Raw genomic sequence first — 115,343 nt, 5'->3', positions numbered from 1 at the left:
GTATAGTAGAAAGCTGATATTCACGCTCTTTACCCGCTTTCACCTTTGCTGAGAGAAAGTCACGTTCATCCAAAATATTGAAATCAGCACCATGCCGAGTAGCAACCATAATTAGATAGCTAGATATATTGGTAACTGAATCGGCTTTGCGGCTGCCAGCGTAACGAGCCAGCGCGACTCGAAAATAACGATGAACTTCTTCTGGTAATACCGCTAGTGCACCATTAAGCAAAACCTGTTTGTCATTAATGGGGTCTAGGCTCCATCGCTCATCAGCAGGGACAAATATCTGACCCGCCTCACTTCTATAATTACTGCTTAAAAGTGTATCCAGCTCACTATCCTTAAGCTTCTTCGCCAGCATCATCTTTTCTCTTATTCATATTGTTCGAACGCTTAACAAGCATTTTCCCAGCCTGCTCTTGGTTGTAGCGTTTGTTGTAGATTTCTTGCATATGACTAGTGGGTAACCAGCCCATGAGATAGGGCCGAATATCTTGATCAGCAGCTGCTTTTTCAGATGGGGTAGCATCTTTGTACACCTCATCTATCATATTGGAAATACGATAATTCATATGATGTCGTAGCTTGTGTGGAGTAACACCTTTAAGCTCTGGAAACGCAGATCTAGCCGCCTTAAAAACCTCAGTGATCGCGTTAAGTGTCATGGGTTTCCCCATATTCTTCCTATGACTGACGAATAAATATGGGTGTTTCTTTGCTGTCTTGATCGAACCACGATGATCCATTACATAGACATCCAAAAGTCGCGCCAGAGATTCGGATATGGGAATTGTGCGCTCGCCTGTTTTGACATTCGGAGCCTGCTTTCTGGTCTCAAGTGGGTTGTTATGACGGCGATATATGGATATTTCAGAGTTTTGAATATCGTTCACGTAAAGGCCAGCTAGTTCGCCACGTCTCATCCCCGTTTCATACAGAATTGAGAAAATCAACAAATTGCGGAGCTGAATGGACTTATCCTTCCAAGGGTTCTCAGGATGACCTGGAAGCAACTTCTGAGTGATCACATCAATCTGTTCATCTGATAGCGCAATGACCGTATTCTTGGTGTGCTTCTTGATTTTAGGCTTGTAGGATGTGATTGTTTTAGAAACGGCCTTAGCTATATCTTCTTTGTCCTTGCGTTGAGCCAAGCGAAGGTACAAGAACTTTAGATACTCCCGAATTGCATGGATGCGCTGAGAGGCCATATCTCTCGATACTTGTTGGTAGGCATTTGGTAGCAGTTTCACGCCACTCATTAGACGTTTCTGGGTGTCTACAGTCCACGCACAGAAATCCAAAAGCTGAAGCACTTCCTCCTGACTCAAATGCTCATCACGTTTGAATCGCGCCTCAAGGTCGAGACTCTCGTACTGACACCAGTTAAACAACACCTCAATGCTATACAAGATGTTTCGCTGTCGAGAGGCTGATATGTGCCGCAGTTCCATAGACACATAAAGCGTGGGATAGTACATCGGAATTCCATCTTCCAACAGAAGCACGCTCCGCACACCATTTTCCTGCTTTAGTTCTTCAATCCTACGATTCATAAGACACCCAAATACGATACATTTTACATATTACCATAACCATAACTGAAAGCCAGCCCTGAAACGTTACACCATTGCAAGGACACAAAAACAAAAAAAACCCCGCTATTGCGAGGCATTAAGATCATTAATTTATGTAAAACGTTACATCTTACATATATAGTTCGCTAAAACGGGATATCGTCGTCAAAATCATCCAACCCTGGTGCTGGCTGAGGAGCTTGAGGGGCCGCTTGTGGGGCTGGCTTTTGATAATTTTGTTGCGGCTGTTGTGGCTGCGGCGGTTTCTGATAATTCTGTTGTGGAGCCTGTTGTGGCTGATAATTCTGCTGTGGCGCCTGCTGTTGCGGTTGCTGATAGCCACCCTGAGGCTGCTGATAACCACCATTATTACCGCCATCGCCACGGCTATCGAGCATTTGCATTTCGCTCGCCACAATCTCAGTTGTATAACGGTCTTGGCCCTGCTGATCTTGCCATTTACGGGTCCGTAGCGAACCTTCAAGATAGACCTTAGAACCTTTGTGCAGGTATTCACCGGCAATCTCTGCCAGACGGTTGAAAAACACCACCCGATGCCATTCGGTGCGTTCCTGTTGCTGGCCTGTTTGCTTATCCTTCCAAGATTCAGAAGTCGCCACCGTGATGTTGGTCACCGCATTGCCGCTGGGTAAATATTTAGTTTCAGGCTCGTTGCCCAGGTTACCAATCAAGATGACTTTGTTAACACCACGTGCCATTGATCTCTCCAATATTCTTTAACTGTTTGCTCACGCTTACTGCACAAATTTCGCAGCCACTGCATTGAGTGAAGCATAGCATAATTATTACTGCCCGCAGCGATAAAAAGTGGTCAGATCAGGTGTCGGCGCAGGCATAACTCTTTATACTTGAGCTTTTGCATTGGACACGGAAACAACGATGGACAAGATAGTGGTTCGCGGCGCCAGAACACACAACCTGAAAAATATCGATTTGGATATCCCACGGGATAAACTTGTTGTTATCACCGGTTTATCCGGGTCAGGAAAATCCTCGCTGGCATTCGATACGCTCTACGCTGAAGGTCAGCGTCGTTACGTTGAATCCCTGTCTACTTATGCGCGGCAATTTTTATCGATGATGGAAAAGCCCGATGTCGATCATATCGAGGGGCTCTCGCCTGCTATTTCGATTGAGCAGAAATCTACCTCCCATAACCCCCGTTCGACAGTCGGCACCATCACCGAGATCTACGACTATCTACGCTTGTTGTTTGCCCGTGCCGGTGAACCTCGCTGTCCCGATCATAACCTGCCGTTAGCCGCCCAAACCGTCAGCCAGATGGTTGATCAGGTGCTGGAGCTACCCGAAGGCACCAAGTTGATGTTGTTGGCGCCGGTCGTTCAAGGACGCAAAGGTGAGCACTTACATACTATCAGTGAGCTGCGAGCACAGGGTTTTGTCCGTGTACGCGTCAATGGCATTGTGTGCGATATTGACAGTATTCCTGAGCTGGATAAGAACAAAAAGCACAATATCGAAGCGGTGGTTGACCGTTTTAAGGTGCGCGATGACCTACAGGTACGCTTAGCGGAATCATTTGAAACCGCATTGGCGATGACCGATGGGATTGCCACCATCAGTTATATGGATGGCGATGGCGAAGAACTGGTGTTCTCAGCCCGCTTTGCCTGCCCTAAGTGTGGCCACAGTATTCAAGAACTCGAACCGCGCATGTTTTCCTTTAACAACCCCCATGGCGCCTGCCCTGCTTGTGATGGTTTGGGCGTTAAGCAGTTCTTTGATCCGAAAAAAGTGGTCGGTGATGACACTCTAACCCTCTCCGAAGGGGCGATTCGAGGCTGGGATCGTCGCGCGCTCTACTATTTTCAACAACTGAAAGCCGTTGCCGATCATTACGGTTTTAACATGGACACGCCCTTTAAGGACCTGACCGCCAAACAGCAGCAGATGATTCTTGAAGGTAGCGGCAAAGAGGATATCGCTTTCCGTTATCTTAATGACCGTGGCGATATCATTAGCAAATCGCACCCTTTTGAAGGGGTACTAAACAACCTTTCTCGTCGTTATCGGGAAACCGAATCCGACATGGTGCGTGACGATCTTGCCAAGTATATCAATATGCAAGAGTGTCCTGTCTGTGACGGTAGTCGACTGCGTCGCGATGCGCGCCATGTATATATCGATGAAACAACCCTGCCCGAACTGGTACGCCTATCCATTGGCGATAGCTGTGACTATTTCGACAGCCTTAAATTAAGCGGCAAGCAGGGCGAAATCGCCGATAAGATTCTGAAAGAGATTCGCCTACGCCTGCAGTTCTTGGTCAACGTGGGCCTCGATTATCTATCCCTTGAGCGTAGTGCCGAAACCCTCTCCGGCGGTGAAGCACAACGTATCCGTCTGGCCAGCCAGATCGGTGCCGGTCTGGTCGGGGTGATGTACATTCTCGATGAGCCGTCCATCGGACTGCATCAGCGGGATAACGACCGTCTATTGAAAACCCTGATCCACCTCCGCGATCTAGGCAATACAGTGATTGTGGTTGAGCATGACGAAGATGCCATTCGCCTAGCGGATTATGTGATCGATGTAGGTCCCGGTGCTGGCGTTCACGGTGGCGAAATCATTGCACAAGGTACTCCGGCAGAGTTGATGGCCTGCAAAGAATCAATGACCGCCGATTATCTCTCCGGTCGTCGTCGGATCGAGACACCGACTGAGCGGCACAAATCCGATGGCCGCTGGTTGCAACTGCACGGCGCTACCGGCAACAACCTCAACAGCGTTAATCTGGATATACCACTGGGGCTATTAACTTGCGTGACCGGTGTTTCAGGTTCGGGTAAATCCACGCTGATTAACGGCACCCTCTATCCTATTGCTGCCACCGAGCTGAATGGCGCCACGACACTGGATGCGGCCCCTTATAAAGAACTTAAAGGGATGGATATGCTCGATAAGGTGATCGATATCGATCAAAGCCCTATCGGCCGGACGCCACGTTCAAACCCAGCAACCTATACCGGTATTTTCACACCGATCCGCGAACTGTTTGCCGGTACACAGGAAGCCCGTTCACGGGGTTATAAACCCGGACGATTCAGCTTTAACGTAAAAGGTGGCCGCTGTGAAGCCTGCCAGGGCGATGGCGTGATCAAGGTCGAGATGCACTTCTTGCCGGATATCTACGTGCCCTGTGATGTCTGTAAAGGTAAACGCTATAACCGAGAAACCTTAGAAGTTAAATATAAGGGTAAGAGTATCCATGAAGTATTGGATATGACGGTGGAAGATGGTCGCGAATTCTTTGATGCTATCCCTGCTCTTTCCCGCCGGCTACAAACTCTGATCGATGTGGGCCTTTCCTATATTCGCCTCGGGCAAGCAGCCACCACACTCTCTGGCGGTGAAGCACAGCGGGTCAAACTGGCGAAAGAGCTGAGTAAGCGGGATACCGGTAAAACCCTCTATATTCTTGATGAGCCAACCACTGGACTGCACTTCTATGATATTCAGCAACTGCTGAACGTGCTCTATCGACTGCGCGACCATGGCAACACCATTGTGGTGATCGAGCATAACTTAGATGTGATTAAAACCGCCGACTGGATCATCGACCTTGGCCCTGAAGGCGGCACCCGTGGTGGTTTAATCATCGCCACGGGAACACCAGAAGAAGTCGCCGAGGTGAAAGGCTCCTACACCGGAGAGTTCCTCAAACCGATGCTGGACAAAAACCATAAAGCCCAAAGCTAATCAAATAGCCTGATCTAAACGCAAAAAAGGCTGATGCAAACACATCAGCCTTTTTTATAACGTATTTACTTAGCTCAACTGAGAGGCGCCATTTCATTGAGGATAAAACTCTCTACAGCCCCTTCAACTGCCGCGGAATAACGTTTTAGATTAACGTTATCCATATGCGCCAGCCAAAGATCTCGGGATTCCCAGCGCTCATAGAAAAGAAACACAGCTGGGTTGTTATTATCCTGATGCAGATCGTACTGCAAGCAACCGTTCTCTTCACGAGTAGGTTCAATTAAACGGATTAATTCAGTTTTTACTAAATCAATGTGATCCGGTTTCGCCTCAATTCGGGCAACAATTATCAGTTCAGTGGTCATCGTTAATCCTTAGCTTCAGTAATATGATTAAGCGTATTGAGGCCGATATCGCCCCCAATGAGTTTAAAAACCTTCGAGTACAACCTTACCGATGGTGCTACCACTTTCAACGGCGGCGTGTGCCCGCTTTAAATTAGCTGCATTGATAACGCCAAAATGAGTTCCTTGGGTAGTTTTGATCTCACCCGCATCTATCAACTCAGCCACCGCATTCAGCAGATCACCCTGCTTCGCCATATCATCGGTGTTAAACATTGAACGGGTATACATAAACTCCCAGTGCAGTGACACCGACTTCATCTTCAGCTTCATAATGTCCAGCGGTGTTTCTGGATCATCAATCAGCGCCAGCTTACCTTGAGGAGCGATGCTCTCAACGATGGCATCGAAGTGCTGGTCCGTAGCATTCAGGCTGACCACATGGGATACCGAATCAAGACCGATACGCTTAAGCTCTTCATTCAAAGGCTTGCGGTGATCAATCACAAAATCAGCGCCACGCTCTTTAACCCACTGCTGGCTCTCTGGGCGAGAGGCGGTGCCGATCACGACGGCATCGGTTAATTTAGCAGCCAACTGCACAATAATCGAACCCACACCGCCAGCCGCGCCAATAATCATGACCTGCTCTGGTTTTGAGACTGCGCCATCCGCGGTTTTCTGCTGTAGCCCAAGGCGATCAAACAGTAACTCCCACGCAGTGATGGTCGTCAAAGGCATCGCCGCCGCTTCGGCATCAGATAACGACTTAGGTGCATGACCCACTATACGCTCATCGACCAAGTGGAATTCAGCATTCGTTCCTTGGCGAGTCAGATCTCCTGCATACCAGACACGATCTCCAGGTTGGAAGGATTGAACCCGCTCACCCACCGCCACAACTTCACCCACCGCATCCCAGCCAAGCACTTTGTATTCACCGTTCTCAGGCTGCGCCCGCTGGCGAACTTTAGTATCCACAGGGTTAACAGAGATCGCGTTAACCTTAATTAGCAGATCCTGCCCCGCCGCAACGGGCGTCGGCAACTCGATATCAACCAGTGAATCTTGTTCAGTAATTGTTTGTGACTTTAAATAACCTATCGCTTTCATTTTCGACCTCCGTAAATTGATGGAGACATTGTGAACCGATATGCCTAAACTAAAAACATGATAATCACTCAATCAGTTTCAAATTATTTTTGACAATGAATACAGCCGACTTAGAACTATTCGCCCGCATTGCTGACTGCAACAGTATTACCGCCTCTGCCGAGCAACTGGGATTAACCCCAGCCACCGCCAGTGCCGCACTGAAACGATTGGAGAAACAGCTCGATACCCAGCTATTTATTCGATCGACCCGACAATTACGGCTGACACCCGAGGGCGAACATTTTTTGATGTTTTGTCGCCAGGCATTAGCCGCTCTTGAGGAAGGTAAAGCCTCTTTGCATGCCATTAAAGGCAAAATATCAGGTGAATTGCGGTTATCGATGCCATCGGATTTAGGCCGCAACTTAGTGGTACCTTGGATCGATAAAGTGATGCTTAAACATCCCGAGTTATCAATCAAACTTAATATCGGTGACAGCCTATCGGATTTCTATCTGGACCGCGTGGATGTGGCACTACGCTATGGCGAGCCGGAAGACTCCTCCATGATCGCCTTTCAGATAGCGACCATCAACAGAGTTATCATCGCCTCCTCTGAATACATCGCCAAGGAGGGTAAGCCAGAGCAACCTGAAGACCTGAAACAACACAACTGTTTGATATTCCGTCTCGGCAATCGGGCATTCAATACTTGGGATCTGTACCGAGATGGTGAACACCACCGAATTCCGGTCACCGGTGATCGTAAATGTGATGATGCAGAGATCGTTCGTCGCTGGGCATGCGCCGGCAGGGGCATCGCCTTCAAGTCAGAGCTGGATGTGAAACGTGAATTAAAAAGCGGCAAGTTAATTAGGTTACTGCCTGGATATCAATCCAAACCGGTCGGCCTTTGGCTCGTTTGCCCCAATCGAAAACAGGTAACACCAGCGGTGCTACTATTACGCGACTTCTTAAGAGAGAAAGTTAGCGAAGAACTAACACTGAATTAGCCCTAAAAGCTTATCAAGCGCCTCAAGAAAAAACGCTTATATCAAAATATTAAACACTTACCGACTCACCTTCAGGAAATAAAGCCTTTCAAGCGACGACAGTGCGTTGTGATAATTTTTAGACAAAAAAAACCCGGCATAAGCCGGGTTTTATTAAGAGTCGAAGGGATTAATCTTCAGAATCTTCTACCGCTACAGCATCAGCTGGACGGTCAACTAGTTCAACGTAAGCCATCGGCGCGTTGTCACCCGTACGGAAGCCACATTTCAAAATACGAATGTAACCACCTGGACGACCTTCGTAGCGAGGGCCAAGTTCGTTAAACAGTTTACCAACAGCTTCTTTACTGCGGGTACGAGCAAAGGCTAGACGACGGTTAGCAACCGAGTCTACTTTTGCCAGTGTGATCAGTGGCTCAGCAACACGACGCAGCTCTTTAGCTTTAGGCAGCGTGGTCTTGATGAGCTCATGTTCAAACAGGCTCACAGCCATGTTTTTGAACATTGCTTTACGGTGCGCACTTGTACGATTAAAGTGACGACCTGATTTACGATGACGCATCTTTTTATCCTTGCCAAACTGTTAGGTTTAAAACCGCAGATCAGGAAGCGACTTTATCGTCGTTTCTGATGCTCGCAGGTGGCCAATTTTCAAGGCGCATACCCAGCGACAGACCTTTAGACGCCAAAACGTCCTTGATCTCGGTCAGCGATTTCTTACCCAAGTTCGGAGTCTTAAGCAGTTCTACTTCGGTACGCTGAATCAGATCACCGATATAGTAGATCTGCTCTGCCTTCAGACAGTTGGCGGAACGTACAGTCAGCTCCAGATCATCAACCGGACGAAGCAGAATCGGATCGATTTCTGGTTCTTCCGGTTCATCGTTAACCTGATCCTTACCACCTTCCAGATCTACAAATACAGCCAATTGCTGCTGCAGAATAGTTGCAGCACGACGGATGCACTCTTCTGGATCGATAGTACCATTGGATTCAATGTCAATGACCAACTTATCTAAGTCAGTACGCTGTTCAACCCGCGCACTTTCCACTACATACGACACCAGACGAACCGGGCTGTAGGTAGCATCAAGAAGCAGGCGGCCGATGGTCCGAGACTCGTCTTCATCCGATACGCGCAGGTCAGCTGGCACATAGCCACGACCACGAACGATCTTCAGTTGCATGTTAAGGCTTGCACCTTCGCTCAAATGAGCGATGACATGCTCTGGATTGGCGATTTCGACATCCTGATTCAACTGAATATCAGCTGCTGTAACAGGACCCGCTTCGCTCTTAGACAGAGTCAGGGTTGCTTCGTCACCATTGTGCAGCGCGACTGCAACACCTTTAAGGTTGAGCAGGATTTCAATTACGTCCTCCTGCACACCCTCGATGGTGCTGTACTCATGCAGCACACCCTCGATCTCAGCTTCAGTGATGGCACAGCCAGGCATTGAAGAGAGAAGGATACGGCGTAGCGCATTACCCAGCGTATGGCCAAAACCGCGCTCCAGTGGTTCCAAAGTAACTTTTGCACGAGTCGCACTAATTTCCTGAACGTCAATGTGACGGGGACTTAGAAACTCGTTTACTGAACGCTGCATAGTTCCACCAATTAAGAAGTCAATATTTACTTAGAGTACAGTTCGACAATCAGCTGCTCATTGATGTCAGCAGACAGTTCAGTACGTTCTGGCAGGGACTTGAAAGTACCTTCCATTTTCGCAGCATCAACATCTACCCACTCAACAGCAGTACGCTGAGAAGCCAGTTCAAGTGCGTGTTTAATACGCAGTTGAGTCTTAGACTTTTCACGAACGGCAACCACATCACCAGCTTGTACCTGGAAAGATGGAACGTTCACTGATTGTCCATTCACTGTAATCTGACGATGAGAAACTACTTGACGTGCTTCAGCACGAGTAGATCCAAATCCCATACGATAGACGACATTGTCTAGACGCCCTTCCAGCAACTGAAGAAGGTTAGTACCAGTCGCACCTGTGCGACGGGCAGCTTCCTTGTAGTAGCTGCGGAATTGCTTTTCAAGAACGCCGTATGTACGACGAACTTTCTGTTTTTCACGAAGCTGTAAACCGTAATCTGATAAACGACCACGACGAGCGCCATGTACACCTGGAACATTTTCAGCTTTACACTTACTGTCCAGAGCACGAACACCGCTCTTCAGGAAAAGGTCGGTACCTTCACGGCGAGACAGCTTGCATGTTGGTCCTAAATAACGAGCCATATTATTACTGTCTCCGGATTAAACGCGACGTTTCTTCGGTGGACGACAACCGTTGTGAGGAATCGGTGTCACGTCCGTGATGTTATTAACCTTGTATCCACATGCGTTCAATGCGCGCACTGCAGATTCACGGCCTGGGCCTGGGCCCTTAACAAAAACGTCTAAATTCTTTAGACCATACTCTTGAGCAGCTACACCTGCACGTTCCGCAGCAACCTGTGCCGCGAAGGGTGTACTCTTACGAGAACCACGGAAGCCGGAGCCGCCTGCGGTTGCCCAACTCAGGGTATTGCCCTGACGATCAGTAATAGTAATGATCGTGTTGTTAAATGAAGCGTGGATGTGAGCGAATCCGTCAACAACCTGCTTTTTAACCTTTTTACGTGTGCGATTACCTGGCTTAGCCATACTGGAAATTCCTATCGCTTACCATTACTTACGGATTGGTTTACGTGGCCCTTTACGGGTACGCGCGTTTGTCTTAGTGCGCTGACCACGAAGAGGCAAACTACGGCGATGCCGCAAACCACGGTAACAACCAAGATCCATCAAGCGTTTGATGTTCATGGATACTTCACGGCGAAGATCACCTTCAACTGTCAACTTGGCGACTGCGTCACGTACGGTATTCAGTTGTTCTTCTGACAAATCTGCAATCTTTGTGGTTTCTTGAATTCCACAATTAACGCAGAGGTCCTTCGCTGTCGTGCGGCCAATTCCGAAGATGTAAGTCAATGAAATTACCGCATGCTTATTGTCAGGAATATTGACGCCAGCTATACGGGCCATTCAATTTACTCCAACTTATTAGCATGCACCTGTGCTTTTCACAGGTACTGCAAATTCTTCTATTAATGGAAGGCGCGAGATTCTACACGCTGATCAAAAATAAATCAACCCTTCGCGCCTACCACTCCCAGACCAGGCGTTAATTAACCCTGGCGCTGCTTGTGTCGTGGTTCAACTTTGCAGATAACCCGCAGAGTACCGTTACGACGTACGATCTTGCAGTTACGGCAGATCTTCTTAACTGATGCACGTACTTTCATGATCAACTCCAAATAGCAGGGATACTAGCGCAGCAGGCCAGCACCGCCTCCTTTAAGATTCGACTTTTTCATCAGGGATTCATACTGATGGGACATCAGGTGGGACTGTACTTGTGCCATGAAATCCATCACAACAACAACCACAATCAGCAGTGACGTTCCACCGAAGTAGAAAGGTACATTCCAGGCTACCACCAGGAACTGAGGCATCAAAGATACCGCAGTGATGTACAGAGCGCCAAACAGTGTCAGACGGCCCAGTACGTTATCGATGTACTTAGCAGATTGCTCCCCTGGGCGAATACCCGGGATGAATGCACCAGACTTCTTCAAGTTATCAGCTACATCTTTTGGATTGAAAACAATCGCAGTGTAGAAGTAACAGAAGAATATGATACATACCGAAAACAGCAGGATATACAGCGGCTGACCCGGGCCCAGCGCAAGTGCGATATCCTGTAGCAGCTCCATGCCTTCAGTTTGACCAAACCATTGGCCAAGTGACGCAGGGAACAGCAGAATGCTTGAAGCGAAGATCGGCGGAATAACACCAGCCATATTCACTTTTAACGGCAAATGGCTGGACTGCGCAGCATACATGCGACGACCCTGTTGACGTTTCGCATAGTTAATGGTGATACGGCGTTGACCGCGCTCCATAAATACTACGAATCCAACAGTGGCAACCGCCAGCACAGCAATGGCCAGCAACGCCAGGATATTAAGATCCCCCTGACGCGCTGATTCAAAGGACTGACCGACAGCACCTGGCAGGCCGGCCACAATACCAGAGAAGATCAGAATCGAAATACCGTTACCGATACCCCGTTCAGTCACCTGCTCACCCAGCCACATCAGGAAGACTGCACCTGCAACCAGTGTAACAACTGCTACAAAGTAGAAGTTGAAATCGGTTGCGAAGGCTACGCCCTGATTCGCCAGACCGACCGCCATACCGAACGACTGTACAGTCGCAAGAATAACGGTACCGTAACGTGTGTACTGATTGATCTTCCGACGACCAGCTTCACCCTCTTTCTTGAGTTGCGCTAGTGATGGGCTAACAACCGTCATCAACTGCATAATAATAGATGCAGAGATGTACGGCATGATGCCCAACGCAAGAATACTCATTCGCTCCAACGCACCACCAGAGAACATGTTAAACATGCTCAAAATAGTGCCCTGATTCTGATCAAAAAGTGCAGCTAGGCGATCGGGATTGATACCAGGTACCGGAATATGTGCACCGATACGGTATACAACGATCGCAATCAAAACGAACAACAAGCGAGACTTAAGCTCGCCTAAGCCGTTCTGTACGCCTGCTGGTACTGGTCCTTTCTTAGCCATTTATTCCTCGACTTTTCCGCCTGCAGCTTCAATTGCAGCTAGAGCGCCTTTGGTCACTTTAAGACCTTTAACGGTAACTGCTTTGTTGATCTCACCAGAAAGAATCACGCGCGCACGCTTGATGCTGTCTTTGATGATATCCGCTTTTTTCAGTGCATCCAGATCGATAACGTCAGCATCGATTTTAGCCAGCTCAGTCAGGCGAATTTCTGCAACGAATGCAGCCTGACGAGAGGTAAAGCCGAACTTAGGCAGACGACGCTGCAACGGCATTTGGCCGCCTTCGAAACCTGGTTTCACTGAACCGCCGGAGCGGGATTTCTGACCCTTATGGCCACGACCGCCGGTTTTACCCAGGCCGGAACCAATACCGCGGCCTACACGCTTAGGAGCATGTTTAGAACCTTCGGCAGGACTCAGTGTATTAAGACGCATAATGAGCTCCTTATTCGCCTTCTACACGAACCATGTAGTTAACTTTGTTGATCATACCGCGTACGGAAGGAGTGTCTTCCACTACAACGGTGTGACCGATACGGCGCAGACCCAGACCCTGGACGCACAATTTGTGCTTAGGCAGGATACCGATGGTGCTGCGTACAAGTGTTACCTTGAGAGTAGATGCCATCGTTGATTACCCCAGGATGTCTTCTACGGACTTACCACGCTTAGCGGCAACATCTTCAGGAGATGTCATGCTAGCAAGACCGTTGATAGTTGCGCGAACAACGTTGACTGGGTTTGTAGAGCCGTAGCACTTAGCCAGTACGTTGTGAACACCTGCAATTTCCAGTACAGCACGCATCGCGCCACCGGCGATTACACCAGTACCATCAGATGCAGGCTGCATGTATACCTTAGAAGCACCGTGACGGGCTTTAATAGGGTACTGCAAAGTCGTGCCGTTCAGATCAACTGTGATCATGTTACGACGCGCTTGTTCCATTGCTTTTTGAATCGCCGCAGGCACTTCACGTGCCTTACCGCGACCGAAGCCTACGCGGCCATTACCGTCACCAACAACAGTCAAAGCGGTGAAACCGAAGATACGACCACCCTTAACTACTTTGGCAACACGGTTAACCTGAACAAGTTTCTCTTGCAGGTCACCGTCTTTCTGTTCGTGATTTGCCATTGTCAAACCCCTTAGAATTCCAGGCCGCCTTCACGGGCTGCATCTGCCAACGCTTTAACTCGTCCGTGGTATTTAAACCCAGAACGGTCGAAAGCAACCTTAGTCACGCCAGCGTCTTTTGCGCGCTGAGCGATCAGTGTGCCTACTTTAGTAGCGGCATCAGTGTTACCAGTAGTATCACTACGCAGATCTTTTTCTACAGTTGAAGCTGCAGCCAAAACCTGACCACCATCTGCAGAGATAACCTGTGCATAGATGTGACGTGGTGTACGGGTTACACACAGTCGTACTGCGCCCAGTTCACGCATTTTATAACGGGCACGGCGGGCACGGCGAATACGAGATGTTTTCTTTTCGTTCATGACCCTACCTTACTTCTTCTTAGCTTCTTTACGGCGAACGAATTCGTCAGCGTAACGTACACCCTTACCTTTGTAAGGCTCTGGTGGACGGAAAGCACGAATTTCAGCTGCAGCCTGGCCCAGCGCCTGCTTATCGGCTGCTGTCAGCACGATAGTAGTCTGGCCTTCCATTGCAGCGACAACGCCTTCAGGTAGCTTGTAATCGATTGGGTGAGAGAAACCCAGAGTCAGGCTCAACGTTTTGCCATTAACGGCAGCACGATAACCAACACCCTGAAGTAGCAGTTTCTTACTGAAACCAGTACTTACACCAACAACCATGTTATTGACCAAAGAACGAGCAGTACCAGCCAGCGCGTTAGCAGTTTTGCTGCCATTGCGTGCGGCAAACTTCAGCACGTTTTCTTCTGAGGTCACTTCTACAGACGGGTGAACAGTCAGACCTAGGGCACCGTTACCGCCCTTTACATTGATCTGCTGACCATCAACCTTAGCTTCTACACCTGCCGGTAGGACAACGGGACTTTTAGCAACTCGAGACATATTTCCAGCTCCTAGAATACCGTACAGATGACTTCGCCGCCGATACCGGCAGCACGAGCAGCACGATCAGTCATCACACCACGCGAAGTGGAAACGATAGCTACGCCCAGACCGCCGGATACTTTAGGCAGCTCATTAGCGCCTCGGTATACACGCAGACTTGGACGGCTAACTCGCTGGATAGACTCTATAACCGGCTTGCCTTCAAAGTATTTCAGTTCAACAGTCATCACTGGCTTACCTTCGCCTTCAACGGCGAAGTCAGCAATGTAACCTTCCTCTTTCAAAACTGCAGCAACAGAGGCTTTCAGTTTAGAAGCAGGCATAGTTACAGCTGATTTCTCAGCCATATGACCATTACGAATACGGGTTAGCATATCCGCAAGAGTGTCTTGCATACTCATGGTTTATTTTCCTTTGTGCAGCGCAATGCGGTAGCAGGATGGGGATCATCCTGCCCAGACCATTGTGCTTACCAACTAGCTTTTTTCAGGCCCGGAACGTCACCACGCATAGCTGCTTCACGCAGTTTGATCCGACTTAGACCAAATTTACGGTAAACAGCGTGTGGACGACCAGTAACCTGACAACGACGCACCTGGCGAACCGGGTTAGCGTCACGCGGTAGCTTTTGCAAAGCTACCTGGGCATCCCAAACTTCATCTTCAGAAGAAGCTGGGTTTTTAACGATTGCTTTAAGAGCGGCACGCTTTTCAGCATACTTAGCAACCATTTTTGCGCGTTTTGACTCGCGCGCTTTCATACATACCTTAGCCATTTCTCTACCCTTACTTTTTGAATGGGAAGTTGAGGGCTGCCAGCAGGGCACGACCTTCGTCGTTAGTGCGAGCAGTGGTGGTGATGGTAATATCCATACCACGCAGCTTATCTACCTTATCGTATTCGATTTCAGGGAAGATGATCTGCTCTTTCACGCCCATGCTGTAGTTACCACGACCATCAAAAGATTTCGGGTTCAGGCCACGGAAGTCACGAATACGTGGGATCGAGATATCAACCAGACGGTCAAGGAATTCCCACATACGCTCACCGCGCAGGGTTACCTTGCAACCAATTGGCCAACCTTCACGAACCTTGAAGCCTGCAATAGATTTGCGGGCCAGGGTTACAACAGGTTTTTGACCTGCAATTGCCTGCATTTCTGCAACGGCATTATCCAGCTGCTTTTTATCACCAAGCGCTTCACCAACACCCATGTTCAGGGTAATTTTGGTCAGGCGTGGTACAGCCATCACGTTAGGACAGCTTAAATCGTCTTTCAACTGCTGCTTAACGGACTCGTTATAGAGTGCTTTTAATCTAGACATGGCATCAACTCCTATTACTTAGCGATAACTTCGCCGTTGGATTTGAAGATCCGGACTTTGTTGCCATCTTCCAGAACTTTGAAACCAACACGGTCACCTTTACCGGTAGCAGAGTTGAAGATAGCGATGTTAGATACTGCAATCGCTGCTTCTTTTTCTATGATACCGCCAGCTTTACCCGCCATCGGGTTAGGCTTGGTGTGTTTCTTAACCATGTTGATGCCAGACACGATCAGACGATCATCAGCAAGAATACGCAATACTTTGCCGCGCTTGCCTTTGTCTCTGCCTGCAATAACGATTACTTCGTCGTTACGAATGATTTTACGCATTAATTATCCATCCTTTCCTACTACCCTCTCATGCTTAAAAACGCCAAGCCCTTTCGAGCTTAGCGTTTTTGCATAAATCCTGACTGATTAGAGTCGGGATTCTTTATAGCACTTCAGGCGCCAGGGAAATGATTTTCATAAACTTCTCTGAGCGAAGTTCACGAGTTACTGGGCCAAAGATACGAGTACCGATAGGCGCGGAGTTGGCGTTCAATAGAACCGCTGAGTTTGTATCAAAGCGGATAATTGAACCGTCCGGACGCCGAACACCTTTACGGGTACGTACCACAACAGCATTAAGGACCTGACCTTTTTTCACCTTACCGCGAGGAATTGCTTCCTTAACAGTAACTTTGATGATGTCACCTACACCGGCATAACGACGGTGTGAGCCACCCAGGACCTTGATACACTGTACTCGCTTGGCGCCGCTGTTATCAGCAACATCAAGCATCGATTCTGTTTGAATCATGGGTCTATACTCCAAAATTCAGACTGTTTTCTTTGCCCTTTAGGGCCCAAAAAACAGCCTGCCAGAAGCAAAGGTGCGTTATATTACACCTTTACTGCCTGATCTTCAATCTTAACTAGCGTCCAAGACTTACTTTTTGAAAGCGGACGGGATTCAGCAACAGTCACTGTATCTCCCATCTGACATTCATTCTGTTCGTCATGCGCATGCAACTTAGTTGAGCGAGTTACGAATTTCCCATAAATCGGGTGCTTCTCTTTACGCTCAACTAGAACGGTAATAGTTTTGTCAGCTTTATTGCTGATAACTTTACCGGTCACAGTACGTGTACGTTTTTCTGCGGCCATTATTAGTTACCTGCTTTCTGATTCAGTACGGTCTTAACGCGCGCGATATCGCGACGCACTTGACCCAGCATATGATTCTGAGTCAGCTGACCAGTTGCTTTCTGCATACGCAGATTGAACTGATCCTTCAGAAGACCCAGCAAAGTTTGCTGGAGCTCTTCAGCGGATTGTTCGCGCAGTTCAGTTGCATTCATCACATCACCGTCCGTTTAACAATAGTGGTTGCCAGCGGCAGTTTCGCCGCAGCCAGGTTGAATGCTTCAGTCGCCAACTCATCAGGCACACCGCTCATTTCGAACAGTACTTTACCTGGTTTGATCTGGCATACCCAGTATTCAACACTACCCTTACCTTTACCCATCCGTACTTCAAGCGGCTTACCTGTGATTGGCTTGTCCGGGAACACGCGAATCCAGATTTTACCGCCACGTTTTACGTGACGAGTCATAGTACGACGAGCAGCTTCGATCTGACGAGCAGTAATACGGCCACGTTCTGTCGCTTTCAGTGCAATTTCACCGAAGCTAACAGTACCACCGCGCTCGGCCAGACCGCGGTTGCGGCCTTTCATAACCTTGCGGAATTTAAGTCTCTTAGGTTGCAGCATTGATAATTACCCCTACTTTGAACCTTTCTTCTTAGGTTGAGCATTTCTCTGAGCGCGTACTTCTTCAATACCACCCAGAATCTCACCTTTAAAGATCCAGACTTTAATGCCAAGCACACCGTATGTAGTGTGCGCCTCGTAAGTACCGTAATCGATGTCAGCACGCAGGGTGTGCAATGGCACACGACCTTCGCGGTACCATTCAGACCGTGCAATCTCTGCACCACCCAGACGGCCACCAACCTGAATCTTGATACCTTCAGCACCCTGACGCATAGCATTCTGTACAGAACGCTTCATGGCACGGCGGAACATAACACGACGTTCCAACTGGCTTGCGACACTTTGTGCAACTAGTTTGGCATCTAGATCTGGTTTACGGATCTCTTCGATGTTGATGTGAACCGGAACGCCCATCATTTTAGAACAAGCGTTACGCAGTTTTTCTACATCTTCACCTTTCTTACCAATAACAATGCCTGGACGGGCAGTGAAAATGGTAATTTTTGCATTCTGTGCAGGCCGCTCAATTTCGATGCGGCTAACAGATGCTGCTTTTAACTCGCCTTCCAGATACTCACGTACCTTAAGGTCGTTCAACAGCTTATTAGCGTATTCGTTCTTGTCTGCATACCACACCGAAGTGTGATCTTTTACAATTCCAAGTCGAATACCTGTTGGATGTACCTTCTGACCCATAGTGGTATCTCCTAGCAGTCAGCTACCTTAACGGTGATGTGGGAGGTGCGCTTCAAAATACGGTCAGCGCGACCTTTCGCACGCGGTCTTATGCGCTTCATGGTCATACCTTCATCAACGAAGATTTGTGAAACGCGTAGCTCGTCAATATCAGCACCTTCGTTATGCTCTGCGTTAGCAATAGCAGACTCAAGTACCTTCTTAACTAGCACCGCACCTTTTTGAGGGCTGAAAGCCAAAATATTCAGGGCTTCACCCACCGCCTTTCCGCGGATTTGATCGGCAACCAAACGCGCTTTCTGAGCGGAGATATGGGCGCCTTTGTGCTTAGCGGCTACTTCCATTTTCTTAACTCCCGATTAGCGTTTAGCTTTCTTATCTGCTGCATGACCCTTATACGTACGGGTAGCGGCAAATTCGCCTAATTTATGACCAACCATATCCTCGGTGACAAACACCGGTACGTGCTGACGGCCATTATGAACTGCAATCGTCAGTCCTACGAAGTTTGGAAAAACTGTAGAACGGCGAGACCAAGTTTTGATCGGACGACGATCATTGGCCTCAACTGCAGCTTCTACCTTTTTCAACAGGTGAAGGTCGATAAAAGGACCTTTCTTCAGTGAACGTGGCACAGCTGTATCCTCTGATTATTTCGCTTGACGACGGCGTACGATCATCTTATCGGTACGCTTATTCGAACGAGTTTTCTTACCTTTAGTCGGTACGCCCCATGGTGTCACAGGATGACGACCACCAGATGTACGACCTTCACCACCACCATGTGGGTGATCGACTGGGTTCATCGCCACACCACGAACGGTAGGACGAACACCACGCCAGCGCGTAGCACCAGCTTTACCTAGACGACGCAGAGAGTGCTCGGAATTACCGACCTCACCCAGTGTCGCGCAGCAGTCAACCAACACTTTACGCATTTCGCCTGAACGCAGACGCAAAGTTGCATGAGCACCTTCACGAGCAATCAACTGCGCGGAAGTACCAGCAGAACGTGCAATTTGAGCACCTTTACCTGGTTTCATCTCGATACAGTGAATGACACTACCGACAGGGATGTTGCGCAGTGGCAAACAGTTACCTGGTTTAATATCAGCATTCTGACCAGATATCAGAGAATCACCAGCTTTAACACCTTTAGGGGCGATAATGTAGCGACGCTCACCGTCAGCGTACATCAGCAAAGCGATGTGCGCGGAGCGGTTTGGATCATATTCCAGACGCTCAACGGTAGCAGGGATATCCAGCTTGTTGCGACGGAAATCAATAACACGGTAATGCTGCTTATGACCGCCACCAATGTGACGAGTCGTAATGCGACCATAGGTGTTACGACCACCGGTTTTGCTTTTCTTTTCGACCAGAGCAGCGTGTGGCTTACCCTTGTGCAGATCAGGTGTTGTCACCGTAACTACATGACGGCGCCCAGCGGAGGTCGGTTTAGATTTAACAATAGCCATAATTCAAACCCCTCTTATTCGCCATCGATAAAGTCGATGTCGTGGCCGTCTGCAAGACATACATATGCCTTACGAACGTCAGAGCGCTTACCCATACCGCGCTGAGTGCGCTTGGTTTTGCCCTTAACGTTAACAACGTTCACGCCAGTTACTTTTACGTCGAACAACTGCTCAACAGCCTTCTTAATTTCAGGCTTAGTTGCATCAGCTGAGACGCGGAATACAACCTGCTGAGAACCTTCAGCAACAATCGTCGCTTTCTCAGAGATATGTGGGCCTAGCAGTACTTGATAGATGCGTCCTTCGTTCATGCTAACGCCTCCTCAACTTTCTTGAGAGCAGCAACAGTCACAACAACCTTCTCAAAACCTACCAGGCTGACAGGATCGATGCCAGCTGCATCGCGAACGTCAACGTGCGGTACGTTGCGTGCGGCTAGATACAGATTCTGCTCTACGTCTTCTGTGATCACTAGCGCGTTCGTCAACTCAAGCTCAGCGAGCTTAGCAACAAACTGCTTAGTCTTAGGCGCGTCTACTTGGAAGTCTTCAACAACAACCAAACGCTCCTGACGAACCAGCTCAGACAAGATGCAACGCATCGCAGCGCGATACATTTTCTTGTTAACTTTTTGAGCATGGTCGCGCGGCTGAGCAGCGAATGTTACGCCACCAGTACGCCACAAAGGACTACGAATAGTACCGGCACGTGCACGGCCAGTACCTTTTTGACGCCATGGCTTAGCACCACCACCGCTTACAGCGGCGCGGTTTTTCTGAGCCTTGGTGCCTTGACGACCACCGGCCAGGTATGCCGTAACAACCTGATGAACCAGTGATTCATTGAATTCTTTACCAAATGCTAGATCGGAAACTTCTACGCTTCCTCCAGCTCCTGCAAGATTCAGATTCATTTCAAACCCCCTCAGGCACCAGCTTTAACAGCTGATTTAACGATTACGTCGCCGCCAGTAGCACCAGGTACAGCACCTTTCACTAACAGCAGATTGCGCTCGGCATCGATGCGAACAACTTCTAGGGATTGAACGGTTACACGTTCAGCACCCATGTGCCCTGCCATCTTCTTACCTTTCCACACGCGACCAGGAGTTTGACACTGACCAATAGAACCAGGAGCACGATGAGAAAGAGAGTTACCGTGCGTCGCATCCTGCATGGAGAAGTTCCAGCGCTTAATTCCGCCCTGAAAACCTTTACCTTTGGATTGACCGGTTACATCAATTTTCTGACCCGCTTCAAAGCGTTCAACAGTCAGTTGATCACCAACATTTACTTCTTCGTCACCTGACAGACGGAACTCCCACAAACCACGACCTGCTTCAGTCTCTGCTTTCGCAAAGTGACCTGCAGCGGCCTTAGTAACGCGGTTAGCACGACGAGAACCTACAGTTACCTGCACAGCAGAATAACCATCAGTTTCTTCGGTCTTAACCTGTGTTACGCGGTTCGGTTCCACCTCGATGACAGTGACTGGCACAGACACGCCGTCTTCAGTGAAGACACGAGTCATACCTGCTTTACGTCCGATTAAAGATACAGACATTTTATAAACCTCACATTGCCAGTTGTGTACGGGGCTAAAACCCGCTATGGCTGCCTAAAAGGCATTCCACACGTAGATGTACTCATCTACGCAATCGTCTAATTAGCCTAAGCTAATTTGCACTTCAACACCCGCAGCAAGATCTAGTTTCATCAGAGCATCAACAGTTTTTTCTGTTGGTTCAACGATGTCTAGTACGCGTTTGTGAGTACGGATCTCATATTGGTCACGTGCATCTTTGTTCACGTGAGGAGAGATCAGAACGGTAAAACGCTCTTTGCGAGTAGGAAGCGGGATCGGACCATGCACCTGAGCACCTGTCCGCTTAGCAGTCTCAACGATCTCCTGAGCGGAAGAGTCAATCAGGCGATGATCAAAAGCCTTCAGACGGATTCTGATTTTCTGGTTTTGCATTTGACCACAATTCCTAGAATTAAAAAAAGGCTTTCGCCACCTAACCCCATTTAACGGGGTAGCGCATTCTACTTACCCTATACCCCCAAGTCAAGCCTGTATTGTTTAGAAATTAAACAGCCCCGCTTTGAAGCCTGAGCGTGCGCAGAGTTTGATAAATGAAAAACCTACGAGGGAGGGAGCGCTTAAGCAAAGCAATGGCACAAAATACCACTGACTGATTCATTTGCGGACGCCAATGAGAACAAACTAGTCCAAGCAAAGCTTCTTTGCCCAGGATTGACGATGTGATTTTTGATATGGCCGCACAGAAGCTTTGAATACACCAAAATCAGCCATATCAAAAGGCACAAAAAAAGGCCCCCGAAGGAGCCTTTTTTAAATCAGCGAAAATTAATCGATGATTTTAGCTACAACGCCAGCACCAACAGTACGGCCGCCTTCACGGATCGCGAAGCGCAGACCTTCTTCCATTGCGATTGGGTTGATCAGGGTAACATCCATTTTGATGTTATCGCCTGGCATTACCATTTCAACGCCTTCTGGAAGTTCTACAGAACCTGTGATGTCACAAGTACGGAAGAAGAACTGTGGACGGTAACCTTTGAAGAATGGTGTGTGACGACCGCCTTCATCTTTAGACAGTACGTACACTTCACCTTCGAAATGAGTGTGAGGAGTGATAGTACCTGGCTTAGCCAGTACTTGACCACGCTCTACGTCGTCACGCTTAGTACCACGCAGCAGTGCACCGATGTTCTCACCTGCACGACCTTCGTCAAGCAGCTTACGGAACATTTCAACACCAGTACAGGTAGTTGTTTGAGTATCACGGATACCGACGATTTGAATCTCTTCACCCGTCTTAACAATACCACGCTCTACACGACCGGTTACTACAGTACCACGACCAGAGATAGAGAATACGTCCTCGATAGGCATCAGGAATGGCTGATCGATAGCACGTTCTGGTTCTGGAATATAAGTATCCAGCGCTTCAACTAGCTTACGTACAGCAGTTGTTCCCAGCTCGTTCTCATCTTCGCCGTTCAGTGCCATCAATGCAGAACCTGCAATGATTGGAGTGTCATCACCTGGGAAGTCGTAAGTATCAAGCAGCTCGCGCAGCTCCATCTCAACCAATTCCAGCATCTCAGCGTATTCTTCAGAATCAACGCCGCCGCAATCTTCAGCCAGCAGGTCTGCTTTGTTCAGGAATACAATGATGTAAGGTACACCAACCTGACGAGACAGCAGGATGTGTTCACGAGTCTGAGGCATAGGGCCATCAGTCGCGCCACAAACCAAGATAGCACCATCCATCTGAGCAGCACCGGTGATCATGTTTTTCACATAATCCGCGTGTCCTGGGCAGTCAACGTGCGCATAGTGACGAATTGGAGAATCATACTCAACGTGAGAAGTCGCGATAGTGATACCACGCTCACGCTCTTCCGGAGCATTATCGATACCGGCGAATGAGATAGCTTTACCACCGAAAACTTCTGCGCATACACGGGTCAGTGCTGCTGTCAGAGTAGTTTTACCGTGGTCAACGTGGCCGATTGTACCAACGTTAACGTGCGGTTTATTACGTTCAAATTGTTCTTTAGCCACGATTAATTCCTCATTAATATATTGGGCAAATTATCTTGCATTGATTACTGCTTGGGCGACATTGTCTGACGCTTCGGCATAATCAAGAAATTCCATTGAGTAGGTTGCACGACCCTGAGTAGCCGAACGCAGGTCGGTAGCATAACCAAACATCTCGCCCAGTGGAACCTGAGCATTGATTATCTTACCTGAACTACAATCGTCCATACCCTGAACCAGACCACGTCGACGGTTCAGGTCACCCATCACGTCACCCATGTAATCTTCGGGCGTTACCACTTCCACCTTCATAACAGGCTCAAGCAGACAGGGACTTGCTTCCTGCGCATACTTTTTAAGCGCCTGTGAGGCGGCAATTTTAAACGCCATCTCATTAGAGTCAACTTCATGGTAAGACCCATCATGTAGACGAGCCTTCAGGCCGATGAGCGGATAACCGGCAATGACGCCGTTTTTCATCTGCTCTTCGATACCTTTTTCAATCGCTGGGATATATTCCTTAGGAATAGAACCACCAACAATTTCATTGATAAACTCCAGCCCTTCATTTTCAGACGGACTAAACTCAATGACAACATGACCATACTGGCCACGACCACCAGACTGACGAATAAACTTATGGTTTGCATCGACAGACTGACGGATTTTCTCGCGATAGGCTACCTGCGGTTTACCAATGTTCGCTTCAACGCTAAATTCACGTTTCATGCGATCCACTAGAATATCTAGGTGCAATTCGCCCATACCAGAGATAATTGTCTGACCGGTTTCAGGATCAGTTGCCACCCGAAAAGAGGGATCTTCTTGAGCAAGCTTGCCCAGCGCGATACCCATTTTTTCCTGGTCTGCCTGAGATCTAGGCTCAACAGCCACCGAGATTACCGGTTCAGGAAACTCCATACGCTCTAACGTGATCTTATGATCAGGAGAGCACAGAGTATCTCCGGTCGTAACATCTTTCATACCGATCAGAGCAGCGATATCGCCTGCGCGAACCTCTTTAATCTCTTCACGGTTGTTAGCGTGCATCTGCACCATCCGCCCGACGCGCTCTTTCTTACCTTTAACCGTGTTAATAACACTGTCGCCAGAAGCCAGCACACCCGAATACACACGCACGAATGTCAGTGTACCCACGAATGGATCAGTCGCTATCTTAAATGCCAACGCTGCAAAAGGCGCCGCATCATCCGCTTCGCGAGTTTCAAGCGTCTCGTCGTCATCAAGCATACCCTCGATCGCCTTAACTTCGACCGGCGATGGCATATACTCAATCACGGCATCTAGCATCGCTTGCACACCCTTATTCTTAAAGGCAGAACCTGCCTGCATAAGAACAAGTTCATTGGCAAGCGTGCGTCGACGTAAGCCCGCTTTTATCTCTTCATTGGACAATTCACCTCCTTCGAGGTATTTGTCCATCAGCTCATCGGATGCTTCAGCAGCGGCTTCAATCATCTGCTCACGCAGCTCTTCAGCCTGCTCTTGCAACTCAGCGGGGATGTCGTAAAGCTCGTAAGTCATCCCCTGATCCGCTTCATTCCACATAATGGCTTTCATGCGAATCAGATCGACTACACCTTTAAACTCTTCTTCTGCACCAATCGGAAAATTGATTGGCACAGCGCTTGCCCCCAGGCGCTCCTTCAACTGGTCTTTGACCATGAAGAAGTCGGCACCGGCACGGTCCATCTTATTGACGAAAACCATCCGCGGTACTTCATATTTATCCGCCTGACGCCAAACGGTCTCGGTCTGAGGCTGAACACCCGAAGACGCACACAACACCACTACAGCACCATCAAGCACCCGCAGAGAACGCTCAACTTCAATGGTGAAGTCAACGTGCCCCGGCGTATCAATAATATTGATACGGTGCTGATCAAACTGTTTACTCATGCCACTCCAGAAACAGGTTGTCGCAGCGGAGGTGATAGTGATACCACGCTCCTGTTCCTGCTCCATCCAGTCCATGGTCGCCGCACCGTCGTGTACTTCACCGATTTTATGAGACATACCGGTATAGAACAAAACACGCTCAGTGGTCGTCGTTTTACCAGCATCAACATGGGCGCAGATACCGATATTTCGATATCTGTTAATAGGCGTTTTACGAGCCAAAACTCAATCCTCAGACCTTACATCAAAAGCTTAGAAGCGATAGTGAGCGAATGCTTTGTTCGCTTCAGCCATGCGATGAACGTCTTCACGTTTCTTCACAGCTGCGCCACGGCCTTCTACTGCATCGCCGATTTCACCAGCTAGACGCAGAGCCATGGATTTTTCACCACGCTTACGGGAAGCATCAACCAACCAACGCATAGCTAGAGCCATACGACGAGAAGGACGTACTTCTACAGGCACCTGATAGGTAGCACCACCCACACGGCGAGATTTAACCTCAACCATTGGCTGGATAGCCTCAAGTGCTTTGTTGAATGATTCGATTGGATCTTCACCCGTGCGCTCACTGATTTTATCCAGCGCACCGTAAACGATCTTCTCAGCAACAGATTTCTTACCACTGATCATCAGGTGGTTAGTAAATTTTGCCAGTGTAATGTTACCGAATTTAGGATCCGGCAGGATTTCACGTTTTGCCGCAACTCTTCTTCTTGGCATGATAAGCCCCTTTATCTACAGGTCTTCAGGTTATTTCAGGAATTGATACCTGACCTTACTCTTATTGCTTGCGGTCTAGCTCTAGTTGTATAGCGGGCTGCTTGCACAGCCAGTGCCGGACTTCTGTCGCCGTCCCGGAAACAATTAAGACTTAGGACGCTTGGTACCGTACTTAGAACGACCTTGTTTACGGTCATTTACGCCACTGGTATCCAGTGCGCCACGTACTGTGTGGTAACGAACACCCGGTAAGTCTTTTACACGACCGCCACGAATCAGAACCACGGAGTGTTCTTGCAGGTTATGACCTTCACCACCGATGTAGGAAGTAACCTCAAATCCGTTAGTCAAACGAACACGACATACTTTACGCAATGCTGAGTTCGGTTTCTTAGGGGTTGTTGTATAGACGCGGGTACAAACGCCGCGGCGTTGAGGACAAGCCTGCAATGCAGGTACATCGCTCTTTACCACTTTACGCTTGCGCGGCTGTCGCACCAGCTGGTTAATAGTTGCCATTAAGCAAACTCCACGCTTTATTTAAGCACCAAAAAAACAGGATTTTTTTCACTCCTGTCACGAAAGGGCCGAGATTGTACTCAATCTCGGCCCACTAGGTCAATATTCGACCAAGTATTAGATAACTCTTTTTAGATCTTTCTTAGCCTCTAGACCAAAGTTATCTACATATAAGCTCTAATGACGGGTCTGAAAACTAATTCAAACCCGCCTACAGCTCATTATTCTGAATCAGGCATCGCTGCTTGGTTCAACGCTTCAGTCAGTGCCAATTGAACATCTTCTGCACTGACAGTGACGTTATCATCGACTTTCTGAGCTTTACGCTTACGCGCTTTGTGATAAGCCAAACCGGTACCGGCTGGAATCAATCGTCCAACAACAACGTTTTCTTTCAGGCCGCGCAGGTAATCTTTCTTACCACACACCGCACCTTCAGTTAGAACGCGGGTTGTTTCTTGGAACGATGCAGCAGAGATAAACGACTCTGTTGCCAGCGATGCTTTAGTAATACCCAGCAGTACACGATCATACTTAGCTGGAATTTTACCTTCAGCCACCAATTTCTTATTCTCAGCGACAACCTTGTGGTATTCAGCCTGCTCACCGTTGATGAACGAGCTATCACCACTGGCGGTAATATCAGCTTTACGCAGCATCTGACGCACAATCACTTCGATGTGCTTATCGTTGATGCCAACACCCTGCAGACGGTAAACGTCTTGAATCTCAGAGGTGATATATTTCGCCAGTTCCTCAACACCCTTGATACGTAAAATATCATGGGAGTTAGACGGTCCATCAGAGATAACCTCACCCTTCTGTACGACTTCACCTTCAAATACGTTCAGGTTACGCCACTTAGGAATCATCAGCTCGACAGGATCAGCATCAGGAGGACTGATAACTAGACGCTTCTTACCTTTGGTTTCTTTACCGAAGGTGATCGTACCGGACACTTCAGCCAGGATAGAAGACTCTTTAGGCTTACGCGCTTCGAACAAGTCAGCAACCCGTGGCAGACCACCGGTGATATCCTTGTTCACAGAACCTTCCTGCGGAATACGTGCCAGTACATCACCGATACCCACTTCTGCACCATTGCTCAGGTTCAGAATCGCCTTAGCAGGCAGTAGGTACTGTGCAGCAGAGTCCGTACCTGGGTGGAACAAGTCATCACCGGTAGTGGCATCAACCAAACGGATCATCGGACGGATATCTTTACCCGCCGCTGGACGTACTGCTGGGTCCAGAATCTCGATAGTCGACAAGCCGGTCAGTTCATCCGTTTGTTGCTTAACGGTAATACCGTCATCGATACCAACAAACTCAAGCTTACCCGCCACCTCGGAGATGATTGGGTGGGTATGCGGATCCCAGTTAGCCACAATAGCGCCAGCTTCAACACGATCGCCATCTTTAACTTTAATCACAGCACCGTAAGGCAGCTTATAACGCTCACGCTCACGGCCATGCTCATCGGTTACACCCAACTCGCCGGAACGAGAAGTTGCTACCAGTGAACCATCTGCTTTTTCTACAGACTTAAGGTTATGCATCCGGATCTCACCGGAGTGTTTAATCTGAACGCTATCAACAGCCGCTGCCCGTGATGCCGCACCACCGATGTGGAAGGTACGCATGGTCAGCTGTGTACCCGGCTCACCGATAGACTGAGCAGCGATAACACCCACTGCTTCACCTGGGTTAACCTTATGACCACGACCCAGATCACGACCATAACACTTAGCACACAGACCGAAGGCTGTTTCACAGGTAATTGCACTGCGTACAACAGCTTTATCGATAGAGGAGAAACGCTGCTCATTATCAAGACGCTTAACCCAAGCCTCATCAATCAACGTACCCGCTTCGATCAGTACTTCTTTGCCGCTTGGATCCATCACATCTTTAGCGATAGTACGACCCAAGATACGGTGACCCAAACCAACCACAACATCACCGCCTTCAATCAGCGGCTGCATGACTAGCCCTTCTTCAGTACCACAATCATCTTCAGTGATAACCAGATCCTGAGAAACATCAACCAAACGACGTGTCAGATAACCAGAGTTCGCTGTTTTCAATGCGGTATCAGCAAGACCTTTACGCGCACCGTGAGTAGAGATGAAGTACTGAAGTACGTTCAAACCTTCACGGAAGTTAGCGGTAATTGGTGTCTCGATGATAGAACCATCCGGTTTCGCCATCAGACCACGCATACCCGCCAACTGACGAATCTGTGCCGCACTACCCCGGGCACCGGAGTCGGCCATCATATACACTGAGTTGAAGGAGTCTTGAATAACCAGCTCACCAGCACGGTTAAGCACTTCTTCCTTCTTCAGGTTATCCATCATCTTCTTAGCCAGCACTTCGTTTGCACGGGACCAGATATCGATAACCTTGTTGTATTTCTCGCCTTGGGTAACCAGACCGTCAGCGTACTGCATTTCGATCTCTTTCACTTCGGTATCAGCAGAAGTGATGATATCGACCTTCTCATCTGGGATAACGAAATCGTTAACACCGATAGAAGAACCAGAAACCGTCGCTTGACGGAAGCCCATGTACATCACTTGGTCAGCGAAGATAACGGTATCTTTCAAACCAACGATACGATAAGCGGTGTTAATCAGACGCGAAATAGCTTTCTTCGTCATCGCCTGGTTAACCAGATCAAATGGCAGACCGGTTGGCACGATATCAAACAGCATGGCACGACCAACGGTCGTTTCTTTAATGCTAGTGATATGCTCTTCGTTACCTTCGATATCACGAATCGTTTCATGGATACGCACTTTCACGCACGCTTGCAGATCTACCTGCTTGGCGCCGTAAGCCCGCTGAACCTCTTTAATATCAGCAAACACCATGCCTTCACCCTGAGCGTTAATACGCGCACGGGTCATCCAGTACAGCCCCAAGACCACGTCTTGAGAAGGTACGATGATAGGCTCACCGTTGGCAGGCGACAGTACGTTGTTAGTCGACATCATCAGGGCGCGAGCTTCTAGCTGCGCTTCGATAGTCAACGGTACGTGCACCGCCATCTGGTCACCGTCAAAGTCGGCGTTGTAAGCAGCACAGACCAATGGGTGCAGCTGAATCGCTTTACCTTCGATCAATACTGGTTCAAATGCCTGGATACCCAAACGGTGAAGTGTTGGTGCCCGGTTAAGCATGATCGGATGTTCGCGGATAACCTCATCGAGAATATCCCAAACCAACGATTCTTCACGCTCAACCATCTTCTTAGCGGCTTTAATAGTGGTCGCATAACCACGCAGTTCCAGCTTAGAGAAGATAAACGGTTTGAACAGTTCCAGCGCCATTTTCTTAGGCAAACCACACTGATGCAAACGCAGGTATGGACCTACCACGATAACCGAACGACCGGAGTAATCGACTCGTTTACCCAACAGGTTCTGACGGAAACGACCCTGCTTACCCTTGATCATATCAGCCAAGGATTTCAGAGGACGCTTGTTAGAGCCTGTAATCGCACGACCACGACGGCCGTTATCTAACAGCGCATCAACAGATTCTTGCAGCATACGTTTTTCGTTACGTACGATGATATCCGGTGCACTCAGATCAAGCAGGCGCTTCAAACGGTTGTTACGGTTGATCACTCGACGGTACAGATCGTTAAGATCGGATGTCGCAAAACGACCACCATCCAGCGGCACCAATGGGCGCAGATCCGGTGGCAGAACCGGTAGAACTTGGAAAATCATCCATTCAGGCTTGTTGCCTGATTGGTGGAAACCTTCCAGCAATTTAAGACGCTTAGACAGCTTCTTAATTTTAGTTTCTGAATTGGTTGCCGGCAGCTCTTCACGCATTACTTCGATCTCTTCAACAAGATCGATAGACTTCAGCAACTCTTGGATCGCTTCAGCACCCATACGGGCATCAAAGTCATCGCCAAATTCTTCTAGCGCTTCAAAGTACTGCTCGTCATTCATCAGCTGACCACGCTCAAGCGTAGTCATACCTGGATCAATAACGACAAATGATTCGAAGTACAGGACCCGCTCAATATCACGCAGAGTCATATCCAGCATCAAACCGATACGGGATGGTAGAGACTTCAAGAACCAGATGTGTGCAACAGGCGATGCCAGCTCAATGTGACCCATACGTTCACGACGAACTTTAGCCAGTGCAACTTCAACGCCACACTTCTCACAGATTACACCGCGATGCTTCAGACGCTTGTACTTGCCACATAGACATTCATAGTCTTTTACTGGACCAAAGATCTTGGCACAGAACAGACCATCACGCTCAGGCTTAAACGTACGGTAGTTAATGGTTTCTGGCTTTTTAACTTCACCAAAAGACCAAGAACGAATCATCTCAGGTGATGCCAGACCGATACGGATCGAGTCAAACTCGTCGTTCTGTCCCTGGGATTTCAACAGATTTAGTAAATCTTTCATTTCTTTCAGCTCCTCGGGGGAGTTGACCACGCAGCGGTTAATCAGCTGCGTAGTAAACTATCTGTTAAAGGGTTACTCGGATTCCAGCTCGATGTCGATACCCAGCGAGCGGATCTCTTTCACCAGCACGTTGAACGACTCTGGCATGCCCGGTTCCATACGATGATCACCATCGACGATGTTTTTATACATCTTCGTACGGCCATTCACGTCATCGGATTTAACCGTCAACATTTCCTGCAAGGTGTAAGCCGCACCGTATGCTTCCAGTGCCCACACTTCCATCTCACCGAATCGCTGACCACCGAACTGCGCCTTACCACCCAGCGGCTGCTGAGTAACCAGACTGTAAGAGCCGGTAGAACGTGCGTGCATCTTGTCATCAACCAAGTGGTTAAGTTTCAGCATGTACATGTAACCAACGGTTACCGGACGGCTGAACTGATCACCGGAACGACCATCAAACAGGGTGAACTGACCGGTGTCGCTCAGATCTGCCATACGCAGCAGCTCTTTAACTTCCGCTTCTTTAGCACCGTCAAATACTGCGGTTGCCAGCGGTACACCACCTTTCAGGTTCTTCGCCAGCTCCATCACTTCGTCATCGCTCAGAGAGTCGATATCTTCATGACGGCCTGACTTATAGCCACCCAATTCGCTGTTGTAGATACGATCCAGGAATTCACGCAGTTCTTTAACGGTTTCTAGACGATCACGCTCGGCTTGCAGCATCGCATTGATCTTAACGCCCAAACCTTTGGCCGCCATACCCATATGGGTCTCAAGAACCTGACCTACGTTCATCCGCGACGGTACACCCAGAGGGTTCAAGACGATATCAACTGTCTCGCCGTTCTCATCATACGGCATATCTTCAACCGGCATGATAACGGAGATAACACCCTTGTTACCGTGACGTCCTGCCATCTTGTCACCTGGCTGTACGCGGCGCTTAGTTGCCACATAAACCTTAACAATCTTCAGTACGCCAGGTGCGAGGTCATCACCGGTTTGTAGCTTGTTCTTCTTGTCTTCGAACTTAGCATCCAACTCAACGCGGCTTTCTTCCAGCTGCTCTTGAGCTTTTTCAAGCATTTCCTGTGCTGATTCATCAGCAACACGAATCTTGAACCAGTCAGATTTCTTCAGTTCAGCCAACGCAGCAGAGGTAATCTCTTCGCCTTTCTGGAAGTTTGCACCACCTTCAGCTTTAAGACCACACAATGCCCGCCCAAGACGTTCAAAGGTTGCTTGCTCAACAATGCGGAACTCTTCGTTCAAATCCTTACGGATTCGGTTCAGTTCAGATTGCTCAATGGAGAGAGCACGCTCGTCTTTAGGCACACCGTCACGGGTGAACACCTGTACATCGATAACTTTACCGATGGTACCTGTCTTAACACGTAGCGAAGTATCTTTAACGTCGGACGCTTTCTCACCAAAGATAGCTCGTAGCAGCTTCTCTTCAGGTGTCAGCTGAGTTTCACCCTTAGGTGTCACCTTACCAACCAGAATATCGCCAGGGCCAACTTCAGCACCGATATGTACGATACCGGCTTCATCCAGCTTCGCCAGTGCAGACTCGCCTACGTTTGGAATATCTGAAGTAATCTCTTCAGAGCCCAACTTGGTATCACGGGCCACACAGGTCAGTTCCTGAATGTGGATAGTTGTGAAGCGGTCTTCCTGTACAACACGCTCGGAGATCAAAATCGAGTCTTCGAAGTTGTAACCATTCCAAGGCATGAATGCGATACGCATATTCTGCCCCAGCGCCAGCTCACCCAAGTCAACGGACGGACCGTCAGCCATGATATCGCCACGCTGAACTGTTTCACCCTGACTCACAATCGAGCGCTGGTTAATACAGGTGTTCTGGTTAGAACGGGTGTATTTAGTCAGGTTGTAGATATCCACACCCGCCTCACCCGCTGCTGTTTCTTCATCGCTCACACGTACAACGATACGGGCCGCATCAACGGCTTCAATCACACCACCGCGCTTAGCTGTGACACAAACACCGGAGTCACGAGCAACATAGCGCTCCATGCCGGTACCAACCAGCGGCTTGTCAGCACGCAATGTTGGTACAGCCTGACGCTGCATGTTTGATCCCATCAATGCGCGGTTCGCGTCATCGTGTTCAAGGAACGGAATCAGCGCTGCAGCAACCGAAACTACCTGACGTGGAGATACATCCATGTAGGTAACTTTTTCCGGCGGCATAACCGTAAATTCATTTTCATGACGTACCGCAACCAACTCATCGGTTAGCTTATGGTTGTCATCCATACCAGCAGAAGCCTGAGCGATAACATGACGCCCCTCTTCGATTGCCGATAAGTATTCAATCTCATCAGTTACCTGACCATCAACCACTTTACGGTATGGGCTCTCAAGGAAACCATAATCGTTAGTGCGGGCATAAGTTGCCAGCGAGTTGATCAGACCGATGTTTGGTCCTTCAGGTGTCTCGATTGGACATACACGACCGTAGTGGGTCGGATGTACGTCACGTACTTCAAAACCAGCACGCTCACGAGTCAGACCGCCAGGCCCTAACGCTGATACACGACGTTTGTGGGTGACTTCTGACAGCGGGTTGTTCTGGTCCATAAACTGAGACAGCTGAGATGAACCGAAGAACTCTTTAACCGCAGCAGCGACTGGCTTAGCGTTAATCAGATCCTGAGGCATCAGGTTATCGGATTCAGCCATGCTCAAACGTTCACGTACCGCACGCTCAACACGCACAAGACCAACACGGAACTGGTTTTCAGCCATTTCACCAACAGAACGAATACGTCGGTTACCCAGGTGATCGATATCATCGACAACACCCTTACCGTTACGAATATCGATCAACGTCTTCATCACGGCGAGGATATCGTCTTTATCCAGCACGCCAGAACCGACTTCATCATCACGACCGAGACGACGGTTAAACTTCATTCGGCCAACGGCAGAAAGGTCGTAACGTTCTTCAGCAAAGAACAAGTTTTCGAACAGGTTCTCAGCAGACTCTTTGGTTGGTGGTTCGCCAGGACGCATCATGCGGTAGATTTCTACCAGCGCTTCCAACTGATTGCGGGTCGTATCGATACGCAGGGTATCAGAGATAAATGAACCACAATCCAGCTCGTTGGTGTACAGCGTTTCAAATGCAGTCACATTACGGCTGCGCATCAACTCGAGCACTTCTTCAGTGATCTCACTGTTGCCTTCGCACAGCAACTCACCGGTAGTCGGATCGATAATATCTTTTGCTAATACTTTACCTAGCAGGTACTCAACCGGTACTTCTAGTTTAGTAATATTATCTTTCTCTAACTGACGGATATGACGCGGAGTCACACGACGGCCGGATTCAACCAGCACATTGCCGCTACCATCTTTAATATCAAAAGTAGCCGTTTCACCACGTAGGCGAGTAGGTACCAGCGTCATCAGAATTTCATCTGCGCTCAGTACCCATTCCGTATTATCAAAGAAGGTTTCGAGGATCTCTTCAGTGGTATAACCCAGTGCACGCAACAGAATAGTGGCCGGCAATTTACGACGACGGTCAATACGTACAAACAGGCTATCTTTAGGATCAAACTCGAAGTCCAACCATGAACCACGGTAAGGGATGACACGAGCAGAATACAGCAGCTTCCCAGAGGAGTGCGTTTTACCCTTGTCATGGTCGAAGAATACACCAGGCGAACGGTGTAACTGGGACACGATAACACGCTCAGTACCGTTAACAACGAATGTACCGTTGTCGGTCATCAGCGGCATTTCGCCCATGTATACTTCTTGTTCTTTAATGTCTTTGATCGCTTTATTTGAAGATTCGCGATCATAGATCACCAGGCGGACTCTTACGCGCAGTGGAGCCGCATAAGTAATGCCACGCATCTGGCATTCTTTAACGTCAAAAACCGGCTCGCCCAGACGGTAACCTACATATTCCAATGCGGCATTTCCGGAATAGGAAACGATCGGGAATACGGAACTGAAAGCAGCATGCAGTCCGACATCTTTGCGGTCTGTAGAGTCAGCACCCTGTTGCAGGAATTTCAAATAAGAATCCAACTGGATTGCCAATAGATATGGCACATCCATCGCTTCCGGCAGCTTTCCGAAGTCTTTACGGATGCGTTTCTTTTCAGTATATGAGTAAGCCATCTAAGTTCCCCAGCATCTACACCTGAAAAATTCAACCAAACCGAAGGAATTTTCTCGGTTTGTGAGCCGTTATCATTTGCTCTTACTAATAACGGAAAAAGGCCGGTGGCACTTTGCCACCAGCCGTAGATGTATCAGCTATCAAATAGTCTGATACGAAGCATAGCGCTGCTTACTTAACTTCAACAGTTGCGCCAGCTTCTTCCAGAGCTTTCTTAAGCTCTTCAGCTTCATCTTTGCTAACGCCTTCTTTAACGGTAGCAGGAGCGCCGTCAACCATGCCTTTAGCTTCTTTCAAGCCAAGACCAGTTGCTGCACGAACAGCTTTGATTACGTTAACTTTCTTGTCGCCAACAGCAGCCAGAACAACGTCAAATTCAGTTTGTTCTTCAGCAGCAGCAGCTTCGCCGCCAGCAGCGCCAGCAACTGCAACAGCAGCAGCAGAAACACCGAATTTTTCTTCCATTGCTTCAACCAGCTCAACAACGTCCATTACAGACATTTCAGCGATTGCATTCAAGATATCTTCTTTAGATAGAGACATGGTTCAATTCCTAAAATATTCGAGCCTGAGGCTCTTAAACTCGTTACTTAAGCCGCTTTTAAAATTAAGCAGCAGCTTCTTCTTTCTGGTCGCGAATAGCCGCAATAGTGCGAACCAGCTTGCCTGCAGCTGCTTCTTTCATGCAACCCATCAGCTTAGCGATCGCTTCATCGTATGTAGGCAGTGAAGCCAACACAGAGATGTCTACGGTCTGTCCTTCGAAAGCAGCGGTCTTTAACTCAAGCTTGTCATTCTTCTTGGCGAAATCTTTCAGAATCCGCGCACCAGCACCGGGGTGCTCATTAGAGAATGCAATCAGGGTTGGACCTACGAACGCATCTGAGATACATTCGAATTCAGAGCCTTCTACTGCACGACGCGCTAGCGTGTTACGTACGACGCGTAGCCATACTCCCGCTTCACGTGCCTGCTTACGTAGTTCTGTCATATTCTCAACGGTAACACCGCGAGAATCTGCAACTACAGCAGAAAGAGCGCCTTTAGCAGCTTCCTGGACTTCAGCGACAATCGCTTTTTTATCTTCGAGTCCTAATGCCACGATTTACTCCTGGATTTAGTCTTATCGACTGTTTACCAATCACTCCAATGATAAATCACTGAAGCGCCGAGTACGGTGGTTGAATTGATCCTGTTAAGGGGATCACACCGTCTGCGCAGGTTGATAGATTAAGAGACTGACTACGTGCGCCACTCTCACCTGCGGTCTTTGACGACCTCTGCGGCAATACCGCAGAGACCCTCAATTTTTTCTGAAAATCGATTAAGCGCCCAAAGAGCTCTGATCGACTACCAGACCTGGCCCCATAGTGGTGGACAGGGTAATTTTCTTCAGATACACGCCTTTCGCAGAAGAAGGCTTAAGCTTTTTCACTTCGCCTAACAACGCGTCTAGGTTGGCAGCAATCGCTTCAGGTTCGAAGCCAACTTTACCAATACCTGCATGAATGATACCGTTTTTGTCAGTACGGAAACGTACTTGACCTGCTTTAGCATTGTTAACCGCAGTAGTAACGTCTGGAGTAACGGTGCCTACTTTAGGGTTAGGCATCAGACCACGTGGGCCCAATATTTGGCCTAACTGACCAACAACACGCATAGCATCTGGCGTTGCAATAACAACGTCAAAGTTCAGGTCGCCGCCTTTAATCTGGTCAGCCAGATCATCAAAACCAACAACATCAGCGCCAGCTGCTTTTGCTTTCTCAGCGTTTTCACCCTGAGCAAATACAGCAACACGTACTTCTTTACCAGTACCGCTTGGCAGCACACTTGAGCCACGAACGTTTTGGTCAGATTTACGTGGATCAACACCTAGATTGATCGCAACATCAACAGACTCTTTAAAGTCAACGGTAGACAGTTCATTCAACAGAGCGACCGCATCATTAACAGCGTACTGCTTACCAGGTTGAACTTTCTCAGCAATCGCCTTTTGGCGTTTAGTCAGCTTAGCCATCACTCAACTCCTTCCACGGTAAGACCCATGCTACGTGCACTACCAGCGATGGTGCGAACAGCTGCATCCATATCAGAAGCAGTCAAGTCAGCCATTTTAGTTGTTGCAATCTCTTCCAACTGAGCGCGAGTAACAGAACCCACTTTCTCAGTGTTAGGACGACCAGAACCACTCTTCAGACCAGCCGCTTTCAACAGCAATACAGCTGCAGGAGGCGTCTTAGTAATGAAGGTAAAGCTGCGATCTGCATAAACAGTGATAACAACAGGAGTCGGAAGACCCGCTTCGATACCCTGAGTTGCAGCGTTAAACGCTTTACAAAATTCCATGATGTTAACACCATGCTGACCCAGTGCTGGACCAACTGGTGGACTTGGGTTCGCCTGACCGGCAGCAACCTGCAGCTTAATATAAGCCTGGATTTTCTTAGCCATGTTTCACTCCTGGTGGGTAATAACGCCTTTCGGCTCCCCGTTTAAAGACGGAAAAACCCCAGCACTCATTCAAGCACCGAGGTCAGTTCCTAAAATTCAGTTATCAGGCTTTTTCGACCTGACCAAACCCCAGTTCAACTGGAGTCGAACGACCAAAGATCAATACTGCAACATGCAGCCTGTTCTTCTCGTAGTTCACTTCTTCAACAACACCGTTAAAGTCGGCAAACGGACCATCAGTAACACGTACCATTTCACCTGGCTCAAACAAGGTTTTAGGACGCGGCTGATCAACACCACTTTCAACACGCTGCAGAATCGCTTGCGCTTCTTTCTCAGTAATGGGTGCTGGCTTATCTGCCGTACCACCAATAAAACCAAGAACGCGCGGCGTATCTTTAACTAAGTGCCAAGTATCGTCATTCATTTCCATCTGAACTAATACATAGCCCGGATAGAACTTACGTTCAGACTTACGTTTTTTACCTTCGCGAATCTCAACAATTTCTTCTGTCGGAACGAGGATATCACCAAAGCCATCCTGCATCTTATGCAGCTCAACTCGTTCTTTCAGAGAATTCATTACACGCTTCTCGTAACCGGAGTACGCATGTACAACATACCATCGCATAGCCATGCCTCTTTCCTCTTATCCGATTACAGTCGAGACGCCCAGACTCAGCAATGAGTCAAGACCCCACAAAAGCAAACCTACAACCAACACTACAACAGTCACAATCAGAGTAGTCTGAATTGTCTCCTGACGAGTTGGCCATACAACTTTGCGAATTTCAGACCGAGCTTCTTTAAACAATGTAAAGAAAGCCAATCCTTTAGCGGTTTGCAGCGCAATATAGCCTGCAACACCAGCAAGAACTAATAGTGCAATTACGCGATACAGCAGCGACTCTTCTGAATAAACAGAGTTACCTACTACGCCGGCAGCAACAATGGCTACCACTACGACCCATTTCAGGCCATCCAGCTTTGAACCTTCGGAAGACACTTTAGAATTCACGATGGGCCTCGGTTATCGATAATTTGCTATGAACTTGTTAGACACCAACTCAGATTAGAGTTGGCAGGCCAGGAGGGACTCGAACCCCCAACCTGCGGTTTTGGAGACCGCTGCTCTGCCAATTGAGCCACTGGCCTAGTACTAACTAGGGACGCGTATATTACACGCATCCCTACTAGGAAGCAACCGTTAGGTTGCTATAAATCATCAATTACTCGATGATTTTTGCTACAACGCCCGCACCAACAGTACGACCGCCTTCACGGATCGCGAAACGCAGACCTTCTTCCATTGCGATTGGGTTGATCAGGGTAACATCCATTTTGATGTTATCGCCTGGCATTACCATTTCAACGCCTTCTGGAAGTTCGCAAGCACCGGTGATATCAGTTGTACGGAAGTAGAACTGTGGACGGTAACCTTTGAAGAATGGTGTATGACGACCGCCTTCATCTTTTGACAGTACGTATACTTCACCTTCGAAACGAGTGTGAGGAGTGATAGTACCTGGCTTAGCCAATACTTGACCACGTTCTACGTCATCACGCTTAGTACCACGCAACAGTGCGCCAATGTTCTCACCTGCACGACCTTCGTCAAGCAGCTTACGGAACATCTCAACACCAGTACAGGTAGTTGTTTGAGTTTCGCGAATACCGATGATTTGAATCTCTTCACCTGTCTTAACGACACCACGCTCTACACGACCGGTTACTACAGTACCACGACCAGAGATAGAGAATACGTCCTCGATAGGCATCAGGAATGGCTGATCGATAGCACGTTCTGGTTCTGGAATATAAGTATCCAGCGCTTCAACCAGCTTACGTACAGCGGTTGTTCCCAGCTCGTTATCATCTTCGCCGTTCAGCGCCATCAGTGCAGAACCTGCAATGATCGGAGTGTCATCACCTGGGAAGTCGTAAGTATCAAGCAGCTCGCGCAGCTCCATCTCAACCAATTCCAGCATTTCAGCGTATTCTTCAGAATCAACGCCGCCGCAATCTTCAGCCAGCAGGTCTGCTTTGTTCAGGAATACAATGATGTAAGGTACACCAACCTGACGAGACAGCAGGATGTGCTCACGAGTCTGAGGCATAGGACCATCAGTCGCGCCACAAACCAAGATAGCACCATCCATCTGAGCAGCACCGGTAATCATGTTTTTCACATAATCCGCGTGTCCTGGGCAGTCAACGTGCGCATAGTGACGAGTTGGAGAATCATACTCAACGTGAGAAGTCGCGATAGTGATACCACGCTCACGCTCTTCCGGTGCATTATCAATACCGTCGAATGCGACAGCTTTACCACCGAAAACTTCTGCGCATACACGGGTCAGTGCTGCTGTCAGAGTAGTCTTACCGTGGTCAACGTGGCCGATTGTACCAACGTTAACGTGCGGTTTATTACGTTCAAATTGTTCTTTAGCCATTGCCATTTACCTTGCGTAAAGTAAGTGTGATTAACCACGTTGCCACATACAACAAAGGGCAGACATATCGCTATATCTACCCTATGAAAATAATGGAGCTCATGGGCGGATTTGAACCGCCGACCTCACCCTTACCAAGGGTGTGCTCTACCCCTGAGCCACATGAGCACATCAAACTGGAGCGGGTAGCGGGAATCGAACCCGCATCATCAGCTTGGAAGGCTGAGGTTCTACCATTGTACCATACCCGCCTAACAGCTATTGGTGGTGGGGGGTGGATTCGAACCACCGAAGCTCGCGCGTCAGATTTACAGTCTGATCCCTTTGGCCACTCGGGAACCCCACCCTACCAATACTTCACCGCCAAAAATGGTGCCGGCACCAAGAGTCGAACTCGGGACCTACTGATTACAAGTCAGTTGCTCTACCAGCTGAGCTATACCGGCATCGGCTGTGAAGTGGCGCATATATTAATCACGAGTCCCTGCGCTTGCAACCCTTTTACATAACTTTTTTTCGATTTTCATGGCAGAATTCAAAAAACCGTCTACCTCTTTGATTTTATTGTCTGTTTCTAGCGAACTATCGGCTTCAATCCAAACCTCAAACTGAGATAACGGCCCGATAACCTCATATTCACCCAGCTCGAATCGCTCATTCAAGCGACCTCGCGCCTGATTTAACGCTGCACGGGTTTTAAACCGACCAACAATATACACATTTCGATGATCCCGCTTAGCAACCTCTAGACTCAACCCTTGCGAAACAAGACTTGCTTCGAGTGTTCGCTGAACGGCCTGATCAGCCGGTTGATCAAGCGTTAGCTCATATCCCTCGACTCGCTCAACATCTACCTGCGACACCAATGCTGTTAACCCCAAACGCTCAAGCCGTTCTTGCAGACGCAACGCTACCGCTTCAGAGACTATCCCCGTGATCACTCGGCACATAGCATCATCCACTACAGACACTACAGACGCTGCAGACGCTGATGGCTGTGTCACCTGACGCGGCAGCAACATCGAACGATCAACCTCATCCAAGAGCCGAAGTTGGGCGACCTGCGAAGGCCGAGCGACCTCAACAGGATTATTTGCCTGACGCAGATGCCAGCCAAAATACACGCCATTGACTAATAGTAGAATTAGAAACAACCAGCGCACCATTAAGCTCCCAGTGCCAACGGTAAACCATCCAAGACCAGATCGGGACATAACACAGCCCCATCCACCAACGAACAAAACAACGCCCCGTCGCCACCGGTAACATAGACCCGCTGACCCGCCGCTTTACGCATGACCTTTTCAGCCAACGATTCCAGCAATAGGTTTAAACCATGATGCACGGCTTCCGACGTATTAATCCCTGGTGTAGCATCAAAACCATCAATCGATTGATCCACAATAACCTCTGCGGTATTCATCAGTAAACTGCGCCCCATCAGCTGCATCCCGGGAATGATATAGCCACCTAAATGCTGGCCATCACTACTCAACTGCTCTACTGTGATTGCACTACCGCAATCGACCACCCAACAGGCATCCTGTTCCTGCTGCCAGGCACTTAATATTGCCAACCAACGATCAACCCCCATCCGTGACGGATCGCTATAACTATTACTCACGCCACAGGCCGCCGCTTGAGTCACCGCGAATTCGGGCTGCAGCTGCCACCGCTGTGAGACAAACTGATGCAATGCCTGATTTACCTGATCGCCAGCCACCGACGCGACTCTCACCCGCTCGACTGCCACCGGCCATTCAGCTATCGCTAACTCACTATGGCGCAACCGCCCCCGCAAACCTGAGCCTGCAAGCCGCCATTTAATAAAGGTATTACCCGCATCCAGATCTAAAACGCTCATGCCAGTCGCACACTCACTTCGCCACCATGATACGACTTCAACTCTCCGTCGGTTTCCAATAGCAACGCACCCGCCTGATCAACTCCGCGACAAATACCCACCGCTTGGCGGTTACCTAAGTTAAGACTCACCACCTGATCACGATGCGCATTAACCATCTGCCACTCATCCTTAAACGCGGCAAAGCCTTCGCTCGAAAATTGTTCTAGCACCGGCACCAATTCATTTATCAGCTCGGCCAGCAAACGATTTCGTGACGGAGCGTCACCTAGAATTTGGCGCAGATCAACCCATGGCTGATCGATCATCTCAGCCGCAAGCTCAGACATATTGACATTGATACCCACGCCGATCACAACAAAACATTCGCCTGCGGCATCGCCACTCATTTCGAGTAGAACGCCAGCCAGCTTGCGTCCACGCCATAATAGATCATTAGGCCATTTAACCGAGATCCCATCGACACCCAGCCGTTTCAGCCCCCGAATCAGCGCTACACCGACCGCCAAACTCAGCCCCTCAAGTGCAGCTGCACCATTGTTAAACTGCCAAGTCAGCGAAAAATAGATATTACTGGCGAACGGGCTAGCCCAACTACGCCCACGACGACCACGACCAGCCGTCTGCTGTTCAGCCAAATATAATGAACCATGCCCATCACGATAAACGGCTTCCATCGCCTTCGCATTCGTCGATGGAATAATCAGATTAACATCGATCAGATTAAGCCGCTGACGTACATCCGCCTCTAAAGTCTCTTCAATCAAGGCTTGATCCAGCAGATCTAACCCACCGGGAATCCGGTACCCCCGACCTTTAACACTGAACACCTCAATACCCGATTCTTCGATGCTCTTAACCTGTTTCCAAATAGCACTGCGACTCACACCTAGTGCCTGCCCCAACGCTTGACCTGAATGGAACTTACCGTCTGCCAGCACAGCCAATAGTGGCTCAATCATAGGAATATCCTTCAGGAAATACGTTGCAGAACAATAAAACTGTAATCGTACGGATTAGGCCCATCGGCCGAAAAGTCCTCTCGCCCTACTTCAGCCCAGTCACCGGGATGAAACGCGGGGAAGAAGGCATCACCCTTCACTTCAGCATGAACCTGCGTCAAATACAGCCGATCAGCCAAGGGAAGCGCCTGCTCATAAATCTGCGCGCCGCCAATCACCATCGCCTCATCACAACCATTCACCATACAGATACTCTCAGCCAGCTCTTTCGCCGCTTCGAGACTATTCACCACCTTAACATTCTCGGGCTGATAGGCCGTATCACGGCTGACCACAATATTGGTGCGCCCCGGTAGCGGCCGACCAATCGATTCAAATGTTTTGCGGCCCATGATAATCGGTTTACCCATTGTGACCCGCTTGAAGTAGCGCAGATCCTCCGGCAGATGCCAGGGTAGATTGTTGTTAATTCCGATCACCCGATTTTCTGCCTGGGCCACAATGATCGCCAGGTTCATAAACTCTCCTTAACTAATACTCGAACTAATGCTGGTATCGATGACTTGCTACTGACTGTTTGGTAACATCGTTTGCTGAATTTAACCACAGGTGTCAATCACAAACCAATGCGACAATATCTCGATCTTTGCCAAAGACTTATCAACGAAGGCACCTGGGTGGAAAATGAACGCACCGGAAAACGCTGCCTGACCGTCATCAATGCCGACCTAACCTATGATGTGGCCGCCGGTGAATTCCCGCTAGTCACGACCCGAAAAAGTTTCTATAAGTCCGCCATTGCCGAAATGCTGGGCTATCTTCGCGGTTACGACAATGCCGCCCAGTTCCGCCAGATCGGTACCAAGACCTGGGACGCCAACGCCAACGACAATGCTGCATGGCTAGCCAACCCCTATCGCAAAGGCACCGATGACTGTGGTTTTATTTACGGCAAGGTGGGCAGAAACTTTCCGAAACCCGACGGCGGCAGCATCGACCTGCTGCGCAAAATCGTCGACGACCTAACACAGGGGATCGATGATCGCGGGGAAATCTACACTTTTTATCACCCCGGCGCTTTTCACATGGGTTGCCTGCGCCCCTGCATGTACAGCCACCACTTCTCGCTGCTAGGGGATACACTCTATCTCAACAGCACGCAGCGCAGCTGTGATGTGCCACTTGGTCTGACCTTCAACATGGTTCAGGTCTACTTTCTGCTGGCCATTATCGCCCAGATTACCGGCAAAAAACCGGGCAAGGCTTATCATAAGATTGTTAATGCTCATATCTATGAAGATCAACTCGAACTGATGCGTGACGTGCAGCTAACACGCGAACCATTACCCCTGCCAACCTTTAAGATCAATCCGGATATTAAGACGCTGGAAGATTTGGAAACTTGGGTTAGCACCGACGACTTCGAAATCGAAGGCTACCAGTATCACGACCCCATTCAGTATCCTTTTTCCGTATAAGCGATTGTTGGCACCGCTAATCACACACAGCAGATAACCGAATGACGAAACTGAAAATTGGTGGCTGGCAACAGAAGAGCCAAACGATTGCCTATGACAACCCTTGGATTCAGGTGCGTCATGAAGAGGTGATCCGCCCCAATGGCACCGAAGGGATCTATGGCGTTGTGCACTTTAAATCGCGGGCGATTGGCATTATCGCCATTGATGATGACGATCAGATCTGCCTAGTCAAACAGAGTCGCTACCCAAATAATGAAACCACCATCGAGATTCCAGAGGGTGGCGCATCACTCGATGAACCACCACTGGATGCAGCCAAGCGAGAACTTCGCGAAGAGACCGGCTTAAGCGCCGCTCATTGGCAGCCCTTTATGGAGCTAAGAACATCAAACTCGGTCACCGACGAAATCGCCTTTATCTTTCTGGCAAGCCAGCTTAGCCAAGGCACACAACAGCTTGAAGATACTGAAGACATTGAACTGCTGAAGCTCCCTACAGCAGAGGCCATCCGCATGGCCGTCGATGGCGAGATCACGGACGCTATGTCGGTTGCCGCGTTACTTAAACTCGCTCTAACCCGAATGGCACCCTAATCACTCATCGAGCGTACTAGCCTACTCGGGCTGCACCATCTCGTTTATAAGCCCATAGCAACAGCACTGCACCCAACACAATCATAGGCAACGACAACAACTGCCCCATCGTCAACCAGTCCAACGCCACATAGCCCAGCTGAACATCCGGCTGGCGAAAGAACTCAACGCTCGAACGAAACAGACCGTAACACAGCAAGAACATCCCAGAGACCGCCATCTTGGGCCGAGGCTTAGCAGAATAGAACCACAGCACGGTAAACAGTACGACGCCCTCTAAGGCAAACTCATACAGTTGCGAAGGATGGCGGGCTAACGCATCACCAGCGCGGGGGAAAATAACGCCCCAGCTCTGATCAGTCGGCCGCCCCCACAGCTCCCCACCAATAAAGTTACCGATACGTCCGGCACCTAAGCCAATGGGAATCAACGGCGCAACAAAGTCACCGATATCGAAGTAGCTCTTCTTATATTTATGGGAGAAATAACCAATCGCCGCAATCACCCCTAACAAACCGCCGTGGAATGACATGCCGCCTTCCCAGACAGCAAATAACCAGAGTGGATCATTAAGGAATTGATCGAAGTTATAAAACACCACATAACCAAAGCGGCCACCAAGAACGACCCCAATTGCACCCCAGAAAATCAGATCGGAGATCTGCTCTTCGGTCCAACCGGAACCGGGGCGACGTGCACGTTTACCACCGAGATACCAGGCCGAGGTAAAGCCCACCAGATACATCAGCCCATACCAATGAATTTTTAACGGCCCCAACGCCACCGCAATCGGATCTATATCATGCACCCACATTAAAACTGACTTCCTTTATTCTGAATCTGCCGGATAAAACCATGTTCATGGCGCATCCTACAATAGATAAATGACAAATATTGGTTTTAAATGAAACCGAGATTCATCCGCTTTAGCAATACGCCGTCATATTTGTCATGATTGCCCCGTGCCCGCCAAAAAGAGAGAGCCCGCCGTGTGTCTAATCCTATTCGCTTACAACTACCACCCAGACTATAAACTGATCCTAACGGCCAATCGGGATGAGTTTTACAGCCGCCCTACCCGCGCGATGCAATACTGGCCAGAGCAGCCGGAATTACTGGCTGGTCAAGACTTAGAGCAAGGTGGCACTTGGCTCGGACTCACCCGTAGCGGCCGCTTCTCTGCCCTCACCAATCATCGCAACGGTTTGAGTCAGCCGCAGGGACAAAGTTCCAGAGGAAATCTGCCGCTACAGTTTCTCCTCAGCGACCTTAGCAGCCGCGCCTTTATTGAGACCAGCGAGCCGCACCGCTTCGATGGCTTCAACCAACTGATCGATGATGGACAACAACTCTGCTATCTCTCGAATAGAGCCGCCCCCTTACAACCGGTTCCGCACGGCATTCACGGTATCAGCAATGCTGTCTTCGACACCTCTTGGCCGAAATTAGTCGCCGCCAAACAGGCTTTAAAAAACTGTATTGATAGCGGGACATTCGATGCCGACGCGCTGATAAAACTGATGCAGAACCCCGCCACCTATCCTGATGAGCTACTACCAAAAACCGGTATCGCTCTGCCGCTAGAGCGCCGTCTCTCAGCCAGTTTTATTCGTTCAGAGAATTATGGCACCCGTGCCACCACCGCGATATTAATCAAACACAATGGGGTCACGGAAGTCGTCGAGCAGAGTTATGATGCCTTGGGGGAAACCGAGCGTAATGCCTTTAGTTTCGATACCCGCACTGCCTTCATGACAGAGTAACGGGTACGATCGCTGTAGCCACAGTCAACGGGCGTTTAATCAGGAATAGCAGGCCGAGTAAGCTGACCCAGCCCTAGCTCTTTCAGTCGACTACTCAACGCCGCCTGGATCTTATCAGCATCGCCCATCACGATAATCTCATTCAGCAACGTTTTAGCCCGCTCAAAACTAATCCCCCGCAGAGCAAACTTCACCTTAGGTAGGTTGGTTGCGTTCATTGACAGCACATCGTAGCCCATGGCCATCAAGAGAATAGCGCCCGCAGGGTCTGCCGCCATCTCGCCACAGATACTCACCGAGACATTTTCTTTATGCGCTTCTAGCACGATAAACTGCAACGCTTTCAGCACCGCTGGATGATAGGGCACGTAGAGATCGGCCACCCGTGGGTTATTGCGATCAACCGCTAACAGGTACTGGGTCAAATCATTCGAGCCCACCGAGATAAAATCCACTCGCCGGGCAAAACGACGCACCTGATACACCGCTGCTGGCACCTCAATCATCACACCAATCAATGGCTGATTGATGTTATGTCCCTCTTCACGAAGGCCTTCCACTGCTTGAGCAATCAGCCGCTTAGATTCATCCACTTCGCGTACACTAGTGACCATCGGCAACATGATACGCAGATTATCCAACCCTTCGGCCGCACGCAGCATGGCACGGATCTGCACCAGAAAGATTTCAGGATGATCCAGCGTCACTCGGATGCCGCGCCAGCCAAGAAAAGGGTTATCTTCTTGAATCGGAAAGTAGGACAACGGCTTATCGCCACCGATATCCAGTGTTCTCATCGTTACCGGACGGGGGGCAAAAGCTTCTAGCTGCTTGCGATAGGTCTCCATCTGATCCTGCTCACTGGGGAAGAAGTCCCGAATCATAAAGGGAATCTCTGTTCGATAGAGGCCGATTCCCTCAGCACCGCGATCGAGGGCTCGGGCAACATCCGCAATCAAGCCGGTATTAACCCACAGCGGCATACGGTAACCATCGGTGGTTTCTGCAGGTAGCTCCTTTAGCCCTTCGAGTCCCGCATTAACTTCGTCCTCCTCACGGATAACCTCTTGATAACACTCGATCAGATCATCAGATGGATTGATAAATGCCCGACCGGAGTAACCATCAAGAATGACATTCAACCCTTCAACCCGAGTATAGGGAAGATCAACCACCCCCATGAGCGTTGGGATACCCATTGAACGGGCGAGAATTGCGGCATGGGAGTTACCGGAGCCATGTACCGAGATCAAACCGACCAACTTTTCCGTCGGCACTTCTCCCAACATGGCAGGTGTTAGTTCATCAGCGACCAGAATCGTATTTTCTGGAAAGACGATCTCTGATAACGCAGGGCCAGACTCTTGCAGGAAGGTCAACATACGCCGACCCAAATCTTTAATATCCGTGGCCCGCTCCCGCAGGTAAGGATCATCCATCATCGAGAACTGCTGCACATGCTCGCCGATAACCTGCTTTAGCGCTCCTTGAGCCCAGCTTCCCGCTTTAATACGGGCGATAATCTCACCACCCAACGCATTGTCATCGAGCATACGGATATAGACATCAAACAGCTCTCGCTCTTCTGAGCGTAAACGTTTCGCTAGGCTGCGACCCACCCGTTTGATATCCCGCCGCACCTGCGCCAGCGCCCGCTTAAAGGTGGCAACTTCGGCCTTAATATCATCAACTTTACGATCCGGCACGCCATCCAGATCCGCCAGCGGTGTCATCACCACCGCCGGGCCAATAGCGACACCAATACATCCAGAGACGCCTTCAAACTTACGATCAGCTTCGTTCTTAGTATGATCGGAGATCTGCAGAATAGAGCCGGTTGCCTCCGCATGGGCGATCACACCGGCCAACTGGGCCGACATTGTCACCATAAAGGCTTCTTCTGATTCATCAAACTTACGAATCAGTTTCTGCTGAACAACCAACACTCCCAACAGGGTTCGATGGTGAATAATCGGCACCCCAAGAAAAGCATGGAACTTCTTTTCGCCGGTACCTTTGAGGTAAGTAAATGCGCTATGGGCCGCAGCGTCCTCGAGGTTGATCGGCTCAGCACGCTGCCCCACCATCCCGACAACACCTTCTTCAACCGAGAGTGAAACGCGCCCAACCGACTTCTGGTTCAACCCCTGGGTCGCCATCAATACATAGCGTTCGCGTTGCCGATCGAGGAGATAGATAGAGCATACATCGGTACGAATCGCACGCTGCACACGGCGGACAATAACATCCAACACCGACTCAAGATCTGGTGCGGCGTTAACCTCCTGTACAATTTTGCGTAGCGTTTCCAGCATGCAGTGCTTACTCCTTTAAATACCAGCCCCCAAGAACCAGCCGGGTCAACTTTGGTGATAATTCGCGCATCGCTTTACGATACACATCCCGCTTAAACGCCACTACTTGGCCAAGAGGGTACCAATAGCTCACCCAACGCCAGCCATCAAACTCGGGTGAGTTTGTTGAATCTATCACAACTGCGCTGTCATCACTCAACATGCGCAGTAAAAACCACTTTTGTTTCTGTCCTACACAAACCGGATGGGAATGGTGTCTTATCATGCGTTTGGGTAGCCGGTAACGAAGCCAGCCTCGGGTAACAGCGATCACCTCAACATCCTCTGGTGAAAGCCCAATCTCCTCTTTAAGTTCCCGATACATCGCCTGTTCCGGCGATTCTTCCACGTTAATCCCCCCTTGAGGGAACTGCCATGCATTTTGCCCTATACGTCTAGCCCAAAGCACCTGACCCATCGAGTTCGCCAGAATGATACCGACATTCGGCCTGAACCCATCTGAATCTATCACGGTGAATTCCTTACAAATTCTTTTACGCTATTGTTCCACAACTTCAGGTAGTACAGCAAATTAAGCTGGTTGATAAAATTCAGGATTAATAATTGCCACCTTATCCATGAGCCACTATTCTTAGCGCTGCGTTTTTAAGCTGACTTTATATTGGAGAGATAACCTTGAGCCTGGCGATTTTCGATCTAGATAACACCCTGTTAAATGGCGATAGCGATCACGCCTGGGGCGAGTTTTTGTGCACTAAGGGTATTGTCGATACCCAAGCCTACCGCCAAGCGAATGATTATTTTTACCAACAATATAAATCCGGCACCTTAGACATCGTCGAATTTCTAGAGTTTGCTTTAAAACCGTTGAGCGAGCATGAGCCTGAAGTGCTCGAGCAACTGCATCAGGAGTTTATGCAGACCACCATCGCCCCGATGATGCTGGACAAAGCCGCTACACTGCTACAAAAGCACCGCGATCAGGGCGACTATCTACTAATCATTACCGCCACTAACCGCTTTGTCACCGGCCCTATCGCCGCGTTACTCGGGGTCGATGACACCCTGGCCACCGAACCGGAAATGATTGATGGCCGCTATACCGGCAAAGTGAGCGGCACCCCCTGCTTTCAGGCAGGAAAAGTTGAACGCCTGAACGCTTGGCTTGAACAAACGGGGCATTCAATGGAAGACAGCTATTTCTATAGTGACTCCATCAATGACAAACCGCTGCTTGAACGGGTTACTCATCCGGTCGCTGTCGATCCCGATGAGCTACTCAAGCAAGCCGCTGAGGAGAATGGCTGGCCCATTATCAGCCTGCGTTAAAAACCCCATCCTCTCTGTTAAGCACCGAGATCTCATCATGCTCCGCCCCACTGGGCCGGAGCATTTTTATATCCGGTAGCCTGCCTCTATCAAGCGAATAGCCAGCGCTGATTGGTTAAATCCTCGTTTTACTGCAAAACTGTATATAACAACCACAGGAGAGTAAGACGATGATTCTAATTAGAGACATTATGTCTACGCACATAACGCCACTGCATGAAGAGATGTCCCTGCCTCAAGCGGTGGACCACCTTATCGACAGCAATATGATCGGATTGCCCGTGATTGATGCCCAAAAGCATCTCACCGGCTTCCTGTCAGAACACGACTGCATACCTTTTTTACTAGGCGATAGTTATCACTGCGACAGCCATGTTCTGGTAAAGGATATGATGCAACCTGCACCCCTTAGCGTAAAACCGACCCTCACCGTGCTTGAGCTAGCGCAGATGATGGCGACCAACAAACCCAAAATTTATCCCGTCGTCGACAATGGCATACTCATCGGTTTAGTTAAACGGGGTCAGGTCATGGCTGCCTTGAACAACCAATTGAAGCAGTGCCAAGCGGCGTAAAGCGGCAAGTTGCAGACACAAAAAATGCGCTTAAAAAAGCGCATTTTACGATTAAAGCTTAACGCTATCAGGGGCAAGGGTTTGAGTATTGCGTAGCGATTCTATCAATCCCTTCAAGCACCTCAGCAGACAGCTCTAGGTCGATAGAACGAATATTGCTTTGTAGCTGCGCCATACTCGTCGCGCCGATAATATTACTGCCAACAAAGGGCTGCTGATTAACAAACGCCAGCGCCATCTGCGCCGGATCAAGACCATGCTCCCGTGCCAGTAGGACATATTCCGCCGTTGCTTTCAGCCCCATATCAGTAAAGTACCGAGAAAAGCGTGGAAACTGATTGATCCGATCATCAGGTCCGGCACTGCCATCCAGATACTTACCGCTGAGCGTACCAAACGCCAGAGGCGAATACGCGAGAAGGTCAACGTTCTCCCGCAGCAACACCTCACTCAAGCCAACCTCATCTTTACGGTTTAGCAGATTGTAAGGGTTTTGCACCGAAACGACCCGCGGTAACCCCAGTGCCTCAGCATAACTGAGGAACTTCATCACACCCCAAGGCACCTCATTGGACAAACCGACATAGCGGATGAGCCCTTCATCAACCAACTCCTTTAACGCTTCAAGCGTCTCAAGTATCGGCGTGCCGTCTAGTTCCGGCTGGTGACGATAATTCAACTGACCAAAAAAGTTAGTCGCCCGTTCCGGCCAGTGAATCTGATATAGATCGACATAATCGGTTTGCAAACGCTGCAAGCTATCCGTAATTGCCTGTCGAATATTGGCTTTATCGAGACACAGTCCCGGCCGAATATGCGAAGCCATCTCAGCGGGACCGCTCACCTTGGTCGCCAAAATAATCTTCTCACGGTTGCCCCGCGCCTTGATCCAACTACCGACGTACTCTTCCGTACGCCCCTGTGTCGCAGGGTTTGGCGGTACCGGATACATCTCCGCCGTATCAAAAAAATTGATCCCCTCATCGACAGCATAATCAAGCTGTTGATGCGCTTCGGCTTCGGTATTTTGTTGGCCGAAAGTCATGGTGCCCAAACAGAGACGGCTGACGTTCAGCTCACTACCACCGAGTAATTTATAATCCATAGCCTGTGCTTTCCTCAGATCGATTTAGGTTACCGGCAACAACCGGACAAAGTAGGATTTAAGATAATCGGTTTCCGGTATCGCGGGATGAACAGGATGATCACCGCCCTGATGACCTTGATCGAAGATCTGTGCTTGGCGATCCAACGCCCGACTTTCTGAACGGATAATATCCACCAGCCGTTCACGCTGTAGATGCATTGAGCAAGAAGCTGAGATCAATACGCCATTTTTAGCCACCAGCCGCATCGCCAACTGATTGATTCGCTTATAGGCTTGTTCGCCATTACGAATATCTTTACGTCGCTGAATAAAGGCCGGTGGATCAACAATCACTACGTCAAACTTTTCGCCCTCTTCCAACAGCATTTTACAACCATCGAAAGCATCCCCCTGAATGCTGGTAAAACGCTCTGCGCCACCGTTCAACTGAGCATTTTCCTGCGCAACATCCAAGGCAAATTCAGAGGCATCCAAGCAGGTTACGTGCTCAGCACCAGCCGCCAACGCCTGCACACCCCAGCCACCGATATAGCTAAACAGGTCTAACACCCGTTTGCCTTCAACATGCTGCTGCATCCGCGCACGGTTTAAGCGGTGATCATAAAACCAACCGGTCTTCTGCCCTTTATGTACAGGGGCCAAAAATGACACACCGTTCTCTTCAAAAGGCACTAGTTCAGGGACTTCACCAAAGGCCACCTCAGAATAGCTTTCCAACCCTTCCGTCTGGCGCATTTTGCCATCATTGCGGAAGAGAATACCCTGCGGCTTAAAGACCTTCTGCAAGGCTGCCACGATATCCTCTTTAAATAGCTCCATCCCCGCCGTTGAGATCTGCACGACAAAAATATCAAAGAACCGATCGATCACTAAGCCTGACAAACCATCACTGTCACCGAACACAAGGCGATAACAGGGCTGATCAAAACAAGCTTCACGCAAGGACAACGCAATCTTCAAGCGATGAACAATCAAAGAGCGATCCAGCGGAATCTTCACGCTACGACTCACCAGACGGCCACAGATTAATGAATTAGGATTAACGTACGCCAATCCTAATGGCTTGCCTGCAGAGCTTTCCACGACCACCTGCTCACCCGGAGAAAACTGTTTCAACGGCGTAAGCTGCGTATTCACTTCATTGCTGTAGATCCAGACATGGCCACCGCGTAGACGCTTATCAGCGCCCGAATTCAAACGTAGTTGTTGCAAGGAGAGTTACCCTCTGTAAGACAGTTATTAGGTGGACAGTTAGCAGAAAATCCTGCTGGCCCAGAAAACAGAAAGCCCCGCAGTGGCAGGGCTTAGTTATACATGATCAACACAAGGATCAGCTTTCGGCTTCACACAACTCCGCGTAACCGTCAGCATCCAACAGATCATCAACTTCAGTGGTATCAGACAGACGCAAGCGAACAAACCAGCCATCACCATAAGGATCGCTGTTTACTAACTCAGGGGCATCTTCCAAATCACCATTGATGGCGAGGATTTCACCACTTAAAGGCGCATAAACATCGGATGCGGCTTTAACCGACTCAACCACACCGAGGTCATCACCGGTAGCAAATTCAGCGCCGACTTCTGGCAGCTCAACAAACACTACATCACCCAGAAGATCTTGGGCATGATCAGTAATACCGATAGTTACAACACCATCACCCTCGTCACGGATCCACTCATGGCTGGCAACATACTTCAGATCGCTTGGGATATCGCTCATTTTCTCTTTCCTACTGTGAGAGTTTATGAATACACTTTCTCGCCATTGCGAACAAATGACGGTTTAACTACTTTTACTTCTACCAGTTTGCCACGCATATCAACATGGCAAGTATCCGCTATATCAGCCGATACCCGGGCCATTGCAATCGAACAACCCAGTGTTGGCGAGAAAGAACCGCTGGTAATTTCACCGGCTTCCTCACCATTAATCATGACCTTTTGGTGGCTACGCAGCACGCCTCGACTTTCGAGCACCAAACCGACCAGTTTCTGTTTTACACCAGTCTCACGCTGTTTTTCAAGCGCTTTACGGCCAACAAAATCCCGTTCTGCAGGCTCCCAAGCGATTGTCCAACCCATATTGGCCATCAGTGGAGAGACTTTCTCATCCATGTCCGAACCATATAGATTCATACCCGCTTCAAGCCGCAAGGTATCACGCGCACCTAATCCACAAGGCGCCACACCAGCATCAGCCAAGGCTTGCCAGAAGTCTGCAACATACTCCTCTGGCACCATCACCTCAAGCCCATCTTCGCCAGTATAGCCTGTTCTGGCAAAAAACCAGCCTTCGGACTCACGCCCCTGAAACACCTTTAAATCGTTAATCAACTTAACGCGCGCTTCACTCAGTACCGAGGTTACCTTTGCCAACGCATTCGGCCCCTGAATGGCCACCATCGCCAATTCAGGACGTTCCGTCAAGGCAACGTTATCGAACTGGGCGGTATGATCCGCCATCCAGCGTAAATCTTTTTCACGGGTACCACAATTAACCACCACCCGGAACCACTCACCGGTGACATCAGGCTCAGTCATGAGATAGACGATCAAGTCATCAACCACACCGCCGGTTTCATTCAACATACCACTATAGAGCGCTTTACCCTGCTCTTGTAGTCGGATGACATCGTTCGCCAGTAGATAACGCAGATACTCTTTCGCATCGGCGCCGGTGACATCTACTACGGTCATATGAGAAACATCAAACATACCCGCATCGCTACGGACGATATGATGCTCTTCAACCTGAGAACCATAGTGGATTGGCATATCCCAACCACCAAAGTCCACCAGCTTGGCATTCATCTGTAAATGCTTGTCGTAAAGTGCCGTTTTCTGTCCCATCATTCGTAACTCACTTATCCTGAGCGAATAACTGATCGCTCTGTAGCTGACGCTATTAATTGTTATTCAGCAATAAAGCTAAGGGCTGTTTTTAAAAAGGGCAGACAATGTATATAGAATCAAGCGCCAGTGCAAATTTTCGCTTTGATTCCCGCGGGTCTTTTAGGCTAATGCAGCACTTGATAGCAGCCCCGCAAATAGCCTTACTCTTTCACCGGCCGGCGCGCCAAACGCGGCAGCGGCCCAGATAAACCCATGGCCTGCTGTACAATATGATTTTTCACCGGCGAACATCGATTCATTAACGTCATACCGGTATTACGCAACAACCGTGGCAATGGACCTTCTGCATTGAACAGTCGCTTAAAGCCTTCCATCGTCGCGGCCATCTGCAAATTTTCACTTTGCCGGGCACGCTGAAAACGACGCAAGTGATATTCACTATGCCAATCGACGCCGTCTTTAAGTCCTTCGAGAATCGTCTCCGCTAACGCAGCCGCATCCATCAAACCAAGGTTCACTCCCTGCCCTGCCAATGGGTGAATCGTATGGGCCGCATCGCCAATGGCCGCAAAACCAGCTTTCACATACTGCTTAGCATGCCGCTGACGTAGAGGAAAAACAGCCCGAGGGTCGGTGTGTGTTATACGCCCTAAACGCCCCTCGAAAGCACGTTCCAACGCCAGACAAAACGCATCATCATCCAGTTCCATCAACGCTTTAGCGTGATCCGGCGAGGTTGACCAAACAATTGAGCTAAGATGACTATCTGACAGTGGTAGAAATGCCAACGGCCCATCCTCGGTAAAACGCTGCCAGCAGGTTGCCTGATTGGGCAACTCAGTCGTAACCGTCGTAACGATAGCATGATGGCCGTAGTCCCACTCCCACATGCCGATACCGGCTAACCGGCGAGTATTCGACAGAGCCCCATCGGCGGCTACCACACAGCATGACTGCAAGGTTTCGCCATTGCTAAGGGTCAGTGTACGTAGTCCCTCAGTATCGGGCTCTGAAAGCTCAGTCAGCGCCACAGCCTCCGATAATTGGCAATGAGGCAAACGAGTAATATGCTGCAACAGAGCCGCCTGAGTCACTCGATTTTCAACAATATGACCTAAACAGGGTTCATGCAGCTCGGTACAATCGAAGCGTATCGCCCCAGTACCCTCACCATCCCAAACATCCATCGCTCGGTAAGGCATCAGTCTCATCTGTTCGATCTGCGGCCAGACACCCGCAACCGTTAAGACTTGTTGTGACGCAATCGTCAACGCACTCACCCGAGGATCATAACCTTGCGCTCGTTGAGACTGCTCCCAGGTCAACGCCTGCGCCGCATCAACCTCTCGGCTTTCTAGAATGCGGATACTTAGGCCACTTTCCGCCAGCAGTGCAGCCAACGTTAGCCCCACCATACCAGCACCGACAATCACCAGATCGGTTGTGTTATCTTGTGTCATTTGAGTCCTCACAGACGGCTGATCTAAAGCCAAACGATAGGCAACGCCTCAGCGTAGATCCGGCGTCGGTTGATCCAGCCCCATCGCGCTACGGGCAAAGACCGTTTTCGCCATGGGACAGATATCCATCAGTTGCAAACCAGCACTACGACCAAGCGCCAGTAACGGATTGTCATTTGAAAACAACTGCATCGTTTTATCACTAAAACCGATCGTTTTTTGCTGATCTTTACGTACTCGGTCAGCAAACCGTGTTAGATGGTTGATATCCCCGAGGTTAACCCCCGCTTCACGCGCCTCTATTAGCTCCGCCGCCAAAGCGACTACTCCGCGCAACGCTAGGTTATAGCCTTGACCGGCGATCGGATGCAATGCATGGGCAGCATTACCTAAAACGATTAATCCTCGTCGAACCTGTTCATCAGCAACGCTTAGCTTAAGAGGGTAGCTAAAACGCTCGCCCACCTTAACAAACACCCCGGCACGATAACCAAAACGTTCATGTACCCGCTCGATAAACTGTGGATCCGTCAATCCAAGAATCTCATCTATCTGTTCATCGGGAACCGTCCACACCAGCCCCATCCGGTGAAGACGCTGTCGAGACACATCACCACTTAACGCAGAGTCTTCAAGGGGTAATAGCGCGATCGGACCGGTATCGGTAAAACGCTCATAAGCAATATTGTCATGCCCAGTTTCAGGGCTGATATTAGCGACTACCGCATGCTGTTGATAACTTTTCTGCTGATAACCGATGCCCAACTGCTCACGCAATCCTGATCGACCACCATCGGCCATCACCACCAATTCAGCGGTGATCTGTTGAGCACCGTCTGATGTCGTCAACGAGACTCTCATCAAATCATCATCTGACTCAACATCGGTGACTTCTGCGGGACACAGTAGATCAATCGGTGCCGCATCGTCCTGCGCCAAACGGTTCATCAACACCCGTCCCAGCCAATGATTTTCCACCACATAACCCAACGCCGCGACATGCTCATCCTGAGCATTCAACCGTGTAGCGCCAAAGCGCCCTTTATCAGATACGTGGATATGGGTAATGGGGCAGAGATGCTCTCGCAGCTGCGACCAAATACCTATCTGCTCATAGATCAAACGACTGCCATAGGACAGTGCCGTCGAGCGGGTATCATAGCTTGGCTGATATTCCGCGCTACCCGCCTCTGGCATAGGAAAAGCTTCGACCACCGCGATCGACAACCCCAAACGCTGCGCGGCCGGAATGAGTGAGGCTGCTAGGCTTCCGCCCACCATTCCACCACCAATGATTATAATATCGTAATGCTGTTTCATAACGGCCCGGATTGTTAAGACTTAACGTCGCGTTGATCGCAAAGGAGACAGCACGCTCTTCATACTGAGCGGCTCATCAATGCTTCGATCTCGTCAACACCTTTTGGCGCAGCGGCACTGAGCACCTCATAACCATCCTCAGTCACCAACACATCGTCCTCGATGCGAATACCGATACCGCGCCACTTTTCATCAACACTTTCATTCTGTGGTGATACGTAGATCCCCGGCTCGACGGTCAAGACCATACCGGACTCTAATGAGCGCCACTCACCATCAATCTTGTAGTCACCGACATCATGAACATCCATACCCAACCAGTGACCGATACGGTGCATGTAAAATTCTCGATACGCACCGGTTTCAATCAAATCTTCAGGATCACCGTGCAGTAAACCTAGATCGATCAAACCATGCGTTAACACTTCTACCGACTTATCATGGATACAGATCCAAGGCACTCCAGGGCGTATGGCTTCTATACAGGCCAATTGCGAGGCCAGCACCAATTCATATAGGGCTTTCTGTTCGACACTGAATTTACCAGAAACGGGGAATGTCCGGGTAATATCGCCGGCATAGTAATCCAACTCACAACCGGCATCGATCAGCACCAGATCGCCCTCTTTCAGCACATCTTGGTTCTCGGTGTAATGCAATACACAGGCGTTATCACCACCGCCAACAATCGAAGAGTAAGCAGGTAAGCGACAGCCGTTCATCGCAAAGTGATGGGTAATCTCCGCTTCTAGCTGGTACTCCGTCAAACCAGGCTTACAAACTTGCATCGCCCGAACATGCGCTTCAGCAGAGATACGTCCCGCTGCCCGCATCAAATCGGCCTCCTCAGCCGATTTAAACAGTCGCTGCTCATGTAACAGTGTATCTAACATCACCATTTCGTTCGGTGCTTCTGCGCCGAGCCGAGTATTTTTACGAATGCCATTCAACCAACCATGCACCTGGGTATCGAGGTGCTCATGGGTACCAATGGAGTAATAGAGTCGCTCCTTACCCTGCAGCAGCTCAACCATACGCTCGTCCAGCTCAGCAATAGGGTAAGCATGATCCGCACCATACTGGTTACAAACACCCAATGGCCCTGCACGATAACCATGCCAGATCTCCATTTCAGGATCACGGTCACGGCAGAATATTACCACCTGACCAAGATTCTCACTGGGGATTAACACCAACAGCGCATCCGGCTCATTGAAGCCGGTTAAGTAATAAAAATCACTGTCTTGCCGAAATGGATATTCCACATCTCGGTTTCGAGTCACTTCGCTTGCCGAGGGTACAATCGCAACACTGCCGGGGCTCATCTTATCCATCAATTGCTGACGACGGAGGGCAAAACCTGACTGACTAATTCGCATCGTAAAAATCACTCCCTGTTAGTGAAGAGTCGCACCTGATGCAGACTCCTGTTCCGGCGGGGCATTGAACTCGCCATAAATCATCATAGAAGAGATACGTACATATTCCTGTAGCTCCATCAGATCCGCCTCATTGTCTTCATCGGCATCCGGCTCCAGTTCAATCTGGGCAATCTGCGCCATATCCGCCAGCGCCTCTTTCAACTCGCTGGAAAGCGACTCGTTGGTATGCCCACCTTGCAGACCAAAGCCGCTCAGATAACCCTGACACCAGCAACCCAAGGCTTCTGCCCGTTCGGCCATCGACAGATCATCATCAGGCAGCAACAGCTGAAAACTGAAATCGCTCTGTTCAAGTTGTGCCACCACACCATCATAGAGGTCGGTAAACGCCAACTTCGATGACTCATGGCGAAACTCAGTGATGTCGGTCAGCTCCATTGCCAGCTTTAACCAAGCATCGTGGCTAAATCGAGCACCGGCGGCAAGATAGCCGCACAGCAAACCGTGTAATTCGGCGGCACTACTGGTCATACTGTCTTCGGCGATCAGTACATCACATATTTCATAATATTCGGGAAGAAAGTCTTCTGGGGACTGGGTTTCAGGCATGGAGGCGCTACTCTGTATCGGCTTAACTTTTCAGGATTCATATCCTAGCACTTCAACTACAGCGGCACCACGAAACAGCACTCGATTACCAGCCATTTTCAGCTTATTATACGCTCTCTGATAATTGAGTCTGATACCTATGTCTGCGCAAGCGTTCGATAAACTGGAACAACAGATTAATGAGCTGATCCTGCACTGCCAGAAACTTGAGCAGTCTAATCAGGATCTGCAACAACAAATTTCTGCCCTGAAAGAGGAGCGGCATCAACATTTGCACGTCGCTAATCAGACCGATCAGAAACTCGAAGCGATGATCAGTCGCCTTAAAACGCTGGAGCAGCAGGCATGAGCAGTTCTCCCCGCAATATCTCCGTAACCCTGCTAGGTAAAGAGTATGTCGTCGCCTGCCCCCCCGAAGCAGAAGCAGAACTGCTAAAAGCAGCAGCCTATCTCGATAAAAAGATGCAGGATATTCGTGCAGGTGGACGTATCATCGGCTCAGAAAAAGTTGCAGTCATGGCCGCATTAAATATTACCTACGAATTGCAAGCCAACCAAACCGCTGAGCGTGAGGCGGTTAACTCACGTCTCAACCATCTGAGCTTACTGCTTGAAAAAGCATTGCCTGAATAATTTCGAGCCAAGTAACGCGTCTCAGCTTGAATATTTTTCAACCAACAAAAATAACCTTATTTTTCATCTGATTAAATACCCCATTATTTCTCGCAATAGCACATTAAAGTTTTAATTCAAGGCTGACTTTCCATGCTAGAGCGGTATAATGAGATCAGCTCCCTGAGGTTATTGGTAGTTCTGGTTAGTCCCTTGAGCCGATAATCACACCCTTGGAAGCTTCTTGGTTATCTGATGTGCATGTCCGCTTGCCGGAAAGCCTAATTTTAATCTGAAGCTGCCACCTTGAACCTTCGGGTTCAGGGCCGATCCAGCGCCGTAACCCTGGGGAGTCTTTTCCCTTTCCTGTCGTGACAATCAATGAAGCAAGCCAGCGATTTTAAAAAAAACCTGCGTCGTCAGATGCGTAAAATGCGCCGTAACTTACCACCGGCTACACAGCGCCAACACGCTCAAGGTTTACTTTCGACTATTCGTCGACTATCCCAATTTCGCCGTAGCCGCACCATTGCACTCTATCTTGCCAGCGATGGTGAAATCAGCCCCGAGCAGGTGATTCAATACTGCCGCAAACTCGGTAAGCGATGTTTTTTACCCGTACTTCACCCCGTGCGTCATAACCGCCTCTGGTTTATCGAATACACCAAAGATACCGTTTTAGATAACAATATTTATGGCATTAAAGAGCCCGCCTTAGTACAGGCACCACGACGCCCTGCTTGGGCTTTGGATCTCGTATTACTGCCGTTGGTTGCCTTTGATGAAGAGGGCGGACGCCTAGGTATGGGTGGTGGATATTATGACCGAACCTTTTCTTTTAAGCAGGGTTGGCGTAACGGTAGAGGAACGCGCCTGATTGGACTGGCGCATGACCTACAGAAAGTAGATCAACTTAAAACAGAAAGCTGGGATATTCCATTGGAAGGAGTTGCCACCGAGAAACGCTTTTACCACGCCACCCGATAACGATCTTTAGTTATTAAAAGCTTGTCCTACCAAAGATACAAATTCGATATCAGCATGACTGACACCGGTAAACACTGTACCCAAAATAAATACAGCCACCAGTACTACAACGATATCCGGCCCTTTTTTCATTTTTTTTACTGCTCGAAAAAGTTTAGTTCACTAAGTTAAAGCGCATATATTCTTACATACAGAACAAAAAAAACAACCATTTTTACAATGTATTTTTAAGAAGTTATACGCACTTTATCGACAAATGCTTTAAAAGCTTTATAAAAGACATTAAAAAACGAGGAAAAGTTCCATATTTTTACAGAAATTCACAAAAAATACGGGAAAATCGACAAAACTATCGGCATTATCAGCATTGAGAGCAATGTTTGACCGGTAATGATCGCCGACATTAGCGTCGCATCTCCACCTAATTGCCGTGCTAAGACATAAGCAGAAGGCGCCGTTGGCAGCGCACTAAACAGCAATAACACTTGAGCAACCTCAGGAGAGTCGATAAACAATATACAGATAAGCAGCATCACCGCAGGAAACAGCAACAACTTCACCACGCTACTGTAGACCACAGCACCACCCGCTTTACGTAAAGCGGTCAGGTTAAGACCCGCTCCCACCGCCAACAAAGCTAGCGGCAACGCCATACCACTGGCTAAGCCTGCAACCGATGCCACCGCCCACGGCAAGCCGATACCCGACAGGTTCAGAAATATGCCGATAAAGCAGGCAATAATCAGCGGGTTTTTCACAATAGCCCACAAGGCACTCACATAACCTGCGTCTTTGCGGGTATACATACTAAAAATCAAAACACAGAGCAGGTTCAACAACGGTATCATGACCGCAATCATCACCGCAGCAATCGCCACCCCGCTATCACCAAATATCGCCGCGCTCGCCGCCAGACCAACATAGGTATTAAAACGTATTCCCCCTTGATACACCGACGTAAAACTACTGTTCTCTAAAGGTTTTAATCGTTGTATAGCCAATAAAACCACTGTCCCGGCAGACAATAACAAAACCACAGCCAAGGCAACATCCGACACAGGCACCGCACCGACATCGGCCAGACTCAGCTTATGTACTAATAACAACGGAAATAGCAGAAAGTAGATTAACTTTTCGGCGGGTTCCCAAAAACCATCACCAGGAAAATCTATACGCCTGATAATATGCCCGACACATAGCAATGCAAAAACCGGCCATAAGGCCGTGAGAATCTCGCTCATCTGTGTTTATAATCCATTAGAAGCTTGTGTAAATTAACCATCAGGCAGTTCTCGACCGAGGCCTACGGTTTCAGTCCCGATAGCAGGACGGTTTGAATTATGGGATGATCCCTTAACGTTGTCAGCACTTTTTCAGCGATACAACGATATTTCAACGATCCTTCACCATAGCCGTTGATAACCTCAAGCGTATGATAGTTAACCCTGCACATTAACGGTTCAACCCTATATACCGTACAGACGAGCATTACCCTCCGCCATTGCGAAGACAGCAAGCGCCGTCTGAATACCTTTTAAGGAGCAAACAATCATGACACCTCTCGTACTGACCGTCATCGCCCCAGATAAACCCGGTCTTGTGGAACTCCTCTCCCAAACTATCGTGGATAATGGCGGCAACTGGCTAGAAAGCAGCATGTCTCGTCTAGCGGGTAAATTTGCCGGTATTCTGATTGTCTCGGTGGCCGAAGAAAAAGCTGAAACACTGATCGAAGCACTGCAAAAGCTCGAATCACAAGGCCTCAGAGTCATCGTTGCACGTAGCCCAACATATGAAACCTCAGCCGACAGCAACAATATTACACTGGCGCTAATTGGCCATGACAAGCCCGGCATCGTCCGCGAGATATCTCAGGCACTCAGCCGCTTTAATATCAATGTTGAACGCCTCTCAACAGAACTGGTCAGCGGCTCAATGTCGGCCGAAGAGCTATTCAAAGCGGATGCCGACCTTACCGTACCCGCCGGTGTTGATCTGGATGATCTGCAGCAATCACTGGAAGCCATTGCCAACGACCTAATGGTTGATATCACACTAAACTGAGCACCCTAAAGTAAGCCCCGAAGCTAACAAAAAAACCCGCTAATTGGCGGGTTTTGTTTAGCCTAAACCGACTACGAGTGACCGATAGAGAACCTACCCAGCAGTGTTTGCTGCTGCTTAGCGACATCCAGCAAGGTTTGACTACTTTGTGAAGCGATCACCGCGCCCTGAGAGGTTTCAGCCGCCGCAGAATTAATGGCCACCAGCGTCTGACTCACTTCCGCGACCGCTTGCGCTTGCTCATTTGCTGCGGTTTCAATAAAGGTATTTAGGTCACGAATATGCGCCACCGCATCATTCATCGACTGCAACACATTTTGCGACCGACTCGCCTGCTCAACACAGTTTTGTGATTGCTTAAAGCTCTGGTTCATCACCTCGGAAACCCGCTGAATCGCGCCCTGCATATTACCCACCATCTCTTGGGTATCCTGTACCGAAGCTCGAGTGCGGCCTGCCAGCCCTCTAATTTCATCCGCCACCACCGCGAATCCCCGCCCCTGATCACCCGCTCGTGCCGCTTCAATCGCGGCATTCAACGCCAACAGATTGGTTTTATCGGCAATATCCTTAATGGTGGTCAGAATCATCACAATCTGCTCACCAAACGCCGACATTTCGGCACTAACGCCCATCGCCTGATCAATACCATTAGCCTGAGTCTCGATACTGCCAATGGTATCCAGTATTTGCTGACTCACACTCTGACTTAAGGATTCAAATTCATGCACCGCCTGCAAGGTTGTTTTAGTGTGATCGGCGACTTCGGCAACACTGTGCTCCATCTCAACAGCAGCCGATGATGTCTGCTCCAACTTCATACTCTGTTGGTCCATCGACTGCGTGGTTTGCTGACTAATCGCCGCATTACTGTTCGCCACCGTCGATAGTCGTTCCGCCCCTTCTGCCACCTTTTGTAAAATAGTACGCAGCTCTTCAACGACTGAGTTCAGGTAACGACTCAGTTCACCAAACTCATCTTCACGCTCAACCGCAAAGACTACACTCAAATCACCTTGGCGAAAAGATCTCAGCCCTTGATGGATATGCGCTAACGGAACTCGAATCGTCTGCACCAAGACAATCGCAATAATCAACGCAAAAATCACGGAGCCCACCAACAGACCCATGATCCCGATATGACTAAAGTTAACCAGTTCTTGCGCTTCGTTTCGTGCATTACCCGCCAACTGATGATTCGCTTCAATAAACGCCGTCATCGCTGCACGGGCCTGAGTAATCAGGTTATCCGTCTTATTCAGACTCTCAACTAATGCTTTATCCGCCGCTTCTTGCTGACGATAATAATCCACTAAGGCCCCCTCTTCGTAGAGGTGGTTTTTAATAGAGGTGATCGTCCGTTTGAGTAACGGCGCATTAGGGGCGAACGGCTCAATCGCCGTAAACGCCTGCATCAATTCACCCTTACTGTCGGTTAAGGATTGCTGCAGTTTTTCAATATCATGGGTGCGTTGGTAATCTACCAGCTGAAAGCGATGCATTCTAAAAGCAACATTGAGCTCCTGTGCTTTATCAAGCACCTCGGGAGCGACCTCATTTTCATACAGTGACTGGGTCCACAGATTCAGCGTATTGCCCAATGACTGAAAGTCGATCTCCGCCTGACGAGTTTGAAACTCCAGAATCAATGCTTGTTTACGTTCGGCTATCACCTTGTGAGTGATCTCAAAAAACGGCTGACTGACCGCTTCAACCTCTTCCAACGTCGCTTTAAGTTCCGGCTTATCTGCCACTTTCTCAGCGACAAGGGCCTGAGCTTCGTTAAACTTAACAATTTTCGCCTTAACCTCTTTTACCTTTTTACTCAACTCTCGAATCCGGTTTTGTGACAGGGCGGAGAAAAGAGCGGAGTTAACCTCCTCTAGGTAAACCATCTGTTGGAAACTGCCCGACAACGAGGGAATCACCTTATCGGATACGGTAAAAAAGTGATTTGAGATAGCTCGGCTTCCCAGCAAGCCCCCCGCGCCGACAATGACAATAAAAACAACCATCAAAGCAAACCCAGCTGTCAGCTTATGGGTGACATTCAATCTCATGCCCTACTCCTATCTATCACTTTTATTATTTTGTTTTATCCAGCCCATTAACTCTGAACACAGTCTCTGCGTTCAAAGCCATGAAAACCAAGGGAAATATAGAAAAAATCAGTTAAACCTAAACCGTCAAAGAGAACTCATATGCACGACAACGATCGCCAGCGGTGGAGATTAGCTTTTTGAAAAACGCGCAAGTAATGTTTCTTGCTGTTGTGCTACATCGAGTAACTGCTGGCTACTCTCTGAGGCGATCACCGCCCCTTGTGAGATTTCAGCCGCGGCGGTATTAATTTCAACCAGCGTTTGACTCACTTCAGCGACAGCGCTTGCCTGCTCATTTGCAGCACTTTCAATAAACACATTTAGATCTCTGATGTGCGCCACGGAATCATTCATGCTGCTTAATACATTCTGCGATAGGCCTGCCTGCTCAACACAGTTCTGCGTTTGCCGATAACTCAGATCCATCACCTCGGATACCCGCACAATCGCATTCTGCATATTCCCCACCATCTCTTGGATATCTTGCACCGAATCCCGAGTACGGCCAGCCAAACCGCGCACTTCACCGGCCACTACCGCAAATCCACGTCCCTGCTCACCGGCACGAGCCGCCTCGATCGCCGCATTTAGCGCTAATAGGTTTGTTTTATCGGCAATATCCTGAATGGTGGTCAGAATCATTACAATCTGTTCGCCAAACGCTGCCATCTCCGCACTCACACCCATCGCCTGATCAATACCTACTGCTTGGGTTTCGATACTCGTAATGGTATCCAGCATCTGCTGACTCACCCGCTGGCTTAGAGATTCAAATTCATGCACCGCCTGCAGGGTTGTTTTACTGTGCGTCGCCACCTCTGAAACGCTATGTTCCATCTCCACAGCTGCAGCGGCTGTCTGCTCTAACGTCATCGTCTGCTGATTCAGCGCTTGGGTCGTTTGCTGACTGACCGCCGCATTACTATTAGCCACCGTCGACAGTCGCTCAGCACCCTCCGCGACTTTCTGCAATATATCCCGCAACTCGGTTACCACCGAGTTTAGATAGCGACTCAAATCACCGAATTCATCTTCACGCTGAACCTCAAATATCACCCCTAGGTCGCCTTTGCGAAACGCACTCAACCCCTGATGAATATGCGCTAACGGCACCCGAATGGTCTGCACCAAAACAACGGCAATAATCAGTGCAAAGATCACGGCACCGACCGATAAACCAATAATCCACAAGCGTCCCACATACGCTTCTTGATCTGCCTGAGCCTGTGCCTGATCCAGTATTTGATGATTCTTATGAATAAACGCTTCAACCGCTGAGCGGGTCTGATTGATCAGTTGATAAGTGCTTTGTAGCCGTAACGCCTGAGCATTCTCAGCCTTGTCCATTGTCCGTAGATATGCGATCAGCCCCGCATCACCATAAAAGTGCTGCTCAAACGCCATCACATCTTCTTGCTGAGCGGTAAACCGACCCCCTAGACGAATAATATTTTCATAGCCGCTAGGAATATCACCCTGCTTGGTCTGCAGAAACTTATCCAACCGAGTCATGCTTCGAGTGCGGTTAAAATTCATCAACCGAGTCCGAAATATTCGCAGAGTTTTACTCAAATCTTTACCCGCCTTAGCAACGGGCGTGCCTGCATAATCGACCTGCAGCTTGCTCAATGCACCGGACAAAGAGTTATCCAACTTACGCACCTGAATATCTGCATCGATAATATGTCGCTCATTATCGAGAATGTTCCGCTGCTCGACTAATACCTTGTCGGCCAACAAAAAGTACTGACCAATCAATGCGCTCACCCGGTCTAATTCAGCCATCAACTCAGGATTATCAGCGACCCGTTCAGCTATCGCTTGCTGATCCGCCTGAAAAGCGTCCAACTGCTCTTTAAACAGCTCTCGCTGTTGATTCAACTCTCTAACTTGACGCTGTGATAAAGCCGCAAACAGCTCATTATTCGCCTCTTCCAAGCGAACTAACTGATGTAGACCATCGGTTAACGAGGGCACAACATGCTGAGTAACATGTTGAAACTTATATGAAACAGACTGAATAACCTTAAAGCCACCGACACCTACAACGATGATAAACACGACCATAAGAATAAAACCGACGATCATTTTATGAGTGATATTAAGTTTCATCTGTACTCCAGCACCAGGTTGCCATCCGTTGTGTTAACAAAACACCTTGAAAACAAAGCACTTTTTACATATTAAATTTATTCAGTCTAACGCTTAATCGATCAATCTACTCGGTTCTTTCAGCGGAAACTTATCTTAATAACCCAACTTGGGTAGTAAAAACGAAAAAACCCACTATGGCTGACCATAGTGGGCCTGAATAAAACCTTTAAATATTAGCCACGTTGCGCCAACATCTGCTCAGCACGATCACAGGCCTGACGTACTTGGTTCGGAGCGGTACCACCAATATGATCCCGAGCACTAACCGAGCCATCCAGTGTCAGCACATCAAACACATCATCGGTAATCTGATCCGAGAACTGCTGCAGCTCTTCCAGACTCATCTCGCCGAGATCTTTGCTCTCCTCAATACCGTAAGCCACGGCTTTGCCGACAATCTCATGGGCATCACGGAAGGGAATACCTTTGCGTACCACATAATCCGCCAGATCTGTCGCTGTAGAGAAACCACGCAGGGCCGCTTCACGCATGTTGTCACGTTTTGCTTCAATCGCCGGCACCATATCAGCAAACGCCCGCAGACAACCTTTAACCGTATCGATTGCATCAAATAACGGTTCTTTATCTTCTTGGTTATCTTTATTGTAAGCCAGTGGCTGCGACTTCATCAGTGTCAGCAGCGACATCAGATGACCATAGACACGACCACTCTTACCGCGTACCAGCTCAGGCACATCAGGATTTTTCTTCTGCGGCATAATAGAGGAGCCTGTGCAGAAACGATCCGGCAGGTTAATAAAGTTAAACTGCGCCGATGCCCACATCACCAACTCTTCAGAGTAACGGGTCATATGCATCATCATGATGCTAGAGGCGGCACAAAACTCAATCGCGAAATCTCGGTCGGAAACCGAATCCAGTGAGTTTTCGGTCGGTGCAGTAAAGCCCAACAGCTCAGTCGTAAGATGACGATCAATCGGGTAAGTCGTGCCTGCCAGCGCCGCAGCACCTAATGGCAGAATATTGACCCGCTTACGACAATCAACAAAACGCTCATAATCTCGGCTCAGCATCTCAAACCACGCCATCAGGTGGTGCCCGAAAGTCACCGGCTGGGCCGTTTGTAAATGGGTAAAGCCCGGCATAACCGTCTCTGCTTCTTGACGCGCTAAGCCGATGATGCCCTGTTGCAGACGGGTAATCTCAGCCAGCACATTATCGATCTCTTCACGCACATAGAGACGGATATCGGTGGCGACCTGATCATTACGTGAACGGCCTGTGTGTAGTTTTTTACCGGTGATACCGATCTTTTTCGTCAGCGCCGCTTCAATGTTCATATGCACATCTTCCAGTGCTATTGACCATTCAAAGTTGCCATTTTCAATATCAGACTGAATTTCGCTCAGCCCCTGAAGAATATCGGCGCATTCTGCTTCACTCAACACACCCACTTTAGTGAGCATCTTCGCATGTGCGACAGAGCCCTGAATATCCTGCTTATACATCCGCTGATCGAATTGTACCGATGCCGTAAAGCGCGCAACGAAGGCATCCGTTGGTTCATTAAAACGGCCACCCCATTGCTGGTTGGTTTGTTCTTCACTCATGCTGAAACCTCACATCTGTCATCCGCACCGACGGCAAGCGGACCCTGTCCTAAATCAATGGCAGGCATTATACAGCAACCCACCCCCCAACCGCATGCCCGATCAGCTGTTACCAGCCTGCATATCTGCTAAAATCGAAAAATAATTTGCGTAGCTGACCGGGCAACCGCCCTCCAGGATCCTGTATGACCGATAAAGTAATCCGTATTGCCACCCGCCAAAGCCCACTTGCCTTCTGGCAGGCGGAGTATGTTAAAGCCGAGTTAGAGAAATTCCACCCGGGTATCACTGTCGAACTCATTGGCTTTACCACCAAGGGTGATGTACTACTGGATTCACCACTCTCTAAAATTGGCGGCAAAGGTCTGTTTGTTAAAGAGCTGGAAGTTGCCATGCTCGCCAATGAGGCCGATATCGCCGTACATTCCATGAAAGATGTGCCGATGGAGTTCCCTGAAGGACTTGGACTAGCCGTGATCTGCCCTCGGGAAAAACCAACCGATGCCTTTGTCTCCAACCACTATAAAACCCTAGATGAGTTACCACAGGGCGCGATCGTCGGCACCTCATCGCTGCGCCGCGAAGCACAGATCAAAGCGAAACGACCTGATCTACAAGTCAACACCCTGCGTGGCAATGTAAATACCCGCCTACGAAAACTGGATGAAGGCCAATATGATGCGATCATTCTGGCTACCGCTGGGCTGATACGACTTAAAATGGCTGACCGAATCGCCAGTGAAATCACTCCTGAAGACAGTCTGCCCGCTGGCGGACAGGGTGCCGTTGGCATCGAATGTCGCAGCGATGATGCCACTACACTCGCCCTGCTAAAACCACTGCATGATCAACACACCGCCATCCGAGTAACGGCAGAACGCGCCATGAACCGCCGTTTAGAAGGGGGTTGTCAGGTACCCATCGCCTGCTTCGCCACTCTCAACGAGGCCAACGACGAACTCTACCTAAGAGGCTTAGTGGCTAGCACCGATGGCACAGAAATTCTGCGGGACGAACTACGCAACCACCCGGACAATGCTGAACAGATGGGCATTGAACTAGCAGAGCGCTTACTGGCGGCCGGTGCGGATAAGATCCTCGCAGAAGTGTACAAGCAAAATGGCTAAACCCCGGGTACTCGTCACTCGCCCTGAACATCAAGCTCAGGGCCAAACAGCGTTATTGGCCAGCATGGGTATCGACCCGGTCCCCTTACCGCTGCTGGACATCACGCCGATTGCCGAAGCGGATCCAACCTTTCCGCTGTTAAAAAGCCGCATTATGGATCTCGATCTGTACCACCAGGTCATTTTCACCAGCGCTAATGCAGTGACCGCCGGCATGGAGCTGATCGATCAATACTGGCCACAACTCCCTATTGGTATTGAATGGTTCGCGATTGGTCAGCAAACCGCGCTTAAACTCGAAAGCTATGGCATCACGGCGCAACGCTCTCCCAGCGGTTATGATTCTGAGGCTTTATTATCGCTGCCACTATTACAGAACATTAGCGAACAAAAAATATTGATCATGCGTGGCGAAGGCGGTCGAGAAACACTTGCCGAGCAGTTACGCCTGCGAGGTGCCCGAATTGACTACGCCGATCTTTATCGTCGAAGCATGCCCCACTATACCTCTGAGCAGATCATGGGTACTATCTTAGATAAGCCTCTCGCTGCGGTCCTGCTGACCAGCGGAGAAGCGGTGAATAACCTAACTCAACTGATCAACGACCACGCACTTAAGACGCTAAAATATACAACAATGGTTGTACCTAGTGCACGAGTCGCCCGAATCGCAGCCGAGTTAGGCTATACTCGAGTAATTACCGCCAGCGGACCCGATAATCAGGCAATGGCAAAAACAGTTTTATCGACTATCGATATGGATGACAGAACATGAAAAAAAGCGGGAATAACAATCCAGCCACTTCAGATAAACCAGAAGAAGTGCTTGAGGGAGAGCTGATCGAAAAGGATTCTGCCCCCGCCGATAAGCCTGATACTAGCAAAAAAAAGGCATCCACTAAGCCGTCTGAGGATAAGCCAAGCAAAGCATCCGATAAGACAGCGGACAATAACGAACCGAAAGCCTCTCCTCCTGAAAAAGAGACGCCTAAGAAAGCCAAAGCGAGTTGGGCAGGCAGAATAGCGCTGCTATTAGCACTGCTCGCCATTGCTGGCGTAGCCTATCTTTACTGGTTGCAGCTTCAGTCCGGCGACCAATTGCAACAAAGCCAGCAAAATACCACATCCGAACTCAATGGTGCGTTGACTAAGAGCCAACAACAGTTCGAGCAACAGATCAGCGCTTTAAGTCAGAAGCTATCAGCGCTCGAAAATAAAGCCTCGCAGGATCAGTCCAATGTTAACGAACTGCAGAAGCGACTGACGCAGAGTATTCAGCAAGTCACCGCCGCGCAGAACAACAACCGTGAAGATTGGCTGCTAGCCGAAGTTGAATATCTGCTGCGTTTGGCAAACCAACGGGTGCTGATGGAACAAACTCCACGCGGCGCACTGCAACTACTACGCTCTGCTGATAAGATTCTTAGCGAAACCGACGATGTCACCATCTATGAGATTCGTAAAGCGGTCGCCGCCGATATCGCAGCACTCGAAGCCGTGCCTGAACTCGATACCGAAGGCGTTTTCCTACGACTCGGCGCACTCAGCACTCAGGTCGATCAACTGCAAGTGATCCCGCTAACCGAGCAGCACAAACTGCCGGACTTACTGGATCAGATGAATAGCGAAGAGTTTGCCTCCAGCTGGAGTAGCGATATCAAAGAGGCATGGGCGACGCTATCCGATAAAGCTAGCCAGTTGATTGTTATTCAAGATCGTAGCGAGCCGGTCGAGCCTCTGCTCTCTCCGCAACAAAGCTATTATCTGCAGCAAAACCTGCACCTGATGCTCGAGCAAGCACAGCTCTCATTATTGCAGCGTAAGCCTAAAAGCTACCTCAATAGCTTAACCAAGGCGCAGCAGTGGGTCGGCACCTACTTTGAGCAGAATGACAGCAACACCCAAGCCCTGCTGAAAGCCTTGAAAGAATTGGAACAGGTTGATGTAGCACCACAAATGCCTAACATTTCGGGTTCACTCGCGGCCCTTAAGAACTACGTCAAAGCGATGCGTAAGTTGAAAGAGGGAGCTGCCTGATGAAACGCGTATTTATCCTGCTGCTACTATTCCTCTTTGCTGGGACTTGGATCGGCCAGAAAATGATTCAGGATTCAGGTTATACCCTGTTTGCCTACGGACAAACCACCATCGAAATGAGCCTCTGGGTCTTTTTGGTGCTGATCGTGGTGCTATTTTTTGCACTTCACTGGGGTATTAACTTATTTAATCGTTCCCTCAAATCCGGTACTCGATTGCGTCTCTGGAGCGGTAGTCGTAAAAGCCGTATCGCCCATGACAAGACCCTAAAAGGTTTGATCGCCCTGTCGGAAGGTAACTGGTGGAAAGCTCAACGCCTACTTTCTATGTCCGCAGAGAACGCTGACCTACCTCTGATCAACTATCTGGCAGCCGCCCATGCGGCCCAAGAACAGGGTGACGAAAAAGCTTGCGATGAACTACTACAAAAAGCCAGAACAGCGACTCCAGAAGCTGAACTTGCCGTTGGTATTAACCAAGCTCAGACACTTTTAGCCCGCGGCCAACTCGAACCCAGCCTCGCGACACTGCTAAGCCTGCGAAAGAAAGCGCCTAAAAACACCTATGTCATGAAACTGCTGAACAAAGTCTATATTCAGCTACATGATTGGCAGGCAGTGAAAGACTTGATTCCGCTACTACGCAAAAGCAAAGCGATGAAACCCGAGAAGCTGCTCGAAACCGAACAGCTCTGCTATCAAAAGCTATTAGAACAGAGCATCATCGAAGGTAGTTCTCCCGACGAGCAACGTAAGGCACTCGCAGAAACTTGGCACAATATGCCCGGCCAGCTAACTCAAGATGATGTCTTAGCCCGCCATTACACCCACCTGCTTGTTAGTATCGGCGCAGAAGCCAAAGCAGAGCCGGTACTTCGAGATTTGATCAATCGTAACGGTGATAATGAACTGATCAACCTCTATGGCCGCATCGAAGGTGAAAATCCCAAGAAGCAGCTTGAAGCGGCTCATCGCTGGCTAAAAGATGATCCACTGAATGCGGACTTACTACTGACACTCGGACGCCTGTCACAACGCAATCAGCACTGGGGCAAAGCGGTTAGCTATTTCGAGCAAAGCTTGGAGCAAAGACCTAAAGCCGAAACCCTCAGCGAGCTTGCTAGACTGCTGAAAAACCTTGGTGAAGCGGATAAACTGCGCCAGCTAATGGATCAGCACCTAAGTGTGATCGGTGGAGGTCTTCCTGCCTTGCCACTGCCAAATACCAGTACCAGTACCAAGATTACACCACTTTAACGCATTGATACGCGTCGCGAGACGCAGTAGAAAGCATGTTTAAAAGAGAGCCATTGGCTCTCTTTTTTTATAGGCGTTAGCAACTCAGCGTTAAGAAATAACAGCCTGTCGTTCACGACAGCTATCTATTACAAGATATATTGCTAAGATAATAGCCTTGGCAATAATCACGTTAATTATCAACGGATAATCCTATGAAATTATTAAAAGCATGCTTGATCATGATTGGACTTTATTCAACTGCAGGACAAGCCGCATGGCTATGTGATCCCAACGCAGGTGGAGCGGGCTGCATGGAGTGCAGTGAGAGTTTCTGCGCTTACGGCAGTGATGGCACAGGCTATATCTGTCTGCACGTAGCGCCCAACGGAGGACTGGACACCAGCGCGGCGACCGTCAGCAGCGTCAATAAAGAAGCGAAGCGATTCATCCGCAGCAGCAATGCCGATATTAGAGCGCTAGCAGAGTCGTTGGTTAATTTAACCGTGAAAGATGCCAAGGTTATGGCGGCAAATCAGCAAAAAGGCGGTGCACAGAAAATGATGGCGGCACCTCAAGCCAAAAAGATGGTGACGCAATAATACCCAGTAGTGAATAGCAGTGACGGTATATTGCTTGTTGTTATTCGCTCCTAAACAACCAAGAGAATCATCGTCTCTCTTGGTTGTTCGTCTCATTAGCACCTATTTAAATAACTATTTTATTGACGCGGTGCGTAAGCAAACACATCCGAATGGATCTGCGTATCTTGCAACCCCTTCGCTTCACAGGCATCAGCCAGTGCGTAAACCATCGCCGGCGAGCCGCTAGTAAAAATCTCAGCCTTATCAAAATGCTCGAAGTCGGCAACGATGGCTTCCGGCAACAATGCCATCCGGCCAGCCCAGTCCGGGCTGCTTTCCGGTTCACTAATCACCAGATGCGCATGCACATTGGTATGCTCAGCTGCCCATTGCAACGGCAGATTGTGTAGATAAAAATCTGCCTCAGCCCGAGCACCCCAATAAATATGGATGGGGTTACTCACTTGGTTAGCTAACAGATGCTCAGCGATACTCTTAATCTGTGAAAAGCCGGTGCTAGCCGCCGCCAAAATAATAGTTGTATCGGCTGCCAACGACTCGGCTTCAAGATAACACTCACCCTTCGGCAATTCGATTTCGACACTGGGGTTATGAGTCAGATGCTCAATAATAGCCAGCGACATTTCACCTTCCGGTATCCGCCGAATATGCAGTTCAATATCACTGCTAAAGTCCGGCGCACTACCAATGGAAAAAGCAGCACGGCGCTGATCCGGCAAAATAATTTCAAGATACTGCCCGGCATGAAATTCAATCGCCTGACGCCCAGTCACCGGCAGATGCAAACGCACCCGATAGACATCATGGCTAAGCTGTTCAAATGCGGCGATATCACAAACCAGTTTTTTCACGTGTAGTTCTCCTGGGCGTAAGAGCCCATCAATTTCTATCTTGATATCACTGCGAGGCACCGCCGTACAAGCATAAACCTGAATGGGCTTATCTGCGGCGTGCAAACATACTTCAAGGGCAGGATAACGTTGTTCAATATGACCCTGCAGCAGGGTGGTTTTACAGATCTGGCAGACTCCATTACGACAACTGATCCGCATGCGATAACCGGCCTGACGCAGGCTGTCGAATATCGACAGCCCCGGCTCAGCATCAATCACATACTGTTCATTAACCGTTATGCGGTAACGCTCAGTCACTGGTAATGCCTAACTGATCCCAGATCTCATCGACCCGCTGCTTCACTTCATCCGACATCACGATCGGTTCACCCCATTCACGGGTGGTTTCACCGGGCCACTTATTGGTAGCATCCATCCCCATTTTGGAACCTAAACCGGAAACCGGTGAGGCAAAATCGAGATAATCGATAGGCGTGTTATCGATCAGAGTCGTATCCCGAATCGGGTCCATCCGCGTGGTGATCGCCCAGATAACATCATTCCAATCACGGGCATTGATATCATCATCGCAAACAATCACAAACTTGGTATACATAAACTGCCGTAGGAATGACCAAACCCCCATCATCACCCGCTTTGCATGACCCGGATACTGCTTCTTCATGGTCACAATCGCCATACGATAAGAACAGCCTTCCGGCGGCAAATAAAAGTCGGTAATTTCGGGAAACTGCTTTTGCAAAATCGGCACGAACACTTCGTTAAGCGCCAATCCCAAAACAGCAGGCTCATCCGGTGGACGGCCAGTATAGGTACTGTGATAGATCGGATCGGGCCGATGAGTGATACGCTCAACAGTAAACACTGGGAAGCTATCAACCTCGTTGTAATAACCGGTGTGGTCGCCAAACGGACCTTCATCCGCCATCTCATCGGGGCTAATATACCCTTCGAGAATAAACTCGGCACTCGCAGGCACCTGCAAATCATTACCGATACACTGGGTCACTTCGGTTTTGCCGCCGCGTAACAGACCCGCAAAAGCGTATTCTGACAGGCTATCCGGCACCGGCGTTACCGCCCCCAGAATAGTCGCAGGATCCGCACCAAGCGCCACCGCTACCGGGAAATTTTCCCCAGGATGTTGCTCTTTCCATTCCCGAAAATCCAGTGCGCCGCCTCGGTGTGCCAGCCAGCGCATGATGAGTTTATTTTTACCAATCACCTGTTGACGGTAAATACCCAAATTTTGCCGCGACTTATTCGGTCCTCGAGTAATAACTAGAGGCCAAGTCACCAGAGGGCCGGCATCGCCGGGCCAGCATCGCTGTACGGGAAGCTTACCCAGATCGACATCATCACCTTCGATGACATGGGTCTGACAGGCAGCATTACGGACCTTTTTCGGCCCCATATTCAGCACCTGCTTAAAGATCGGCAGCTTTTCCCAGGCGTCTTTCATCCCTTTAGGCGGCTCAGGCTCTTTCAGCATCGCCAATAGCTTGCCAACTTCACGCAGGCTAGCCACATCTTCCTGCCCCATACCCAGCGCCACCCGCCGCGGCGTACCAAAAAGGTTCGCCAGCACAGGATAATCGTAGCCTTTGGGGTTTTCGAACAATAGCGCAGGACCGCCAGCTTTCAGCGTGCGATCGCAGATCTCTGTTATTTCCAGATTAGGATCAACTTCGGTGCTAATACGTACCAATTCGCCCTGCTGTTCAAGGCTGTGGATAAAATCGCGCAGGTCTTTGTATTTCAGGTTTGACATAATATTCAGCTATAAAAAAGGGCAAGCGCTAAGCTTACCCTTTGATAACAAAGATATGAATTATGAACGACGCATAGAAAGGAAGAATTCGTCGTTCGTTTTGAAGTCTTTCAGCTTATCGAGCACAAACTCGATCGCTGCAGAGTCTTCCATTGGATCCAGCAACTTACGCAAAATCCACATCCGCTGTAACTCTTCTTCAGTGGTCAGCAGATCTTCACGACGGGTGCCCGAACGGCGAATATTGAAGGCAGGATAAACCCGCTTCTCAGCCACTTTACGATCCAGATGTACTTCAGAGTTACCGGTACCTTTAAACTCTTCGAAGATAACTTCATCCATCTTCGAACCGGTATCAACCAAGGCGGTAGCGATAATAGTCAGACTACCACCCTCTTCGATGTTACGCGCCGCACCGAAGAAACGCTTAGGACGCTCTAGCGCATGCGCATCAACACCACCGGTAAGTACTTTACCGGACGATGGAATAACGGTGTTATAGGCACGAGCTAAACGGGTAATAGAGTCGAGCAGGATGACGACATCCTGTTTATGCTCAGTCAGGCGCTTGGCTTTTTCTAGCACCATCTCGGCGACTTGCACGTGACGTGAGGGCGGCTCATCAAAGGTAGAGGCAACCACTTCTCCGCGAACGGTACGCTGCATCTCGGTCACTTCCTCAGGACGCTCATCGATCAGCAAGACGATCAGGTGAACTTCTGGGTTGTTGCGTTTGATCGAGTTAGCAATGTTCTGCAGCATTAGCGTCTTACCCGCCTTAGGCGGAGACACTAACAGTGCCCGCTGACCTTTACCCATAGGGCAAACGAGGTCGATAACACGGGCGGTCAAATCTTCGGTACTACCGTTACCCAACTCCATTTTTAACCGTTCTTGCGCAAACAGCGGCGTCAGGTTTTCAAACAGAATCTTGTTCTTGGCATTTTCCGGCTTATCAAAGTTGATCTGATCAACTTTCAGCAGGGCAAAATAACGCTCGCTGTCTTTTGGCGGACGGATCTTACCGGAAATAGTATCGCCGGTACGCAGATTAAAGCGGCGAATCTGGCTCGGAGAAACATAGATATCATCCGGTCCTGCGAGATATGAACCCTCTGCCGATCGTAGAAAACCGAAGCCATCTTGTAAAATTTCCAACACGCCATCGCCGTAGATATCCTCGCCACCCTTAGCATGACGCTTAAGAATCGCAAAAATAACATCTTGTTTACGGGATCGCCCCAGGTTATCAAGTCCCATCTCTTTCGCTATTTCTAGCAATTCGGGGACGCTTTTCTTTTTAAGTTCGGTAAGATTCATAGGTATATGTAGTGTAGGGAGACAGGTCAACGCCTTGAGCGGAACAGCAAAAAAACTATTCGGGTCAGATTGAATTGATAATGTGAAATTAGAGTTCTAAACCAGAATATTGCTTAGGGTTCTGGAACAGAATCCGGTGTTTGGAAATGACACTATAATGCGTTGGTTAAAAAGAGTCCAGTAAATCGGGGAGTAAACCGTGATCTTGGTCACTCCCGACGAATTTATCAGACCAATGGGTTAGATACTCTCTTCAATAAAAGCCGCTAATTGTGATTTAGACAGTGCACCAACCTTGGTTGCTTCGACGTTGCCGTCTTTAAATAGCATCAATGTTGGAATACCGCGAATACCAAATTTGGGCGGTGTTTCGTTGTTTTCATCGATATTTAACTTACAGACTTTCAGCTTGCCGTCATACTCTTTGGCAATCTCTTCCAGTACTGGAGCAATCATTTTACAAGGGCCACACCACTCTGCCCAATAATCAACTAATATCGGACCATCAGCTTTCAATACATCATCTTCAAAGGAAGCATCTGTTACGTTAACAATATTTTCACTCATAAAAAGCCTCTGCAGTGAGATTCACTAAATATTTATAGTTACCGATCATACCACTGTCATTAAAGGATTGTGAATACTGCTAGAATCTCTGCTGATCTCTATACCGACATCAATATCTAAGTTTCTGGCGCTCTAATCAGTAACGTATATCTGTTAAGATGGAGGCATTATATTTTTTTTAAAGTGCATCCCTATGAATCAGGAAACCACCAGCCCCAACAATCATTCACTTTTGGCTGCAATCGACCTAGGTTCGAACAGTTTTCATATCGTTATCGCCAAACTGGTTCAAGGCGAATTACAACCTATCGATCTGTTATCAGAAAAAGTGCAGCTCGCAGCGGGTCTCGATGAAAACCGTATACTCAGCCCAGAAGCGATACAGCGCGGTTTAGAGTGTATGCAACGCTTTGCCCAGCGCGTACGAGACATACCGACTCAACAGATCAGAATCGTCGGTACCAACGCCCTACGGGAAGCGGTCAACAGTGATGACTTTATTGTCGAAGCTGAAAAAATTATGGGCTGCTCTATCGAAGTCATCGCCGGCATCGAAGAAGCCCGCCTGATCTATCTCGGCGTATCACACACATTGGCCGACGATAACGACCGTCGATTAATTATTGATATTGGCGGCGGTAGCACCGAATTTATTATTGGCGAACGCTTCGAACCACTAGAACTGGAAAGCCTTGAGATGGGTTGCGTTAGTTTCAGTGGCCGCTATTTTCCTAACGGCGTGATCACCGAAAAGAATTTTCAGTTAGCTGTGTTTGGCGCACTCAGAGAGCTGCTCAATATTAAACGCACCTATCGACGACTCGGCTGGGAAGACTGTGTTGGTTCATCCGGCACCATCAAAGCTGTACGCAACGCCTGCATCACCCTTGGCTACTCAACCGATAAAGTCAGCGCATCGGCGCTGCAACAGTTAAAGCAAAAAATCCTTAGCTATAACCACGTTGATGAGATCGATATCGATGGTTTAAAAGAGGAACGCCGCGCGGTGTTCCCTGCAGGCATTGCGATCCTCTCCGCCGCCTTTGAATCACTAGGCATCAAAGAGATCCACTTCTCAGACGGCGCGCTACGTGAAGGGTTGCTCTACGATATGACGGGGCGGTTGCGCCATGAAGATGTGCGAGAACGTAGTATCAACGCCATGATGCAGCGCTACCGAGTCGATCAAGCACAGGCGATGCGAGTCGAGCAGACCGCGTTGATCGCCCTAACACAGGTGCGTGATAGCTGGAATTTAGACAATAATGAATACCATAATATGCTCAGTTGGGCGGCACGTTGTTGTGAAACAGGCCTCACCATCGCCCGCAGCCAATATCACAAACACAGCGCCTATCTGCTGCTAAACTCTGACCTTCCGGGTTTCACCAAGCGCCAGCAGATTCAGCTCGCCGCGATCGTACAGGGCCACCGACGGAAGTTTCCCACCTCAACGCTAGAGCAACTACCCCCACGTGAAGCAAAGCATTTCAGCCGCCTAACAATCCTGTTACGACTCGCCTTTATACTTAACCGCAGCCGTAGCCGCGAACGTCTACCTTCGTTCCACCTTATCGCTGCAGACAATACGCTATCTCTTAGCTTTCCTGAAAACTGGCTTAACCATCAGCCACTCACTCAGGCCGACTTAGAACAAGAAGCGGACTACCTTGCCAATGCGGGATACAACTTTAAGTTTAAATAGCTTCTTTCTACTTTTAACTCGAGCGACAAATACTCGCCCCTAAAACGCAAAAAAGGCTCCCGAAGGAGCCTTTTTTATGAATTATGCGTTACACCTGAGGGCCGGCCGCAATAATCGTTTCTGCTACACCGTCAAACTTCTCGAAGTTGCTAGTGAACTGACCAATCAGATCTTTAGCTGTCGCATCATAAGCGTCTTTATCAGCCCATGTATTACGAGGATTCAATAACGCTGAATCAACACCAGGTACTGAAGTAGGAACAGTCAGATTGATACCGTCAAGATGTTCAGTCTGAACATCGATTAGATCACCATTCTGAATCGCTGCGATAATACCGCGAGTCGTCGGAATATTGAAACGAGAGCCAGTACCGAAAGAACCACCCGTCCAACCCGTGTTAACCAAATACACTTGGCTACCGAACTCTTCAACCCGCTTAATCAGCAGGTCAGCATATTCGCTAGCAGGACGTGGGAAGAATGGCGCACCGAAACAAGTAGAGAAGGTCGATTTAATACCTTCGCCAGAGCCCATTTCGGTAGAACCTACCAGCGCGGTATAACCAGACAAGAAGTGGTATGCCGCCGCTTCTTTAGACAGGATAGACACAGGAGGTAGAACACCGGTCAAGTCACAGGTCAGGAAGACGATCGCTTTAGGCTCGCCACCTTTGTTCTCTTCGGTACGTTTTTCAACGTGTTCCAGAGGGTATGCACAACGGCCGTTTTGCGTCAGTGAAGTATCGGAGTAATCAGCGGTACGCTTTTCGTTCAGCGTAACGTTCTCAACAATTGCGCCAAAACGGATAGCATCCCAAATAATGGGTTCGTTCTTCTGGCTCAGATCGATGGTCTTAGCGTAGCAGCCGCCTTCTAAGTTAAAGACAACACCTTTACCCCAACCATGCTCGTCATCACCAATCAGGTAACGCTCAGGATCGGCAGACAACGTTGTCTTACCAGTACCAGACAAACCAAAGAACAGCGTAGTATCGCCATCTTCGCCGACGTTAGCAGAACAGTGCATTGGCAGCACATCTTTTTCAGGTAGCAGGAAGTTCTGTACAGAGAACATCCCTTTCTTCATTTCACCCGCATAACGCATACCCGCCAGCAACACTTTACGCTTAGCAAAGTTGATGATGACGCAACCATCACTGTTAGTGCCGTCACGCTCGGGATCACACTCGAAGTTAGCAGCATTGATAACTTGCCACTCTTCTTTTGACTTCGGGTTATATTCTTCTGGGCGGATAAACAGGTTTTGACCAAACAGGTTCTGCCATGCAGTTTCTGTTGTCATCAAAACCGGCAGGTAATGATTAACGTCAGAACCGACATGAACATTGGCAACAAAGTGTTCGCGAGCAGCCAAATACTCTTCAACACGTACCCACAGAGCGTCAAACTTATCTGCATCAAACGGACGGTTGATGGGTCCCCAGTGGATTGCATCAGAGGTACTGGCTTCGTCAACGATATAACGATCCATCGGAGAACGACCTGTACGCTTGCCGGTTTCAACAACCAACGCGCCTGAATCAGCGAGTATTCCTTCGCCACGCTGAATGGCTTTTTCAACTAGCTGAGCCGGGCTCAAATTGACGTGTACAGTGTTCACGGTTTCTTTGCTCATTGCTTGATTCCCTTGGCTTCTAGCCAAAAAAAGTAATTTACCTGAATAAAGTGGACTAGCCCCTACATCTTGTGAATTCCTGCCGGAAAACCAACGGGGTCGTTATTATAAGGAGGCGTATTATGTCAAAAAAGTACTCAAAACACCATTCGCCAGACTATTTATCAACGGCAAAACAAAAATGCTCAGTCACGCTTTACAAAAAACAGCTGCCAAGATTCAGCAGCCAACTCATTTCGTCCTGTTAATGAACCTGATCAGAACCTTCTATTTTAGCGCTGTAAGAAAACATCATAGCGATATCCGCCAGGTCAAACTGATAGAGTTCATTACAAAACTGACAGCTAACATCCACACTGCCCTCTTCGCGAGCAATCTGTTCCAACTCTTCCCGCGACATAGCGCGCAACGCATCAGCGGTTCTTTCACGAGAGCAGTCACATTTAAACTGTAACGCATCAGCCTCATAGAGGCGACCATCCTCTTCATGGAACAAGCGGTGCAGAATCGTGGCGTTATCCAGTTCCAGCAGTTCGGCATCGCTCAGTGTCGCGGAAAGGGCACTAAAGTGCTCCCAATCAGCGGTAGAGTCACCATTAGCGGGCATAACCTGTAACAAAAATCCCGCCGCACGATGCTCATCCGCCACCAGATGGATCTGCGTCGGCAACTGCTCGGACATCCGAAAATAAGCTTCGAGACACTCACTTAAACGAGAGCCTTCTAGTGGTACAACCCCTTGATAGCGTTGCCCTTGGTCAGGCTCAATAGTGATCACCAGTTGACCGCCCTTAAGCAGCTCACAAAACTCAGCTTGCTCGGGTAACTCGCCGTCAAAACGGGCAATGGCACGCAGATCTCGCTGATGGTTGCACTCAGCCATCAGCACTTTCACCTGATTACTGCTTTGAGCCTGCAATAACAACCGACCATCAAATTTAAGGGTGGCGCTCAGCAGGCTAACGGCCGCCATCATTTCGCCCAGCAGAATATTGATCAACTTAGGATAGCGATGCTTTGCAATCGCTTGCTGATAACTCTGCTCTAAACCAGCCAAAACACTGCGGATATCCGCATGTTCAAACATGACCCGTTGAAGCTGATCAGAACTGCTCATGATATTCTTTGAAACCTGTCTATAAATGTCACTTATCGAGGGCGTACAGAAAGATTATCTCGCCCCATAAAAAGACAATATTAGCATAATCACGCCAAATCTAGCGATCCTTAAACTGGATAATCTTGCGCCGATTTTTTTTGTTTGGCCGGTGATCCGGTGCCACATTACCGCGCATCTCTTTCCGTAATGCTGCGCCATCTTCACGCAGTTTTATGCTCTGTTCTGTTTCTTGATACAACAATTGTGCTTCGGGTGCACCACGACGCTGATCCGAGATCGCCATAATAACCACGGTTTTTTCATCAAACCCTTGACGAATCACCAGCTTTGCCCCCAGCTCAACATTGCGGCTACACTTGGCGCGTTGTCCTTGATAGTGAACTTTACCGCCCTCGACAGCCTCTTTTGCCGCGCCTCGGGTTTTAAAAAAACGGGCCGCCCACAGCCATTTATCCAATCGGACTTTTTGTTCCTGAGTGCCCGCCTGATTGTGCGTTTGTTTACTCATTTATCTTTCATCAACTCATCAAAATGCTCAATTGCATTGAAATCGGTAATTTCCCGCCCCGCTTGCTGGCTGTCCGGCTGAATGATACTCAGCAGATAGGCAATACCATACTCCCGCGCCGATGCCAGCACCGCTAAACTATCATCCACCAATAAGGTACGCGCCGGATCGAAAGGCTCGTCCTCTTGCAGCCGATGCCAAAAAACTTGCTGCTCTTTTGGCACGCGATAATCATGGGAACAGATAATGCCATCAACCAGTTGATCCAAACCGGTCTCTCCCAACTTCAGCGACAAACTGTCTCGATGGGCGTTAGTCACAATCACTCGGCGAACTCCCTCGCCTTGTAGATGGGCAAGAAAATCATGCACATGGGGCCGAAAAGCGATGCGTTCGCGGATCTCATGTTTTAACGCCTTGATATCGACATTGAGTTCCGCTGACCAATAATCAAGGCAGTACCAATTAAGCGTGCCCTGTTCCTGCATAATTCGTTTATGCAGCCACTGCAACGCCTCGTTATGATCCATACTATGCAGCTCGGCATAGCGGACCGGAAGATGCTCAAGCCAGAAGTACGTATCAAAATGTAAGTCCAGCAAGGTGCCATCCATATCGAGCAGCACCGTATCAATATTTTTCCAATCCATATAAAAAGTCAAAGCTGCAGGTTAGTATTGGGTTAGATTTGTCACTGAATGACGAGGAATGATCCAGTATGCCTGTAAAACCGGATATTTTGAAGGTAACCACCACCGCTAAAAGCCGCCTCTTTCACGTAGAAGAGATTGACCTACGCTTTTCCAATGGGGTTGAAAGAACCTATGAACGACTCGCCAGCCGAGGTCTTGGCGCCGTCATGATCGCCGCCATTGATGAACAGCAGAACGTTTTGCTGATCCAGGAGTATGCGGTGGGTCTAGAGGATTATCTGCTAACCCTGCCTAAAGGCCTGATTGATCCCGGCGAAGATGCACTGCAAGCCGCCAACCGTGAACTCAAAGAGGAAGCGGGGTTCGGAGCCGAACGACTCGAGATCATAAAAGAGATGACTTCAGCACCAAACTATATGGGCCACAAAATCACCGTGGTGCTGGCGCAAGGGTTATACCCCTGCCGTTTACCCGGCGATGAGCCTGAAGAGATGCCTGTCACTCACTGGCCTTTGTCACAGTTGGAAGAACTTTTCAGCCGAGATGATTTTTCTGAAGGGCGGGCGATTGCGGCACTCTATATGGTGAGAGACCAGTTGCGTAACGCACAGGCTTAATTACTCAGTGGTTTAACTGGATGATACGCTAATCTACTGGAGTCACAGCCAGACAGCCAAATTAAAGACAGCCCCTAAAGCTTTAAGCGTTAGGGGCTTTTATTATTTTTAACCCATGGCGAACTAAGGGGCTTTACACTGCCGAGCACCGACCCGAACAATCCCTTCCACTTTTCGCTTCATCGCCGGATCAGTAATTGACCCATTCATAATTTGCTCGACTTCATTATCACTAAAATGCTTATGCACATAATTCGACAGGCAACTGCATTGCTCTTCAGTCGCTGTGCCTCCGGCCATACAGCCTTGCTTAAAGGGCTCCCAAGTTTTTGATGTCAGATACTGTGTCTTAACGAAAAAAACCACTAATAGCACGGCAGAAATCCAGAGAAACACTTTACCCATAACCTATCAACACCTGTCTTGTTATCATTATTGCACTCATTGAGAGAGCATTGATTCTAACAGTTCCGTAACATCTGTCAGTTAACTTTAGTCTGATGCTGCCAACCCACACGCTAATTCCACTGCTGCACTAAGGCATTAACAATGCAATGAAAACCTTGCACAAGGGTGCTATGATTCTGCTTCCACGGATCAACAATGCTTGAATTATTCTGATCAAGACCTTATATAAATACCCTGGTTTATATAACAATTTCACAACCTATGCTGATCCTGACACTATAAAAGGTAATTAACTATGAGCTTTGAACTGCCAGCACTGCCATTCGCCAAAGATGCACTGGAACCACACATCTCTGCCGAAACGCTAGATTATCACCACGGCAAACACCACAACACTTACGTTGTAAAACTGAACGGCCTGATCCCAGGCACTGAATTCGAAACCAAATCTCTAGAAGAGATCATCATGTCAGCTCCTGCTGGCGGCGTATTCAACAATGCCGCTCAGATCTGGAACCACACCTTCTACTGGAACTGCCTGTCACCAAACGGTGGCGGTGAGCCAACTGGCGCTATTGCTGATGCGATCAACGCTAAATGGGGTTCTTTTACAGCATTCCAAGAAGAGCTTAACGACAAAGCGGTTAACAACTTCGGCTCTAGCTGGACTTGGTTAGTTAAAAACGCTGACGGTTCTCTGGAAATCGTTAACACTAGCAATGCCGGTACGCCAATGACTAATGGCCAAACTGCACTGCTGACCGTTGACCTGTGGGAACACGCTTACTACATCGACTACCGCAATGTGCGTCCTGATTACCTGAAAGGCTTCTGGGCTCTGGTAAACTGGGACTTTGTTAACCAGAACTTTGCTGGTTAATATATAAAGGCTTAAAAAAAGACACCCATTCGGTGTCTTTTTTTTACTTCGGTTTTAGCTCAGGAGGAAATAGACTACACTTAACGGATGATACGGATTTCATCATATGGTCATGGAACCACGCCACTATGCAACGAAGCTACTTCCCGCTTACCACCACGATTTGGTTCTTTCTGACCATACTCATGCTGAGTATAAGCCTCGTCTCTGATTATGATCGATTGAAAAAAAAGCTCAGTAACGATGCCCACTTTGTCTACTCATCTATCTATGAAAAAACCTACATAAATGAAGTTCTGTTACAGAATTTTACCGTATTGGTCTCTGCCGATCCCGAAAATGATGCGGTCATCCGACGTTTTGCCAATGAGATGCGCAAACGATATCCACATATCGAAAGATTGCAGATTCAACATCAGTTGCCGCCCTTAAGTATTAGCTACGGTGCCGCCACCGACTACAAGATCGACCCAACCAATACCGACTTTAATGCCCGTTTCCCCGTGACTTTTATTGAGCCACTGAATTCCGATACCCGCTATCTGCTCAACAAAGACCTGCTCGCTGACCCGCTTTTTGCAGAAACCATTCGTTTCGCCCGTCAATACCATCAACCGGTAACGTCTCCCCCCTTTCCTCTAGACCATAATAAAAGCGGATATGGGTTATTTTTAGCCTTCTTTGAACGAAATGCCGAACAAACCCCCGAACATCTCTATATCGCCTCTTTGATTATCAATACTCAGGGGATGCTACCCACCACCAGCTTTCTCTCTGAGCATGCCAGCATCAGCCTGATGAATGATCAAGGAGATATTATTGAGCAATATATTACCCCTGACAAAAAGCACTTCTCATGGCTGCCAGCCCTCGAAGAGCAGCGCACCATCAATCGCTTCGGTCAGTCATTCAAGCTCAGCCTTATGCATCAGATCGGCCCCAAGGATATTAATCTAGGGATGCTGCTCATTCTGTTATCCACCTCTGTCGCATTCTATTTCATGCTGACAGCCTATCTGCGTCAGAAAGTACAGTCCGCCATTGAGCATTCCTCTGTCTATGAAACATTGGAACATGAGCGTCAACAACTCGAAGTCCGTATTCATCAACGTACCCGCGAACTTCACGAACAACTGACCGAGAACCGTCGCCTAACCCATCAGATAATCGCCGTTCAAGAACGGGAACGTCGCAACCTAGCCCGCGAACTACACGACGAACTAGGACAATCACTGACAGCGATCCGTACCGATGCCAAAATACTAAAACGAACTCACCCAGAAGAAAGTAGCCTCGTCAATCAAACCGCTGATTCCATCGATGCGATTGCGCAGAATATCTACGATGTTACCTACGGCATGATGCGCTCTCTACGCCCCTCAGCACTCGATGATCTCGGGCTGGTCGATGCGATTCAAGAGTGCATCGCCTCTAACCGCTTCAAAGAGCACGGTATCACTTTGCATACTGATTTCAGCGGTGCTCTCAATGAGATGTCGGAAGTGTATAACATCACCCTATTCCGGCTGGCTCAGGAGTCCTTTAGCAACATAATCAAATATGCTGATCAGGCCCGTAATGTCTGGCTCGATATCCGTCGCACCTCAGCGGGACATCGCAAGGACATCAGCGGCGATCGTTTGGAACTGATGATCAGCGATGATGGTTGTGGTTTTGATATTAAAGCCAAAGCCTTTAAAAAAGGCTTTGGTTTAATCGGTATGCGCGAGCGAGTCAGAGCCTTAGGTGGCTACTTTCAGATCAGTAAGAACCATGACCAGGGCACTCGCATCATCGCCATCATCCCGCTGATGATGGCGGCGCAAGCAGACTCTCCAACACCGGCCACACCTGATCAAGCAGAGCCGGTTGAGCCGCCGCTTTAGGGTGTAGCCCATCCGCCTGCATAAGCTCGGGTTGCAGCGCGATCGAAGCCATAAAAAACGGCACTAAAGGAATCTCATGTTGCGCCGCCACTCGACTAAACAGCCCAGTAAATCCATCGCTATAACGAGGTCCATAATTCGGCGGAATACGCATCTCCAGCAGTAACACCGACGCTCCCGTCGCTTGCGCCTGACTAACCAGCTGATTTAGGTTATTTTCAATCACCTTTAGCGGCGCTCCCTGTAGCCCATCATTAGCGCCCAGCTCCAATATCACTAATGTCGGTTGGTACTGATCTAGCACCGCGGGTAAGCGCGTAAGCCCCCCGTGGGTTGTCTCGCCGCTAATACTCGCATTAACCACATCATAGTCGGGATGAGTCTGAGCTAAGCGCTGTTCAAGCAACGTTACCCAACCCTGTTTTACCGGTATACCATAGGCGGCAGAAAGACTGTCACCCATGACTAAAATTGATCCACTCCATGCTAAGCTAGACAACAGTAATAAGCCGATTCCAAATAGAGATGCCATGCTGACTCCTGAACCCCGTTCCGTTTTAATTGCCACCGATCTTGCTAAAACGTTTCCAGATGAGCACGGTGGGCTGAATATTTTCAATCATATCAACATCCGCGCAGATGCGGGCGAAAGTGTTGCGATCATTGGACCATCTGGTGCAGGAAAATCAACTCTGCTGAGTATTTTAGCTGGGCTTGATGAACCGAGTGAAGGCAGCGTGGCGTTACTTGGTCAACCGCTGTCCGAGCTCGATGAAGCCTCCCGCGCCGAGTTACGCGCGAATCATATCAGTTTTGTGTTTCAGTCATTCCAGCTACTGCCGGAACTCAGTGCCCTCGACAATGTACAGTTAGCACTGGAAATACAGGGTCACCCTAATCCGGCACAACAGGCAAGCTATTGGCTCGACCGCGTTGGACTGAGTCATCGCCACCAGCATACACCCGCCCGATTATCCGGTGGTGAGCAGCAGAGGGTGGCCATTGCGCGTGCATTTGCCACCGAACCCAGCCTGCTATTTGCCGATGAACCCACAGGGAACCTCGATGAAAAAACCGGCACAGAGATCGTTGAGCAACTATTTGAGCTCAATCGTCAGCTTAATACCACGCTCATCTTGATCACCCACGACGCCTCTCTAGCGCAGCGCTGTCAACGACGGCTTTACCTGCATAACGGTACGTTGCAGGAGCAGTAAGATGAGATCAACACAGCTTGCTCGTTTGGCTCTAAAACAAACCCGCTCTGATCTGCGCACCTTTGAGTGGCGAGCGTTACTGCTCGCCCTGTTTCTAGCCACGGCCCTATCCGGCTTTCTCACCCTGCTCGGTAATCAGTTAGAAAAAGGGCTTAGCCGCCAAAGTGCCGCAATGCTCGGGGCAGATCTGAGCCTCAGCGACAGCCAACCAATCACCGAGGCGTTACGCAAAGAAGCGGAGCAACGTGGTCTGCAATACACCGATGTTATCCAGTTTTCCTCGATGGTTAGCACCGATGAACAGATGTTGCTAAGCTCGATCAGAGCCGTCGATGACCCATACCCTTTGCGTGGCGAGATCATCACCGATCCACCCCAATCAACGCCGATCCCCGCACCAGGCACGGCTTGGGCCGAGCAATCGCTTTTAGAGCGTCTAGGTGTACAAGTAGGTGCGACTGTCGATCTCGGCTATGCGACGTTCACCATCACCGCGGCGGTACTCAGTTCGCCGGATCGCGGTACGGGCTTTCGCAGCTTCAGTCCTCAACTGCTGATCAACCATCAAGACCTTGCTGCCACGCAGGTGATCCAGCCCGGCAGCCGCATAGGCTATCGCACCCTATTCAGCGGTGCCGAAGCACCGGTGCGCGACTTTTATACCCGTCTGAATAGCGATTTGACCCCACAGCAACGGCTTTGGTCGGTCTATGCGGACCAGCCACTGGCCACCGGAGCACTGCAGAATGCATCCGGCTTTTTACGCATGACCTCACTCTTCGGTTTGCTGCTGTGCGGTCTACTGATCACCTTGAGTCTGCGGCGTTACAGCCATGCGCAATATCGTCGCAGCGCCCTACTGCAATGCCTTGGGCTCAGACCACAACAGGTGCTGCGTCTATATCTATTCAAGCTACTTCTGGGCTGGGCGAGTGCTGCTCTCGTGGGGATACTCGCCAGCGGCTTAGCTCTGCAACTAACCGGTTCGCTCCTACAAACGATTCTGCCATCCGGTCTACCTGCACCGAACTACTGGCTAATAGCAATCGGGCCGTTACTGAGCCTGACACTGCTAATACTGATCGGGTTTGCGCCGCTCATGGGCATCAGTCGAATTCCGGTCATGGGTCTGTTACGGCGAGATCAACTCAGCCATCAAGGGCTTAGCTGGCCCATTCGACTGATCATTCTGGCGTTATCTGGCGTTGTGATCACCCTTTATCTGGGTTCCGTCATTAATGCACTTGCTGCGATTCTGCTCACGGTGGCGACGATTCTGGTGGCGGGCCTCTGTGCCAGCCTGATGCTACCGCCACTAGGACGATTACTCGCCCGCCGTTTTCGACTCGGGCGCTTACTCAGTTACCGGTTACGACAGCAGCGCCAATGGCATCGTATCCAATTAGGGATTATGTGCCTGCTACTCACCCTATTCAGCAGCCTGCTACTCAGCCAGACGGAACTGGTTAATCGCTGGCGGGCGCAACTACCGGTCAATACGCCGAATCAGTTTGTGATCAACATCCAACCCTGGGAGCTGCAACCCCTTAGCCAATTCCTCACCGAGGCGGGCATCGATACCACGCTGTATCCTATGATTCGGGGACGCATCACCCTGATCAATGATCAACCACCCGAAGCGGTACTGAGCCCACAGCAGATGCAAAATAACGCGCTAAAAAGAGAACTCAACCTGAGCTGGTCAGCCACGGCACCGGCACATAATGAGCTATTGGCGGGGGATTGGTGGGCCAAAGACACCCAAGAGAGTTTGATCTCCATTGAGCAACAACTCGCCACGAATTTAGGTTTAACCTTGGGAGATAAAATCGGTTTTGAAGTCGCAGGACAAGCCTTTAGCGCTACGATTAGTAGTATCCGCAAAGTAGAGTGGCGTTCATTCCGGCCCAACTTCTACATGATATTCAGTCCTGGCGTGTTACAAAACTATCCACAGACCTATATCACCAGCTTCCGTTTAGGTGAGCAGCAAAGTGGACTCAGTCGTGAATTACTACGACAGTTCCCTTCGCTTACATTGATCGATGTCAGCCAATGGATTGAGCAGGCTAGCACGTTGATTGACCGCTTGATTCAAGCATCAACGCTGATTCTCGGATTAACGCTCAGTGCCGGCTTGGTCTTAGTGCAATTACTGGTTTATCAAGAACTGGAGCAGCGGCGCCATGAAAACGCCTTGCTACAGGTGCTTGGCAGCACCCCCGCACAGACGCGCCAATTGGATATCTTAGAGTTCGCCCTGCTCGGCTTCGCTAGCGGCATGATGGCCGCGCTACTCACCGAGATAGTGACCGGTCTGATCAGCTATCGGCTACTGGAGTTACCCATCATCCTACACCCCAGTATCTGGATCTTACTGCCACTCGCAGGCGCGGCACTGTTTACCCTCAGCACCCTAATCAGTCACCGCAAAAGTGGTTTCAGTCAGTTACAACGGCATTGATTTGGGCATCCTAAACCAGCCGCCTTTAAGCGCGACCCTACAAACCTAGGGTCGCCGACGGTTTCGCTTTAGGGTCATCCAATGAAGGTACGGGGAAGCAGCTAAAGATACGCTCTCCCGCTATCTTAGTGGTTAACTGCTGTTTAATTAAGTCAGCCCGCTGCTGCGCTAGATCAACTAATTGTTGTTGTTCCAGTGCGAGCAGCTCCTCCGCTGTAAACGGTTTTTTCCGTTCACTATTCTGTTCTTCTAGTGCCGCGCGAATCAACGTCAAATCTTGCTGCACCGCTTGGCCACAAATATTTAAACGCATCCCTTTACGCTCCGCCATCATCCCCTCAATCTTGGTCAGATAACCCTGAGCATAGTCATCTAACTCAACACCACCGGGAGCAAATACCACAGGATCTAGATTGATAAAGTTCCCTTCGCTCACCGCGCCTGCAGCTAGACTGATTAACGTGCCATAAGGTTGTAGCGACTTAAGCAAAATACTGAAGGCCGCTTTCTTGAGCCCCTTACCCGCTAACCGTGTAACCACGCTTTGCAAACCAAAGTCAGGGTCATCGAGCGACCCACTAATGGGAATATCCAGATCGATATTGTCGTCACCATCCTGTAACACCGAGATAGCCGTACCTAGCGGCATTGAGAGCTGCTTACTAAATTTAGCCATCTGCTGTTTATCAGCAGGCTCCACATCCAACCGATGAATCTTAATCTCGTTTTTACCGGTAATGTTGCCATCATCCAACTGACCGGAACTGTTCAGCGCCATCTGGCCATTTTGTAAATAGTAGCCCGTATATTCGATGCTGTAAGGACTTAATCGCGGCAGATCCAACTGTTTTAGCGCACCTTCCCAGTTGGCATTTGCACCACCACCCGCCATATCGGTGTCACCGCTCAGATCAAAAGTAGTGAAATTATTAAACTTCAAACCTAGTTCAAACTGCGCCGGTGTCCGGCTGCCGGTATCTAACCCAAGCAGTTGCGCCTTAGCGATTAAGATTTCAGAAGCAAACGGCGGTGTCGTGCTGTTATCCGTAAAGCTCACCTGACTCTCACCGCTAACCAGCAGCTTTTTCACCTGTACGCGCAACGCAGCCTCATCCGAGGATGGCGTATCAGCAGTATTACCCTCAGCCGCTGGGGTTAGACGACTCAACCCCGCCTGCAACCGAGTGACATTTACGGGTTGCTTCTCGGCACTCAATTGCTCTCGCACCTTAAGGTTCTGTAACTCAACCTGCGCAATAGTAAGATACTCGCCGAGGGTAAAATCAACGTCGCTGACGTTCAGATCCAGTTGCGCTAAGGTATCATCCACCTGTGGCGACACCATCAACCCCGCAGCACTCAGTTTGCCTAGCGTTATTTTTTTCGGCAGTGACAAGCCGATACCCGTCAGCCTAGCCTGCGTCAGGCTCACTAGTGTTTGATCTCCTTGCAACGCTTTTACGTCAACGCCACTCAGCGCTAATTGGCCCTTCTCACCCTGTATCGCCAACGGCTGTTGTTGCAATAACAGCGCAAGTTCTCCCTGCCAATCGATCGCGTTTACTTGAGCTTGAAGTCGTTCAGGCATTTGATAGCGCAGCTCGGCAGCCTTCAACTGACCGTCCAGATTAACCTTGTCGGCGCCTGTCGCATTGAAACTAACGGCACTACTGCCCTGCCAGCCAGCATCACTCAGCTGTACGTTCATCCCCTCGCCAACGACACCCAGTGTCGCTAACGTCAGATTCCCAGACACTCCAAGATTTTCCATGCCATCAGCGGTAAAATTCAGATCCGTATCGCCTTTCCAGTCGGCTTTACCCAGATCGACATGCATACCTTCGGCCTCTAAACCTAAAGCCGACAACGCCAACTGTCCCGACACGCCAATCTTATCGATACCGTTTGCAGCAAAGATGAGATCGGTATTGCCCTGCCAGCCAGCCCCTTTCAAGTCGACCTGCATGCCCTTCGCCATCAACCCTAGGGCCGATAGATCTAACTTCCCATCAACGTTGAGAGCCTCAGGTTTCCCCCCACTCATCGTGAAAGCAGTCTTGCCTTTCCAGGTAAGTGAACGCTGACTGACAGCCAAGCCTTCCTGCTTCCAAGCGAAATCATCAAGCTGAATATCACCACTCTGGCTAATACTAATCTGCTCACCCGCAACGATCGTTAACGTCAGGTCGGTTGAGAGCGTTGCCTGTAATTCAGGCACAAACGGTGCCGTAAATGGATGCAACGGCAGTTGCTCAAGTTTAAGGTGTAACTCAGACCGCTTGGTCTGCGGCAGTGGCTGCCCTTCGGTGTTCAGATTAAATCCGGCACCGTTGATCGCCCCCTGAATCGATAGATGGGTAATGGCGTCTTCCTGCCAAGTGTAAAAGGTATCTAGCGCCGCATTATCAATACGCAATCGATGATCGCCCTCTTGCAGCTGTGAACGCCAACTAAAATCAGACACTCTCACTCGTGCCAGACCAAACTGCCATGCAGAGGGTTCGCTCTCAACCTCTTCTACCGACGCCTCAGCAGAGTTCGGTAATGCAACAGGGCCAAGATAAAACTGTCGTTGTTCCGTCGACGTCTGTTCATGAAGATACAGGGCCACACCTTCGAGCGTCAGATCGCTAATCAAAATGCGCTGTTCAAATAACGCCGGGTAATCAATATCGACTTGCAACCGATCGAGCCGTAAGTCTGGTTGTTCGGGAGTAATGACCGCGACACCCGACAATGTCACTCCCCCAGTAAACCAATTGATTGATAAGCGATGAATGCGAGCTTCGCTGGCCCCCTGATCCAATAACCACTGAATGGCAAAGTCTCTACCCACCTGAACCGCAGTGTGTAACAGCAAAAAAATCACTAAAGCAGCGATAACACTGCCACGTAAAAAACCTTTTACACTCATAATCGGCCCATCTATTTGTCGATATATATTTGTATGATATTAGCAGTTTATCCGCGATTGAAGCGAAATCCTTTAGTTGCCCCGAGAACTAGCAACTTAATTCGCTAACCTAGATTTAACTATCCAGAAATAAACCTTGCTGGTAGTATAGGGCCCCGAATCGTTTAGAGAAGATGCCTTAAGGCACAGCAATGCGATTCATAACAGCTCTATCAATAACGACGGGTGAATAATCATGGCAAACCATGACGAAAACTTCCGTGACAGCTCAAGTCCTCTATGGATTGTGATCAACATTTGCGCTTTAGCGTGGACCTGTATGCCAGCAATTATTGGCTGGGTACATGTGTTGTAACAGTACGGTGAGCCGTTTCGGTTAGATATAAAAAAGGCCTTCATCTGAAGGCCTTTTTTATTGTCCAATGATTAATGTGTAATCGTCACCACACCATCGGCTGTTCCCATCAACACCACATCGGCGCCTCGTCGAGCAAATAACCCATTGGTGACAACACCAACGATGTTATTAATCTCCGCTTCTAGCTCCGCAGGCTGCTCAATCTCAAGACCGCGTAGATCGAGAATAATATTGCCATTATCGGTTACAAAATCCTCCCGAAAAACGGGCATGCAATCCAGTTGCACTAATCGACGAGCCACCTGAGAGCGAGCCATCGGAATCACCTCCACCGGCAGTGGAAACTCACCCAACAGATCGACTTTCTTTGTCTCATCCACAATGCAGACAAACTCTTTTGCTACATCGGCAACGATTTTTTCCCGAGTCAGCGCGCCGCCGCCCCCTTTGATCAGATTCAAACGGCCATCGAACTCATCCGCACCGTCAACATATACCGCCATCTGATCCACGGAATTCATATCATAAACGTCGATACCATGGCCTCGCAGTCGCTCAGCGGTGGCTTCCGAACTGGCGACTGCCGCCTCAAACAGATGCTTAATTTTGGCTAACTCATCGATAAAGAAATTCGCCGTAGAACCGGTGCCAACCCCAACGATAGAGTCACGACTCAGTTTTGGCTGGATATAGGCAACCGCCGCTTGGGCAACTGCTAGCTTCATCTCATCCTGTGTCATATTGTGTGAAACCCCGCATAAATGTCGATAACTGGCAGATATTATACGCAGATTAAGCGATATCTTATAGACGAAAACAACCTCAAGGATTACCATTTAATGCTTTATTCACACTGCCGCCCTTGTCGGACCGCAACAACACACTGAAAGCATCCCATGGCACATCGATATATAAAGAAAATTCTTGATGCCCGCGTCTATGATGCGGCTATCGAAACTCCACTCGACGAGGCGACGAGCCTCAGTAAACGACTCGGCAATCGAGTTTTGCTAAAACGGGAAGATCTACAACCGGTTTTCTCCTTCAAGCTGCGAGGCGCTTATAACAAGATGTCTCAGCTGACGGAAGAAGAGCGTCAGCGCGGCGTCATTGCGGCCTCTGCGGGCAACCACGCTCAAGGCTTAGCGATGTCCGCTAAAATTCTGGGCGTAAAAGCCACCATCGTTATGCCCAAAACCACCCCAGACATTAAAGTTAATAGTGTCAAAGCACGGGGCGGCAAAGTTATTCTGCACGGCGAAACCTTTGACGAAGCGTCAAAGCACTCATTTAAACTGGTTGAAGAGCAGGGTCTAACCTATGTTCATCCCTATGATGATGTGGATGTAATCGCGGGTCAGGGCACCATCGCCATGGAGCTGTTGCGCCAAGAAAGCGGCCCTATTGATGCGGTTTTTGTTCCCGTCGGTGGTGGCGGTCTGATCGCCGGCATTGCGGTGTATATCAAATACCTGCGTCCAGAAACGAAAGTCATCGGCGTAGAATCTGAAGATTCCGCCTGCCTTAAAGCCGCTCTTGAAGCGGGCGAGCGGGTTATCCTGCCTCAAGTAGGCATCTTTGCTGACGGCGTTGCCGTAGCTCAGATCGGCGAAAACACCTTCGATCTTTGTAAGCAGTATGTCGATGAAGTAATCACCGTTAACACCGATGAGATCTGTGCGGCCATCAAGGATATCTTTGAAGATACCCGTTCCATCACTGAGCCCGCCGGTGCACTCGCCGTCGCCGGTTTGAAAAAATATGTAGCTCGGGAATCAGCTAAAGATCAAACCCTGATTGCTATCGACAGTGGTGCTAACGTTAACTTTGATCGCTTGCGTCATATCGCCGAGCGTTCAGAGTTGGGTGAGAACCGAGAAGCCATTATCGCGGTTAAAATCCCCGAGCGGCCCGGCAGCTTCAAAGAGTTCTGCGCCGCACTGGGTAAACGGAATATCACCGAATTTAACTACCGCTATGCCAATGATAATGATGCGCAAATTTTTGTCGGTGTGCAGCTGCAAGCCGGTAATGATGCCCGCACGGAACTCCTCGATGAGTTAAAGTCGGAAGCCTATAAGGTTATTGACCTGTCTGATAACGAGATGGCTAAACTCCATGTTCGTTATATGGTGGGCGGCCATGCGCCTGCATCAGTGACCAATGAGATTCTCTATCGATTTGAGTTCCCAGAACGTCCCGGTGCTTTGATGAAGTTTCTAAAGAAACTCGGCGGTCGCTGGAACATCTCTATGTTCCATTACCGTAACCACGGCGCAGCCTATGGCCGAGTATTGGTCGGCATGCAGGTACCTGAAGAGGAACATCCACAGGTGACAGAATTCCTCGATGATATTGGCTACAGCTACTGGGAAGAGACCGAGAATCCAGCCTACAAGCTATTTCTTGGCTAAACTTCGGTCATGGCTGTTCAACCAAAAAACGCACCTTAAGGTGCGTTTTTTAGTTCCGGCATTTCCGGTGAATATTCAAATGTCTCTGACATAAACGCTTTCATAACAAACAGCACAATCGACACACAGCCCCACGTTAGCCCCACGACAACACCCAGATCGACGATCCCGCGCCAAGGCTGATCCAGCATATGAACCAGCTGTATCAACGCTAAAATACCGAGTAAAAGACAGTAGGTAATAATCATGCGCCGCCGCCGAATATCGAAAAAACCCATGCAAAACAGAGGAGCAAACACTAAACGGACAGGAGTCACATTATCTCGAAGATAAAGCAGCCGTGCCGCCACTCTAGGAGAGTATGCCCGCTGAAAGCCTTTATAACCCTCAGCAAATCCCATAAACAACACACTGATCGCTAACGCCACCCAGTGATACCAGTTTAATGAGAATGCAAACGTATCCAGCCCTATCGTTCCGATTCGGACAATGGCATTACCAAAGATAAAGGTAATACCGACAATACCCCATACAACAGCAAGATAACCCAACACAGCGATACCATTAGCAATTTATAAATAGGCTGGCGATTATAATTGATTCAGGGTTTTCTGACGATATAAAAAAGCCGACGCTTCATCACGAAACGTCGGCTTTAGCGGTCTGACATTCACTTAGGATCATGAGCAACTCATCATCACCCAGCCTGCCAGACTAAAGATACCGATTAGTAACCTTTTAAATGATCGATATATTCCGGCAGGAACAACGATATCTGCGGTATATAGGTAATCAGCATCAGGAACATCAACAACAGACATAACCATGGCAAGCAAGCTTTGATCACCCAGATCATATTCTTACCGGTGATACCCGCAGTCACAAATAGATTGAGCCCCACTGGCGGTGTCAACATACCGATCTCCATGTTGACCACCATGATAATACCCAGATGGATAGGATCGATACCCAGCTTCATCGCGATAGGGAACAAAATAGGCGCCATAATCAGCAGAATCGCCGAAGGCTCCATAAAGTTACCCGCAATCAGCAGCAGAATATTCACCACAATCAAGAAGCCCCATGCAGGCAAGCCCCACTGAACGATGATTTCCGCTATATGATGTGGAATCCGCTCAGTTGTCAGTACGTGCGCAAACAGCATCGCATTGGCAATAATAAAGAGCAGCATCAGCGAGACTTTAGACGCGTCCAGCAGCACTTTACGCACCTCTGGATGACGTGCAGATTTCGGAATCGCCCATAACATCTGTAATAGATTACGAACCGCTGCAGCCACAAGAGACTCATCACTATTACGCCATGCAATACCTTTCATCGGTCCGATATCACGATACCCCAACACCGATACCAGATAGGCATAAACCGCAGCCACCGCTGCCGCTTCAGTTGGACTAGCAATACCACCATAGATAGAACCCAGCACGATGATGATCAACATCAGCCCGCCGAGGGCAATCAAAAATGATTTACCCAGCTTCATCACGCCAGGAAACGGTTCTGCGGGTAGCTTCATAATCCGAGCGGCGATATAGATGGCGATCATCAAGATCCCCCCCATCATCAAGCCTGGAATAAAGCCCGCCATAAACATCCGCGATGCAGACACCTCCGTCGCCGCTGCATAGACCAGCATCACGATGGAAGGCGGAATCAAAATACCCAGCGTACCCGCATTGGCAATAACGCCCGCCGCGAACGACTCGGGATAACCCGAACGCACCATGCCGGCAATAACGATGGTACCGATCGCTGCAACCGTTGCTGGAGATGAACCCGATACCGCCGCAAACAGCATACAAGCCAGCACTGATGCCATCGCCAAACCACCACGAATATGCCCAACACTATCAACCGCAAAATTAATCAGCCGTTTCGCGACGCCTCCCGTTGAGAGAAACGCAGAAGAGAGAATAAAGAATGGAATGGCCAACAGGGTGTAGTGCTCTGATGTTGCTTCAAACAGCTTCAGCGAAATAGACGCCAAAGAATCGTTAGAAAACATCAGGATCGTTGCCACACTCGACAAACCGAGTGCGATGGCAATCGGCATACCCATAAACATACAGGCAAACAAGATTATAAATAGCGCCGCAGTAGTCATGGACGTCTCTCCTTATGACTGGCATCGGTATTATCCAACGCCGCCTTAGATTCAAGCTCCTGAAGCTCTTTAGCAATCGCCATACTATCTTCCGCTTCATCACTGAAGTTAAAGCCATCGACCTCTTTGGTGATCACCTTCCAGCCCAGTTGCAAGAAGCGCAACATCAGCATAGCGAAACCAATCACCAGAATGCTCATCGCCACCCATTTAGGCACCGGCATATCTTCCAACTCGATACCGATCATCTTCATCTTGCTGAGATAGATCCATGACCCATACAGAAAAAGCCCACAATAGATTAGGCACAATGCGATCGCTAACAGAGTAAAAAAGCGATGCGCTTTCGTGGGTAATAACTTAACAAACACATCAACCCCGATATGCGTTCCCACTTTGACGCCATAAGACGCGCCATACAGCACAAACCAAGCCGCCATCAACAGCGTCAGTTCCTGAGCCCAGTGGATACCCGTGTTAAATCCGAAGCGCATCACCACTTCGGCAAATACCAGTAGCGTCATCCCTACCAGCAGCAAGGAGAGAAACGCCTCTTCCAATTGCGTGACCAAATTACGAACCATAACGGCCCCCTTTAAAACAGCAGAACAAATACGTAAGAAACAACGCTGCTGTTTTTTTTAGCAGTGTGTGTGCGTCACAGGACAGCCTTGCAGCCATTCAGCAAGACCTGCCGAGCCGACGTGACTCTCCTGTGTAACCCCACCGAAAGACTACAGCAGGCATACACTGCCCGCCGTAGCATAAGAGTCTGACCTTCAATGAAGGTCAGCAAAGCCGATTACTGATTAGATGCTTCAGCGGCCTTGATTAGATCAGCACCGATATCATCAGAGAATTGAGCCCATACAGGCTTCATAGCACTAACCCACTGGGCGCGCTCTTCTGCTGTGATTTCAAGTACTTCAGAACGTTTAGAATCGATAATCGCCTGCTTATCACCATTCGCCTTTTCAGCCGCAATGCTGTTACCGAAAGCAATTGATTCATCCAACGCCGCTTTCAATTCAGTACGTAGATCATCATCTAAGCTATTCCAAAATTCAGCGGAGGTAACCACCATGTAATCCAGCAAACCATGGTTAGATTCGGTGATGTATGGCTGAACTTCGTAGAATTTCTTCGAGTAGATGTTAGACCAGGTATTTTCCTGACCATCGATAGCGCGAGTTTGCAGCAGGGTAAAGACTTCAGAGAATGGCTTTTTCAGTGGCACGGCATTAACTGCTTCAAACTGAGCCTGCAGCACATCAGATGTCATGATACGGAATTTCTTACCATCAACATCCGCCGGTACTTTAATTGGATTACTGGCAGACAGTTGCTTCATACCGTTATGCAGGTAACCCAGGCCCACGAGACCTTTAGATTCCAGCGATGTCAGCATCTTTTGACCATCCGGCCCTTTTTGGAAACGCTCGACGGCTTCCATATCCTTGAACAGGAACGGCAGATCGAACAGCTGTAAACTTTTAGTATATTTCTGAAACTTAGACAACGCTGGCGCAGCCATCTGCACATCGCCTAACAGCATCGCTTCGAGTACTTTGTTGTCACCAAACAGTTGTGAACTTGGGAATACGTTAACCTCAACCTTGCCAGGGAAACGCTCAGCTACCAACTCAGCAAACTTATTGGCCATCTGACCTTTCGGGGTATTTTCAGCAACGACGTGTGAGAATTTAATTTCAATCGGTGCAGCCATGACAGACGTTGCACCAAAAGTCAGGGCCATTGCCGTAACGGCAGCAGATAAAAGACGCATATTGCTTCTCCAGTTTTGTAATTATTCAGGCGCTTTTTTTGGGTCTAACAGCAGAACCCACGCTCATTTATTAACTCAGAGTGATAAAAGCAAGGAGCAGGCCAACCAATAAAAAACAAAACGATTAATTTTAATCCCTATAAAAAACAGTAACTTATAAAAATATACACTAACGACAAGAAACATCTTATTTTTGTCCAATGGGCGGCATTCCACCCATTCAGACACCACAAAAGGAGGGATTTCCACACATTCCGTCAGAGGCTCTCGCTCACCGTTGGCAGATTATTACTCAAAATGCTGACATAGGCAGTCGCCCCTCTCATCACAGCAAGGTATATTAGAGGCAAATTAGAGACGGACATTCGGATAATAAAACATGGCGATTCAAACAAAAGTAAACCTAAGCCTAGCATTTGTTTTTTTAATCGTTCTTATTACATCGGTATCAGTTATCTATCGAAGTGAAACAGTTCTCTCTTCTGATATCGCTCTACAAAACACACAAAATACCGCTGATGCCTATTTTGACAGTATCAATATCATGATGCTGAGCGGCGCCATGGCTAACCGTCAAACGCTACAATCAAAAATTCTCAGCAACCCCGACCTAACCGAAGCCCGTATTATTCGCGGCGAGCCGGTCGCATCCATGTATGGCGAAGGTACTCCTGATTCACATATTCAGGACGATCTAGATAAACGGGCGATGAATGGCGAATTAATTACCCTTGAATTAGATGATGAAGAGGGTCACCGCATGACCGTGGTGCGCCCGATGCGTGCTAGTTCAAACTATAAAGGCACTAACTGTCTAACCTGCCACCCTGTTGAAGAAGGTACTATTCTCGGCGCGGTTCGAGTGACCTATACGTTCGACAAAATTGACCAGCATATCCTCACCAATATTCGAAACATCGCATTAGTCGAACTCGGCTTGTTTATTGCGGCCCTGCTCCTCGTGGGCTGGATGATTCATCGTATCGTGCTGCAACCGATCAATAAAATGAATCAAACTATCCGTAATATCGAACAGAATGCCGACCTAACCCAGCAGCTGGAAATTACATCAAATGACGAGATCGGACAGATGTCCGCCTCTTTCAATAGTATGCTGCGGACATTCCATGACAGCATTAAACACGTTGTGCATTCGATCGATATGCTCGGACAGTGTAGCCAGCAGATTAGCGATGTTACCGAACTGGCTAATTCCGGTACAGCGAAGCAGATTAGTCGAGCAGAAGCCGTTACCAATGCCATGATCGCCATGGACGGAGCCACTCAAAATGTCTCAGCCACCGCCGATGTCACCATTAAAGCGTCTGACAAAGCCCTGCAGGAAACACGTAACGGCGTAGAGATTACCGCCGGCACCGTGAAAAAAATTGAGTCGCTGCAGCAGCAAATTAAACACGCCACCGATGTCATCGTTCAGTTAGAGCAGCAAAGCTATAACATTGATGCAGTGTTAAGCGTTATTCAGGACATTGCCGAACAAACCAACCTGCTCGCCTTGAATGCCGCGATTGAAGCTGCCCGTGCAGGCGAACAGGGCCGTGGCTTTGCCGTGGTGGCGGATGAAGTTCGCACGCTCTCCCTACGCACCCAGAATGCAACGGTGGAAATCAACGATATTATCGGCGCACTGCAACAAAATGCTAAGGGTGCGGCTCAGGTGATGGGCCAAGCCAGCGCAGAGACAGAATCAAATGTGACAGAGATACAGGAGACGTCAAAAGTCCTCTTTAATATTCAAAAAGAGATGGAATCCATCGCTGAAACCAACCACAGCATCTCCCAGTCGGTCAAACAGAGCGGTATCGCCACGCTGGAGATCGAAGGGGCGGTCAATGAGATCAACAACGGCAGCGAGCAAGCGAAAGACCGCGTGGTGCGTCTATCCGCGATTTCAACACAGATCAGTAAATTAGCCGACGAACTGGAAAAACGTGCTCGACAGTTCAAGCTCTAATCCGCTTTAAACGTAAAACGGCGACCCTGCAGGTCGCCGTTTTCTTTCAGAGATAACGTTCTCTATTTAAAATCATCTTTGCTTAAGTCATATTTTTTCATTTTGTCGTATAACGTCTTACGTGGCAGGCCCAACTTTTCTTGCGTCAGCTTGAGAGAGCCATTGTTACGCGACAGCTCCTCTTGCAACACCAGCTTTTCAAACCGCTCAACCTGTTCGGGTAACGTCATCTGTTTCGCCGCCATCCGCTCACCGGCATCCCCCACGGCAAAGTTATACGCTGGCCCAAGCAACACATAACGCTCGGCAATATTACGTAACTCCCGCACATTACCCGGCCAATGATGGGCCACCAGCGCACTTAACTTTTCAACGCTGAGCTGCGGCACTTCCTTCTGATATTGAACCGAGGCAATCAAAGCGAAATGCTGAAACAACATCGGAATATCTTCACGCCGTTCTCGCAGTGGCGGTATCTCAAGACTGACAACATTAAGACGGTAATAGAGATCCGCCCGATAACCACCCTGCTCACTCAAATCCTTTAGATCAACTTTGGTGGCGGCGACAATACGAATATCCAGAGGAATCAATTCATTAGAACCCAAGCGCTCGATCTGCCGCTCTTCCAGTACCCGCAGCAACTTAACCTGCAACGACAGCGGCATGCTCTCAATTTCATCAAGAAACAGCGTGCCACCATTGGCGTGTTCAAACTTACCGATACGGCGACTCTTAGCATCGGTAAAAGCCCCTTTCTCATGACCGAACAGCTCACTCTCAATCAGATGCTCAGGCACCGCACCGCAGTTAATCGCCACAAAGTTTTTATCTCGACGATTACTGTGTTCATGGATATAGCGGGCCACGAGATCTTTACCCGATCCTGTTTCAGCCTGAATCAGAATATCAGCGGGAGTATCCGCAATATGCTGAATCATCGCTCGCAGTTGCTGAATACCAGGCGAGTGGCCAATAATCCGAGGACCGATACCACCCTGCTGCTCTAACGCCTTACGCAGCACGCGGTTTTCCAGCGTTAGCCGACGTTTTTCCGCCGCACGACGTACCACATCATTCAGCAGTTCTGACGAGAAAGGCTTTTCAATAAAATCATAGGCGCCATCGCGCATCGCACTCACGGCCATCGAAATATCGCCATGCCCAGTAATGAGAATAACCGGCAGATCCGCATCGATGCTCATGATTCGCTGCATCAATTCCAAGCCATCAATTCCTGGCATATTGATATCACTCACCACCACACCAGGCCAATCGCGGTCCAATAGGGTCAGTGCTTTTTCAGCACCGTCAGCCGTGACGACATCATAACCGGCCAACTCTAACGTCTGCCCCGCCGCCAGCCGAATATGTTTTTCATCATCAACCAGTAGAATTTGGTGAGGCTGCTGCAGTTCAACCGGGGTATTCGCATCCATCGGCGGTTCGCCTTCCTGTCTAATTTTAATTATTCTAACCCAACTATCGAAACAGACGTATCTGCTGCTGGCATATTAATGGTAAACACAGCACCACCGAACGGATGATTGCTCACACTCAATTGCCCATCCATTGATTCAATAATACGATGAGAGATTGATAGCCCTAAGCCTAACCCCTGCCCCGCTTTCTTCGTGGTATAAAAAGGTTCGAACACCTTACCCAGTTCGGACGCAGGAATACCGGGGCCATGATCTCTAAAGGATATTAATAAACGCTCGTTCTGCCGTTCAACACCGATCTCTATCCACTTTTCAGGCACCCCTTCCATCGCCTGCAGCGCATTACTAATCAGGTTAACCACCACCTGTTCAAGCCGCAGCATATCGCCTAAAACAAACTGCTGCTCGAGATGATCGGGCCATTCAATTTTGACATTCGCTTTATCTAGCCGACCATACATAATCGACATCGCGCCATCACGCACCGCCTTTAAACTGATCATCATCTGCTGACCTGTCGTTTTACGGGAAAATTCTTTGAGTGGCGCGATAATTTTCGCCATCCGTTCGGTTAATCCACTGATCTCCTGAAGATTACTCGTTACGGGAGCCGTTTTACCCAGCTTTAAAAACGACAGTGCATTATCGGCATAACTACGAATAGCGGTCAGTGGCTGATTTAACTCATGATTGATTCCCGCAGACATCTGCCCTAGCACCGCCAGCTTAGCGGTTTGAATCAACTCATCCTGAGTATTTTTATGCTCTTCCACTTCTTGCAGCAAGCGCGCATTCGCCCGTGTTAGATCCTGAGTCCGCTCATCAACCCGCTGCTCCAGCTGATCCCGCGCCTCGCGTAACTGCTCTTCATTCTCTTTACGCTCGGTAATATCATGAACCGTCACCACAAACCGACTAGCGCTATTATCGGCCATGCGACCAATAATCAGTTCTACTGGAAATGGAGAGCCATCGGCTCTGACACACACCACCTCAACCATTAACTCAGCCGACGAACGCTCATCTCTTTGTTGTGAAATATACTGCCAACACACCGCCCGATCAGGCTGGCTAATCAGCTTGCTAAAATACTCACCCGTGATCCGGTCGGAACAATAACCAAATAATTTTTCAGCCGTTGGGTTAAATGACTCGATAACCCCATGGACATCTAACGTGATCAGGCCCGCATGGGTATTATCGATAATCGCTCGAACACGCGCTTCACTCCTCTCCAGTGCTAACGTCTGCTGTCGTTTAAAACGAGCCCGCTCCAACGAGATTCGCCGCCGCGCTAACAGCAACAACACCAAAAAAACTAACGCACTGTAAACAAAGCCGGTGAGGAGAACATTATTCAAAACCTGCCGATCAACCGGTTTCAAATCCGCTAGAATGGATACATTGAACCCGGCATCCTCGACAGCACGGGTCTGCTGCAAATATTGGTGAGTCTCAATACCATCAAGCGCAGGATTATCAATCCGATCCCCCTCAATCAGCGTCACCACCTCGCCTTCCCTCAACGCTTTACGCTCAACAATGGAGAGCGAGGTTAATGTATGATCACCATAACGCAGACTAGAGATAATCCGCTGTAGGTCCTTTTGCGGCAGAGGCTTCAATGTACGAAACTTCCACTCCGCACGGGTACTGATAAAAATGACGCCATCTTCGTCGGTTACTACAATATCGGTCATCGGATCGCGCCAATCCGTCTCAATATCATTGAGATCGATTTTCACCACGATCACACCCAGAATAGTGCCCCGATATTCAACCGGATAGGAGAAAAAGTAGCCTCGCTTTTTCGAGGTCGTGCCCAAGGCAAAATATCGTCCGGCTCGCCCCTCAATAGCATCCCGAAAATAGGGTCGAAAAGAGAAATTACGCCCCACAAAGCTATGCTCTTTCTGCCAGTTACTCGCTGCGAGCGTCGTCCCGTTGGTATCCATCAAGTAGGTATCCGAGGCACCCACCGTGTCATTAACTTTTTGTAGATAAAGATTCGCTCGGTAAACCCCTTCATTGCCATCCAACAGCAACAGATTCACCAACTCAGAATGCGACGATAATAGCTTCGGCAAGTCTTTATACCGATCAAGCTCCTGCTGAAGACTCAAAATATAACGATTCAGGCTTGCCGATGCGCTCTGTTGCAGATCATCAGTGGCTCGACTATGGCTGATTAAGATGGTCTGAAAGATCACCACAACGAATAAGATGACCAACGACAACAGCAATAAAGGGCGTAACCGTATTTTAATCACTACAAATCCTGTAATTAAGCTACAAAAAATTCATTTGAACTAACAAAAAAAGCTAAAAAGCATTAGAATACGACCAAACAAAACATATTCTGTAATATATTTACAAGATACTGCTTACTCAATGACGAGAGAGAGAAAGCTCTCCGTCAGCAAACGGGCAAAACCTGTTGGTTTGAAATACTATTGCCAGCTACTTATCTTGCAGTAGATAACGCAATCTAAAGTTTAACAGGTAAACCCATACCGTCTACCGGATATCCAAATCATGTTAAAACGTACCAAAATAGTTGCCACACTCGGCCCAGCAACGGATAAACCAGGCATCCTCGACCAAATGATCCGTGCCGGCGTCAATGTTGTGCGACTCAACTTTTCCCACGGTAGCGCCGATGACCACCGTCGTCGGGCCAATGAAGTCCGTGAAATATCCAGCAAACTATCTATTCCAGTCGCCATCCTGGGTGACCTGCAAGGCCCCAAGATTCGTATCGCCCGCTTTAAAGATGATATGAAAATCAAACTAGCCGTCGGTGACCACTTCGCCCTCGACTCATCACTGGATACTAATGCTGGCGATCAAACCCAGGTGGGCATCGATTATAAAGCCTTACCGAGAGATAGCCGCCCTGGCGACGTCTTGCTGCTCGATGATGGCCGAGTACAGTTTAAAGTTATCGATGTACAGGGCAGCCGAATCAACTGCGAAGTGATTATCGGCGGACCACTGTCGAACAATAAAGGCATCAACCGTCAGGGTGGTGGTCTCTCCGCGGCAGCATTAACCGAGAAAGATAAACGAGATATTTTAGTTGCCGCTGAAATCGATGTGGATTATGTCGCCGTGTCTTTTCCTCGCAACTCTGCCGATCTGCATGAAGCTCGGCAACTACTCGATGCCGCAGGCAGTAATGCCGAGATTATCGCCAAAGTAGAACGGGCTGAAACCGTCAGCTCTACTGAAGCGCTCGACGACATTATTCTCGCTTGCGATGGCGTCATGGTGGCCCGAGGAGATCTAGGGGTTGAGATCGGCGATGCTGAATTGATTGGCGTGCAAAAACACCTGATTAATCGTGCCCGAGAACTCAACCGCGTGGTGATCACCGCGACTCAGATGATGGAGTCCATGATCCAAAACCCTATGCCAACACGGGCAGAGGTTTTTGACGTAGCCAATGCGATCTTGGATGGCACCGATGCGGTCATGCTCTCCGCCGAAACGGCCGCGGGCGACTACCCAGTTGAAGTCGTACAGGCGATGACCAAAATTTGTCAGGGCGCTGAAAAGCATCAGCTTTCCCGTCCCGCGCCTACCAGTATTTCGCAGCGTTGCGAACACTTTGATGAAACCATCGCTCGCTCAGCGATGTATACCGCGAATCACCTAGTCGGTGTTAAGGCGATTGTCTGCCTAACTGAATCTGGCTCGACCCCTCGCTGGATGTCCCGCATCCGCTCGGGCGTTCCAATCTACGCGCTAACCCGCAATGAACGCTCCATGCGTCGCATGACACTGTTCCGCGGCGTACACCCCATGCTGTTTGATGCGACAGGGATCGATAATAACGACCTTAACAATCAGGTTCTGGAAACCCTTAAAGCGCAACATCTGCTGGAGAGCGGCGACTTGATTCTGCTCACCCGGGGAGCCGTGATTGGCAGTGGCAGCGGGACAAACTCGATGCAGGTGTTACAGGTTCCTTAAAACCGTAACTCAGGATAAAACAGCATCATTTAAAGGCCCGCTAAGCATTATTAGCGGGCCTTTTTTATGCTCTTTAATCTCCCGCTTTTTTACAGGGTTATGTTTAGCGTATGCTGCGCTATAATAGCGCTCTTTTTTCCGTTAATAAGGTATCCTGGTTGTGTCAAAGGCTCTGGAACAGAATCTGCAGTTAATTATAGAAAAGGGTCAGATTTTGGCACTTGACGGCATCCTTCATGGTATCGAGAAGGAAGGCCTTCGGGCTGATGCCCATGGCTCAATCAGTCAAACAGGTCATCCCGCTTCGCTTGGCGCTGCCCTGACTCATAGCCATATCACCACCGATTATTCGGAAGCGCTACTGGAGTTCATTACCCCAGTGTTTTCGAAATCCGCCGAGGCTCTTGAATTCCTAAAGCAGCTGCACTGCTATGCCTATCAGCATCTGGGCGATGAAGAGCTGTGGAATGCCAGCATGCCTTGTCATATCGATAATGAAGACGCAATTCAGATTGCTCGCTTCGGTAGCTCCAATGTCGGCCGTCTAAAGCATATCTACCGGGTAGGCTTAGAGCATCGCTACGGCAAAATGATGCAAACCATTGCCGGCATCCATTACAACTTTTCACTGCCGGAATCGCTCTGGCCAATCTTGCGAGATCTTCAGGGAAGCCAAAAAAGCGTACAGGCTTTCCGCTCATCGGGGTATTTCAAACTGATCCGCAACTTCCGCCGCTCATCTTGGTTATTGCTTTATCTGTTTGGTGCCTCGCCAGCGCTATCGGCCAGCTTTATGCGCGGCCGCGAACACGACCTCGAGCAGTGGGATGAAGAAACCCTCTACCGCCCCTACGCCACCTCTTTGCGCATGAGCGATTTAGGTTATTCAAACAAAGCCCAGTCGGCTTTAAATATTTGCTTTAACCATCTTGATAGCTATATTCACAGCTTAACTGAGGCTATCAACACAACCTATCCGCCTTATGAGAAAATCGGGGTAAAAACCGAACAGGGCTACAAACAGCTGAACAGTAATGTTCTGCAAATAGAAAATGAATATTACAGCGATATCCGGCCAAAACGAGTGGCGCTATCCGGCGAAAAACCGGTACACGCCCTACTGGAACGCGGCGTCGAATATATCGAAGTACGCAACACCGATATTAACCCGTTACTCCCCGTCGGTATCGACCAACCACAGGCCGATTTCCTCGATGCATTTTTGGTCACCTGCCTGTTATCCGACCCTAGCGATGTCGACAGCCATGAGTGCGAACTGATTAACCGCAATAATAACCTCGTGGTTAACCAAGGAAGAGCCCCGGGCTTAATGCTGACAAAAGATAATCAGCCCATCACGGTACCCGAATGGGGTTCGCAGATTCTGAGCGACATTCGCAAAACCGCGGCGGTATTAGATAAAGTAGCCGGTGATAGCCGCTACACTGATGCGGTCTGCGCTCAGCAAGCTAAGCTAGATGACCCTTCATTGACGCCATCCGCACAAATTCTCGAACAGATGAAAACCTCTGGGCTGAGCTATGAGGCCTTTATTATGCAACAAAGCCGCCAGCACCGAGAAACGATTACGCGTATGGGGCTGGATGCAAAACAGCAACAGTATCTTGACGACCTCAGCCTCATCTCTATTGCTGAGCAACAGCAGATCGAGATGAGCGACACCATCGATTTCGACACTTACCTAGCGAACTATCTCGCACAGTAGTCTTTTACGTCGATCTAAATAAAAAAAGCCCTGCATTCTCAGCAGGGCTTTTTTTGTTTTACAAACGTAAATAGGTTTAAAGCAGCGTTGAACTAGTCTCTATTGCAACACAAAACTCGTAAAGAATAGATCGGCCACATAGGCCTCCCCTTCCTCGGCCAATAAGACCCGCTGCACTTTTTCTAACGCTTCTTGGGCAAGAATATGCTGCTTATCAACGGTTTTCAGCTCTTCTTCAGTTTTAGAGCTCAATAGCATTAGAACTTCATGGCGAATCTCCGCCATATGATAATTCACCGCATGGTGAGCCGCTGCACTGGTCACCTGTATCGTAATTTCACACTTCAAAAACCGCAGAGTACCCGGACTTACAAAGTTGGCAACAAAGGGCTTCAGTTCAATATAGTTAACATAATCCTCTGCTGAGGGCTCATCGGCTGCCCAGACAGGCTGCAACATTGCGCCCAAAAACAATACCAGCAAAAAACGTTTCAGCATGCTTAAGTTTCCCTATCTAATATCAGAGAACACCTCTGACCTGAAAACAATGAAATAAATAAAAACATAACGCCAGCAAACAAAGGACGCTTAACAATAAGCGCCCATTGCCCCGTCAACCGATTCAATCGCATACAGCGCAACAATAAAAGGTCGTACAGGTTTATAGACTCTTCTGTTGTATCATTTTTAGCAGAAAATATCAGCGCCACATGATCAAGATTAGCTATCTATGAGTGAAAAGGGTTCGGCTATTGCCTCTTTCACAACGATAGGATTAGTATTGAGGCACTCAGACAGCAAGTGCTGAACATTAAAGGAGGCCTGCTATGCTAGAAAAATGCCGTAATGCCCAGGAACGCTGGGGAGGTGTGAGCGACATTATTGATAACTGGCTCGACGGACGTCAAAAACTGATCAGCTTTTTTGTTTCTCTGCCGCAACAAAATGTTCAGGAAACACTGAATGATAAAATTCAGGAATTCTGCCAACTCATGATGGACTATATCTCATCAGGTCATTTTGAAGTTTATGAGCAGCTACTAAAACAGGGTAGCGAGTTCAATGATGGTAGCTTAGAAAAGGCTCAAGCACTGTTTCCTAATATTCAGAACAGCACTGATGCCGCGCTCGACTTCAATGATATTTATTCCAGCTTTGAAGGGATAACACTGCAAGAGATGTATGAACTGACATGCCAACTCTCTTCCTTGGGCGAAACTCTCGAAGAACGCTTTGCCCTCGAAGATAAAATGATTGAGATTCTTCATATCGCTCACCGTGAACGAGTATTTGCTGAACCCCAAGCATAAGACCGGAATAACCTGTACTGAGAGTATAGATAGGAACACTTTATGGAAAACAGGTTTCGTGCTGTTGGTTGTGCCCTTCTGGTCACAACAATACTGACCGGCTGCAGTAATAATGATGATCCTACCCAATACGTTGAGTATGCACTTCAAGGGGCCTACTCAGCCAGCCTATCCCCACAGTCAACTTATGCAACCATTGGCTCATTTAATCATGGCGGTAGCCTGTGGAATGTTAAGCAACATGAGCGACTGTATAACTGGAATCATAAAGCCGGCGAATACAGTTTAATTGCAGCCAGCGCCTTTTCGCCTGATGAACTCTATGCCGCCACGGCGGAACAACAAGATCTAGTCCTGTGGAACCTCAGTAATGGTCAACCCGAGGGCTTCTGGAGCTCACCGGCTGAGATTCTCGCAATGGACCTATCCCCTAATGGCAATTACGCACTGCTAGGCTTAGCAGACCATACCGCCGTCTATTTCAATGCCAAGCAGGGTGGCGTAATGCAAACCTTCCGTCATGAAGCTCGGGTCAAAGCGGTTGATCTTAGCGATGATGCACTCATCGCACTGACCGGCGATGATGCTTATAACGCCCAACTATGGGATATCCAAAGTAACAAAGTTATCCACAAGCTTAAGTTCGGCAATATCGTCGATACGGTCGCTCTCTCACCAAACAAACAGCTCGCCTTTAGTTCCGGCAGTTTAGACCGCGCCGTGATCTGGAGCGCCTTGGACGGCAAGGTATTACATACGCTGTCGGATAACAGCGATCTATTTGGTAAACGACTCAGCTTTCTATCAGCCCGATTCTCTTCCGATAACAGCCAATTACTCACCGGCACAGCTTCCGGCTCGGTTCAGCTATGGAGCACCAGCAGCGGCGAGATGTTACGTAGCTGGAATATCCATAAACGCGACCCCTATGGTCCTACCAGTACCGGCGTCTACGCCGTTAGTTTTGGGAACGGCCAATATTATGCCATCGGCTCTAACGGCATCATCAACGAACTGAAATAACACACAACGATACCCCATCATTCTGATATTTTTCAAAGTGATTAGCTGCTCGGCTAATCACTTTCCCCGTCAATCCGCCCCAACCCTTTACGCAACGCTACTCATATTTGCCTCTATTTCGTCAGACCTACATCACACTGGTAACGCTTAATTCACCCACAAGAGTCAGGCCTACTGCTCCGTGCTTAAAGCCGTTATATGCCACAAACCCTCTTGGTCTCTATCTGCAGACAATTAAAAACCAATAAAATCAATTAGTTATCAAAAAACACCACAGCATAGCTGGCCTATAGCGACAGGAATGCCGTGCTTATATTTCATTAACAACAATAAGCTATTGATTTATAAGAACTAATCAGACTTGGCATAGCACCTGCTATTAAGGGGTTATTCCGGTCAATTTTATTAACCTGACGGATTAATCATCTCAAGTAAATAAACTAGGAGCTTAACCATGAATATCAAAACCCTATGCATCATCGCCCTGACATCTGTATCCGCTACTGCATTCGCCGCAGACAAGCCTGAATTTAACCTTGTCGACCTGAATGCCGATGGTTTTGTCAGCCAAGAAGAAGCTCAAAACATTGTCGGCCTGACAGACGTTTTTGAAGCCGCTGATATCAACAAAGATGGTCAATTAGATGAAGCTGAATATGCTGAAGCAGCCATCAGCTAATTGATATTTGGGGGGCACCGGCCCCTCTCTCACCACGAAAGACAGTAGAGATTATTCCGATCAACTGATTAAGCTGACGGGTTAATCATCTAACGAAAAGAACACTAGGAGCTTAACCATGAACATCAAAACTCTATGCGCCATTGCCTTAACATCTGTATCCGCTGCCGCATTCGCCGTTGATATGCCTGAATTTAACGCAGCCGACCTTGATGCTGATGGCTTTGTCAGCCAAGAAGAAGCGAAAAATATTGAAGGTTTGACTGAGATTTTCGAAGCATCTGACGTCAACAAAGATGGTCAGTTGGATGAACTTGAATACACAGAAGCGTCTATCAAGTAATTCACATTCTAGGAACTCACCATACCGCAGTTCCCAGCACGTTTTACGCTTCAATAAAAAACCGCCAATCGGCGGTTTTTTTGATCCATTTTTAGCAACGTAAATTAATGCTGCAAGATCTGGCTTAGGAACAGTTGAGTTCGTTCATGTTGAGGGTTGTTAAAGAACTCATGAGGCTCGTTCTCTTCAACAATCTGCCCACCATCCATAAAGATAACCCGATCGGCCACCGTCTTAGCGAAACCCATCTCGTGGGTTACACAGAGCATCGTCATACCTTCGGTAGCCAATTCAATCATAACGTCGAGTACCTCTTTGATCATCTCTGGGTCGAGTGCCGAGGTTGGCTCATCGAAGAGCATCACGTCGGGGTTCATGCAGAGTGAACGAGCGATAGCAACACGCTGTTGCTGACCACCGGATAACTGCCCAGGATACTTGAGTGCCTGATCGGGAATTTTCACCCGCTCAAGCAGCTCCATCGCTTCGGCTTCGGCTTGCTTACGAGGCATCTTTTTCACCCAGATCGGGGCGAGGACACAGTTTTCTAACACCGTCAGGTGAGGGAATAGATTAAAGTGCTGGAACACCATCCCTACTTCCTTACGAATCGCTTCGATATTTTTAATATCTTCATTCAGGGGAATACCATTAACGATGATATCACCCTTCTGATGCTCCTCTAGATGGTTAATACAGCGAATCATCGTCGACTTACCCGATCCTGATGGACCACAGATAACAATCTTTTCGCCCTGTTTAACTTCCAGATTAATATTCTTCAACACATGAAATTCGCCGTACCATTTGTTCAGGTCGCGCAATTCCACCATCATTTTATCAGTCGCTTGTGAATGGCTCATATCAAAATCTCTCTGTAATCAGGCACGGTTGCCATGGCCGGTATTTAATGCTTTTTCCAGATGTTGCGAATAACGCGACATACTGAAACAGAACATCCAGAACAACAGGGCAACAAATAAATAACTCTCGGTGGAATAGCCAATCCATTCAGGGTCTTGGTTTGCCGCCTGACCAATCGCCAACACATCAAACAAACCGATAATCAGTACTAAGCTGGTATCCTTGAACAGAGCGATAAACGTATTAACGATACCCGGTATCATCAATTTCAATGCCTGGGGCATAATGATCAGAATCATCTTCTGCCAATAACCCAACCCTAGCGCATCAGCCGCTTCATACTGCCCCTTAGGAATCGCCTGCAGTCCACCCCTGATCACTTCTGCCATATAGGCAGACTGGAATAGGGTGATACCGATTAACGCCCTCAGCAGCTTGTCAAAGCTCATCCCTTCAGGGAAGAACAATGGCAACATCACCGAAGCCATAAACAGTACCGTGATCAGCGGAACACCCCGCCAGATTTCGATAAAGATGACACACACCGACTTCACAATCGGCATATCCGACTGGCGCCCCAGCGCTAGCAAGATACCCAGTGGTAGTGAAGCCACAATACCGACGACCGCTAATACCAGCGTCAAACTCAGGCCACCCCACAGATGAGTTTCCACCCGAGTCAGACCAAAGGCG

Annotated in this window: 116 protein-coding genes, 5 tRNA genes and 1 other RNA gene (2 of these 122 running past the window's edge); 31 read left to right on the top strand and 91 right to left on the bottom strand. The window is 48.9% G+C overall.

Annotation, left to right across the window (positions count from 1 at the left end; all coding sequences use genetic code 11):
• The 3 genes from KO512_RS17390 to ssb form a co-directional block, all read right to left on the bottom strand.
• Positions 1–367 carry the 5' portion of a site-specific integrase gene (locus tag KO512_RS17390; protein ID WP_215953588.1) on the bottom strand. It extends 1,178 nt beyond the left edge of the window, so 367 of the gene's 1,545 nt are visible here — the first part of the coding sequence; the start codon lies at positions 365–367; its stop codon lies off the left edge, out of view.
• Positions 345–1,559 carry a tyrosine-type recombinase/integrase gene (locus tag KO512_RS17385; RefSeq protein ID WP_215953587.1) on the bottom strand — a complete coding sequence of 405 codons (1,215 nt, stop codon included), beginning with the start codon at positions 1,557–1,559 and terminating at the stop codon, positions 345–347. The genes KO512_RS17390 and KO512_RS17385 overlap by 23 nt, the downstream gene beginning before the upstream one ends.
• 167 nt (positions 1,560–1,726) lie before the next feature.
• Positions 1,727–2,299 carry a single-stranded DNA-binding protein gene (gene ssb / locus KO512_RS17380; protein WP_215953586.1) on the bottom strand — a complete coding sequence of 191 codons (573 nt, stop codon included), beginning with the start codon at positions 2,297–2,299 and terminating at the stop codon, positions 1,727–1,729.
• A gap of 181 nt (positions 2,300–2,480) precedes the next feature.
• On the opposite strand from ssb, the gene uvrA reads away from it, so the two are divergent.
• Positions 2,481–5,321, top strand: coding sequence for an excinuclease ABC subunit UvrA (uvrA, locus tag KO512_RS17375; RefSeq protein ID WP_215953585.1), 2,841 nt, complete (start codon positions 2,481–2,483; stop codon positions 5,319–5,321).
• Between the two features lie 74 nt (positions 5,322–5,395).
• On the opposite strand, the gene KO512_RS17370 is transcribed toward uvrA, so the two are convergent.
• Complete coding sequence (locus tag KO512_RS17370) at positions 5,396–5,689, bottom strand: putative quinol monooxygenase (RefSeq protein WP_215953584.1); 294 nt, start codon at positions 5,687–5,689, stop codon at positions 5,396–5,398.
• A gap of 63 nt (positions 5,690–5,752) precedes the next feature.
• Positions 5,753–6,781, bottom strand: coding sequence for a zinc-binding alcohol dehydrogenase family protein (locus KO512_RS17365; protein WP_215953583.1), 1,029 nt, complete (start codon positions 6,779–6,781; stop codon positions 5,753–5,755).
• Positions 6,782–6,876: 95 nt separating this feature from the next.
• Here KO512_RS17365 and KO512_RS17360 point away from each other — a divergent pair, with 95 nt between their 5' ends.
• Positions 6,877–7,776 (top strand): LysR family transcriptional regulator, encoded by a 900-nt coding sequence (locus KO512_RS17360; protein WP_215953582.1) that lies wholly within the window; start codon positions 6,877–6,879, stop codon positions 7,774–7,776.
• A 169-nt stretch (positions 7,777–7,945) separates the two neighbouring features.
• Here KO512_RS17360 and rplQ read toward each other — a convergent pair whose 3' ends face one another.
• The 50 genes from rplQ to folA all read right to left on the bottom strand — a co-directional run bounded on the left by rplQ (position 7,946) and on the right by folA (position 43,343).
• Positions 7,946–8,338, bottom strand: coding sequence for a 50S ribosomal protein L17 (gene rplQ / locus KO512_RS17355; RefSeq protein WP_126159357.1), 393 nt, complete (start codon positions 8,336–8,338; stop codon positions 7,946–7,948).
• 40 nt (positions 8,339–8,378) lie between these two features.
• A complete protein-coding gene (locus tag KO512_RS17350; protein WP_126159356.1) occupies positions 8,379–9,383 on the bottom strand; it encodes a DNA-directed RNA polymerase subunit alpha in 1,005 nt (334 codons plus the stop codon).
• Between the two features lie 26 nt (positions 9,384–9,409).
• Positions 9,410–10,030 carry a 30S ribosomal protein S4 gene (gene rpsD / locus KO512_RS17345; protein ID WP_215953581.1) on the bottom strand — a complete coding sequence of 207 codons (621 nt, stop codon included), beginning with the start codon at positions 10,028–10,030 and terminating at the stop codon, positions 9,410–9,412.
• Positions 10,031–10,048: 18 nt separating this feature from the next.
• Positions 10,049–10,438 (bottom strand): 30S ribosomal protein S11, encoded by a 390-nt coding sequence (gene rpsK / locus KO512_RS17340; RefSeq protein WP_019622838.1) that lies wholly within the window; start codon positions 10,436–10,438, stop codon positions 10,049–10,051.
• Positions 10,439–10,462: 24 nt separating this feature from the next.
• On the bottom strand, positions 10,463–10,819 hold the full coding sequence (rpsM, locus tag KO512_RS17335) for a 30S ribosomal protein S13 (protein ID WP_215953580.1): 357 nt from the start codon (positions 10,817–10,819) through the stop codon (positions 10,463–10,465).
• Between the two features lie 143 nt (positions 10,820–10,962).
• On the bottom strand, positions 10,963–11,079 hold the full coding sequence (gene rpmJ, locus KO512_RS17330; protein ID WP_083935407.1) for a 50S ribosomal protein L36: 117 nt from the start codon (positions 11,077–11,079) through the stop codon (positions 10,963–10,965).
• A gap of 24 nt (positions 11,080–11,103) precedes the next feature.
• Positions 11,104–12,432 (bottom strand): preprotein translocase subunit SecY, encoded by a 1,329-nt coding sequence (secY, locus tag KO512_RS17325; protein ID WP_215953579.1) that lies wholly within the window; start codon positions 12,430–12,432, stop codon positions 11,104–11,106.
• Positions 12,433–12,867 (bottom strand): 50S ribosomal protein L15, encoded by a 435-nt coding sequence (gene rplO / locus KO512_RS17320; protein WP_215953578.1) that lies wholly within the window; start codon positions 12,865–12,867, stop codon positions 12,433–12,435. It lies immediately after the preceding gene.
• Positions 12,868–12,877: 10 nt separating this feature from the next.
• The gene (gene rpmD, locus KO512_RS17315; protein WP_126159351.1) at positions 12,878–13,060 is read right to left on the bottom strand and encodes a 50S ribosomal protein L30; all 183 of its coding nucleotides are present in this window, start codon (positions 13,058–13,060) and stop codon (positions 12,878–12,880) included.
• Between the two features lie 6 nt (positions 13,061–13,066).
• Positions 13,067–13,567 (bottom strand): 30S ribosomal protein S5, encoded by a 501-nt coding sequence (gene rpsE, locus KO512_RS17310; protein ID WP_126159350.1) that lies wholly within the window; start codon positions 13,565–13,567, stop codon positions 13,067–13,069.
• A gap of 11 nt (positions 13,568–13,578) precedes the next feature.
• Positions 13,579–13,929, bottom strand: a complete 351-nt coding sequence (gene rplR / locus KO512_RS17305; protein ID WP_126159349.1) for a 50S ribosomal protein L18 — start codon at positions 13,927–13,929, stop codon at positions 13,579–13,581.
• A 9-nt stretch (positions 13,930–13,938) separates the two neighbouring features.
• On the bottom strand, positions 13,939–14,472 hold the full coding sequence (gene rplF, locus KO512_RS17300) for a 50S ribosomal protein L6 (protein WP_215953577.1): 534 nt from the start codon (positions 14,470–14,472) through the stop codon (positions 13,939–13,941).
• 11 nt (positions 14,473–14,483) lie between these two features.
• Positions 14,484–14,876, bottom strand: a complete 393-nt coding sequence (gene rpsH / locus KO512_RS17295) for a 30S ribosomal protein S8 (RefSeq protein ID WP_215953576.1) — start codon at positions 14,874–14,876, stop codon at positions 14,484–14,486.
• A gap of 68 nt (positions 14,877–14,944) precedes the next feature.
• Positions 14,945–15,250 carry a 30S ribosomal protein S14 gene (gene rpsN / locus KO512_RS17290; protein WP_215953575.1) on the bottom strand — a complete coding sequence of 102 codons (306 nt, stop codon included), beginning with the start codon at positions 15,248–15,250 and terminating at the stop codon, positions 14,945–14,947.
• Between the two features lie 10 nt (positions 15,251–15,260).
• Entirely contained in the window at positions 15,261–15,800 is a 540-nt protein-coding gene (rplE, locus tag KO512_RS17285) for a 50S ribosomal protein L5 (RefSeq protein WP_091361841.1), read from the bottom strand.
• Positions 15,801–15,814: 14 nt separating this feature from the next.
• Positions 15,815–16,132, bottom strand: coding sequence for a 50S ribosomal protein L24 (rplX, locus tag KO512_RS17280; RefSeq protein ID WP_215953574.1), 318 nt, complete (start codon positions 16,130–16,132; stop codon positions 15,815–15,817).
• Between the two features lie 103 nt (positions 16,133–16,235).
• The gene (gene rplN, locus KO512_RS17275) at positions 16,236–16,604 is read right to left on the bottom strand and encodes a 50S ribosomal protein L14 (protein WP_126159344.1); all 369 of its coding nucleotides are present in this window, start codon (positions 16,602–16,604) and stop codon (positions 16,236–16,238) included.
• 83 nt (positions 16,605–16,687) lie between these two features.
• The gene (gene rpsQ, locus KO512_RS17270) at positions 16,688–16,951 is read right to left on the bottom strand and encodes a 30S ribosomal protein S17 (RefSeq protein ID WP_252735088.1); all 264 of its coding nucleotides are present in this window, start codon (positions 16,949–16,951) and stop codon (positions 16,688–16,690) included.
• 2 nt (positions 16,952–16,953) lie between these two features.
• Positions 16,954–17,145, bottom strand: a complete 192-nt coding sequence (rpmC, locus tag KO512_RS17265; RefSeq protein ID WP_126159343.1) for a 50S ribosomal protein L29 — start codon at positions 17,143–17,145, stop codon at positions 16,954–16,956.
• Complete coding sequence (gene rplP / locus KO512_RS17260) at positions 17,145–17,558, bottom strand: 50S ribosomal protein L16 (protein ID WP_215953573.1); 414 nt, start codon at positions 17,556–17,558, stop codon at positions 17,145–17,147. Before rplP ends, rpmC begins: the two co-directional genes overlap by 1 nt.
• 12 nt (positions 17,559–17,570) lie before the next feature.
• Positions 17,571–18,257 (bottom strand): 30S ribosomal protein S3, encoded by a 687-nt coding sequence (gene rpsC / locus KO512_RS17255; protein WP_215953572.1) that lies wholly within the window; start codon positions 18,255–18,257, stop codon positions 17,571–17,573.
• Positions 18,258–18,268: 11 nt separating this feature from the next.
• Entirely contained in the window at positions 18,269–18,601 is a 333-nt protein-coding gene (gene rplV / locus KO512_RS17250) for a 50S ribosomal protein L22 (protein ID WP_091361855.1), read from the bottom strand.
• Between the two features lie 15 nt (positions 18,602–18,616).
• Positions 18,617–18,892, bottom strand: a complete 276-nt coding sequence (rpsS, locus tag KO512_RS17245; protein ID WP_215953571.1) for a 30S ribosomal protein S19 — start codon at positions 18,890–18,892, stop codon at positions 18,617–18,619.
• 15 nt (positions 18,893–18,907) lie between these two features.
• Positions 18,908–19,735 carry a 50S ribosomal protein L2 gene (gene rplB, locus KO512_RS17240; RefSeq protein ID WP_126159340.1) on the bottom strand — a complete coding sequence of 276 codons (828 nt, stop codon included), beginning with the start codon at positions 19,733–19,735 and terminating at the stop codon, positions 18,908–18,910.
• Positions 19,736–19,749: 14 nt separating this feature from the next.
• Entirely contained in the window at positions 19,750–20,046 is a 297-nt protein-coding gene (rplW, locus tag KO512_RS17235) for a 50S ribosomal protein L23 (RefSeq protein WP_124927543.1), read from the bottom strand.
• Positions 20,043–20,648, bottom strand: a complete 606-nt coding sequence (gene rplD / locus KO512_RS17230) for a 50S ribosomal protein L4 (protein WP_126159338.1) — start codon at positions 20,646–20,648, stop codon at positions 20,043–20,045. The genes rplW and rplD overlap by 4 nt, the downstream gene beginning before the upstream one ends.
• An 11-nt stretch (positions 20,649–20,659) precedes the next feature.
• Positions 20,660–21,298, bottom strand: coding sequence for a 50S ribosomal protein L3 (gene rplC / locus KO512_RS17225; protein ID WP_126159337.1), 639 nt, complete (start codon positions 21,296–21,298; stop codon positions 20,660–20,662).
• A gap of 102 nt (positions 21,299–21,400) precedes the next feature.
• Positions 21,401–21,712, bottom strand: a complete 312-nt coding sequence (gene rpsJ / locus KO512_RS17220; RefSeq protein ID WP_036511965.1) for a 30S ribosomal protein S10 — start codon at positions 21,710–21,712, stop codon at positions 21,401–21,403.
• Positions 21,713–22,105: 393 nt separating this feature from the next.
• Positions 22,106–23,329 carry an elongation factor Tu gene (tuf, locus tag KO512_RS17215; RefSeq protein WP_215953570.1) on the bottom strand — a complete coding sequence of 408 codons (1,224 nt, stop codon included), beginning with the start codon at positions 23,327–23,329 and terminating at the stop codon, positions 22,106–22,108.
• 30 nt (positions 23,330–23,359) lie between these two features.
• A complete protein-coding gene (fusA, locus tag KO512_RS17210) occupies positions 23,360–25,450 on the bottom strand; it encodes an elongation factor G (protein WP_126159335.1) in 2,091 nt (696 codons plus the stop codon).
• Positions 25,451–25,480: 30 nt separating this feature from the next.
• Positions 25,481–25,951 carry a 30S ribosomal protein S7 gene (gene rpsG, locus KO512_RS17205; RefSeq protein ID WP_126159334.1) on the bottom strand — a complete coding sequence of 157 codons (471 nt, stop codon included), beginning with the start codon at positions 25,949–25,951 and terminating at the stop codon, positions 25,481–25,483.
• Positions 25,952–26,095: 144 nt separating this feature from the next.
• The gene (rpsL, locus tag KO512_RS17200; RefSeq protein WP_126159333.1) at positions 26,096–26,470 is read right to left on the bottom strand and encodes a 30S ribosomal protein S12; all 375 of its coding nucleotides are present in this window, start codon (positions 26,468–26,470) and stop codon (positions 26,096–26,098) included.
• A 221-nt stretch (positions 26,471–26,691) separates the two neighbouring features.
• The gene (gene rpoC, locus KO512_RS17195; protein WP_215953569.1) at positions 26,692–30,918 is read right to left on the bottom strand and encodes a DNA-directed RNA polymerase subunit beta'; all 4,227 of its coding nucleotides are present in this window, start codon (positions 30,916–30,918) and stop codon (positions 26,692–26,694) included.
• 72 nt (positions 30,919–30,990) lie between these two features.
• Positions 30,991–35,091: a DNA-directed RNA polymerase subunit beta gene (gene rpoB / locus KO512_RS17190; protein WP_215953568.1), complete on the bottom strand. Its 4,101-nt coding sequence runs from the start codon at positions 35,089–35,091 to the stop codon at positions 30,991–30,993.
• A gap of 172 nt (positions 35,092–35,263) precedes the next feature.
• Positions 35,264–35,635 (bottom strand): 50S ribosomal protein L7/L12, encoded by a 372-nt coding sequence (rplL, locus tag KO512_RS17185; protein WP_126159330.1) that lies wholly within the window; start codon positions 35,633–35,635, stop codon positions 35,264–35,266.
• 64 nt (positions 35,636–35,699) lie between these two features.
• Positions 35,700–36,194, bottom strand: coding sequence for a 50S ribosomal protein L10 (gene rplJ, locus KO512_RS17180; RefSeq protein WP_215953567.1), 495 nt, complete (start codon positions 36,192–36,194; stop codon positions 35,700–35,702).
• 222 nt (positions 36,195–36,416) lie between these two features.
• The gene (rplA, locus tag KO512_RS17175) at positions 36,417–37,112 is read right to left on the bottom strand and encodes a 50S ribosomal protein L1 (RefSeq protein WP_215953566.1); all 696 of its coding nucleotides are present in this window, start codon (positions 37,110–37,112) and stop codon (positions 36,417–36,419) included.
• A complete protein-coding gene (rplK, locus tag KO512_RS17170) occupies positions 37,112–37,546 on the bottom strand; it encodes a 50S ribosomal protein L11 (RefSeq protein ID WP_126159327.1) in 435 nt (144 codons plus the stop codon). Before rplK ends, rplA begins: the two co-directional genes overlap by 1 nt.
• A 103-nt stretch (positions 37,547–37,649) precedes the next feature.
• A complete protein-coding gene (nusG, locus tag KO512_RS17165) occupies positions 37,650–38,183 on the bottom strand; it encodes a transcription termination/antitermination protein NusG (RefSeq protein WP_215953565.1) in 534 nt (177 codons plus the stop codon).
• Positions 38,184–38,195: 12 nt separating this feature from the next.
• Positions 38,196–38,564: a preprotein translocase subunit SecE gene (gene secE, locus KO512_RS17160; RefSeq protein ID WP_215953564.1), complete on the bottom strand. Its 369-nt coding sequence runs from the start codon at positions 38,562–38,564 to the stop codon at positions 38,196–38,198.
• A 61-nt stretch (positions 38,565–38,625) separates the two neighbouring features.
• Positions 38,626–38,701, bottom strand: a tRNA-Trp gene (locus KO512_RS17155).
• Positions 38,702–38,775: 74 nt separating this feature from the next.
• A complete protein-coding gene (tuf, locus tag KO512_RS17150; protein WP_215953563.1) occupies positions 38,776–39,999 on the bottom strand; it encodes an elongation factor Tu in 1,224 nt (407 codons plus the stop codon).
• Between the two features lie 93 nt (positions 40,000–40,092).
• Positions 40,093–40,167 (bottom strand) — tRNA-Thr (locus KO512_RS17145).
• Positions 40,168–40,176: 9 nt separating this feature from the next.
• Positions 40,177–40,250, bottom strand: a tRNA-Gly gene (locus KO512_RS17140).
• 11 nt (positions 40,251–40,261) lie between these two features.
• A tRNA-Tyr gene (locus tag KO512_RS17135) sits at positions 40,262–40,345 on the bottom strand.
• A 24-nt stretch (positions 40,346–40,369) separates the two neighbouring features.
• Positions 40,370–40,445 (bottom strand) — tRNA-Thr (locus tag KO512_RS17130).
• Positions 40,446–40,469: 24 nt separating this feature from the next.
• The gene (locus KO512_RS17125) at positions 40,470–41,213 is read right to left on the bottom strand and encodes a hypothetical protein (protein ID WP_215953562.1); all 744 of its coding nucleotides are present in this window, start codon (positions 41,211–41,213) and stop codon (positions 40,470–40,472) included.
• Positions 41,165–41,863: a type III pantothenate kinase gene (locus tag KO512_RS17120; protein ID WP_215953561.1), complete on the bottom strand. Its 699-nt coding sequence runs from the start codon at positions 41,861–41,863 to the stop codon at positions 41,165–41,167. The genes KO512_RS17125 and KO512_RS17120 overlap by 49 nt, the downstream gene beginning before the upstream one ends.
• The gene (gene birA, locus KO512_RS17115; protein ID WP_215953560.1) at positions 41,860–42,825 is read right to left on the bottom strand and encodes a bifunctional biotin--[acetyl-CoA-carboxylase] ligase/biotin operon repressor BirA; all 966 of its coding nucleotides are present in this window, start codon (positions 42,823–42,825) and stop codon (positions 41,860–41,862) included. The genes KO512_RS17120 and birA overlap by 4 nt, the downstream gene beginning before the upstream one ends.
• Before the next feature lie 11 nt (positions 42,826–42,836).
• Entirely contained in the window at positions 42,837–43,343 is a 507-nt protein-coding gene (gene folA, locus KO512_RS17110; protein WP_215953559.1) for a type 3 dihydrofolate reductase, read from the bottom strand.
• Positions 43,344–43,451: 108 nt separating this feature from the next.
• Between folA and KO512_RS17105 the strand changes: the two genes are divergently transcribed.
• Positions 43,452–44,303, top strand: a complete 852-nt coding sequence (locus KO512_RS17105) for a thymidylate synthase (RefSeq protein ID WP_215953601.1) — start codon at positions 43,452–43,454, stop codon at positions 44,301–44,303.
• Between the two features lie 41 nt (positions 44,304–44,344).
• Entirely contained in the window at positions 44,345–44,899 is a 555-nt protein-coding gene (locus KO512_RS17100; RefSeq protein WP_215953558.1) for an NUDIX domain-containing protein, read from the top strand.
• Between the two features lie 16 nt (positions 44,900–44,915).
• On the opposite strand, the gene lgt is transcribed toward KO512_RS17100, so the two are convergent.
• Positions 44,916–45,713: a prolipoprotein diacylglyceryl transferase gene (gene lgt / locus KO512_RS17095; RefSeq protein WP_215953557.1), complete on the bottom strand. Its 798-nt coding sequence runs from the start codon at positions 45,711–45,713 to the stop codon at positions 44,916–44,918.
• A gap of 175 nt (positions 45,714–45,888) precedes the next feature.
• Between lgt and KO512_RS17090 the strand changes: the two genes are divergently transcribed.
• Positions 45,889–46,662, top strand: a complete 774-nt coding sequence (locus tag KO512_RS17090) for an NRDE family protein (RefSeq protein ID WP_215953556.1) — start codon at positions 45,889–45,891, stop codon at positions 46,660–46,662.
• 35 nt (positions 46,663–46,697) lie between these two features.
• Here the strand turns inward: KO512_RS17090 and ptsP are convergent, their stop codons facing one another.
• Both ptsP and rppH read right to left on the bottom strand, forming a co-directional pair.
• Positions 46,698–48,977, bottom strand: coding sequence for a phosphoenolpyruvate--protein phosphotransferase (gene ptsP / locus KO512_RS17085; protein ID WP_215953555.1), 2,280 nt, complete (start codon positions 48,975–48,977; stop codon positions 46,698–46,700).
• 7 nt (positions 48,978–48,984) lie between these two features.
• On the bottom strand, positions 48,985–49,488 hold the full coding sequence (rppH, locus tag KO512_RS17080) for an RNA pyrophosphohydrolase (RefSeq protein WP_215953554.1): 504 nt from the start codon (positions 49,486–49,488) through the stop codon (positions 48,985–48,987).
• A 164-nt stretch (positions 49,489–49,652) separates the two neighbouring features.
• Here rppH and KO512_RS17075 point away from each other — a divergent pair, with 164 nt between their 5' ends.
• Together KO512_RS17075 and KO512_RS17070 are read left to right on the top strand one after the other, a co-directional pair.
• Positions 49,653–50,306 (top strand): HAD family hydrolase, encoded by a 654-nt coding sequence (locus KO512_RS17075; protein WP_215953553.1) that lies wholly within the window; start codon positions 49,653–49,655, stop codon positions 50,304–50,306.
• Positions 50,307–50,497: 191 nt separating this feature from the next.
• A complete protein-coding gene (locus tag KO512_RS17070) occupies positions 50,498–50,881 on the top strand; it encodes a CBS domain-containing protein (RefSeq protein ID WP_252735086.1) in 384 nt (127 codons plus the stop codon).
• Between the two features lie 67 nt (positions 50,882–50,948).
• On the opposite strand, the gene KO512_RS17065 is transcribed toward KO512_RS17070, so the two are convergent.
• The 8 genes from KO512_RS17065 to KO512_RS17030 form a co-directional block, all read right to left on the bottom strand.
• Entirely contained in the window at positions 50,949–51,986 is a 1,038-nt protein-coding gene (locus KO512_RS17065) for an NADP(H)-dependent aldo-keto reductase (protein WP_215953551.1), read from the bottom strand.
• Positions 51,987–52,010: 24 nt separating this feature from the next.
• Positions 52,011–53,201 (bottom strand): class I SAM-dependent rRNA methyltransferase, encoded by a 1,191-nt coding sequence (locus tag KO512_RS17060; protein WP_215953550.1) that lies wholly within the window; start codon positions 53,199–53,201, stop codon positions 52,011–52,013.
• Between the two features lie 118 nt (positions 53,202–53,319).
• On the bottom strand, positions 53,320–53,712 hold the full coding sequence (gene gcvH / locus KO512_RS17055; protein ID WP_215953549.1) for a glycine cleavage system protein GcvH: 393 nt from the start codon (positions 53,710–53,712) through the stop codon (positions 53,320–53,322).
• A gap of 23 nt (positions 53,713–53,735) precedes the next feature.
• On the bottom strand, positions 53,736–54,842 hold the full coding sequence (gene gcvT / locus KO512_RS17050; RefSeq protein ID WP_215953600.1) for a glycine cleavage system aminomethyltransferase GcvT: 1,107 nt from the start codon (positions 54,840–54,842) through the stop codon (positions 53,736–53,738).
• Positions 54,843–55,045: 203 nt separating this feature from the next.
• Positions 55,046–56,305, bottom strand: a complete 1,260-nt coding sequence (locus KO512_RS17045; protein WP_215953548.1) for a UbiH/UbiF/VisC/COQ6 family ubiquinone biosynthesis hydroxylase — start codon at positions 56,303–56,305, stop codon at positions 55,046–55,048.
• Positions 56,306–56,353: 48 nt separating this feature from the next.
• Positions 56,354–57,625: a 2-octaprenyl-6-methoxyphenyl hydroxylase gene (gene ubiH / locus KO512_RS17040; protein ID WP_215953547.1), complete on the bottom strand. Its 1,272-nt coding sequence runs from the start codon at positions 57,623–57,625 to the stop codon at positions 56,354–56,356.
• Positions 57,626–57,684: 59 nt separating this feature from the next.
• On the bottom strand, positions 57,685–59,004 hold the full coding sequence (gene pepP / locus KO512_RS17035) for a Xaa-Pro aminopeptidase (RefSeq protein WP_215953546.1): 1,320 nt from the start codon (positions 59,002–59,004) through the stop codon (positions 57,685–57,687).
• 18 nt (positions 59,005–59,022) lie between these two features.
• Positions 59,023–59,616 carry a UPF0149 family protein gene (locus KO512_RS17030; protein WP_215953545.1) on the bottom strand — a complete coding sequence of 198 codons (594 nt, stop codon included), beginning with the start codon at positions 59,614–59,616 and terminating at the stop codon, positions 59,023–59,025.
• A 139-nt stretch (positions 59,617–59,755) separates the two neighbouring features.
• On the opposite strand from KO512_RS17030, the gene KO512_RS17025 reads away from it, so the two are divergent.
• The 4 genes from KO512_RS17025 to KO512_RS17010 all read left to right on the top strand — a co-directional run bounded on the left by KO512_RS17025 (position 59,756) and on the right by KO512_RS17010 (position 61,215).
• A complete protein-coding gene (locus KO512_RS17025) occupies positions 59,756–59,965 on the top strand; it encodes a cell division protein ZapB (protein ID WP_215953544.1) in 210 nt (69 codons plus the stop codon).
• Complete coding sequence (locus KO512_RS17020) at positions 59,962–60,249, top strand: cell division protein ZapA (protein WP_215953543.1); 288 nt, start codon at positions 59,962–59,964, stop codon at positions 60,247–60,249. Before KO512_RS17025 ends, KO512_RS17020 begins: the two co-directional genes overlap by 4 nt.
• Before the next feature lie 156 nt (positions 60,250–60,405).
• Positions 60,406–60,584: non-coding RNA, 6S RNA (gene ssrS / locus KO512_RS17015), on the top strand.
• Between the two features lie 25 nt (positions 60,585–60,609).
• Complete coding sequence (locus KO512_RS17010) at positions 60,610–61,215, top strand: 5-formyltetrahydrofolate cyclo-ligase (RefSeq protein ID WP_215953542.1); 606 nt, start codon at positions 60,610–60,612, stop codon at positions 61,213–61,215.
• Between the two features lie 320 nt (positions 61,216–61,535).
• Here KO512_RS17010 and KO512_RS17005 read toward each other — a convergent pair whose 3' ends face one another.
• Entirely contained in the window at positions 61,536–62,456 is a 921-nt protein-coding gene (locus KO512_RS17005; RefSeq protein ID WP_215953541.1) for an AEC family transporter, read from the bottom strand.
• Between the two features lie 310 nt (positions 62,457–62,766).
• Between KO512_RS17005 and KO512_RS17000 the strand changes: the two genes are divergently transcribed.
• Positions 62,767–63,279, top strand: coding sequence for a glycine cleavage system protein R (locus tag KO512_RS17000; RefSeq protein ID WP_252735085.1), 513 nt, complete (start codon positions 62,767–62,769; stop codon positions 63,277–63,279).
• Between the two features lie 71 nt (positions 63,280–63,350).
• Here KO512_RS17000 and KO512_RS16995 read toward each other — a convergent pair whose 3' ends face one another.
• The 3 genes from KO512_RS16995 to argH form a co-directional block, all read right to left on the bottom strand.
• Complete coding sequence (locus KO512_RS16995) at positions 63,351–65,339, bottom strand: methyl-accepting chemotaxis protein (RefSeq protein ID WP_215953540.1); 1,989 nt, start codon at positions 65,337–65,339, stop codon at positions 63,351–63,353.
• A 171-nt stretch (positions 65,340–65,510) separates the two neighbouring features.
• Positions 65,511–67,493 (bottom strand): methyl-accepting chemotaxis protein, encoded by a 1,983-nt coding sequence (locus tag KO512_RS16990; protein ID WP_215953539.1) that lies wholly within the window; start codon positions 67,491–67,493, stop codon positions 65,511–65,513.
• Between the two features lie 215 nt (positions 67,494–67,708).
• Positions 67,709–69,106 (bottom strand): argininosuccinate lyase, encoded by a 1,398-nt coding sequence (argH, locus tag KO512_RS16985; protein ID WP_215953538.1) that lies wholly within the window; start codon positions 69,104–69,106, stop codon positions 67,709–67,711.
• 185 nt (positions 69,107–69,291) lie between these two features.
• On the opposite strand from argH, the gene hemC reads away from it, so the two are divergent.
• The 5 genes from hemC (at position 69,292) to KO512_RS16960 (ending at position 74,107) form a co-directional block, all read left to right on the top strand.
• A complete protein-coding gene (gene hemC, locus KO512_RS16980) occupies positions 69,292–70,233 on the top strand; it encodes a hydroxymethylbilane synthase (protein ID WP_215953537.1) in 942 nt (313 codons plus the stop codon).
• Positions 70,226–71,008, top strand: coding sequence for a uroporphyrinogen-III synthase (locus tag KO512_RS16975; protein ID WP_215953536.1), 783 nt, complete (start codon positions 70,226–70,228; stop codon positions 71,006–71,008). Before hemC ends, KO512_RS16975 begins: the two co-directional genes overlap by 8 nt.
• The gene (locus KO512_RS16970) at positions 71,005–72,270 is read left to right on the top strand and encodes a uroporphyrinogen-III C-methyltransferase (RefSeq protein WP_215953535.1); all 1,266 of its coding nucleotides are present in this window, start codon (positions 71,005–71,007) and stop codon (positions 72,268–72,270) included. The genes KO512_RS16975 and KO512_RS16970 overlap by 4 nt, the downstream gene beginning before the upstream one ends.
• Positions 72,270–73,526 (top strand): heme biosynthesis HemY N-terminal domain-containing protein, encoded by a 1,257-nt coding sequence (locus KO512_RS16965; protein WP_215953534.1) that lies wholly within the window; start codon positions 72,270–72,272, stop codon positions 73,524–73,526. Before KO512_RS16970 ends, KO512_RS16965 begins: the two co-directional genes overlap by 1 nt.
• Before the next feature lie 194 nt (positions 73,527–73,720).
• Positions 73,721–74,107: a hypothetical protein gene (locus tag KO512_RS16960; protein ID WP_215953533.1), complete on the top strand. Its 387-nt coding sequence runs from the start codon at positions 73,721–73,723 to the stop codon at positions 74,105–74,107.
• 119 nt (positions 74,108–74,226) lie between these two features.
• On the opposite strand, the gene KO512_RS20555 is transcribed toward KO512_RS16960, so the two are convergent.
• The 4 genes from KO512_RS20555 to trxA form a co-directional block, all read right to left on the bottom strand.
• Positions 74,227–75,261: an FAD-binding oxidoreductase gene (locus tag KO512_RS20555; protein ID WP_215953532.1), complete on the bottom strand. Its 1,035-nt coding sequence runs from the start codon at positions 75,259–75,261 to the stop codon at positions 74,227–74,229.
• Positions 75,254–76,735, bottom strand: a complete 1,482-nt coding sequence (gene ubiD, locus KO512_RS16950; protein WP_215953531.1) for a 4-hydroxy-3-polyprenylbenzoate decarboxylase — start codon at positions 76,733–76,735, stop codon at positions 75,254–75,256. The genes KO512_RS20555 and ubiD overlap by 8 nt, the downstream gene beginning before the upstream one ends.
• Positions 76,736–76,795: 60 nt before the next feature.
• Complete coding sequence (rho, locus tag KO512_RS16945; RefSeq protein ID WP_126159924.1) at positions 76,796–78,055, bottom strand: transcription termination factor Rho; 1,260 nt, start codon at positions 78,053–78,055, stop codon at positions 76,796–76,798.
• A 240-nt stretch (positions 78,056–78,295) separates the two neighbouring features.
• Positions 78,296–78,622: a thioredoxin TrxA gene (gene trxA / locus KO512_RS16940; protein WP_126159923.1), complete on the bottom strand. Its 327-nt coding sequence runs from the start codon at positions 78,620–78,622 to the stop codon at positions 78,296–78,298.
• Positions 78,623–78,815: 193 nt separating this feature from the next.
• Between trxA and ppx the strand changes: the two genes are divergently transcribed.
• Positions 78,816–80,327, top strand: coding sequence for an exopolyphosphatase (ppx, locus tag KO512_RS16935; RefSeq protein WP_215953530.1), 1,512 nt, complete (start codon positions 78,816–78,818; stop codon positions 80,325–80,327).
• An 88-nt stretch (positions 80,328–80,415) separates the two neighbouring features.
• Here the strand turns inward: ppx and KO512_RS16930 are convergent, their stop codons facing one another.
• The 4 genes from KO512_RS16930 to yrfG all read right to left on the bottom strand — a co-directional run bounded on the left by KO512_RS16930 (position 80,416) and on the right by yrfG (position 84,241).
• Positions 80,416–81,963 (bottom strand): phosphoenolpyruvate carboxykinase, encoded by a 1,548-nt coding sequence (locus tag KO512_RS16930; protein WP_215953529.1) that lies wholly within the window; start codon positions 81,961–81,963, stop codon positions 80,416–80,418.
• A 244-nt stretch (positions 81,964–82,207) separates the two neighbouring features.
• A complete protein-coding gene (gene hslO / locus KO512_RS16925) occupies positions 82,208–83,080 on the bottom strand; it encodes an Hsp33 family molecular chaperone HslO (protein WP_215953528.1) in 873 nt (290 codons plus the stop codon).
• Positions 83,081–83,180: 100 nt separating this feature from the next.
• On the bottom strand, positions 83,181–83,591 hold the full coding sequence (gene hslR / locus KO512_RS16920) for a ribosome-associated heat shock protein Hsp15 (protein ID WP_215953527.1): 411 nt from the start codon (positions 83,589–83,591) through the stop codon (positions 83,181–83,183).
• Entirely contained in the window at positions 83,588–84,241 is a 654-nt protein-coding gene (gene yrfG, locus KO512_RS16915; protein ID WP_215953526.1) for a GMP/IMP nucleotidase, read from the bottom strand. The genes hslR and yrfG overlap by 4 nt, the downstream gene beginning before the upstream one ends.
• Positions 84,242–84,309: 68 nt before the next feature.
• On the opposite strand from yrfG, the gene nudE reads away from it, so the two are divergent.
• On the top strand, positions 84,310–84,861 hold the full coding sequence (nudE, locus tag KO512_RS16910; RefSeq protein WP_215953525.1) for an ADP compounds hydrolase NudE: 552 nt from the start codon (positions 84,310–84,312) through the stop codon (positions 84,859–84,861).
• 123 nt (positions 84,862–84,984) lie between these two features.
• On the opposite strand, the gene KO512_RS16905 is transcribed toward nudE, so the two are convergent.
• A complete protein-coding gene (locus tag KO512_RS16905; RefSeq protein ID WP_215953524.1) occupies positions 84,985–85,266 on the bottom strand; it encodes a hypothetical protein in 282 nt (93 codons plus the stop codon).
• 298 nt (positions 85,267–85,564) lie between these two features.
• Here KO512_RS16905 and KO512_RS16900 point away from each other — a divergent pair, with 298 nt between their 5' ends.
• Together KO512_RS16900 and KO512_RS16895 are read left to right on the top strand one after the other, a co-directional pair.
• Positions 85,565–86,149 (top strand): Fe-Mn family superoxide dismutase, encoded by a 585-nt coding sequence (locus KO512_RS16900; RefSeq protein WP_215953523.1) that lies wholly within the window; start codon positions 85,565–85,567, stop codon positions 86,147–86,149.
• A gap of 128 nt (positions 86,150–86,277) precedes the next feature.
• Positions 86,278–88,035 (top strand): histidine kinase, encoded by a 1,758-nt coding sequence (locus KO512_RS16895; RefSeq protein WP_215953522.1) that lies wholly within the window; start codon positions 86,278–86,280, stop codon positions 88,033–88,035.
• Here the strand turns inward: KO512_RS16895 and KO512_RS16890 are convergent.
• Positions 87,950–88,567, bottom strand: coding sequence for an arylesterase (locus KO512_RS16890; protein WP_215953521.1), 618 nt, complete (start codon positions 88,565–88,567; stop codon positions 87,950–87,952). The genes KO512_RS16895 and KO512_RS16890 overlap by 86 nt on opposite strands.
• Here KO512_RS16890 and KO512_RS16885 point away from each other — a divergent pair.
• Together KO512_RS16885 and KO512_RS16880 are read left to right on the top strand one after the other, a co-directional pair.
• Entirely contained in the window at positions 88,566–89,252 is a 687-nt protein-coding gene (locus KO512_RS16885; RefSeq protein WP_215953520.1) for an ABC transporter ATP-binding protein, read from the top strand. The genes KO512_RS16890 and KO512_RS16885 overlap by 2 nt on opposite strands.
• Position 89,253: 1 nt before the next feature.
• Positions 89,254–91,716, top strand: a complete 2,463-nt coding sequence (locus KO512_RS16880; RefSeq protein ID WP_215953519.1) for an ABC transporter permease — start codon at positions 89,254–89,256, stop codon at positions 91,714–91,716.
• A 37-nt stretch (positions 91,717–91,753) separates the two neighbouring features.
• Here the strand turns inward: KO512_RS16880 and KO512_RS16875 are convergent, their stop codons facing one another.
• Together KO512_RS16875 and rpiA are read right to left on the bottom strand one after the other, a co-directional pair.
• Complete coding sequence (locus KO512_RS16875) at positions 91,754–94,630, bottom strand: DUF748 domain-containing protein (RefSeq protein ID WP_215953518.1); 2,877 nt, start codon at positions 94,628–94,630, stop codon at positions 91,754–91,756.
• A gap of 426 nt (positions 94,631–95,056) precedes the next feature.
• Positions 95,057–95,728: a ribose-5-phosphate isomerase RpiA gene (gene rpiA / locus KO512_RS16870; RefSeq protein WP_215953517.1), complete on the bottom strand. Its 672-nt coding sequence runs from the start codon at positions 95,726–95,728 to the stop codon at positions 95,057–95,059.
• A gap of 156 nt (positions 95,729–95,884) precedes the next feature.
• Here rpiA and ilvA point away from each other — a divergent pair, with 156 nt between their 5' ends.
• Positions 95,885–97,402 (top strand): threonine ammonia-lyase, biosynthetic, encoded by a 1,518-nt coding sequence (gene ilvA, locus KO512_RS16865; protein WP_215953516.1) that lies wholly within the window; start codon positions 95,885–95,887, stop codon positions 97,400–97,402.
• Between the two features lie 35 nt (positions 97,403–97,437).
• Here ilvA and KO512_RS16860 read toward each other — a convergent pair whose 3' ends face one another.
• The 4 genes from KO512_RS16860 to KO512_RS16845 all read right to left on the bottom strand — a co-directional run bounded on the left by KO512_RS16860 (position 97,438) and on the right by KO512_RS16845 (position 101,313).
• The gene (locus tag KO512_RS16860) at positions 97,438–97,956 is read right to left on the bottom strand and encodes a hypothetical protein (RefSeq protein WP_303493005.1); all 519 of its coding nucleotides are present in this window, start codon (positions 97,954–97,956) and stop codon (positions 97,438–97,440) included.
• Positions 97,957–98,129: 173 nt separating this feature from the next.
• Positions 98,130–99,527 (bottom strand): TRAP transporter large permease, encoded by a 1,398-nt coding sequence (locus KO512_RS16855; protein ID WP_215953515.1) that lies wholly within the window; start codon positions 99,525–99,527, stop codon positions 98,130–98,132.
• Positions 99,524–100,111 carry a TRAP transporter small permease gene (locus KO512_RS16850; protein WP_215953514.1) on the bottom strand — a complete coding sequence of 196 codons (588 nt, stop codon included), beginning with the start codon at positions 100,109–100,111 and terminating at the stop codon, positions 99,524–99,526. The genes KO512_RS16855 and KO512_RS16850 overlap by 4 nt, the downstream gene beginning before the upstream one ends.
• A gap of 218 nt (positions 100,112–100,329) precedes the next feature.
• Positions 100,330–101,313 carry a TRAP transporter substrate-binding protein gene (locus KO512_RS16845; protein ID WP_215953513.1) on the bottom strand — a complete coding sequence of 328 codons (984 nt, stop codon included), beginning with the start codon at positions 101,311–101,313 and terminating at the stop codon, positions 100,330–100,332.
• Between the two features lie 379 nt (positions 101,314–101,692).
• On the opposite strand from KO512_RS16845, the gene KO512_RS16840 reads away from it, so the two are divergent.
• Positions 101,693–103,288 carry a methyl-accepting chemotaxis protein gene (locus tag KO512_RS16840; RefSeq protein ID WP_215953512.1) on the top strand — a complete coding sequence of 532 codons (1,596 nt, stop codon included), beginning with the start codon at positions 101,693–101,695 and terminating at the stop codon, positions 103,286–103,288.
• Positions 103,289–103,350: 62 nt separating this feature from the next.
• On the opposite strand, the gene KO512_RS16835 is transcribed toward KO512_RS16840, so the two are convergent.
• Positions 103,351–104,727: a sigma-54-dependent transcriptional regulator gene (locus KO512_RS16835; protein ID WP_215953511.1), complete on the bottom strand. Its 1,377-nt coding sequence runs from the start codon at positions 104,725–104,727 to the stop codon at positions 103,351–103,353.
• A 29-nt stretch (positions 104,728–104,756) separates the two neighbouring features.
• Entirely contained in the window at positions 104,757–107,000 is a 2,244-nt protein-coding gene (locus tag KO512_RS16830) for a PAS domain S-box protein (protein WP_215953510.1), read from the bottom strand.
• Between the two features lie 265 nt (positions 107,001–107,265).
• Between KO512_RS16830 and pyk the strand changes: the two genes are divergently transcribed.
• The gene (gene pyk, locus KO512_RS16825; RefSeq protein ID WP_215953509.1) at positions 107,266–108,705 is read left to right on the top strand and encodes a pyruvate kinase; all 1,440 of its coding nucleotides are present in this window, start codon (positions 107,266–107,268) and stop codon (positions 108,703–108,705) included.
• A gap of 160 nt (positions 108,706–108,865) precedes the next feature.
• Positions 108,866–110,431, top strand: a complete 1,566-nt coding sequence (gshA, locus tag KO512_RS16820) for a glutamate--cysteine ligase (RefSeq protein WP_215953508.1) — start codon at positions 108,866–108,868, stop codon at positions 110,429–110,431.
• A gap of 99 nt (positions 110,432–110,530) precedes the next feature.
• Here gshA and KO512_RS16815 read toward each other — a convergent pair whose 3' ends face one another.
• Positions 110,531–110,929 (bottom strand): flagellar basal body-associated FliL family protein, encoded by a 399-nt coding sequence (locus KO512_RS16815; RefSeq protein ID WP_215953507.1) that lies wholly within the window; start codon positions 110,927–110,929, stop codon positions 110,531–110,533.
• Between the two features lie 329 nt (positions 110,930–111,258).
• Between KO512_RS16815 and rsd the strand changes: the two genes are divergently transcribed.
• From rsd to KO512_RS16795, 4 genes are all read left to right on the top strand, one after another.
• Positions 111,259–111,741 carry a sigma D regulator gene (rsd, locus tag KO512_RS16810; protein ID WP_215953506.1) on the top strand — a complete coding sequence of 161 codons (483 nt, stop codon included), beginning with the start codon at positions 111,259–111,261 and terminating at the stop codon, positions 111,739–111,741.
• A 42-nt stretch (positions 111,742–111,783) separates the two neighbouring features.
• On the top strand, positions 111,784–112,764 hold the full coding sequence (locus KO512_RS16805; protein WP_215953505.1) for a WD40 repeat domain-containing protein: 981 nt from the start codon (positions 111,784–111,786) through the stop codon (positions 112,762–112,764).
• A gap of 454 nt (positions 112,765–113,218) precedes the next feature.
• A complete protein-coding gene (locus KO512_RS16800; protein ID WP_215953504.1) occupies positions 113,219–113,443 on the top strand; it encodes a hypothetical protein in 225 nt (74 codons plus the stop codon).
• Positions 113,444–113,561: 118 nt separating this feature from the next.
• On the top strand, positions 113,562–113,786 hold the full coding sequence (locus KO512_RS16795; protein ID WP_215953503.1) for a hypothetical protein: 225 nt from the start codon (positions 113,562–113,564) through the stop codon (positions 113,784–113,786).
• A 104-nt stretch (positions 113,787–113,890) separates the two neighbouring features.
• Here KO512_RS16795 and KO512_RS16790 read toward each other — a convergent pair whose 3' ends face one another.
• The gene (locus tag KO512_RS16790; protein ID WP_215953597.1) at positions 113,891–114,619 is read right to left on the bottom strand and encodes an amino acid ABC transporter ATP-binding protein; all 729 of its coding nucleotides are present in this window, start codon (positions 114,617–114,619) and stop codon (positions 113,891–113,893) included.
• A gap of 48 nt (positions 114,620–114,667) precedes the next feature.
• Positions 114,668–115,343, bottom strand: the 3' portion of a protein-coding gene (locus KO512_RS16785; RefSeq protein WP_215953502.1) for an amino acid ABC transporter permease. It continues 425 nt past the right edge of the window; 676 of the gene's 1,101 nt are visible here — the last part of the coding sequence; its start codon lies beyond the right edge, outside the window; it ends in the stop codon at positions 114,668–114,670.

The organism is Amphritea atlantica, from assembly GCF_018860855.1.
Taxonomy (GTDB): domain Bacteria; phylum Pseudomonadota; class Gammaproteobacteria; order Pseudomonadales; family Balneatricaceae; genus Amphritea; species Amphritea atlantica_A.
Note: the sequence above shows the minus strand (reverse complement) of the source record. Positions and strands in the feature narration are given on the sequence as shown.

Coding starts and splice junctions, on each gene's coding strand:
- KO512_RS16995 (WP_215953540.1), bottom strand. CDS start 65,339: ATGAGATTGAATGTCACCCATAAGCTGACAGCTGGGTTTGCTTTGATG.
- rpmD (WP_126159351.1), bottom strand. CDS start 13,060: ATGGCATCTACTCTCAAGGTAACACTTGTACGCAGCACCATCGGTATC.
- KO512_RS16875 (WP_215953518.1), bottom strand. CDS start 94,630: ATGAGTGTAAAAGGTTTTTTACGTGGCAGTGTTATCGCTGCTTTAGTG.
- KO512_RS16885 (WP_215953520.1), top strand. CDS start 88,566: ATGCTGACTCCTGAACCCCGTTCCGTTTTAATTGCCACCGATCTTGCT.
- KO512_RS16850 (WP_215953514.1), bottom strand. CDS start 100,111: ATGGTTCGTAATTTGGTCACGCAATTGGAAGAGGCGTTTCTCTCCTTG.
- rpsG (WP_126159334.1), bottom strand. CDS start 25,951: ATGCCAAGAAGAAGAGTTGCGGCAAAACGTGAAATCCTGCCGGATCCT.
- trxA (WP_126159923.1), bottom strand. CDS start 78,622: ATGAGTGAAAATATTGTTAACGTAACAGATGCTTCCTTTGAAGATGAT.
- rpsH (WP_215953576.1), bottom strand. CDS start 14,876: ATGAGTATGCAAGACACTCTTGCGGATATGCTAACCCGTATTCGTAAT.
- gcvH (WP_215953549.1), bottom strand. CDS start 53,712: ATGAGCGATATCCCAAGCGATCTGAAGTATGTTGCCAGCCATGAGTGG.
- folA (WP_215953559.1), bottom strand. CDS start 43,343: ATGAACCTGGCGATCATTGTGGCCCAGGCAGAAAATCGGGTGATCGGA.
- KO512_RS16965 (WP_215953534.1), top strand. CDS start 72,270: ATGAAACGCGTATTTATCCTGCTGCTACTATTCCTCTTTGCTGGGACT.
- rpoB (WP_215953568.1), bottom strand. CDS start 35,091: ATGGCTTACTCATATACTGAAAAGAAACGCATCCGTAAAGACTTCGGA.
- nudE (WP_215953525.1), top strand. CDS start 84,310: ATGCCTGTAAAACCGGATATTTTGAAGGTAACCACCACCGCTAAAAGC.
- KO512_RS17070 (WP_252735086.1), top strand. CDS start 50,498: ATGTCTACGCACATAACGCCACTGCATGAAGAGATGTCCCTGCCTCAA.
- KO512_RS16970 (WP_215953535.1), top strand. CDS start 71,005: ATGAAAAAAAGCGGGAATAACAATCCAGCCACTTCAGATAAACCAGAA.
- KO512_RS16990 (WP_215953539.1), bottom strand. CDS start 67,493: ATGAAACTTAATATCACTCATAAAATGATCGTCGGTTTTATTCTTATG.
- secY (WP_215953579.1), bottom strand. CDS start 12,432: ATGGCTAAGAAAGGACCAGTACCAGCAGGCGTACAGAACGGCTTAGGC.
- rplQ (WP_126159357.1), bottom strand. CDS start 8,338: ATGCGTCATCGTAAATCAGGTCGTCACTTTAATCGTACAAGTGCGCAC.
- KO512_RS16815 (WP_215953507.1), bottom strand. CDS start 110,929: ATGCTGAAACGTTTTTTGCTGGTATTGTTTTTGGGCGCAATGTTGCAG.
- KO512_RS17350 (WP_126159356.1), bottom strand. CDS start 9,383: ATGCAGCGTTCAGTAAACGAGTTTCTAAGTCCCCGTCACATTGACGTT.
- rplB (WP_126159340.1), bottom strand. CDS start 19,735: ATGGCTATTGTTAAATCTAAACCGACCTCCGCTGGGCGCCGTCATGTA.
- KO512_RS16895 (WP_215953522.1), top strand. CDS start 86,278: ATGCAACGAAGCTACTTCCCGCTTACCACCACGATTTGGTTCTTTCTG.
- rpsC (WP_215953572.1), bottom strand. CDS start 18,257: ATGGGTCAGAAGGTACATCCAACAGGTATTCGACTTGGAATTGTAAAA.
- KO512_RS17370 (WP_215953584.1), bottom strand. CDS start 5,689: ATGACCACTGAACTGATAATTGTTGCCCGAATTGAGGCGAAACCGGAT.
- ilvA (WP_215953516.1), top strand. CDS start 95,885: ATGGCACATCGATATATAAAGAAAATTCTTGATGCCCGCGTCTATGAT.
- KO512_RS16795 (WP_215953503.1), top strand. CDS start 113,562: ATGAACATCAAAACTCTATGCGCCATTGCCTTAACATCTGTATCCGCT.
- KO512_RS17385 (WP_215953587.1), bottom strand. CDS start 1,559: ATGAATCGTAGGATTGAAGAACTAAAGCAGGAAAATGGTGTGCGGAGC.
- rplR (WP_126159349.1), bottom strand. CDS start 13,929: ATGAACGAAAAGAAAACATCTCGTATTCGCCGTGCCCGCCGTGCCCGT.
- rsd (WP_215953506.1), top strand. CDS start 111,259: ATGCTAGAAAAATGCCGTAATGCCCAGGAACGCTGGGGAGGTGTGAGC.
- KO512_RS17010 (WP_215953542.1), top strand. CDS start 60,610: ATGAAGCAAGCCAGCGATTTTAAAAAAAACCTGCGTCGTCAGATGCGT.
- KO512_RS16900 (WP_215953523.1), top strand. CDS start 85,565: ATGAGCTTTGAACTGCCAGCACTGCCATTCGCCAAAGATGCACTGGAA.
- rpsN (WP_215953575.1), bottom strand. CDS start 15,250: ATGGCTAAGGTATGTATGAAAGCGCGCGAGTCAAAACGCGCAAAAATG.
- yrfG (WP_215953526.1), bottom strand. CDS start 84,241: ATGGATTGGAAAAATATTGATACGGTGCTGCTCGATATGGATGGCACC.
- KO512_RS17065 (WP_215953551.1), bottom strand. CDS start 51,986: ATGGATTATAAATTACTCGGTGGTAGTGAGCTGAACGTCAGCCGTCTC.
- pyk (WP_215953509.1), top strand. CDS start 107,266: ATGTTAAAACGTACCAAAATAGTTGCCACACTCGGCCCAGCAACGGAT.
- tuf (WP_215953563.1), bottom strand. CDS start 39,999: ATGGCTAAAGAACAATTTGAACGTAATAAACCGCACGTTAACGTTGGT.
- rho (WP_126159924.1), bottom strand. CDS start 78,055: ATGAATCTTACCGAACTTAAAAAGAAAAGCGTCCCCGAATTGCTAGAA.
- KO512_RS16905 (WP_215953524.1), bottom strand. CDS start 85,266: ATGGGTAAAGTGTTTCTCTGGATTTCTGCCGTGCTATTAGTGGTTTTT.
- KO512_RS16975 (WP_215953536.1), top strand. CDS start 70,226: ATGGCTAAACCCCGGGTACTCGTCACTCGCCCTGAACATCAAGCTCAG.
- rplC (WP_126159337.1), bottom strand. CDS start 21,298: ATGTCTGTATCTTTAATCGGACGTAAAGCAGGTATGACTCGTGTCTTC.
- uvrA (WP_215953585.1), top strand. CDS start 2,481: ATGGACAAGATAGTGGTTCGCGGCGCCAGAACACACAACCTGAAAAAT.
- hslR (WP_215953527.1), bottom strand. CDS start 83,591: ATGAGTAAACAAACGCACAATCAGGCGGGCACTCAGGAACAAAAAGTC.
- rplP (WP_215953573.1), bottom strand. CDS start 17,558: ATGCTGCAACCTAAGAGACTTAAATTCCGCAAGGTTATGAAAGGCCGC.
- KO512_RS17360 (WP_215953582.1), top strand. CDS start 6,877: ATGAATACAGCCGACTTAGAACTATTCGCCCGCATTGCTGACTGCAAC.
- ssb (WP_215953586.1), bottom strand. CDS start 2,299: ATGGCACGTGGTGTTAACAAAGTCATCTTGATTGGTAACCTGGGCAAC.
- KO512_RS17120 (WP_215953561.1), bottom strand. CDS start 41,863: ATGAGCGTTTTAGATCTGGATGCGGGTAATACCTTTATTAAATGGCGG.
- rpiA (WP_215953517.1), bottom strand. CDS start 95,728: ATGACACAGGATGAGATGAAGCTAGCAGTTGCCCAAGCGGCGGTTGCC.
- KO512_RS17045 (WP_215953548.1), bottom strand. CDS start 56,305: ATGACACAAGATAACACAACCGATCTGGTGATTGTCGGTGCTGGTATG.
- rpsL (WP_126159333.1), bottom strand. CDS start 26,470: ATGGCAACTATTAACCAGCTGGTGCGACAGCCGCGCAAGCGTAAAGTG.
- KO512_RS17125 (WP_215953562.1), bottom strand. CDS start 41,213: ATGTCCCGATCTGGTCTTGGATGGTTTACCGTTGGCACTGGGAGCTTA.
- KO512_RS17100 (WP_215953558.1), top strand. CDS start 44,345: ATGACGAAACTGAAAATTGGTGGCTGGCAACAGAAGAGCCAAACGATT.
- KO512_RS16790 (WP_215953597.1), bottom strand. CDS start 114,619: ATGGTGGAATTGCGCGACCTGAACAAATGGTACGGCGAATTTCATGTG.
- birA (WP_215953560.1), bottom strand. CDS start 42,825: ATGATTGAGCCACTATTGGCTGTGCTGGCAGACGGTAAGTTCCATTCA.
- rplK (WP_126159327.1), bottom strand. CDS start 37,546: ATGGCTAAGAAAATCCAGGCTTATATTAAGCTGCAGGTTGCTGCCGGT.
- KO512_RS17020 (WP_215953543.1), top strand. CDS start 59,962: ATGAGCAGTTCTCCCCGCAATATCTCCGTAACCCTGCTAGGTAAAGAG.
- rplD (WP_126159338.1), bottom strand. CDS start 20,648: ATGAATCTGAATCTTGCAGGAGCTGGAGGAAGCGTAGAAGTTTCCGAT.
- rplV (WP_091361855.1), bottom strand. CDS start 18,601: ATGGAAGTAGCCGCTAAGCACAAAGGCGCCCATATCTCCGCTCAGAAA.
- rplW (WP_124927543.1), bottom strand. CDS start 20,046: ATGAACGAAGGACGCATCTATCAAGTACTGCTAGGCCCACATATCTCT.
- KO512_RS17000 (WP_252735085.1), top strand. CDS start 62,767: ATGACACCTCTCGTACTGACCGTCATCGCCCCAGATAAACCCGGTCTT.
- rplF (WP_215953577.1), bottom strand. CDS start 14,472: ATGTCTCGAGTTGCTAAAAGTCCCGTTGTCCTACCGGCAGGTGTAGAA.
- ptsP (WP_215953555.1), bottom strand. CDS start 48,977: ATGCTGGAAACGCTACGCAAAATTGTACAGGAGGTTAACGCCGCACCA.
- rpsJ (WP_036511965.1), bottom strand. CDS start 21,712: ATGCAAAACCAGAAAATCAGAATCCGTCTGAAGGCTTTTGATCATCGC.
- KO512_RS16930 (WP_215953529.1), bottom strand. CDS start 81,963: ATGAGCAAAGAAACCGTGAACACTGTACACGTCAATTTGAGCCCGGCT.
- rpmC (WP_126159343.1), bottom strand. CDS start 17,145: ATGAATGCAACTGAACTGCGCGAACAATCCGCTGAAGAGCTCCAGCAA.
- ppx (WP_215953530.1), top strand. CDS start 78,816: ATGAATCAGGAAACCACCAGCCCCAACAATCATTCACTTTTGGCTGCA.
- KO512_RS17005 (WP_215953541.1), bottom strand. CDS start 62,456: ATGAGCGAGATTCTCACGGCCTTATGGCCGGTTTTTGCATTGCTATGT.
- KO512_RS16845 (WP_215953513.1), bottom strand. CDS start 101,313: ATGCGTCTTTTATCTGCTGCCGTTACGGCAATGGCCCTGACTTTTGGT.
- pepP (WP_215953546.1), bottom strand. CDS start 59,004: ATGCGAATTAGTCAGTCAGGTTTTGCCCTCCGTCGTCAGCAATTGATG.
- rpsQ (WP_252735088.1), bottom strand. CDS start 16,951: ATGGCCGCAGAAAAACGTACACGTACTGTGACCGGTAAAGTTATCAGC.
- argH (WP_215953538.1), bottom strand. CDS start 69,106: ATGAGTGAAGAACAAACCAACCAGCAATGGGGTGGCCGTTTTAATGAA.
- rpmJ (WP_083935407.1), bottom strand. CDS start 11,079: ATGAAAGTACGTGCATCAGTTAAGAAGATCTGCCGTAACTGCAAGATC.
- rplO (WP_215953578.1), bottom strand. CDS start 12,867: ATGCGTCTTAATACACTGAGTCCTGCCGAAGGTTCTAAACATGCTCCT.
- rplX (WP_215953574.1), bottom strand. CDS start 16,132: ATGCGTAAAATCATTCGTAACGACGAAGTAATCGTTATTGCAGGCAGA.
- rpsK (WP_019622838.1), bottom strand. CDS start 10,438: ATGGCTAAGCCAGGTAATCGCACACGTAAAAAGGTTAAAAAGCAGGTT.
- lgt (WP_215953557.1), bottom strand. CDS start 45,713: ATGTGGGTGCATGATATAGATCCGATTGCGGTGGCGTTGGGGCCGTTA.
- KO512_RS16880 (WP_215953519.1), top strand. CDS start 89,254: ATGAGATCAACACAGCTTGCTCGTTTGGCTCTAAAACAAACCCGCTCT.
- nusG (WP_215953565.1), bottom strand. CDS start 38,183: ATGGCTATGCGATGGTATGTTGTACATGCGTACTCCGGTTACGAGAAG.
- KO512_RS17105 (WP_215953601.1), top strand. CDS start 43,452: ATGCGACAATATCTCGATCTTTGCCAAAGACTTATCAACGAAGGCACC.
- KO512_RS16890 (WP_215953521.1), bottom strand. CDS start 88,567: ATGGCATCTCTATTTGGAATCGGCTTATTACTGTTGTCTAGCTTAGCA.
- ubiD (WP_215953531.1), bottom strand. CDS start 76,735: ATGTCAAACCTGAAATACAAAGACCTGCGCGATTTTATCCACAGCCTT.
- KO512_RS17030 (WP_215953545.1), bottom strand. CDS start 59,616: ATGCCTGAAACCCAGTCCCCAGAAGACTTTCTTCCCGAATATTATGAA.
- gcvT (WP_215953600.1), bottom strand. CDS start 54,842: ATGGGACAGAAAACGGCACTTTACGACAAGCATTTACAGATGAATGCC.
- ubiH (WP_215953547.1), bottom strand. CDS start 57,625: ATGAAACAGCATTACGATATTATAATCATTGGTGGTGGAATGGTGGGC.
- rplL (WP_126159330.1), bottom strand. CDS start 35,635: ATGTCTCTATCTAAAGAAGATATCTTGAATGCAATCGCTGAAATGTCT.
- rpsE (WP_126159350.1), bottom strand. CDS start 13,567: ATGGCAAATCACGAACAGAAAGACGGTGACCTGCAAGAGAAACTTGTT.
- KO512_RS17365 (WP_215953583.1), bottom strand. CDS start 6,781: ATGAAAGCGATAGGTTATTTAAAGTCACAAACAATTACTGAACAAGAT.
- KO512_RS16805 (WP_215953505.1), top strand. CDS start 111,784: ATGGAAAACAGGTTTCGTGCTGTTGGTTGTGCCCTTCTGGTCACAACA.
- rplA (WP_215953566.1), bottom strand. CDS start 37,112: ATGGCTAAGCTGACTAAACGCCAAAAGGCGATTGCTGAGAAAGTTCAA.
- rplN (WP_126159344.1), bottom strand. CDS start 16,604: ATGATTCAAACAGAATCGATGCTTGATGTTGCTGATAACAGCGGCGCC.
- KO512_RS16800 (WP_215953504.1), top strand. CDS start 113,219: ATGAATATCAAAACCCTATGCATCATCGCCCTGACATCTGTATCCGCT.
- KO512_RS17025 (WP_215953544.1), top strand. CDS start 59,756: ATGTCTGCGCAAGCGTTCGATAAACTGGAACAACAGATTAATGAGCTG.
- KO512_RS16855 (WP_215953515.1), bottom strand. CDS start 99,527: ATGACTACTGCGGCGCTATTTATAATCTTGTTTGCCTGTATGTTTATG.
- KO512_RS16840 (WP_215953512.1), top strand. CDS start 101,693: ATGGCGATTCAAACAAAAGTAAACCTAAGCCTAGCATTTGTTTTTTTA.
- KO512_RS16960 (WP_215953533.1), top strand. CDS start 73,721: ATGAAATTATTAAAAGCATGCTTGATCATGATTGGACTTTATTCAACT.
- rpsM (WP_215953580.1), bottom strand. CDS start 10,819: ATGGCCCGTATAGCTGGCGTCAATATTCCTGACAATAAGCATGCGGTA.
- rpoC (WP_215953569.1), bottom strand. CDS start 30,918: ATGAAAGATTTACTAAATCTGTTGAAATCCCAGGGACAGAACGACGAG.
- rplE (WP_091361841.1), bottom strand. CDS start 15,800: ATGTCTAGATTAAAAGCACTCTATAACGAGTCCGTTAAGCAGCAGTTG.
- hemC (WP_215953537.1), top strand. CDS start 69,292: ATGACCGATAAAGTAATCCGTATTGCCACCCGCCAAAGCCCACTTGCC.
- KO512_RS16835 (WP_215953511.1), bottom strand. CDS start 104,727: ATGGATGCGAATACCCCGGTTGAACTGCAGCAGCCTCACCAAATTCTA.
- rpsD (WP_215953581.1), bottom strand. CDS start 10,030: ATGGCTCGTTATTTAGGACCAACATGCAAGCTGTCTCGCCGTGAAGGT.
- hslO (WP_215953528.1), bottom strand. CDS start 83,080: ATGAGCAGTTCTGATCAGCTTCAACGGGTCATGTTTGAACATGCGGAT.